Here is an 83,719-nt window from a genome sequence, read left to right as displayed (position 1 = left end):
ACATAATCCGTAACGGGACGAACACACAGAGGTATCAATGCTCGCCTTAACCAGGTCGTAAACTTTCCCGCCTCTGCCTGTTTTTGCCCACTCAACAACATCCAGCGCTGACGGAGCACCCATTCCACCTCGCGGGCCGTAGAATCCTGACCATTCGATGCGCTGAACATCTGGCTCCAGTCCGTACAGTTTCACATTCTGACCTAGATTTACTGGATAGCGTTTACGTCGCGCTACCTCCTCTCCGGTAACTTCATCGAGTTCAAACCTGATGACATCTCTAACGCCTAACTGAACACGCATCCACGACTGACTAGCTGTGCCGACGCTCATCCAGTGCACCCAACGAGAAGCGAGGCGCACTTTTTTCTCCCATGCATGGTGTTTATCGATATACCCGGGCCAGCGGGCGGCTGTTTCCGCAATCTCTTCCTTACTGCACAAAACGCAATTCATGCAGCCAACGCGGCCAGCACCCTGTAAATAAAGGGGGTTTGGTTGAACACCAAAATATTTATGCAGAGCGAACACATCAGCCGCCGTCCACTTGTGAATCGGCAGGAAGTTGTAGAGAAAATCAGGGTCACGTTCATCTCGCGCAAAACGGTCATATCCGGCGCGTTTGTCGGACTCATCTGCACGCACGCCTGACCACTGAACCACAACCTCCCCCTCATCCAGCATCGGACGAATTGCCGCATCATAGGCAATCTGTATCTTGAGCTCATCGGTGCAGAAACGGTCGCGCAGCATCGGGAATTTGCCGTGAAGCAATGCACAGTCCAAGAAGCTGTTTCCTGATGGATGTAAAACTGAAAGTGCCGCGTCGAGGGGTGTTTCAAATTCAATTCCCCACCGTTCAGCGGTACGTAACCACGCCTGACCGAATTTAGTGTCCGAGCGAGCAAGGGACGGCATTACAACTCCGCGGTAAGCACCCATGCGGATAGCCTGACGCTTAACCCAGTTCTTCTGGATGTAGCCCCGTCGCCGCTCAAAATCTGCTTCGGTATATATCCGCTTAACAACCTGAACAGGAGCGCATCCGATTTGCTCATGAATGGTTTTCGCAAACTGGACCGTAAGCTCATGCTCATTGTCCGTATCAGCCATAACAGCCTTTACTCTGTCGCCGAACAGCGCATGAGCCACTGCTAGTGTGGCCGTGCTGTCCTTGCCAGCCGAATAGTTAACAACGATTTTATGGTCGTCAGGGATACGGAACTCTTCGAGATAGCGAGCGTATGCAACCTCAATTTCGCGGATCATCGTTTTGATGTCGGATGGCGCAATAATCATTGCGGCGTTGCTCATGCTGCACGCTCCTGTTTCTGCTGTGCTGCCGGGTTGATCCAAAGGCATTCAGTACGTACTTTCGTACCGCGCCCGGCGCTGATGCGCGATGCTTTCTCGGTCTTCGCCCAGCCGGATAACATGTCGTTGTAGACCTCAGCGTCGTAACCGCTAATCATCACCATGCCTGACATTGTTCTGGCCACAGCGAGCAATTGCTCATGACCTTCAACAGTCATTTCATGCGCGTAGTAACGATTACCCTGCACGCGGGTTTCTGGCACATACGGCGGGTCGATGTAATGCAATGTCGTTTCTGCGTCATGTGCACGCATTACCGCCAGAGCGTCTTTGTTCTCGATGATGACACCCTGCAGGCGCCGGCAGACAGCAGCGAGGTTTGACGGATAACGCTCCCAGAGATGCGCCGCCGTAGCGTATTTGCGTTTGCTGTCGCTGCGGAAACCGGACTGACCACCGACGCCGGCAGCGGATCCAAAACCCATACCTGCGCGAACAACCATGCGTCGGGCACGCTCAACAGGTTCATCAGTTGGGTGTTGAGCGGCACAGAATTCATCCCGGGAGTAGGGGGTGAGTGCGCAGGCATCCTGCAGGCGCTGGTTGAGTTCCGGGTCACGCAGTACACGAAACAGATTCACTACCTCGCCGTCGAGGTCGTTGTACACCTCGGAATAGCTGCGTGGCTTCTGGAGCAGTACGCCAGCAGCGCCACCGAACGGCTCAACGTAGCAACGATGCTCAGGGAAATGGCTGATTATCCAACTTGCCAGGCGGAATTTACCGCCGTGGTAACGAATTGCAGGATGCTTGATTTGGTTGCTCATTTGTCGGCCCCCTCGCTGCGCTTATTCCAGGCTCGAATAGCCATATCAATTTTGGTGCTGCCAACCATCTGCGCGGATTGAGCGTCACATGAGTGGCACCGAACAATCGCCGAACGATGCGGGCAATCGTCCTCATCCTGGGCGAATGCTTCGACATCGTTGCTGCCGCAAAATGGGCAAGGCTTTAACTGGTTGCTCATTTGGCCCCCTCGCGCAGCTGCGACTCTACTTGGCATGCAATGCTCAGCGCTGATTCCATCCCTACCATTTCGTCCTGATAACAGGATGGAGACTGGATATGCATCTCAAATGCAGACTTAACCAACGTCACCCCATCAGCCTTAATCCCGGCTACGATGCGATCGGTGGCGTGGGGCTCAGGAGCATGATCAATCGCCGGAAACCACGATGCATTTTCGCCAGCCTGTACGTAACAGCTCTGCGTGATAAATTTAGCTAGCTCCACATTCTCAGCAACCAGCGCCTTAATCACCGTCGCGACAGACGCCGGGCCATCCTCGCCGCAAACTTCCATCATGGTTTTTTCCCAGACGCACTCTGCTTTCAGTGCTGCGTCACGTTCAGCCGCCAGAGCCAGGTAATCCTCGTATTTCACATAATCGCCGGCATCTGACAGCATGATTGCCGCTGGTGCTGCTGCTCCGTATCTGTTCATTGTGTTCTCACTGTTATTTGCGCGCTGCACCGCGCTGAATTTTGGTTACAGAAAACCCTCGCCACATGGCGATAAAATTTAAATTTTTCCAGGATTTCCTGTATGGGCCGCGTTAGTTTCTCCACACAACGAGAAGGGCACCTACAAATCGGTGATGTCCTTTTCTGTTGTGCGCTACATCCACCACCAGATCAGTAATCTGCAAGCGGCTAACTCGATTGGTATAAGGATTGCCATTAAAATGGTTAAGGAACGCCAGGCCTGTTGACTCATACTCCCTCCGTTCTGAAAAAGGTGCGGTACCAGTCAGAACACTATCCTCATCCTCCTGTAATTGGTTGAAGACCCCGGTACCGCCAAATACTACATACACAGCTATCACGGTCCTAACGTGATTTGTTACAGCGCAGAGCGCACCACCCAAAACTAACAACACAACCACCTGATCAAATTTGCGGTGCGCTCTGCGCTGCACCCTGCTGTAAAAAGCTGGCTGCCACCATCAAGGAAAAGTGAACAGCCAGAACAGGGTTTGTGGCATCATGCCTACTCAGTGCTTTCAGGTACATTATGTACCATGATGGTACATTGTCAAGCATAAAAAAACCTGCCGCGGCAGGTTTTAGTCGAAAGTTAATTTTTTAAGCAAACCTTCTGGGCTTTCCTGAAAAAATAACAGTACCAATGATGGAGCAATTGCCATTAATTTTAACATACGGTTCTGGCCAGTTACGATTTAGTGCCTTCAGGTATCGCTGCCCGGCATCTTCAATTAATCGCTTGAATGTGGTTTCCCCCGTATCATGCATTATGGCGATAACATCATCTCCATGAACGGCTGGAACCTCGGGGTCAACAAAAATCATATCTCCCGGGCGATATTCATCAATCATGGAGTCGCCAATGACGCGTAATATATATGTCATTGGTCCGCATGGTACTGGGCAGGGGTAGGTCTCTGTGTTGCTCAAATCAACCTCAGTGTATCCAGCTTCGGTCCACTCTCCTGCCTGCACCCAGGATATAACGGGAACCATTGTGATGTTTCTATTAGTGTCGGAAACATCCTGCAATTTTGCAACATTGGTTACCTGATGCTCCTGATCAAGCCAGCCTTGCGGCAAGTCAAAGCACCTCTCAATGTGGCGAGCCATGGCGTCACCAATATTTTTGGTCGGGTTTTCACCTATCAGACGACTTGTCTGGGTGGGCTCACGATCAATCATATTGGCGAAAAAACTGTTACCGCCAACACCATCCCTGAGCTTTCTGGCGTTATTACGCCTGATTTCATCAATAGTTTTCATTACACCATTATTTAACCTGTACCAATAAGGTACAAGTGCCTTGCGGGTTCATTTTTTTCAGGTATCCTGTACACAGGAGGTACAATTTATGAAAGAGTATTGGGACTCTCTATCGAAGGCGGAGCAAATGGATTTAGCAAAGAGCGTTGGGTCTACCACTGGGTACCTTCGGCTTGTCTTTAACGGATATAAAAAGGCTGGCTTCCTTTTAGCACAGAGACTGGAAGAGGTAACTGCCGGAAACATAACAAAATCTGATATGCGCCCGGATATTTATAAGATTACTTCATCCAGGTAGCCGAAAACACCACAGAAAGAAGGAGATAGCCGTGGGTAACGAACACTGGAAGATCGAAAAGCAACCTGCATGGATGGTTGCAGCAATTCGCAGGACTATCGCTGCTTTGCCTGGTGGTTATGCAGAAGCGGCAGAAATACTGGATACCACCCAGGACGCTATTTTCAATCGCCTGCGTGCTGGTGGTGATCAGATATTTCCTATGGGTTGGGCGATGGTTTTGCAGAAGGCCGCTGGCGTCACATACGTTGCTGATGCAATCTCCCGGCAAACAGACAACGGTATGCACATACCCGGGGCCATGCCGGAGGATATGAACGAGGAAATCGGAAGAAAGCTCGCTGAGCTGGTGGGGCAACTGGGAGACCTGGTTAACGCGTACCGGCGGTACACAGAGGATGATGTCGTCACTCGTTGTGAGTGGGCGAGTCTGAATGAGATAGCTTACCGCCTTCGCGTCACGATACTGACGTTCCTCAACCTGATTTCCCGGGTTTATTGTGAGCCAGAAATGAGTGACGCCCGCGAGTGTGCAGCTCCGGGCGTCGTGGCGTTTTGTGCTTCTTAGTGGAGAAACTAACGCATGAACAGTTTAACAGCGCCATACCGTCGGTCGCAACTGATTGCGCTACCGGTACAGGGAGGGCGTGAGCCCGTCCAGTGGTGCTATGCGGTCAATGTACAGGGAGAGCGTGAGGTTGTCTCCCACGGCTTTGCAGAGTGGGCTGTGGGGGACTGGCGCGAAGAAGTGGAGGCCGCGCTGTGCAGCCAGTTGACCACTTCAGGGAAAGGTTTAAGAGGGTCGATAGATGAGCGTTAAATTGTCAGCCTGGGTATGGGATGGCTGTGCGGCTTATGGACTGAAAGGTACCAGACTGCTGGTGATGGCCAGATTGGCTGATTTTTCCAGCGATGAGGGAATTGCATTCCCGAGTGTAGAGACCATAGCCCGCCAGATTGGTGCCGGCCGTAGCACGGTTATCACTGCTATTGGCGATCTGGAAAGAGAAGGGTGGTTGACACGTAAGGAACGTCGGAAGGGGCAACGCAACAGCACGAATATTTACACCCTGAATGTGCGCAAACTGCGGCAGGCGGCTGATGGTGCTTATTCTCATAGTCCAGAATCTGAACGTTCAAAACCTGAACATTCAGAATCCGAACGTTCAGAATCTGAATGTTCAGAAACTGAACGTACAGAAAGCGGAAAAAAAGCCGTTTCTCACCGTCCAGAATCTGGAGGGGATCCGTCAGTAAATTCAAATACTGATCCATCAGATAAAAAACCTTTCTGTCAGGTTGCCGGGCAACCCGACCCGGAAGTTGAAATCACTGAACATGCTAAACGAGTTTTAACTCACCTGAACCAGTCCACAGGATCGCGGTATCAGGTCTGCAAATCGTCAATGGAAAACATCAGAGCGCGCCTGGGTGATGGTTTTACTCCTGCAGAACTGGTGCTGGTGGTGGATTACAGTGTCGAGAAGTGGGGCAGGGACCTGAAGATGGCTGAATACCTGCGGCCAACAACGCTGTTTCTCCCGTCTAAATTTCCGGGTTATTTGCAGTCAGCCACTAAGTGGGACGCTGCAGGGCGCCCGGAGCGCGAGAAGTGGGGTAAGCGCAACAGGTCACCAGATGATCAGGCATTCCGCGCAAGTTATGCCGACGTTGACTACACCAGAGCTCCGGAGGGTTTCAGAACATGAGCCTGAGAGACCAAATCATCCAGTATCTGACTGAACATCCAGGCAGCAGGGTGGCAGATATTGCAGAGAAAATGCCGAAACTCAATTACCGGACTATTGCGCGGAATGTGCTGAAACTCCATGCCGATAAATTTCTCACACGCAAACCAGGTGCTGGCCGTCCGCACTACCTGTACAGCGTGGCAGAGTATCCGTCCGTGGAGGTTACTGAAGACCCGCGAAAAGAACGTCATGAGAAGATCCTGGTGCTGGAGGATATTGCTCTGGATTTAGAGTATCGCGGGCTGCATCGCAGAGCGGCGGCTGCGTGGCTGAGGGTTTTTGACCTGGTGGAGACCGACAGAGAGCGAGAGAGGATTGCATTTCGTCGCCTCCACTGCGCTAACAGGACAGTAACACCGGCGGTTAATTATTCAGGGTTGGCCATTACCAGCATAAGGGGGATCAATGTCGACTGAAAAAAATACGAGTCGGTACTGTGAGGCATTGAATTTATTAAGAGCCGCGCCGGTTCACAGGCTGAATGAAGTGGGCGATCAGTGGCGCACACCAGATCTTCTGTTCTGGGGTATTAATGCGTTATTTGGTCCTCTTATTCTGGATCTGTTTGCTGATGACAGTAACGCGAAATGCCCAGTGTGGTATACCGCTGAAGACAACGCGCTGACACAGGATTGGGCTGAAATGTTGGCATCAATCGGCGGCGCCGCCTTTGGTAACCCGCCCTACAGCCGCTCACAGTACCATGAAAAACAGGCTATCACCGGCATGACGCACATCATGAGTTATGCGTCTCAGCAGCGTGAAAAAGGCGGTCGCTACGTTTTCCTGGTGAAGTCAGCAACGAGTGAGACATGGTGGCCTGAAGATGCCGATCACGTCTGTTTTATCCGTGGCCGTATTGGATTCGATCTGCCGACCTGGTTTGTACCGGCGGATGATAAACAGAAACCCACCAGCGCCTTCTTTGCTGGCGCGATAGTGATATTTGATAAGTCCTGGCGCGGTGAGCGTTTTAGCTATATCGATCGCGCAGAGTTGGAAGCGAAAGGACGCACAAGTCTGGCGTTGGCGCAGTTTGCTTATGGGCAGCAGCCAGCACCATTGAAAGTACCAGTTCTGGAGGCGCCGGAAATAGAATCACGGATCTGGCCGCTGGAGGTGGGGCTCATATTTGAGAAAGTGCCAAGTGTCGATAGTCTGCCAGAAACCCTGCAAAACAAAATCAAATTCCACATTAACCAGTTATGGCTGGAGCGCATGCCGACGAACGAAATCATCATCATCGCTGGCGGTCTGGTAGATAGTATGGGAGGTCAGGTCCGTGCGTGAAATTATTGTTGATAACTTTGCTGGTGGCGGTGGTGCATCAACGGGCATAGAGCTGGCGATCGGGCGTGGTGTGGATATCGCTATCAACCACGATGAAAATGCGATCGCTATGCATCGGACTAATCACCCTGAAACGCTGCATTACTGTGAATCAGTGTTTGATGTGGATCCTGCCACGGCAAGTGGCGGAAAGCCTGTTGGTCTGGCGTGGTTCTCACCGGACTGTCGCCACTTCTCGAAGGCGAAAGGTGCAAAGCCAGTCCAGAAGGAGATTCGTGGTCTGGCATGGATAGTCATGCGCTGGGCGCTGGCGGTACGTCCCAGAGTTATGATGCTTGAGAACGTTGAAGAGTTTAAAACATGGGGTCCTCTGCTGGCGGGTGAAATGCGTCCTGACCCTGCCCGCGCCGGCGAAACTTTTGAGGCTTTCATTGGCATGCTGACTACTGGCATTTCAGCGGATCATCCTGCGCTAGCGGAATGCTGCGAATTTCTGAATATTTCGGTGGACAGTGAGGAGGCAGCGCGACTGGTAAAAGGCCTGGGCTATGTCGTTGAGTATCGCGAGCTGCGTGCGTGTGATTATGGTGCGCCGACGATCAGAAAGCGTTTCTTCATGGTAATGCGCTGCGATGGGAGGCCGATTGTATGGCCGGAAGCCACTCATGGAGATCCGAAATCGCCTGCGGTGATTTCTGGCAAACTGGCACCATGGCGCACCGCCGCAGAATGCATCGACTGGTCAATTCCAGCGCCAAGCATCTTCGATCGCAAAAAGCCGCTGGCGGAGAACACGTTAAAACGTATTGCCCGTGGCATACAGCGTTTCGTTATCGACAGCGCGGAACCGTTCATCGTGAAGTGCAACCACACCACGACAAAAGGGCAGTACGATTGTTTTCGTGGCCAGTCGCTGGCAGATCCGCTACAAACTATTACGAAAACCCACGGTTTTGCGGTAGTCGTACCACACCTGACCAAGTTCCGCACCGGCGTCACCGGGCAGCCAGTCACCGAACCGGTACCAACTGTGACAGCCGGCACATCTAAGCGCCCGGGTGGGAATGGTCATGCGTTGGGGATTGTTGAGGCGGGCCTTGTCCCGTTCCTCGCTGGCAACGGTGGCGGCGAATACCAGGCTAAACCGCGCCCGCTTGATAAACCTGCTCACACGATCATGAAAGAGTCGCGCGCCTGCGTCGTCGCTCCAGTTATCGCCCGGCAATTCGGTGCCAGCGTCGGCCACCGGGCCGACGAACCCAGCGCAACGATTACCGCTGGTGGCGGCGGTAAATCACAGCTTGTCTCCGCATTTCTGGCGAAGCACTACGGAGGGAATTATACCGGACCGGGGATCGGGCTTGATGAGCCTACGCACTCTGTAACTACGATAGATCACCACGCTGTTGTTGCCTCACATCTGGTTAAATTGCGCGGAACCTGTCGGGATGGTCAGCGAACCTGCGAACCGATGCCAACAATCACGGCTGGTGGCCAGCATATTGGAGAGGTTGAAACTACTCTCGCGGTTGGGAGCTACGACGAGAAGCGCGCAGGGCGGGTGCTGGCGTTCCTGAAGGAATATTGCGGAACGGATAGCACCGGTTTGGTTGAAATCAACGGAATTACATACCGCATCGTTGATATAAGGATGCGCATGTTGCAACCGCGCGAATTGTATCGCGCTCAGGGCTTCCCTGAGTGGTACATCATTGACCAGGATTACCACGGCGTGAAATACGCGAAAGATAAGCAGGTCGCACGCTGTGGCAACGCGGTTCCACCGCCTTTCGCCCAGGCGCTGGTGGAGGTCAATCTTCCTGAGATGTGTATTTCTAAACGGGAGGCGGCATGAAACTGATATTGCCGTTTCCTCCCAGCGTTAACAGTTACTGGCGCGCCCCGAGCAAGGGGCCGCTGAAGGGTAGGCATCTGGTAAGCGAGACAGGGCGCAAGTTCCAGCAGGCAGCGAGAGCGGCGATTATTGAGCAACTGCGAGCCGTTCCCCGGACATCCTCTGATCTGGCCGAGGTTCACATTGTGTTGTATCCGCCGGATCAGCGCCGTCGAGATATCGATAACTACAACAAAGCGCTGTTAGATGCCCTGACCCTAACCGGCGTCTGGGAAGATGACAGTCAGGTTAAGCGCATGCTGGTGGAGTGGGGTCCGGTAATCAAAAAGGGGAAGGTAGAAATAAGGATAAGCAGATACGAATCCCGGGCGGGTGCAGCCGCCTGAAAGTGGAGAAAACGCATGAATCAAATGAACGTAAATGTAAATTGCCCGGCACATCATGCAGTCAACATGGATCTGCAAATAAAGATGTCCAGCCGGGTTATCGCAGAACTGGTGGAGTCACGTCATTCTGACGTATGCCGGACAATTGAAAGGCTACAGGATTCGGGAGTTATCCAGGGGTATGCGCCGATGGCGTACACCCATCCCCAGAACGGGCAGGTCTATAACCAGTATCTGATTGGAAAACGGGATAGCTACATCATCGTTGCTCAATTATCTCCAGCGTTCACTGCTCGTCTTGTCGATAGATGGCAGGAGCTGGAAATGGCATCACGGCCAGTCATTCCTCAGTCACTACCTGAAGCTCTGCGCCTGGCTGCAGATCTGGCAGAGCAGAAACAGAAGCTGACAGAAGAGCTGGCCGCCGCTGCACCGAAAGTGGAGTTTGTTGATCGGTATGTGCAGTCCAGCGGTTCAATGACTTTCCGGCAGGTGGCAAAGTTGCTCAACGCTAAGGAGCCAGAGTTCCGGCTATTTCTTCTCGACAGGCACATAATGTACCGGCTTAACGGTATTCTCACGCCATACCAGCAGCACAGCGATGTTGGGCGCTTCGAGGTCAGGACCGGTACCACACAGGCTTCAAACTATGCGTTCAGTCAGGCCAGATTCACCGCTAAAGGCGTGAAGTGGATCGCTGGTCTCTGGGTTGAGCATCTGACCCATGGGAGTGCGGCGTGAGAGCATTGCTTACCCCCGTAGTGGTCAGAGAGTTGGGGCTGGTGATGCTTCGCCCGGGTGCTGACCTGCTACCGCTGTTCTCTGGTCGGGTGCTAATCGACCGTGAACCAGAGTACATGACGGAAATTCCCTCCGGCGAACTACCGCCAGCCCGTCAGCGCCTGCAGGATGATGAATCGCTGACACTATTCTTCGCTGACGAACGGGTTATCCATGCCGCTGGCGGCCTGAGTGGTCTGGATAGCTGGCTGCTTGGTCAGGCTGGTGGGTGCCAGTGGGCACACAGTGATTATCACCACGCTGAGCTGGTAGCCTGCCGACACGCTCCAGGTTCACTTCGCCTGTGTTGGCACTGCGACAACACGCTGCGCCACCAGCACCTTCCCCGGCTTGAGCAACTGGCACAACAAAATGTTACCACCTGGCTACTGGATGTGGCGCGTAGCGATCTGGGATTCGACGAAAGCCACGGTATGACCCTCCCAGAGCTTTGCTGGTGGGCTGCGCGTAAGGGTGTGATTGAAGCCATGCCGGAAGGGATGGCGCGCAAGGCATTGCGTATGCCGGCGTCCGTCGTTCATTCTGTCACCCGGGAGAGCAATATCGTCCCTGAGCTACCGGCCACCAGCATTGTGCATGAGAAAGTGAAGAAGGTACTGGCGCTGAAAGTGGATCCTGATTCACCGGAGTCATTCATGCTGCGCCCGAAGCGCCGACGCTGGGAGTGCAAGAAGTACACCGACTGGGTGAAAGCGCAGCCCTGTAGTGGCTGCGGTAGCCCGGCTGATGACCCGCATCACCTGATTGGCCATGGTCAGGGCGGTATGGGAACAAAGGCACATGACCTGTTCGTGTTACCACTGTGCAGAGTGTGTCACGACGAGTTACACGCCGACATGGCCGGGTTTGAAAGAAAGCACGGCAGCCAACTGGAGCTGCTGTTTCGTTTTATTGATCGCGCTATGGCGATCGGCGTACTGGCGTAGTGGAGAACGCGCATGAACATTGAATCATTACCAAAATATTACTCACCTAAGTCACCGAAGTTAAATGATTCCACTCCCGCCACAGGTGGCGATGTGCTAACAACTACTGATGTGATGGCTGCTCAGGGGATGGTTCAGGCTGAGGCGCCGCTTGGTTTCAATTTGTTCCTGTCTAAGGTCGGCGTTCAGTCACCAGATAAAGCCGTTTCCGGGCTGGTTGATGAGGCAATGAAAATCTCTTCTCAATGCCGACATATTGAAGATCTGGAGGAAGAGAAAAAGTGTGTAGTGATAGGGATAATTGCACGGTATGCCTATGCTGATTATTCCCGCAGCGCAGCCAGTGTCAGAGAGTGTGATTGCTGCAATGGTGAGGGATTTATTGATGCAGAGGTGTTCACAAATAAAGTGCAGTTTCCAGATGGAAAGCCTCCGGCCTGGGCAAAATGTACAAAAGGCGTCCTTCCGTCTTACTGGGAGGAATGGAGGTCTGTACGAGAAAAGGCGCGCGTGCTCTGTCCTGCCTGTAAGGGAAAAAAAATCCTGAGCAATGCCTGTCGGTGTCATGGAAGGGGTAGGGTGGTGGACGAAGCAATGACCAGGGAGATGAGAGGTGTTCCAGTATTTAAGGAGTGCGATAAATGTTCCGGCCGTGGTTATTCCAGATTGACATTCTCGACAGTTAAGGAGGCGCTAAATGCAGTATGGCCTGAGCTGAAACGGAAGATTGCATACGAAAGTGTCAGGCCATTTTATGAGCGCATTGTAAGTGTATGCTTTGAGGCTGAAAGCAGCGCAGGAAGCGCTCTACGCAAAGTAACACGCTGAAGGGGTTGCATTGTGGGGAAAAATTGGCTAAATTTATCCCAACGATGGGCTTTGTGTGTCTACCGTTGAAAACCCGCCGCTGTGCGGGTTTTTTATTCCTGAAAAATCCCACTTTCAGTGGGTCTTGTCATTTCCGCCGATAGCTCAGTCGGATAGAGCAGCAATCCTCTAAATTGCCTGTCCGCGGTTCAAATCCGCGTCGGCGGTCCATTTGTGCCCACAGAAAGGAAATCACAATGCACGGTCCGTTAACTGCGGCTGGAATTATGACGGCTGGATCGGCTGGTGTGACATTTGCCACGTTATTCCCGGAGGCGACGCCAGCAGTAATGATATGTGCGTTAGCGGGAGCGATGCTTTATGTGCTGTCGTCAGAAAACCATCAAATATGGAAGCAGGTAATTTACGCGTGTATTTCGTTTATTGGTGGTGTGTATTGCTCGCAACCGGTTTCTGAAATTATTTCAGGACTTCTGAATATGGCGCTCAATCACCTTCAGCCGCCGGTAACAGTGGCGGTATCACCAGCGGTAGGTGCGCTGGTGGCATCGGCTATTACCGTCACCATTTTGCTAAGACTTCTCGCGAAGTCGAGGACGGTATCACTGGAAGAGTTATTTCGAACCATTAAATCGAAAATCACCTTCTGGAAAAAGGAGGGCGGAAAATGACGATACCAGAATGGTTTCTGTTGTACGCCCATGCAACAATATGCGCTTTGATTGCTATAAGGCTGGCATTTTATCAAAGAGAAGGGCGTTTTCGTCGTTTCATGTCAATAGTTGCCTACGCGCTAATTCTAATTTCAGCATCCACCTCGATAAGAATTATTTTCGGTGTCTATACGCATATAGATGCAGGTGAGGTGGTTTTCTATTTCGCGGTTTGCGTGGCGATATTCCGTGCTCGTGGGAATGTGGCAGAGATTGCTGGGCGCAACGACTTCAGAGTGGATAATGATGGAAAAAACAACCAGTAAAAAGCTGGCTGGTGGTGCTGGCGTTATTTGCTCTGTTGGGGCGATTATTGCAATTGTGCTCAGCGCAGGAAACGTCAGAACCAATGAGCGAGGACTTGAGCTTATCGGTAATGCCGAAGGGTGCCGCCTTGAACCATATATGTGTCCTGCTGGTGTACTGACTGATGGTATCGGGAATACCCATGGCGTTAAGAGCGGCGAGCGTAAAAGTTATGAGCAGATAGCCGCTGACTGGGAACAAAATATTCAGGAGGCGGAGCGTTGTGTAAACCGGTATGCAAATGGTCGCCAGTTGTCAGACGACACATTCTCCGCTGTTACCTCTATCACGTTCAACGTTGGGTGTGGTGCCATGCAAAAATCAACGCTGTACAGACTGCTGCGCCAGAATGACATTGGTGCAGCCTGTAATGAATTCCCCCGGTGGGTATATTCCAACAAGGTTAAATTACCTGGCCTGGTAAAGCGCCGTGATGCTGAAAAAAAACTTTGTGCTGAAGGGGTTTGATCATGGGCATGGAGACCATTATTGGGCTGCTATTCACGGTAGTGGCATTCATCGCAGCCGTTTTCGGTGTCGGGTTCTCCAGGGGCGTAGGGAGGTCAGAAAGTCGCCGCATGGAAGAAACCGCCGCCGCGACAAAAGAAGCTGCCAGGCGGCGTGCCGAAGCAATGAAAGGAGCTAACGATGTCCGCAAAGAAACTAATACTCTGCCTGGTGACGCTGTTGATCGTGAGTTGCTCGAACGCTGGACGCGTAAGGGTTGAAGTGACAGACACGGCGTGTGACTGGGTGGTGCCGATATACCTCACCGAGAACGATATCAAGGTGATGGACCAGCAGACCAAGCGCGACATTCTGACGCACAATAAATCAGTACAGGCTAACTGCCCGAAATTATGACTAATCACGGCCTTGCAATAGCGGGGCTTTTTATTACCAGAAGAAGAAGGAAATCAAGCCACTGGCATCCGCTGGTGGCTTTTTTATGCGCATCGCACGCGCACATCGAACTCAGAACCTTTCAGGATGACCCTTGAGGAACCGGCTGGCGTCGGTGCCTTCTGATGGCCGGATCTCCTGTGCGACAAGGTTCATCACTAAAAGGTAATTCCGATGAGCGTATTTGTTAGAGACGTCATTGTTGATGGGGTTCCTTATGTCCGCGCAGATAGCGTTTCACACAATAAAATCGGGATCGCGATAACTACACATAATAGGCCGCAGGTACTCGCAAATGCACTTGAGCAACATCGTAAACATTTACCTGCCGGTGCAGTTGTATTCGTCATTGATGACGGTTCAAACCCTCCAGCAAAAGTGCCTGAGTGGTGCAATTTAATCCGGCACGATAAGTCATGTGGAATTGTCGCATCGAAAAATGCCAGTCTTGAATGCCTTATGGACTCAGGGTGCGAACATTTATTTTTGTGGGATGACGATGCGTATGCCATCGCCGATAACTGGCATATCCCATATATCGAATCACCAGAGCCCCATCTTGCTTACCAGTTTCTGGATCTTGCCGGGCGCAATAAGTTGAACGACATGGCGGAACTGTACCGTGATGATAAGCATGTTGCTTACACCGGGCAGCGCGGTGTAATGCTCTACTATCACCGCAGCGCCATCGAGACGGTCGGCGGATTCGATCCGGTCTACGGTCGCGGTATGTACGAACACAGCGATCTGGCTCTCCGCATTCATAATGCTGGGTTAACCACCTGGGCCTATGCCGACGTGACTAACTCCGAAAAACTCATTTATTCTCTCGATGAGCATGAAGCTGTCGAAAGGTCAGTGCCTAAGCCTGAGCGAGTAGCTCTGGTGGAGCGTAACGTTAAGATCCACAATGAGCGACGTGATACCGGTTTTACCGGATATGTTGAATACCGGCAGCAGCGCGATGTGGTAATCACCACGCTTCTTACCAGCCATCCTGACCCGCAGCGCGGAACTAAACTGATGGCCACACCTGAACAGTTGAGTAAATGGGCTAAGTCACTTCGTCAGTGTGGATGTGTTGCGCTGGTGGATGAACTGCAAACGGGTCCAGCTGGTGTTGAACTATTCCATATCCCTGTCGTGAAGATGAATGTCTACTTCCGGCGCTGGCTGCACATCTGGCAGCACCTTCGCGATCATCCTGAATATCGGTTCGTCTGGTGTACCGATGGTACTGATGTCGAAATGCTGCGTACTCCGTGGGATGAGATGGAGACCGGTAAGGTTTATGTTGGTTCAGAACCGAAGACATACGCCGATGCCTGGGCAAAGCAGAATCATCCTGAGCGCATCTATCAGGAGTTCATCGAAGCGCGCCGCAGCGATGTGATGCTCAATGCTGGGCTGCTTGGAGGTACGCGCGCTGATGTGATGGCATTTGCTCACGGCATCATCCGTCTTTACTACCAGATCGAGAGTTATCGTTTCTGGAAGAAAGAGCAGGCTGGCGCAGCGATAGGTGACATGCTGGCGTTCGGTATAGTCGCACAATCATTTGCAGACAGGCTGGTAACTGGTCCGCAGGTTCACACCGTGTTCAAGACGGATGGTCTTGGGAAGGAGGGTGCATGGTGGAAACACAAGTAAAGTTTGTGGTTGTTGGTCACCATCTGCGCCATAAACAAGCATCAATTCTGGCTGAATCGATAGACGCATTGCTACTCATCGACACGGGAGATAGCGGCGCTAACTGGAATCACCGCCGCGCTCTTGAATGGGCGGAAGAACAATCTTGCCGCGTGGTCATTTTAGAGGATGATGCAATTCCGGTTGATGGGTTCACCAGCAAGCTTGCTGGTTGGATTGAGCGTTTCCCTGATGCGTTGGTGTCTTTCTATCTCGGCACTGGTCGTCCTCCTCAATATCAACTCGACATAGCTACAAAGCTAATCACAGCGGATAAGGCAAGAGCAGACTACATCACACTTCCTCGCCTGATTCATGGCGTCTGCTACAGCGTACCTCAGTACAATATCAAGCGAGTGCTGGATAAATGGAACCACAGCAAGGCAGCCGACTATGCAGTAGGTGACGCTTACGGAGGTCCCGTTGTCTATCCCTGCTATTCACTCGTTGACCATGCTGATGGGCCGCCAGTGGAACCAGCAAGAGACAATCAGCCGCGAACAGAGCGTCGTAGAGCATGGAGGTTACATGTCTAAACTAAAGACTTTGCAACCCCGCCTGAAAGCTATCGATACCCGCCGCATTAAGCCAATCTATGGAGAGAACCGCCGGGTAAGCGGTAGCGCAAGGGTTAGCCTCAAGCGTCGTATCTATGCGCGTGACGGTGGTCACTGCTGCATGTGCAAACGAGTAGTAGACCTGCATGACAGCGAGCTTGACCACCGCATAGCGCTACAGTTCGGCGGTGACAACGATGAGCGCAACCTGTGGACGCTCTGCATTGCCTGTCACTCTGGTAAGTCATCGCGAGAAGCATCAACTAACCAGCCTGACAATGAGGCATTAAAACACTCGGTACCGCAGGATAAATCGCAGGATGGGGTCGTAATTATCTGACTAAACCCCTGGGGGGGTATCTGTGGGTGTCAACGTCGATCGCGCTGGACACCGCGCCCCCTCTCATGTACAGAAAAAATTCCCCTTTGGAGGTTGTTAACGTGTTTACGGGACAGAAGCGCAGGTTTGCGCTGGCGCTGATGTCCGGCTCATCTCAGGCAGAAGCCGCCCGCCAGGCTGGCTACTCAGAGAAAACCGCCCGCTCGCAAGGGTCGAGGCTGGCAAAAGACCCGGACATCGTTGCCTTTATCAGGAAAAAAGGGCGTGCCGGGCAGGAAGAAGAGAAGCCGCAAGAAGATGTAACAGCGAAAAATGCCGCGGAGCTGCCGGCCAGCCATGGCGTGCAGCAATCGCCTGGTGACGGCGTGATGAAAAAATATGATGACCCCCTTGATTTTCTACGGGCGGTGATGAATGACGCGGCTGAGGATATAGATACAAGGAAGGATGCCGCAAAGGCCATGCTCCCCTACGTTCACACCAAAAAAGGCGAGGGCGGCAAGAAGGACGCCAGGAATGCAGCTGCGAAAGTGGCCGCAAGTGCCAGTAAGTTTGGCGCGCTGGCCCCACCAAAGCTGGTTGTAAATAATAAGGGCTAATTTATGACGCAATGGTCTACGGCCTGCCCGGAATGGGAAAGGCGTCTCATCGCTGGTGAATCAATAATCCCGCCACCAATTTTTCCTGATCAGGCGGAGCAGGCGCTCGGTATTTTCCGTGAACTGCGGGTTTCTGATCTTCCTGGAAAACCAACGTTTGGCGAGTGCTCTGAAGACTGGGTGTTCGATTTTGTGAAGGTGATTTTCGGTGGATATGACGCCGAGACGGGTAACCAGCTTATCCGCGAATATGGCCTGCTAATCTCGAAAAAAAATACAAAATCGACAATCGCTGCCGGGATCATGCTTACCGCATTAATCCTCTGCTGGCGTGAGGATGAAGAGCATCTGATTCTGGCTCCGACAAAAGAGGTTGCCGATAACAGCTTCAAACCCGCAGCCGGCATGATACGTGCTGATGAGGAACTGTCCGATATGTTCCAGATTCAGGATCATATTCGTACCATCACCCACAGGGTGACTCGCAACACACTGAAAGTTGTGGCCGCGGATACGGATACAGTGTCTGGTAAGAAATCAGGCCGTATTCTTGTCGACGAACTCTGGCTTTTTGGTAAGCGCTCTAATGCCGAAGCAATGTTTATGGAGGCGCTGGGTGGGCAGGTTTCACGTAACGAAGGGTGGGTAATATTCCTCACCACACAGAGTGATGAGCCACCGGCAGGGGTATTCAAAGAACGTCTTGATTACTGGCGAAATGTCCGCGATGGAAAAATCATCGATCCAAAAACGCTGGGTATTCTCTATGAATTCCCGGAACATATGGTGGAAAGCAAAGCTTACCTCGAACCGGAAAATTTCTATATTACCAACCCAAATGTCGGACGCTCTGTCAGCGCCGAATGGATTGCCGATCAGCTTCGTAAAAATCAGGCCAAAACTGACGGTACGCTGCAGCAGTTTCTGGCAAAGCACCTCAACATTGAAATTGGCCTTAACCTGCGTAGCGACCGCTGGGCTGGTGTCGATTTCTGGGAATCGCAAATCAGGCCGGTGACCTTCATAGATATTCTACAACGTGCTGAAGTAGCCACGGTTGGCATAGACGGCGGCGGACTAGATGATCTTCTGGGGCTTTACGTTATTGGCCGCGACAAAGAAACCCGTGAATGGATTGGTTGGGGTCATGCCTGGGCGCACGAAATAGCTGTGCGCCGCCGAAAAAGTGAGGAGTCCCGTTTCAACGACTTTGTTAAGGCCGGTGACCTGACTATCGTTAAGCGCGTCGGACAAGATACTGAAGAAGTAGCTGAGTATGTAAGCCGCATTCATGATGCAGAGTTGCTGGATAAAATCGGCATCGACCCCTCAGGTGTGGGTCAGATACTAGATGCGCTCGTAGAGGCTGAAATACCTGAAGGTGCAGTGGTTGGTGTCAGTCAGGGGTGGCGACTTGGCGGAGCGATTAAAACCACTGAGAGAAAGCTTGCTGAAGGCGTATTGATACATGGTGGCCAACCGATGATGGCGTGGTGTGTTGGAAACGCCAGAGTTGAGCCTAAAGGGAATGCCATGCTCATCACCAAACAGGCCAGCGGGAAAGGAAAGATTGACCCCCTAATGGCGCTATTTAATGCCGTCTCGTTAATGGCGCTGAATCCAGAGGCGAAGAAACAAGATTACCAGGTATTTTTCATATGACAAACACGTCAGTTATTGACCCGCTCCGGCGGGTTTTTTCGTTTCTGGAGGACAGAAAATGACGCTTAACCGGGCATGCACCATCATGACGGTGAAGTCAGTTGATGAAGACAAGCGAGTCATTGTCGGTATTGCATCAGCGCCTTCACCAGACCGTGATGGTGACATTCTTGAGCCTGGCGGTGCTAAGTTTCGTGAAGAAATCCCATTCCTTTGGCAGCACGACAGAAGCCAGCCAATCGGAAACTGCACCCCAAAGATGGTGAAAGAAGGAATTCAGATCACCGCGCAGTTGGTCAAGCCAACTCCTGATATGCCTTCACAACTGGCTGCGCGTTTAGAAGAGGCATGGGCTTCTATCAAATCACAACTGGTAAAAGGCCTTTCAGTAGGCTTCAAGCCAATTAAATACGCATTCCTTGATTCTGGCGGCGTCCATTTTCAGGAATGGGAAATGCTTGAAACATCCGCGGTAACCATCCCTGCAAACGCCGACTGCTCAATTCAGACAGTTAAATCTTTTGACCGCCAGTTACTCGCCGCGCTTGGCAATGAGAAACCCGTGGTTAAAGCAAATCAATCCGCTGGCGCTACAGCACAAAAGCAAATATCTCAAAAAGGAAAACCAACGATGAATATCGCTGAACAAATTAAAAGTTTCGAAAACAAGCGTGCAGCGCTGGCCGCTTCACTGAGTGACATCATGAGCAAGGCTGCTGATGAAGGGCGTACACTGGATGTTGAAGAGACAGAAAGCTATGACAATACCTCTTCAGAAATTAAATCGGTGGACGAGCATCTTAAACGTCTTCGCGATATGGAAAACAATATGGCAGCCACTGCAAAGCCTGTTACTAAGGCTGCATCCGGTGAGGTTACCGTGGTGAATAATGCGCCATCAATTATCCGAGTTCCGCCGAAGTTGGAAAAAGGTATTGCAATGGCCCGCTTTACCAAGGCGCTGGCGGCAGCTAAAGGTGTACGTTCTGAAGCGCTTTCAATCGCTAAAAGCAAATATCCCGAAGATACTAAACTACACCATGTCCTTAAGGCTGCTGTAGAGGCCGGTACCACTACGGATCCTGTATGGGCTGGGGCGCTAGTTGAATACCAGGATTTTGCTAATGATTTTGTGGATTTCCTTCGCCCACAAACCATTATCGGACAATTTGGTGTAGGAAATATCCCTTCGCTACGCGAAGTGCCTTTCAATGTTCGAATTCCTGTTCAGACATCAGGAGGAGCGGCGCAATGGGTTGGACAGGGCAAAGCAAAACCACTTACCAAGTTTGATTTTTCGAATATCACATTTGGTTTCTCAAAGGTGGCTGCAATTTCAGTCCTGACAGAAGAACTTATCCGCTTCTCAAATCCTAAAGCGGATATTCTTGTACGTAACTCCCTTGCTGAATCAGTCATTGCTCGCCTTGATACAGACTTTGTTGATCCTGCTAAAACTGAAGTTGCTGGTATATCACCTGCATCAATTACCAATGGAGCAACAACCATCCCAAGTACCGGAGATCCTGATGCTGACAGCACTGCAGCATTTGACGTATTCATCAATGCGAATCTGCAACCTACTGGCGCTGTCTGGTTGATGTCCAGCTCTACCGCTCTGGCTATATCTAAGCGTAAAAATGCGCTTGGTCAAAAAGAGTACCCTGATATGACAATGTTTGGAGGTACGTTTGAAGGGCTTCCGGCCATTGTCTCTCAGTATGTTGGTAATCAGTTGATTCTGATGAATGCTCCAGACGTATACCTGGCTGATGAAGGTGGTGTTGCGGTTGATATGTCAACTGAGGCATCACTGGAAATGGAATCAGAACCAACAGGAGATAGCATTACACCTGTAGCAGTGGAACTGGTTTCCATGTGGCAGACCAATAGCGTAGCAATTCGTGCTGAGCGTTGGATTAACTGGAAGCGCCGCCGCACTGCCGCTGTAGCAGTCATCAGCGGAGTTAATTACTCATCCGGTCAAACCAGCTAAGAAGGAGGGCGGGGGAAACCCCGCCATTTGACATGGCAAAGATCAGATACCTACAGAGTACACATGACTCAATGCCAGGCGACGAAAAAATAGTTAATGACCAGTGTGCAAAGGTGTTGGTGTTGTTGCATAAAGCTGAATATATGACTGGCAAAAAAGTTGGTAGACAGAAAAAGAAAAAAGTTAACGCGGAGACTGGCTGATGTGGAATCCTTTTAGACGGAAAGAGAAAGCATTGCAGCAACCATCATCCCGTGGCTGGAATCCAATTTTTTCATATGTACGAGAACCGTTTGCTGGAGCATGGCAGAGAAACATGGAAATCAGGAATGAGACCGTGCTTTCGTATTACGCGGTGTTTTCCTGCATTACGTTGATAGCCAGTGACATTTCCAAGATGTCGCCCGCTATTCAGTCCAAAGATTCTAACGGTATCTGGAAAGAAATTTCTGATACCAATTTCGATACATTAATCAGCAAGCCTAACCAGTTTCAGAACACAATTCAGTTCTTTGAAACATGGATGAATTCAAAACTTTCACGCGGTAACACCTACGTGATGAGGGTAAAAAACAATGCCGGTAAGAATACAGAGCTTCGCATTCTTGATCCGGATAAAGTCATTCCCCTGGTTGCTGATGATGGCTCTGTCTTTTATCAAATCAGTCCTGACCAGATTAGTGGTTTACCGGCACAGGTAACCGTACCTGCACGCGAAATCATTCACGATCGCTTTAACTGCCTGTTCCATCCACTGATTGGTATTTCACCTATCTATGCGTGTGGACTGGCTGCAATGCAGGGTAAGCACATTCAGGAAAGCTCTGCGTTCTTCTTTAAGAATGGTGGGAAACCAAGTGGTGTTATCACCGTTCCCGGCTCAATAAGCGAAGAGAAAGCTAAAGAGATAAAAGCCAACTGGGACGCAGGATATACCGGTGAAAACGCGGGTAAAACCGGATTGATTTCCGGAGGTGCCAGCTATCAGTCTGTGACGATGACAGCAGTCGATGCGCAGACCGTTGAGCAACAGAAACTATCTGCTGAAATGGTTTGTTCGGCCTTTCACGTACCGGCATACAAAGTTGGTGTGGGTGAAATACCCAGTTCAGACAACGTGGAAGCGCTTGAGCAGCAATACTACTCGCAGTGCCTGCAGGTGTTGATTGAGTCTATCGAGTCGCTTCTGAAAGAAGCCTTTGAGCTGGATCCAAAAAAGCGCGTGGAACTTGATATCGGTGCTCTGCTGCGTATGGATAGTGAGCGCAGGATGAAAGCGCTGGGCGATGGCGTCAAAAATACCATCCTCACACCCAACGAGGCCCGTAAAAGCGAGAATCTCCCTCCTGTCGAGGGTGGCGATTCACTCTTCCTGCAACAGCAAAACTACAGTCTTGCAGCGCTGGCCAGGCGTGACGCTTCGGAAAACCCATTTGGAACCAGTCAGAAGACAACTCAGCCTGTTGAAGTGCCTGCCGATGATGGCTCTAAAGCATTAAGCGAGACAGAGATTTTCTCTGCAAAATCAATGCTCAGAGGATTATTAACAAAATGAATGAACGTGAATTATCCCTGATAAAAGCACTGGGTGAAGAGTTCGGAGCAGCGATAAAAAAAATGGAAGGTGACTTTCAGAAAGCGCTGGAGAAAACAGCCGGCAATTTTGAGAAGAAACTGGAGGAGCTGAAGAATTCAATTCCTGAAACTCAAACAGTAGAAGCACCTGACTTTTCAAAAATGGTTGCGGATGCGGTAAGTGCCATTGAGTTGCCAAAAGCACCAGAATTGCCAGATCTAAACCAACTGGTAGGTGACGCTGTTTCTAACGCGGTGAAGCAGATTCGCGTTCCTGAAGATGGTAAAAGCATCACCGTTGAAGACGTTGAGCCGCTGCTTCAGAAAATGGTTAACGACGCTATAGACAGGATACCAGCGCCGAAGGACGGCAAGGACTGTACTGCAGAAGACATAGTTCAGGCAGTAAATATCGTGATGGCTGAACTACCAAAACCGAAAGATGGGAAAAGCGTCACCGTTGAGGAGTTGAGGCCATTAGTAGAAGAGGTTATCTCAGCATCGCTTCCGGCTCCTGTTGACGTTGAAAAGTTGGCAGAAGAAGTGGCTGCTAAGGTTCCTTCCCCACAGCCCGGGCAAGATGGCCGCGACGCTCTCTCAATAGAGCTTGAGCCGTTTATAGATGAACAGAAAAGCTATCCTCGTGGCACTTACGCTACGCACAACGGCGGCCTGTGGCGTTCTCATGAGAAGACATTCGGCATGCGTGGCTGGGAGTGCATTGTTGACGGTGTATCAGCTGTTGACATCCAGCAGGATAAAGAGCGCTCTTTCTCCATCACTCTTGAGAGGGCAAGCGGTATTAAGGAAATTAAATCGTTCGATATTCCGGTAACGATTTATCGAGATGTTTTCAAAGCAGGTAATGAATACCAACCGGGAGATACCGTCACATGGGGTGGCTCTCTCTGGCATTGCAATGAAGCAACAAGCGATAAGCCAGGCGAAGCCGGTTCTAAGGGCTGGACTCTTGCTGTTAAGAAGGGTCGCGATCTGAGGGATAAACCATGATTGAGCTGGTCAGTCTCGAAGAGGCAAAAATGCATCTCCGTATTGATGACGATTACGGAGATTCTGACCTGACGATGAAAATACAGGGCGGAAGCGCGGCGATACTTGCCTACATTCAGGGAAGCAGGGAGCGAGTTGTTGATGCTGCCGGGAATTTGATAGTCGGTGAACCGCTTACCCGGGTTCAGACTGCATTGCTCGTTCTGCTCGGCTACATGGACAGAAATCGTGGTGGGGAAGAAGAAGAGAAGCTGAAACAGGGAGAGCTTCCTTTCTCTGTATCAATGCTCATTTACGACCTACGCCGGCCAACCATTATTTGAGGATATGTCATGGCTTGTGCAGGCTGTGAGCGCCGAAAGGCGTGGATTAAAAAGTGGGTGAAAATTGCGTATGAACGATCTAAACAAATTGTTGGCGGCCATTCGAGCGCAGACGATCGCACAGCAGGAACAGACCGCAGCGATAAACCGTCTGGCGGAGTCTAATGAGTCATTGTGCGCCGTGATAATTCAGTCCCTGGTGGATGACGAGGTTATTGAGCAGCAGGAGCCAGTGACATATCTCAGCGGCAGATCGGGGAGGTAGCATGAAGGCTGGCAGGCTACGGCATCGAGTTATGTTGCAGCGTTCGGAGAAACACCAGGACACATTGACAGGGGCGATTATCGACTCGTGGGTGGATGTAGCAAAGTTGTGGGCTGAGATTTACCCGCTCTCTGGTAAGGAGTTTGTTTCTGCCCGGGCTGTACAGAGTGAAATAACTGCCAGGATCACTATTCGCTATCGTGCCGATGTGACAAGTAAGCACAGATTTATTTATCGCGGGAAAATCTACAACATCAGCGGCGTCCTTCCAGATCCGGTGAGTGGACTGGAATATATGACGCTGCCATGCTCTGAAGGGGTCAATGATGGCTGACGAGATAGTTATAAATCTGACAGGTCTGGACCCACTTATCGGGAAGATGCGGGCTGTATCTGATGTGACGAGGAATAAGGCTGGCCGCCATGCGTTGAGGCAGGCAGCTAATGTTCTCCGAGACCGCGCACGACGCAGCGCCAGCCGCGTCGACAATCCAATGACCAGAGAGGCAATTTTTAAAAACATCGTGGCCAGTTGGGGGAGCGTCACATTTAAGCGCACTGGCAACCTGGCATTTCGGGTTGGAGTGATGGGTGGCGCCAGACAGTATGCCAAAACAAAGGAGAATGTAAGAAGGGGTCGCGCCGGCAAGACGTACAAAACTGCAGGCGATAATGGTAACCCTGGCGGTGATACCTGGTACTGGCGATTTCTTGAGTTTGGTACGCAGCACGCTGCGGCAAAGCCAATTTTCAGGCCGATTATCAACGGCCCTGACGCGGCTGTAATTAACGTTTTTGCGGCGGAGTTTGAAAGGGCTCTGGACCGCGCCATACAGCGGGCAAGCAGGGGGGCGGCATGATTGCACCCATTTTTTCTGTCTGTTCATCCAACCCTGATGTTATCGCTGTGCTGGGCTCTGACCCTGTACGCCTGTATCCGTTCGGCATGCAGGATGATGAAATAGTGTATCCCTACGCCGTATGGCAGAACATTTCCGGCGGTGCAGAGATGTATCTCGATACCACGCCTGACTATGACAGTTATACCACCCAAATAGATGTTTACGCCGATACCCCGGTTCAGGCGCTTGGCGTCGCCATGGCACTCCGTAACGCAATAGAGACCAGCGCCTACATATCGCGCTGGGGTGCGCAGGGTCGCGACAACGTTACCAAAAAATACCGTTATTCGTTTGACGTTGACTGGATAGTCAAACGCTAAAAACCTTCCATCCGCCGGCGCTGAGCCGGTTTTTTTATATCCGGAGAAAACCTATGTCTGTGTTAACGCAGGGCACCCAGCTTTATGCGCTGATCCGTGGTGTCGTACATGAAATTGAGTGCATCACGTCATTTAACCCGGGAACCAACCCGGCTGACCAGATTGAAGACACCTGCCTGAGTGAGCGTAACAGCCGCACCTATAAGAAGGGGTTGCGCACCCCGGGGCAGGCGACCGTGACTATCAACGCGGATCCTGAAAACGATTCTCACTATTTAATGTGGCAGCTGGCAGAGCTGGACGAGTACCAGGATGAGCTTATTCAGTGGGCGATAGGCTGGTCAGATGGCGTATCAGAGCCGACGATTTCATCTGGAGAGCTGTCGCTGCCTGCAGATCGGACATGGTATACATTCCGCGCCTACGTCAGCGACTTCCCGTTTGATTTTCAGGCTAATGCTGTTGTTTCAACCAGTGCAACCATGCAGCGCAGCGGCCCGGGTATCTGGATCCGCAAAGTGGAAGCCGGAAGCTGATTAACTCAAAACAGGAAAAACAAATGAAATTGACTCTTGATAATCTGAAGGCGGCAGGTGCATTTACAGGGCGACCGGTTGAGAAGGAAATCACCTGGAAGCAGGGTGATGATGAACTGACGGCGACAGTCTTCATCCGGCCACTGGGTTACCATTCAGCGACTTCTGATGTGCTGGCCAGCGCCGGCAAAATTGATGGCATCGCCGGCAGGATAGCGGCGTCCGTCTGTGATGAGGGTGGGCACCCCATCTTTACCCCCGCCGATATCACTGGGGAGGCAGATCCTGAGCGTGGTGCGCTGGATGGCGCGCTTACTGTTGCGCTCCTGGTAGCAATTCAGGAGGTTAATAACCTGGGAAAGACGACGAGGAGCTGACGCCAGAGGAGGAGGTCTGGTGCGAGCTTGTGATGAACGGGATAGGTGGCAGGACAATCGCTGAGGCAATGGAAAACCTGTCCCTGTCTGAATACCGGCTCTGGCTCAAATACCGCCGGCGCTATGGCGGCCTGAACCCAATCGTGAGAACGGAATGGGGTGCCGCGCTGGTGGCTTCTGTCATAGCCAATGTCAATCGTGGGAAAAATACGCCACCGTTTAAACTGGCTGACTTCGCACCCCACATAAAGACAGCACCTATCTCACTGGAAGAGGCTATGCATACGTGGGCGTAGCCCTGCAGCAATTCCCGCCCGGCATGGTCCGGGCTTTTTTATATCCGCAATAAACCTCCGCGCTTCACACGCGCACGTTATAATCCAGGAACCTTACAGAAAGCGATCCTGAGAACTGCCGCTAGTGCCGGCGGGCCTCTTGGGGCGGCTTTTCTGTGTGACAGGTTCGCTTTCTTAAGGTAAATCGCATGAAATATCCAACCGTATCAGTAAACGGCGTTTCCGTTCGCGTTGACGATGAAGGGCGCTACAGCCTGAATGATCTGCACGCTTCGGCAGTGTGCAGCGGTCAGGCCAAAGAGAATCAAGGGCCAAGCCAGTTTCTTCGCTCAAAAAAGGTTAAATATTTTGTTCAGACTTTAGCCAGAATGCAAAAATGCACTCTGGAAAAAAATCAACCGGTTAGGGTTATTAACGGTGGCTTGAATCAAGGCGTCTGGGCTCTGGAGATCGTTGCAATTCGCTATGCTGCGTGGCTTAGCGCTGAATTTGAAATCCGTGTTTATCAAACCTTCCAGTCTCTTGTCCGCCAGGGATTTGATGCCATGGCCCGCTTAAATAAAATTGACCATGTGATAAACGCCGAAACCAGGGAGGTGAGCCAGTGTGCAAGTAGAATGGGTAAATGGGGTGCTGGTGGACGAAAACGCCTGCTCTTGACTGCCCGCGCTCGCGTGGTTGACGAGGTTCAAATGTACCTGCCTGGCTTTGAGGCTTAACTATTGTGGCAAGGATGCCCGCATTGCCATGTAAATTTCTTGTGATAGGATGTTTCCGATTGCAATCAAAGGAAACATGGAATGAAGAAAATTATAGCAGTAGCATTGGGGGCTCTTTTACTAACCGGTTGTACTGTCCGTGTTGCGGATCTTACCGTGGCGAGTACAAAAAATTACAATCTGAATGGCGGCCAGTTCTTTAAAGGCAAGCGCGTAACTGCTGAGGATAGCTATCCCGTGATTATCTTCCCTACAGGAATCCCTAACGTTAAAACAGCAGCAGACCGCGCAATTGAAAAAGATCGCTGCGCGGTTGGTTTGTCTGATGTTGTTGTTACACAGTTAAACCACTCCTTCCTGTTTGGCAAGATTGGATTGCGGGTTGAGGGAAACCTGATTATTGATCGCAGCCTGTCCGGTTGTGAAAATGCAAGTTGATGAATTCAGCCACCTTCTGGTGGCTTTTTTCTGATAGAAAGCCCACGAATGGGCTTTTGTTTTCACATCATACTCTGGCTTTTACGTCTGAAGTATTCGTATCCCTGATGCAGTCGTTGTGTGGCCACAATGATGAAGTCTGCCAGCAATTTTCTGTCTACTCTGGCATCCTGCGCCAGCGCTGACAGGAATTCCTGAGCGTTCATCACATACGCATCATCAGGTATCGGGGTGGCTTTCTGTGTCCCATCACTATCGACAGACATCAGCCAGCGCCTGGGTAGTGCCGGCGGCTCTGCGCTCTGCCGCTGGTTAAAGTAGCAGTCTTCCAGTTTTTCGAAGACCTCCCATGCCTGATCGGTTTCGAGCATTTTGGCGTGGCGGGCGGCGCCGCGTTCTGTCCAGAGAATCAGGCTGCGAGCACGTTTACCAACAGACTCGCTTAAAGATAGTCTGTTCTTAAACGTTTTTAATTCATCTCCTTCCAGCTTAAAGAAGTGTTTTCCAGCAATGAAACGATCACCATTGCGCTTATGGTTTTGCTGGATGCGGATGGTTTCAGTGCCATAAACCTGAGCCAACATATCAGTGGTGATCACAGGAAGGGTGTTATAAGTAACAACTGGCAGGTTTTCTACTGGAGAATGGTTAGTCATGATGACCTCGTTGATTTTTTCGAATAACCACTAACGTAGTGGTGCCGGGAGGTTCGAAACGGCTCAACGAGACCGCGGACTTATTCCCCGTGCGGGTGTTGTATTCGTCGCCCTCCCGACATTGATCGGTGCGTGGTCGCATAGCGCTACCACTGAATAACAGGCATAAAAAATCCAACACTATCGGGGTTGGTTATGACCGCGCTGAGAAGAGGTTTCGACGCCTCGCGTTCATAAATCTACAAGCTACCACCCATAACGTCAAGCCTGATTGGTTTCCAGCATTTTGGCGTGTCGTGCGGCGCCACGTTCTATCCAGAGGATAAGGGGGGCGGGTTTTTGGAGAAACAGGATTTTGTGAGTTACTTAAAGTAACCCGCAAATTTTTCAGCTCCTCACCAACAACTTTGAAAAAGTGTTTACCTTCAACAAAACGCTCAGCGTTACGGGTGTAGTTGACTTTGATATTGTTGCTATAGGTATAGTAAAGCTGTGCAAGTAACTCGGTGGTGATGACTGGTCTCTGATTGTGAGTGACTGGTGAGACTGTTTCTGCTGAGATGGATTTCATGATTTATGTCCTTTCGAATATTTTGATTGACCCTTTTTGAGGGGGACCGGGCGCTCAAAACCGTCGAAAGTCGGCGGGCATATTCCCATTACTGGTATTGTATTAGCCGCACGCCCGGTCATAAACCAAGAAATCTGGACACAAAAAAACCGCATATCTGTCGGGCGCGGTAACCGCTGTTTGTTGAGGTGTTTTGAGCACCAAACTGAATCATATAACTATACCGCTAACTCAGTCAATCGCGGTTGGCTTACAGCATCCTGGTGTGATGAGCAGCGCTACGTTCTGTCCAGAGGATGATCGTGTAGTCAATCAGCAGTAGCTGATCGTTTCCCTGATAACTGCTACTATTTGTAAAAATAGTATGAGGGTGGCGTGGAATGTCTTTAATTAATTGCAAAGAATGCGGTGAAAATATATCTGACAAAGCAAAGTCGTGTCCTAAATGTGGCGCTCCAGTGCATGTCATCAGCATAGACAAGGGGCCATCTATGAGAGCTATGTTATTTGTTATTTTTCTTGGAGTATTAGTGTTTGGTTTTGTTGTTAATAATTTTTCAGATGTACCAGAAGAAGAATTGTACAACACGACCCAGCACTCATCAGAAAATAATGATGGAGTTAATCGTTCTCAGAATGAAAAAGAAACAACAACTAATACTAAAAATACAACAACAATAAAAAAAGAAGTTAAGGTAGTTAACTGGCTTACACATGAAGATGTAGATAGTGTAACCGGAAAAAAGGTATCTTATTTATTGGCTCGCTCTAAAAACTCAGTGAAATTTGATTATCCATATAATGATGAAAATGGTTCATTCTTAACACTTATATTTAGAAAAGGAAGTGAAGGATTTGATGCATATGTTGTAATATCAAAAGGGCAAATAATATGCGGATATCAAGATTGCTCAATAAGGACAAGAGGTGATGATGATAAGGTTAGGGTGTGGCATGCAGTTTCTGAGGCATCAGGAAAATCAAATATGATTTTTTTTAAAAATCCAAAAGGTTTCGAGTCTTATATAAAAAAGAATAAAAATGTTGTGATTGGTGTAACTTTTTATCAGGCTGGTGAACAAGGTTTTAATTTTGATACTTATGATTACCCTCAAAGATTACAAGGTGGCAAAAATTGATTTATTGATTTACACATAGCAAAACTAGTCATAGTTTTTATTATCCAACAAACCACCTATAATCAGGTGGTTTTTTTTGTTTTTGGGGCTTATTATGGCAAATAAATCTCTGGGTGTTCTTACAATTGACGTAATAGCCAAAACGGGGGGCTTTGTTTCCGGCATTGAAAAAGCGGAGCGCGCATCAGCAAAATGGAGGGAGCAAGTAGTTAAGGATGCATCCTCAGCAAGCGCTGGGTTGGCTAAAGTTGCAGGTGTAGCCATTACTGCTGCCACAGCGGCTGGCGCAGCAGGGTTTCATCTTTTGAAATCTACAGCAAAACAGATATCCGAGATAGATAAGTTATCCAGCTCTCTCAAAATATCAACGCAGGACCTTTTATCATGGCAGTATGCAGCTGAGAAGGCTGGATTATATGGTAACAAAATAGCAGATATTTTCCGTGATATAGATGATAAAATTGGCGATGCAGTAATAAATAAATCAGGACAAGCAGTAAAAGCATTAAATGCTCTCGGTCTTTCTGCTGTAAAGTTATCTGAATTAACGCCAGATCAAAAGTTATTAGTTATTGGTGATGCGCTTGGTAAAATAAAAACAAATGCTGAAAAAATCACAATATTAGAAAGTCTTGGCGGTGATCTTTCTAAATTAATTCCACTTTTTGACAATAACAACAAAAAATTAAAGGAGTTTATTAAGCTTTCTAAGGATTATGGGATAGCACCAGACCAAAAATCAATTGATGATTTGCTAAAAATAGACTCACTATTTGAGGAGATTGAGGATAGTGTTAGGGGCCTTAAGATAGAAATAGCTTCAGGTTTAGCCAAGGTAGATCTTTCAGCTATTACAAAATCATTTGAAAATGTAAGAAACATACTCACAGATCCAAATGTATTAAATGGCTTGGTTCAACTTGTTAGTAAAGTTGCAGAACTTGGCGGGTGGATTGTTACTATAGCTTCAAAGGCTGGTGAAATTGCAACTATAACTGGAAATAGAGTGGCTGCAATAAGCGGTAATGTTGATATAACAAATTCCGCAGAAATACAGGAGAGAATTAACTATTTAACAAAAACAATATCAAATTATTCAAAAAATGGCTCTTTATTTGGTAGGTTGTTAGGGATAGATGATACTGAAAAAAGCGCAAGAGATGAACTGACTAGGCTCTATGATGCACTTGCAAAGTTACGAGAAGAGCAAAATAAAAATAATCTTATAAACCTACCTGTCGCTCAGGCAACTGTTGGCAATGGTTATGAGTTGGGTCTTGGGGAGAAAAACGGAAAGCAAAAAATAGACTCAGGAGTGAAGAAACTCCAGAACGCATATAAATCACTTGAACTCAGCTACCTGCGGCAGATTGCTCTTATAGAAACAACTGGCCGCAAAACTGAGGAGGTCACTGAGTTTCAGAAACTCCAGTTTGATATTGCCGACGGCAAACTGGCAGGCGTTAACGAGAAGCAGAAAGTTCGCCTTGAGCAGCTCGCGAAAGAACTTGATCAGTTGAAAAACCTGAGAAAGGAGAATATCGAAAACCTCAAGGTGGCATCCTACGCAGCAGGACTGCAGAACCAGAACCGTAATGACGCCGCGGTGCTTAACTCTGATTTTGTTGGTGCCGGACTGGGGGATAAAGCCCGGGATAGGATGCGTGAGAGGCTGGAGATCGAGCGTGGTTTCCTCAATCAGCAGCATGAGCTACAGCTGCAATACCAGAGCGGTGATATTGAGAAATCACTCTACGATAAACAAACGGCGGTCCTGCAGGAGGCTCTCAACGACCGCCTGAAGATTCAGGAGGAGTATTATCAGCAGGCCGACGAACAGAAGAGCGACTGGGAAAGCGGGTTATCTGATGCCCTGATGAACTTTGCTGACAATGCCTCAGACTATTACCAGCAGGCCGCAGACGCGCTGACATCTGTCATGGACTCTGCAACATCATCGGTATCCAGCAATCTGTATGACCTCGTTACCGGCGCTGAGGATCTTGGAGACGCCTTCAGTAATGCCTTTGCTGATCTGGGTAAGTCGATAATCAGGGTTTTGGCAGATATCGCCGCGCAATGGCTTGTGTATCAGGCGGTGCAATTGCTGGTCGGCAAAACAGCGCAGTCCAGCGCGGCTACCGGGCTGATCGCTAACGCCCAGGCAACATCCTTACAGGCGCAACTTGCGGCGTACGCATCGACAGCAGCCATCCCCATTGTTGGTCCTGGTCTGGCGCCGGCTGCGATGGCTGCAGCGGCAGCGGCAACAATCCCGCTCGCAGCCGGCGTTACCACCGCGGCTTTATCTGGTATGGCTCATGATGGTCTGGATCGCGTGCCGGAAACGGGCACGTGGCTCCTTCAGCAGGGAGAGCGAGTCACTACAGCCCAAACCAGCGCAAAACTGGATGCCACCCTGGATAGGGTTAACCGGGATGCGGTAGGAAACAGGGGAAATATTTACGCTCCCAACATCAACATACCAATTAACGGCAATCCGTCTGATGCAACCATCCAACTGGTGAAAAGGGCTGCTGATGAGGGTGCTGCGAGAGGATACCGCCAGGCGGTTAACTCTATCGCTACAGGTACCGGCGATCTACACAAAGTGCTGATGGCCAAAACTAATGCAGGCAGGAGGATTGGCTAATTGGATATCACGACAAACATCGATTATCCGTCTGATTATCTCCCGTGCCCCCTAAAAGACAGCTTTGGGCTCAAACCAGTTTCACCTCTGAAAACCACCCAAATGTCTACTGGCCGCCGCCGGCAGAGGCGAGCTTATACATTCGTGCCGACGGAAACATCAATTGCCTGGATATTTACTGACGCTCAGGCCCAGGTATTTGATGCGTGGTTTCGTGATGTGCTGAATGATGGCGTGGCGTGGTTCAACATGCCATTGCTGACGCCGCTCGGGGAGAAGGGGTACGTGTGTCGCTTTATGGATATACCGGAGGGGCCGACACCTGAGGGCGGGATGTACTGGCGGTACAGCGCTAAGATCGAATTATTTGAGCGTCCCATTCTTCCCCCGGGATGGGGTTATTACCCTGAACTGATCGCCGGTTCCAGTATTATCGATATTGCACTAAACAGGGAGTGGCCGAAATCATGACGATCCTGAACAGGCTTTATACATCCTCAGGGGCAGAGGCTATTGTTGAGACGCTGCAGATAAATATAGGTGATGAGGTTATCTATCTCAGCAAGGGGTACAGGGATATCACCGCAACAACAGAAAATGGCAATACGGTTACCTTTCCAGCGTATGCCATTGACATCGCTCTGCCAGCCAGAAACAGTGACGGCACGCAGGATCTGAAATTCGCTATCTGCAATATAAATGGCGCTGTATCAACAGCCATTCGCAACGCCGGGGATGCCGGGCACAGCGCATCGCTGATATACCGAAATTACGTATCAACCGATCTGAGCGCGCCAGCCTCACCCCCCTATACTCTGGACATTAAAAGTGGCTACTGGACAGCAACCGAGGCCCAGATAACCGCCGGTTATATGAATGTGCTTGATACAGCCTGGCCACGCTACCGCTATACACTGCCCAACTTTCCCGGACTCAGATACATATAAGAGAAGGATCATTATGTTTGACCCAGATAAATACCGTTCAGTCGTCTGGCTGAAGGGTGGTCGCACTTACCCCGAGCTTGACTGTTTCGGAGTAGTTAACGAAGTGCGCCGCGATCTAGGACTGCCTGAATGGCCTGATTTTGCTGGTGTAACAAAGGACGGTGACGGGCTCAATAGAGAGGCCAGGAAAATGATGTTATCCCTGAATCAATGTGAACCCTGCGAAGGCGCAGGCGTTGCCTGTTATTCTGGGTCTGCCGTCACACATGTTGCTGTTGTGGTCAGTATAGGCAACCAGCTTCATGTCGCAGAGTGTAACCCTAAAAGCAATGTCACATTTCTTCCTCTGGCGCGGTTTAAGCGCCGCTTTGTTAAAGTGGAGTTCTGGCAGTGACAATTCGCATCTATCCATCCAGGTTGCCCGGGCATCCTCTCGAAACCCATGAGCATGGTGACGTAACATTCCATCAATGGATGCTGGCGAATGTTGATGAATACACCATTGATAGAGAGCATCCAATCTCCGTTGAGGTCGATGGTCATATCGTTCCAGCATCTGAATGGGATTTGTGCCAGCTACATGAGCACAGTGATGTTCGCATCTATCCAGTTCCATATGGCGCAGCGGTTTGGGTTGCCATTGCCGTTGCTGCGGCATCAGTCGCGTACGCCATTTATGCTACGCAGGGGATTGATACCGGAAGCAACACCACATCAACAGGAAGAAGTCTCGATCTGAACCCGGCAAAGGCGAATACTGCGAAGTTGGGTGACCCTATTCGCGAGTTATTTGGAAAGAGTCGCATCTATCCTGACTATATTCTGCAGCCCATTACTCGGTTTGACGCTGATGATCCAACGAAGATGACAGTTGAGATGTTTGTCTGTCTCGGGGTGGGAAATTTCTCGTTCTCAGGTGGAGATATTCGCGTTGGTGACACGCCTGGATCATCAATATCGGGATTTTCTTATACAACTTATCCACCGGGTACTGACGTATCAGCCGACAGGCGTAGTGAAAACTGGTTCAGATCTACAGAGGTTGGTGGGACATCATCAGGATCAGGGTTGGATATGGCACAGACAGCACCGGAGTCAGATGACATTATCGCAGACAGCATGACCGTGTCCGGTAACAGCGTATCATTTATTGGGCTGGGTGATGACGATGGCGCGGATAGTGAATTGCCTGACTCATGGGTGGATGGGGCAATTGTCACGCTAATGGCGCCGGTAAATTTCAGTGTTTCCGCATCATCTGGCTACAGTGTCCTCGCCAGTAAAGTGCTGATGGAAATAGCGCCATATGTTGGAATGCCTGTAACGCTAAGTTTTGCTGGCGTTGATTATGATCTGTTCATTGCATCATGGGTTCCTGGTCAGGATGCGGTGCCGGGTGAGGGTGGAAGCCCCGCCATTGTTCAGGGTAATGCCGCTCCAGTTACCTATGACTTCTCTACTGAAAATGAGGTATTTACTGTCACCTGGCAGGGTGTGATCTATACAGTTTCTCTGGTTGCCAACTATGTAAATATGTCAGGCCTGCTGGTGGCCATCTCTGATGGGCTGGCCGGGTCTGGCCTGGTGGCTCAGGATAACGGTGGACTGATCCGCATCACAGAGGAGTCCAGCCCATGGCTGGGGGGTGATATCACATCATCGACATTGCCTGAAACCGTTTTTGGGTCCTCTCCGGTGCATACACCAGGGAGTCAATCAACTGGCGGGAGTCCTGCTGTGGTAGCCAATGCGACCCTTGCATACGGCAGCGCTACTGGAACCGCATTCTCTGGTGTTCCTGAGGGAGTGCAGCGCATGTCGCTTGCTCATCGCGGGAATGAGTATCAGATAATTTCTGTCGACGGAACCACGGCCACTGTGAATCGCCTGGTTGATGGTGCCATAGATGTGTCATGGCCGGGATTTATTAACCGCACCATGATCGACTATTCAGCCACTGGCATCAATGAAAACGACACATGGCTTGGTCCATTCCTCGCGTGTCCATCTGGTGAAAAGATTGACGCGTTTGAGGTTAATTTTTCGTTTCCTAATGGTCTGTGCTGGTTCACCAAAAGCGGCAGCAAAGGGCCGCGTACGGTTTACTGGGAAATTCAGTATCGCGCGTATGGTTCTGGTGGGTCGTGGATCAGCAGGAAGGGCAGTTACCGGCTGCTGAATATTAATGGGTTGGGATTCACTGAGCGGATCACTCTACCAGAACCGTCATTTGTCGAGGTGCGCTGCAGGCGCACTAATGAGCAGGGTGAAAATAACTGTCGAGACAGTATGTATTGGCAGGCATTGAGAGGTCGACTGCTTACCAGGCCTACGTCGTACGCCGGAGTGACGACAATGGGAATCTCGATGGATACCGGGGGAAAACTCGCTGCGCAGTCTGATAAGCGAGTGAATATTGTGGCAACCCGCGTTTACGACACCGGGACGGCCAGAACTATTTCTGCGGCGCTTTATCACGTCGGTAATTCTCTGGGTCTGGCGATGGATATCGAGGCAATCGATGCTATGGAGCAGAACCACTGGACGCCACAGGGTGAATATTTCGACTACGCGACGACAGACAGTGTCTCTGTCCTGGAAATGCTGCAGAAGATAGCCACCGCCGGAAAATCATATTTTCTTCTGTCTGATGGATTGGCAACTGTAGCGAGGGAGGGCGTAAAGCAGTGGACAGGAATAATCAGTCCACAGGAGATGACAGAGGATTTGCAGACGGCTTTTGTAGCGCCATCTGATGATGATTATGATGGCGTTGATGTCACATATATCAATGGAACCACCTGGGCTGAAGAGACCGTGCAGTGCAGGACACCTGGAAATCCAACACCGCTGAAAATTGAGGATTATACGCTGGATGGTGTCCTCGACCAGGATCATGCCTACCAGATAGGTATGCGGCGGTTGATGAAATACCGAGAACAGCGCCTGACATTCACCACCACAACTGAGCTGGATGCATTATGTTACAACGTCGGAGATCGCATCATATTCACTGATGATATCCCGGGCAGTATGACGATTTCATGTCTCGTTACTGGAATTTCAACAGAAGGTGGCGTAACGGTATTTACTGTATCTGAACCCCTTGACTGGACGTATGAAAATCCCCGCGCGTTGGTTCGCTATCAGGATGGATCAGCATCTGGGCTTCTTGTGGCAACCAGGGTGGGTGACTATCAATTTTCAGTGCCATACCTGGATGAGTTCTCCGATATTATTATGAACGATCCTGTAATAGAGCCGCCAAGGCTTATTTTCTGTGATTCATCCCGGGTGGGTTATGACGCCATTATATCTGAAATAGCCCCACAATCTGATGGTACCTGTCAGGTCACAGCAAAGGAATATAGGGAAAGCTTTTACGATTACGACAGATCAACCTATCCAGGTGATGTGGCATAATTTAAACAATTTATAACCCGCTTCGGCGGGTTTTTTAACGGGAGCAATAAAAATGGCACTCATACCTCCATTGGGATCTTCCATTCCTGATGTCTTATTGATTAACGCCACCAATTTAGATAAGGCAATGAATGGGTATGATGATAAATGGGTGGATCGCGGCGGCGAGGAGCGTAGTAGCCTGCGCATGCTTGATAATATTATTACATCTCTTGATACTGCTAATTTTACGTTTGATGATAAATCTAGCGGTATTTCAGCAACTACGGATGGACAGTATTTCAGGGTGCCACAAAATAGTGGCCTGTACTCGTTTATTTATTACAGGAATTCATCTGGGGTTGCAATTGAGGTTGCGTATATTGCTAATGGAAATCTGCTGGCCCCCCTTTATCGAGACTATTATTCATCAGCGTCATACCAGTCTATAAAGAGAATACCACGTGGTCCGCTGAATATTCACTGGGGTGTAACGTCTGGTGGGGAGTGGTTGTTGGCTGTTAACGGTTCAGGTACGCTCATAAGCACCCACAGACACGATAATTATGAATCGGCTTTCGAAAATCTCGGCAATCCTGTGCTGATGGATGCGATTCTGAATACGTCATCCATTCGCATACCGCGGGGACCAAAGCGGGTTGTTTCCGGTCTCGTCGTCGGTGGTTTATACCGCTGGTATCTGGATGATGATGGCAATTACGTCGATGGGATCAGCGATGAGTCTGATTCTGTTTATGCGCCGGGTGTTGTACGTAGTGATGTGGGAACTGGCCAGTCTTTATCACTTGGATCGAGGGGATTTATAAATACCACACCTGGAGGAGCAATTTCTGGGCAAGTGTTCTCTTCAGAACCATCTCGTCATGGTGATTTATGCTTGATGCTTAATGGAGAGGACTCACTTGGAAATAGCATGGGCGTTAGGGTTTTTGTTAATAATGACAATTATACCCCGCCATCCATTGATGACTTTACTGGCGTCCAGCCAATTTACGAGCGATGGGATAATGGTGTTTTAGGAGAAACTATATGGTCTGCGTATACAAATGCATTGATGACATTTTTAAAAAATGATAAAAATGTCAGCTTCCGTTTATTGCCTATTGTTTCCGGTAAGGGTGCCAGTACGTATAATTCACTGAAGCGAGGCACAAATGTTTGGGATGCGATGTTTACCGCAATTGATGCCGCACAATATTTAGTAGAAGAGCGTGGTTGGATATACAGAGTTGGTGATTTGGACACAATGCATGGCGAGGCAGAAATAAATACTACTCAGGCTGAATATGAGGGTTATTGTCGTGAGTGGCTTAGTGACTTCCGCACTGATGCAGTTAGCAGAACAGGACAAACAGCCCGCTCAATTAAAATGACGTTTAGTCAGTGCTCAACTGGTGGAACTGCATCCGAGGGGGTAGCTGCGGCGCAGGTTAATTTACATGAAACGGATACTAATTTTGTTTTATATTGTCCAAAATATCAGTTTCCGTATTATGATTCCCAGCATATGCTTGCGGAGGGATATGTAAAAACTGGTGAATTAAGAGCACGAGCAAAACGATTTATGTTGCAGGGTAAAAAATGGGACTGCCTGCGACCAGTATCAGCTGTATTATCAGGCACCACACTGACAGTTAAATTTAATAACTCTGTGTCAGGAGATGTTAACACAGCAGGACCAATAGGGAATCTTGTCCTTGATACTCTGCGCGGTAAAAACCCTAACGGAAATTATGGATTTTATATTTCTGATACGAGCGTAACGATTTTATCAGTTGCCATCGGAACGGACGGATCGTCTGTTGATATTGCTCTGTCTGCTGCGCCAACTGCTGGCTCTGTCGTTAAATACGCGATCGGAGAAACAGGCGCGGGCGGTGCTGTTCGCGATAGTGATGAGCGCGATAAATCCAGTTTTGACAACGATTTTATATATAATTTTTCAGTCGGAAAATCCCTGATAATCAACCAATGATTAGGAGTTAAATATGGTTACTCGCACAGCTATTGTTCTCGACGACATTCAGGGGCAAGCAGGTACAATTCCTCTGGATATTACACTGGAGGAAATTGCCGTGGCTAATATCCCGGGATTAGTTTACTGGCCGTACATTGATGATGCTTATGGGAGGGTTCCAGGCTCAAACCCTCAGGCGCTTTATGACCGTCTCACAGATGCTAATCTGACAACTATTGCCGCCGCGTCGTTCTCCATTAGTTCGCTGCCGGGAGGGACACCAGCAGTTGTCATTGGCAGTAATGAAACATGCTGGCGCGCAACTACGCCTGCATTTAATGGAGGTGGCACGTTCGCGACAAAAATTACAGACACTATCGGAATATCAAGCAACTCCGCAGCAACAGGATCTACATACTGGATCATGAATGACGGAGGGAGGCTGACATTTAGAGTCGGATTATACACGTTGGCTGCATCAGATTACGACGGGCCGACATTAACTCCCGGAACGGCTGTAGCTGTAATTTTCAGGATCGACACGCTCACAGGAACCGTTACCCTGAGAGTCGGGGATACATACTCTAAAACGTTTCATGACGATGCGATGCGCAATATTTCGCTGCACCCTAATTTTCAGTTCGGTCTGGTGAATAACGAGGGTTCCCTCGCATCACGATTTGGAAATTACGGTCATTTGTTGGCTTTTGATAATGCGATCAGTGATGATTCTATTGATGCAATTCTTGGTATGATGTGAACGCGCCCCGCTTTGTGCGGGGCTAGCTTTGTTATTGGTGGAACCAGTCATCTGCAGATTCCCACGTATCCTGCAGCGTTTCCTCAACGAATTTTTTAGACTGATCTTTATTCGCAGCCCACAGAACCGAGAGCCCGTCATTTGCACCAGGCTTAACAATGACCTCGGTACCTGGATAAACCACACCCAATCGCTTGGTCATTTCTTCCCTTAACGCTTCCATGGCTCCCTTCGGCATCAACTTCACTTTATCCCTTGAAATGCTGATTTCTACACGCATGGATCACCTCTTTTTTGCTGGATGCATATACAGTAATTTAGCATGTGCTGGGGATCATGCATGATTTTTTTAGCGCGCCCGTAGTCGTTTTTCGACAGGGGTTTTACCATAGTTTTACCATAGTTTTACCATGGCAAAATTGCAGACAAGAAAAAACCAGCCGTAAAAGGCTGGTTTCTTTGGAGATTTTTGGTCGGCACGAGAGGATTTGAACCTCCGACCCCTGACACCCCATGACAGTGCGCTACCAGGCTGCGCTACGTGCCGACGCTGTGGACCGTAATACTACCGTTTTCCGTGCTGATTGCAAGAGCCGTCCTGTCTGACTGAGTCATAAATAATCAATCAGTTAGCAATAAAGCGCTTTTCGTCCGTCAGTACCTGTAACAACAGGCTGAGCTGCGGACGCGTTTCTTTGATTCTCTCGCCCTGCAGGTCATACATCCGGTAGTTGCCGCTGTTGTCCAGTACGATGGTCATCTGCGGCGTAGTGATTGCCAGGGTATTGCTATCCGCCCCGATAACCCAGTCATTCTTACGGGTGGCGGCGAACAGATCCTCACCCTGGGCATATTCATTAACCGGCGTTTTGACGTGCAACAGTCGCTGCATCAGGGTCGCCATCACGTCCTGGTGTTCGGTGAGTTTGTTGATACGCTGGGCCGGCGTTCCCGGCCAGTGAATCACCAGTGGTACCTGAATACGCGCCCGATCCCAGCCAAACCGGTTAGCGTCGTCACCTAATGCGACGCCACGGCCGCCGGTGATGATCACTACCGTGTTATCCAGCTTCCCGGACTCCTGCAAGGTGGCGAGTAAACGCTGGATTTCACCATCGACGCGAGTCGCCGCCTGAGCATAGCGGCGGGCAAACGCCTGCTGGTTACTGTCACCGTCAAGGGTGGTGCCGTTAAAGGAGACCCACGAGAACCAGCGATTATCTTCCTGGGAATAGCGGTTAAACCAGCCTACCCACTGATCGGCGGTCTGTTTGTCGCTCTGGCTACGGGCCGGCGGCAGAGAGAAATCGGACAACAAGGCCTGGCGATACATCGCGCCGCTGAAGCCGTCAGAGGCAAACAACCCCAACTGGTATCCCTGCTCATTCAGCGCCGAGATCAGCGCCGGAGGAATTCTGGCGGTTAATACGCCATCCATATAGGCTGGTGAGATACCGTAAAACAGCCCGAAAATCCCGCTATCGGTGCTATTTCCGGCGCTCATGTGCTGAGTAAAATCGATATTCTGCTGGGCGAATTGCGCCAGCGACGGCATCTGCTTCCCGAACGTCGAATAGTTAAGACCATCGACGGTGATCAGCAGAACATTGTAACCTGCCCCCAGGTCGCCATAGCGCAGCGGGCTTAGCGGGTACTGTACCGATACGGCTTCCGGATTGCCCTGTTCCACCAGCCGGCGCTGATACTCCTGAGCATCCAGCAGACCGTGTTTTTCCAGAAAGCGCCGGGCCGTCATCGGGTAAGAGAGCGGCAGATTAGCGCGCTGCATGGTGATTGGGCGATAGAAATTGGCGTCGGCCCAGATATACATCAGGTGGCTGGAAATAAATGACCCAAAGAACAGGATCACCAGCGGCCGGACATAGCGGCTGCGGCGGCTCAGACTGCGCAGTTTTTGCCAGCTCCAGGTGGCGAAGAGCATCTGTACCAGCAGAATGACCGGCACGCAGATGAACATCAACTGCCAGTCACGGGCCATTTCCCCCTGGTCCGGGTTAATCACCAGTTCCCAGACCACCGGGTTGAGATGCAGATGGAAACGGGTAAAGACTTCGCTGTCGATAATCAGCAGCGTTTGCCCTGTGGTGGCGAAAATCACCGACAGGAAGCGCATCAGACGCTGAGACATCACCACAAAGGTGAGGGGGAACAACACCAACAGATAGGCGGCAAAAACCAGAAAACTGAAATGCCCGACCAGGCTCAGGTAAGAAAAGATGCGCCCTGTCAGGGTGGTCGGCCAGTCGGCGACAAACAGATAACGGCTTCCCAGGGCGATTGCCACCAGGATATTAAACAGAGCGAACCAGTGCCCCCAGCTTACCATCTGGGAGACTTTTTCGCGGTAGCGCTGCCTGTTTGTTACCATAGCGTATTACGACTATCCCTTAATGTGCTTTGTCTTCGCGGATGGAGGATTTTAACGCGTCTGCGAAAGTTTGGGCCAGCAATTGGCGCTGCGCCGGCGCAACGCTGGTGTTGATCAGGTTGGTGACCATGTTCCCAAGGACCATCAGGGAAAGATCGGTCTGGGCCTGGTGTTTTTCCAGTACGCTAACCAGCTCGTTTAACAGGGCTTCGACGCGTTCATCGCTGTAACGGGATGTTTGTGGCATAGATCAATAGTCTGCTTATGACATGAAAGGGAAATATCTTACCGTAGCAGGGCCTTTTTTTCTGCAATTTTATCAGTGGCCGCACAGATTAACAGTGTTGCACTGATTAACTACAGGTGATTGAATACCGGCCAGCACAAAAGGAGAGTTTACCATGAGTCTGGATATCGACCAGATTGCTTTACATCAGTTAATCAAGCGCGGCGAACAGGAACTCGAACTGGTGCTGCGTGATACCCTGCTGGCGACCAACGAGCCAGTACAGGAGATGATGGCGGAACTGCATCGCGCCTATAGCGCCAAGAGCAAAGGCTATGGCGCCTTTAATGATGACAGCGAACTGGCCGGGTCGCTGCGCTTGTGCCGTAAAGGAGAGGAGGATTTCCTCGCTTTCAGCCGCGCGGCGACCGGACGGCTGCGTGACGAGCTGGCGAAGTACCCGTTTGCCGATGGCGGTATTGTGCTGTTCTGCCAGTATCGTTATCTGGCGGTCGAGTATCTGCTGGTGGCGGTACTCAACAACCTCAGCAGTATGCGGGTGAATGAGCAGCTCGATATCAGCTCCACGCACTACCTGGATATTAACCATGCCGATATCGTGGCGCGTATCGATCTCACCGAATGGGAAACAAATCCGGAATCCCGGCGCTATATGACCTGGCTGAAAGGGCGGGTGGGGCGTAAGGTTGCGGATTTCTTCATGGATTTTCTCGGCGCGGCGGAAGGGCTGGATACTAAAGCGCAGAACCGCGGTCTGCTGCAGGCGGTGGATGATTTCACCGCGCAGGCCGAACTCGACAAGAACGAGCGCCAGAATGTGCGCCAGCAGGTCTACAGCTACTGCAATGAGCAACTGCAGTCCGGCGAGGAGATTGAGCTGGAATCCCTGTCCAGAGAGCTCTCCGGCGTTAGCGAAAAGAGTTTCCAGGAGTTTACCAGCGAGCAGGGCTATGAGCTGGAGGAGACTTTCCCGGCGGACCGCAGCACGCTGCGTCAGTTGACCAAATTCGCCGGCAGCGGCGGCGGCCTGACCATCAATTTTGATGCCATGCTGCTCGGGGAGCGGATCTTCTGGGATCCGGCCACCGATACCCTGACCATCAAAGGTACCCCGCCTAACCTGCGCGATCAGTTGCAGCGTCGCGTCGGGGGTAAGTAATACTGTAGCCCGGCGGCGACATGCAGGCCGGCATGGTTTTGGCGGATCCCGTTTCGGGCTCCGCCTTTTTATTGCCTGAAACCCTGCGCCGGGGGTGTCAATTCTCCGGCCAGGCGGCGGGTTTACTCTTCTGTCGCCAGCGGGATATCCCAGCGATAAATCACCGGTTGGGCGTCACTCTTTTCGAAGCGTTCAATATGGGTGACCGGAGCGCTAAAGCGCAGTTTTCCCTGTGGACTGGTGAACTGGCTGATGGTTGATTTCATCAGCAGTGGTACGAAGGGGCGCAGAATAACGCCGGGCTCTCCCGGGGTATCATCCGTCAGCAATGGGGCCGGCAGCGGGGCCAGTTGCGTACCCTGTTGGTCGATAAAACGGGTGTGGTTGAAAAACGCCCAGGCATTGCTTTGCGCAGTTAATGGGGTAAACGCCTGCAATGTTGCGATGCTGACCCATACCGAGGCTACCGGTAGCGCTATGGGGCGCCATATGCCAGGTAAGCAGGTTGCGGTGGCCCTGACGGTTCTGCGCTCCGCCGTGGCAAAACCGCTTAGTTCAAAGGTTGAGGTGGCGCCAAAGCCGGTTTGCTTCCAGCGCAAATCTTGCGCATCCACCGATAATTCGCAGGTATGACTGATCGTGGAGTCAATGCTGATACGTTTGCGGTCCTGCTGTGGGCCGGACTGATGCTTTTCTTCAGCCAGGGAAAGGTATTGCTCCAGCGTGGCAGTATCGATATTTTTCCTCGGCGCCAGGGCATAAGGGTTAAATTGCAGCGGCGGCAGGCTGACATCGGCACGTTGGTTAAACACTTGCGGGGTATGCCAGAAATATCGGCTTTTTTTGCTCTCGGTGGGGGAATCGAGCAGCGCCAGCGTGGGAGGCGCGCTGGCTCGCAGGCGGAAATATTCCCCAAGCGGTGTAGATAATCCTGATAAAATAATTTTGTCTTTCAGGTCGAACTCCCCGCCAGGGCTGAAGAAGCTAAAGGGAGTATTCCAGGATAACGAACGTGTAACGCCTTCTCCGTCAGCGATGAAATTGAGTGGCTGAATTCCCTGAGAGCCAGGCATCCCGGAGAAGACTTCCCACTGGTTATCGTCTGCGTGGGGAACGAAGGTGATATCCCGCGCTCCCGATCTGGCTTTCAGGGGGTTGCGGGGGTCGAGCGTGATACGGGTGGGGATGACGGGTAAGGGTTGCAGCCAGGTGATGTCCGCCTCCAGAGAGTATAGCGGCGGCAGCGGTCGGTTTTCTTCCGGAGTCACCCGCGCGGCGAGCTGAATGCCGTAGCTGTTCCCGGCGGTAACGTTCTGCTCCAGCGCATAGCCAATGATATCTATACTGAAGGGGCCCGGAAGCGCTTTTCCCTCAATATCGCGGACCGTGATTGCGGAAAGCGACATATTGTCAGGCCCGGGCTGGGCGGAGGCGTAATAGCGGAACTGGCTGGCGCTCAGCGGTGTATAAAGATTAATAAGGTTGCCTTTCTGAGCGGTGATCAGGCCATTCCACGGGAAACTGGCGGCGTCGGGATTAACTGAGGGCTGGCTGCGGGGAACCGCGAAAAAATCATCCTCCGGAATGTCCTTTTTTAATATGTTATAGACATATTCAGCGGCTTTGCCCTGTTCATGCTGCTGGCCTTCGCGGGTTATATGAAATATAAACTTACCGTCGATAAATTGATTTTTTTCGGTTGGCGATATCTGGCTGATAAGTATGGCGTTCTGTAATTGCCGGGTCTGACTATCAAACGTTAATGTTCCCCACAGCGGCGTAGTGGTGTCATTATTGGTTTTTAAGGAATAAAACGTTTTATCCGCGTCCTTTTTTTCGACTTTAACTGTGACATCTGTGGTGTTAAATAACGCAGTATATTTTTGCGTATCGCCGGTATTTTGCGGAAAACGAAAATTCACCAGCATTCCGTCGCCGGATGCCAGTAGCGTGTAGATATGATTTACCGCCGGGATCACCGCCTCGTAACCTTCCGCACCTTCGGGCGTCTCTTTGTCGAGTTCCCGGGCCAGTAGCTCATCCGCCGTAATACGCTGCGCGAGGTTAGAAGAGAAGTCGCTTTTTTGGGTTGATAAATCAATGTGGAAGGGCGTCTGAAGTATCTGCTGAGTGGCGCTATACAGGTGGTCAGGGGAGGATTTTTTATTCATGATGAAAAAAGGATTTTTTTCACCCAGAAAATCGCCGGAGAAATCGCGCCATTGGGCGCTGACACTATTATTATCCTGCAAAAGATACTGCAGAGTACCCTGGTGGACGATATGCGCTTTGCCATCCAGCCCGGTTATCAATGTCACATGATAATTATTTTCTCTCGCCGGGGGGAGATCGGAATGATCGTCACAACCAATTAATATTGATAATATTAATATGAATATCCTTTTCATTTATTTCCTTTATTTTACTCCTTGGGAAATGGAGATGAATTATAGAAGAGCCTGTTCAGAGCATACAGATGAACCGTAATAAAAAGCAGAGAAGTAATGTATTTTGAGAACCCATCCGGGCTGGCGGTATGGCGGAGCGGTAAAAATCAGCATAAAAAAAACGCCGCGAGCGCGGCGTTTTTTCTGACCTTGTTGCGATTAAGCGCGAACGAAGTCGATGTGTTGCAGTTTCGGCTTGTACGGATGACGCTGTACAGCCTGAACTTTAACTTTTACTTCTTTACCGTCGATAACCAGGGTCAGCACTTCGCTGTAGAACTCAGGTTTAGCCTGCATGTTCATCAGTTTGTCGTGATCCAGTTCGATGGAGATTGCAGCGTCTTTGCCACCGTAAACGATAGCCGGGAATTTGTTCGCTGCGCGCAGGCGGCGGCTCGCACCCTTACCCTGCTCTTTACGTACATCTGCGTTGATAGTAAACATTGACTTCTCTCTTTAATAAATCCTGCCGCAGGCGACCCAGCAACAGGCAAATTCTCTGCTTTGCGGATGCAAAAGCGGGCGGGATTATAGCGATAACGGCCCGCCGGGGCAATCAAAAACGGCATTAGCCGCGTAATTCATTGGCGCGCCGGAAGCGCCCCTGATAATCGAACACTTTCTCGCGCACCTGCCAGTATTGGCCTTTTTTGCGCGCCACAACAAAATCCGGATGGCGCAGCAGCCCCTGACTGGCCAGTACATCGGCAACGGTTATCCAGCGTAGCGGAACGCCCGGCGCCCGGCTGTGGGGACGGATGAAGAGCTGTTCAAAAGCGGTGCGCTGCGCGGGAGTCTGCAGCCGGAAACGTTCACTGACGTCGGCGCCGTCTTCGTCGTAATAAACTATCTTCAGCCACGGCCCTTTGGCATCTTCTCCGTGCTCAAGCGTCATGCCGCTACAGCGTAATACCAGGGCATCCTTCAGTTTCAGGGCCGCCTTCAGCATATCGTCCGGATCGACCAGTACCCGATCGCACTGGTGGCAGCGTCGGGCGGCGATGTCGTTTTCGGCATTACAGTTCGGGCAGTTTTTAAAACGGAAACGGTAGTCGCACTGTTCACGATAACCTTCGTCGTCGTCAAACCAGCCCTGGCAGCGGCGACCGAAATGTTCGATGACGGTACCGTCAGCGGTCATTTTACCCCAGAAGGTATTGGCGAACCCGCAGGAAGGGCAAAACACCTGTACCGGTACATTGTCGCTTTTACCTTTTGGCGTGCCGACTTCCGGTGTGTAAAGGTCATGCGGGTTGCCCGCGTAATCCAGAATCAGGCAGTCGCGCTTGCCCGGCGCCAGGCGCAACCCGCGGCCCACGATTTGTTGGTAAAGACTTACTGATTCGGTAGGGCGCAAAATGGCAATCAGATCGACATGCGGAGCATCGAATCCGGTGGTTAACACCGCGACGTTGACCAGGTAGCGGAACTGGCGCTGTTTAAACGCCTCTATCAGGGTATCGCGCGCCGGGCCGGGCGTTTCCCCGGTAATCAGCGCGGCGTCATTGGAGGGTAGTAACGTCGTCACTTCCCGGGCGTGTTCGACAGTAGCGGCAAAAATCATGACCCCCTGACGGCTGGCGGCAAACTCCATAATCTGGCTGACGATATGCGGCGTAATGCGTTTTTGCTGTTTCAGTTCGCGGTTCAGGTCTGCTTCACTGAATAAACCGTTACTTTGCGCCTGCAGGCGGCTGAAATCATACTGTACCACCGGCATGTCGAGGCGTTCGGGCGGGGTGAGGTAGCCGTGCTTAATCATATAGCGTAGCGGTAACTCATAGATACAGTCGCGAAACAGCGCCTTTTCATTACCCCGCACCATACCATGATAGTGATACTGATAAATCCAGCCTTTGCCCAGCCGGAAAGGGGTGGCGGTCAGGCCGAGCAGACGTAAGTGAGGGTTCACCTGCCGCAGGTGGCTGAGTACCTGCTGATACTGGCTATCGTCGTCATCGCTGATACGGTGGCATTCATCGATAATTAACAGCGAGAACGGCTGTTGAAAACGCTCGGGTTGCCGCGCCACCGATTGAATACTGCCGAAAACCACCTTGCCGGCGCTCTCTTTACGCTGCAATCCGGCGGAGTAGATATCCGCTTCCAGCCCCAGCGCGCAATATTTGGCGTGGTTCTGGGCTACCAGTTCTTTAACATGCGCCAGTACCAGCACGCGCCCCCGCGCCAGCCGCGCCAGTTCGGCAATCACCAGGCTTTTCCCGGCGCCGGTCGGCAGCACAATCACCGCCGGCGAGGTCTGGCGGCGGAAGTAGTCGAGAGCGGCATCCACCGCTTCACGTTGGTAAGGGCGTAGGGTAAAAGACATGGCGTATCAGGTTAGTGAAATATCCGGGCTATTATACGCGTCATGCGGCAAGTTGCATGTGGCGTGGCTACGCCGGTTCGCCCCGGCCTCTGACTTACCCGTTTCCCCGGGACATGGCGGGGGTTTCGCCCCACTCAGTCAGGGGCAGCCCTTGCGCGGTTTAAAGATTGTCCCGCAAGCTGAATGAGATGCTACGGCGCGGCGCACAAATCGGTCCTTTCTCATCATGTCGCGGGTGGTTATACTTGCGGGCTCTTTCTGCATTTTATAGCGCCGGTTAACCGCACCGGCACCCGCACTGACAGGCAGCTAACGCAATGCGACTTGATAAATTTATTTCCCAACAGCTTGGGGTAAGCCGCGCTATCGCCGGACGAGAGATTCGCGCCAGTCGCGTCACCGTCGATGGTGACGTGGTGAAGAACAGCGCGTTTAAACTGGCCCCGGAACACCAGGTGGAGTATGACGGCAACCCTCTGGAACAGCACAACGGGTCACGTTATTTTATGCTCAACAAACCGCAGGGCTATGTGTGTTCGACGGACGATCCGGATTACCCGACGGTTATCTATTTTCTTGATGAACCGATGGCGCATAAGCTCCATGCCGCAGGCCGTCTGGATATTGATACCACCGGCCTGGTGCTGATGACCGACGATGGTCAGTGGTCGCATCGCATTACGTCGCCGCGCCATCACTGCGAAAAAACCTACCTGGTCACCCTCGACAGTCCGCTGGCGGAAGGCGTCGGCGAACAGTTTGCCGCCGGCGTCCAGCTTCATAATGAGAAGAGCCTTACCAAACCCGCGCAACTGGAAATCATTACCCCAACCCAGGTACGGCTGACTATCAGCGAAGGGCGCTACCATCAGGTTAAGCGTATGTTCGCTGCGGTAGGCAATCACGTCGTGGCGCTGCACCGGGAGCGCATTGGCGCTATCGTCCTCGATCCGGCGCTGGGGGAGGGGGAATATCGTCCGCTTACTGCCGGGGAAATCGCCAGTGTCGGTATGTCGTAAATGAATGTCAGGAGTGTAGTGTGACCGCCGGGAAAAATTCGTCGTTGGGTATTGTGTTTATTCTCGGGCTGTTGGCGATGTTGATGCCGCTGTCCATTGATATGTATCTGCCGGCGCTGCCGGTGATCGCCCAGCAGTTCCAGGTGCCTGCCGGGAGCGCGCAGATGACCCTCAGCGCCTATATTCTGGGGTTTGCCATCGGCCAGTTGTTCTATGGTCCGATGGCCGATAGCCTCGGGCGCAAGCCGGTGATCCTTGGCGGTACCCTGGTGTTTGCCGTGGCGGCGTCGGCCTGTGCCCTGGCGCAAAGTATTGACCAACTGATCGCCATGCGTTTCGTTCACGGTCTGGCCGCGGCCGCGGCCAGCGTGGTGATCAATGCTCTGATGCGCGATATGTATTCCCGGGATGAGTTTTCGCGCATGATGTCGTTTGTCATGCTGGTGACCACTATCGCGCCGCTGCTGGCGCCGATGATCGGCGGCGCGCTGCTGGTCTGGATGAGCTGGCACGCCATTTTCTGGCTGTTGGCGCTGGCGGCGGTGCTGGCCTGCGCGCTGATCTTTTTTATGATTCGCGAAACGCTGCCGGCGGAGAAGCGCCAGGCCTTTCATTTGCGTACCACCCTCGGCAACTTCGGGGCGCTGTTCCGCCACAAGCGGGTGTTGAGCTATATGCTGGCCAGCGGGTTCAGCTTCGCCGGTATGTTTTCGTTCCTCAGCGCCGGGCCGTTTGTCTATATTGAGCTTAACCATGTGGCGCCGGAGCATTTTGGTTACTACTTCGCCCTGAATATCCTGTTTCTGTTTATTGTTACCACCATCAACAGCCGCTTTGTACGGCGCGTCGGGGCGATACGTATGTTTCGCAGCGGGCTGTTCGCGCAGTTTGTGATGGCGCTGTGGCTGGTTATCACCACGCAACTGGACGCCGGATTCTGGGCGATGGTGCTCGGTGTGGCGGCCTTTATCGGCTGCGTATCGATGGTTTCCTCTAACGCGATGGCGGTGATCCTGGATGAATTTCCGCATATGGCGGGGACCGCGTCATCGCTGGCTGGTACCTTCCGTTTCGGGATTGGCGCGATTGTCGGCGCGCTACTGTCCGTCGCGCCATCCACCAGCGCGTGGCCGATGATCTTTTCTATGGCGCTGTGCGCGACCTGTTCAGTGCTGTTCTACCTCTATGCCAGCCGCCGCGGGCATAAAAAACGCTGAATCTTCCTCCATGGGCGTGGTTAACGCCCATTTATTAATCCACATCAACAAAAATTCTTCCCGGAGCGCTACGATTGTTTCTGGTTTGTAAAACCGTTTTGGAAAAAAAGTCACTACTTTGTAGTGAAAGAAGTTGAGTCCGATCGCAAAAAGAGGTAAATATAGCGCCTTCGTGTGAGCGATCGCACAAAAATAAAGCTTAAAATATGAAATGGTTAGTACCAAACCAGCGCGTAAAAAGTCTGGAAAATGATTCAAACTGGTACAATTTAGAAACAATGTGTTAACATAAAGAAAGGATATCTTTTTTTATTGCTTTGCAATTTCCGGGGAACAAACGTCGTGAAAACCATACAACTTTCCATTGTCCATCGCCTGCCGCAGTGTTATCGCTGGTCGGCAGGTTATACAGGTTCGCGTGTTGAACCGATTCCGCAAAACCATCAAAGCAGCGATGCCGATCTGGTCGCCCTGAAGTTGCTGAGTCCGGGGGGCGAGAAAGCCTGGCCGGTGATGCGTAAACTAAGCCAGGCGCTGAGCGATATCTCTGTGGACAGCTCGGTGCTGGAGTGTGAAGGCGAGCCGTGTCTGTTCGTGAATTGCCAGGATGAGTTTGCCGCCACCTGCCGCCTGAAAAATTTTGGGGTGGCGATTGCCGAGCCGTTTTCCAGCAATAATCCTTTCTGAAATGTCAGTCAGGCATCAAAAGCTGCCGGGTATATTCTGCCTGCGGTGAACTGAATACGCGCTGACATTCTCCCTGCTCTATCACTTCTCCCTGGCGCAGAACCACAACCTGATGACACAGCGAGCGCACCACCTGAAGATCGTGGCTGATAAAAATATAAGCCAGCTGATGTCGCGACTGTAATGACTTAAGCAGCGCCAGGATCTGCGCCTGTACTGAACGATCCAACGATGAGGTTGGTTCATCAAGAATCAACAGCTCCGGGCGCAGGATAAATGCCCGGGCGATAGCGATGCGCTGGCGCTGCCCGCCGGAGAACTCGGCGGGATAGCGGTGGCGGCTATCGGGATCCAGCCCCACTTCCGCCATCACGTCGATGACCTGCTGCTCGCGCTGTGCGGCGCTGAGCTGCGGATGATGTACCTTTAATCCTTCCTCAATGATTTGCTGAACATCGAGCCGCGGGTTCAGCGATGAGTTGGGATCCTGAAAAACAACCTGAATGCGATGGCGTACCGGCAGCAACTGGCGTCGCCCCCATGCATCGAGCGGCATACCGTCGAAGGTGATCTGGCCGAGCGACGGGATCAGGCGCAGCAGCGCCAGCCCGGTGGTGCTTTTCCCGGATCCGGACTCTCCCACCAGCCCGAGACTCTCCCCAGGCCGCAGGTCAAAGCTGAGCTGTTTCAGGCCGTAGTGATAGCCGATAGTGCGCCGCAGCAGGCCGCGGCGAATCGGGAAGCGTACCTGGAGATCTTTCACCTGCAACAACGGGGGACGAGTCACATCCAGCGGCTGCGGAGAGCCGGTCGGCTCCGCGTTAAGCAGTTGCCGGGTGTAAGGATGCTGCGGGGAGTGGAACAGCGCCTGATTGGTGTTCTGTTCCACACACTGGCCGTTACGCATCACCGCGACCCGATCCGCCAGGCGGCGAACGATATTCAGGTTATGGGTGATAAACAGCAGCCCCATATTCAGCTCCTGCTTTAGCTCTTTCAGTAGCCGCAGGATTTGCGCCTGCACGGAGACATCCAGCGCGGTGGTCGGCTCATCGGCGATCAGCAATTCCGGGCGGGTGAGCAGCGCCATGGCGATCATCACCCGCTGGCGTTCGCCGCCGGAAAGCTGATGCGGGAAGTCGCTGAGGCGTTTGGCCGCGTTGCGGATGCCCACCCGATCGAGACAACTGATGATTTCCCCCCGCGCCGCTTCACGACGCATCCCGCGGTGCAGGGACAAGACCTCGTAAAGCTGTTTTTCAATGTTGTGCAGCGGATTCAGGGACACCATCGGCTCCTGAAAAATCATCGCAATGCGATTACCGCGAATTTTGCGCAGCGTGCTTTCCGGGGCGTTGAGCAGCGGTTGGCCGTGAAAATAGATCTCTCCGCCTGGGTAAGACACTGGCGGCGCCGGCAACAGACGCAGTACCGACAGGGCGGTGACGCTTTTGCCGGAGCCGGATTCGCCAACCAGCGCCAGCGTTTCGCCGGCCTCTATCTGTAGTGACAGGTTATCGACCACCGTCCGACGCGCCGGCCCCTGGCCGAAAGCGACGGACAGCTTTTCGATATTCAGCAGCGGGGTAGTCATAGCATCAACTCCGTAGCGGATCGAAGGCGTCGCGTACGGCTTCGAAAATAAAGATCAGCAGCGACAGCAGAATCGCCAGTGAGAAGAAGGCGGTGATCCCCAGCCACGGCGCCTGCAGGTTGTTTTTCCCCTGGAGCAGCAACTCCCCGAGCGACGGCGAGCCCAGCGGCATACCGAAGCCGAGGAAATCCAGCGACGCCAGAGTGGAAATCGACCCGCACAGGATAAACGGCAGGAAGGTCAGGGTCGCGACCATGGCGTTCGGCAGCATATGGCGCAGGATGATCAGCCGATCGCTGACGCCCATCGCCTGGGCGGCGCGGATATAGTCAAAATTGCGAGTGCGCAGGAACTCCGCGCGCACCACCCCTACCAGCCCCATCCAGCCGAACAGCGTGGTGATCCCCAGCAGCCACCAGAAACCGGGCTGTACCACGCTGGAGAGCATAATGATCAGAAACAGGGTTGGCATCCCCGACCAGACCTCGATAAAGCGCTGCCCCCACAGGTCAATACGCCCGCCGTAATAGCCCTGAACCGCGCCGGCGAGGATCCCCAGCGCGCTGGTACATAGCGTCAACATCAGCCCAAAGATAATCGACAGCCGGGTACCGTAAAGAATACGCGCCAGCACGTCGCCGCCATTGGCATCGGTGCCGAGCCAGTTCCGGGACGAAGGCGGGGAGGGGAACGGGGTTTGGGTGGCGAAATCAATTGTGTCGTAGCTAAAGCGAATTGGCGCCCACAGCACCCAGCCTTCGTTTTCCAGCCGCTGCTGGAGCCACGGATCCTGGTAGTCCGCCTGAGTGGTGAGCGGCCCGCCAAAGTCGCTTTCGGCATAGTTCTTCACTACCGGGAAATACCAACTGCCCTGGTAGTGTACCGCCAGCGGTCGATTGTTGGCGATAAGCTCAGAACACAGGCTGAGGACGAAGATTAGGGCGAAAATCCACAGCGACCAGTATCCGCGGCGGTTGCTGCGAAAACGTGCCCAGCGGGCTTGATTGACCGGACTTAAGCGACTCATCCCCGGCCCTCAAAGTCGATACGCGGATCCACCAGCGTATAGGTCAGATCGCTGAGAATGTTCATAAGCAGACCGATTAACGTAAAAATATACAGGGTACCGAAGATCACCGGGTAATCGCGCGAGATGGTCGACTCATAGCCCAGCAGCCCCAGGCCGTTAAGGGAGAACATCACCTCGATCAGTAGCGATCCGGTAAAGAACATGCTGATAAAGGTGGCCGGGAAACCGGCGATCACCAGCAGCATGGCGTTACGAAACACGTGGCGCCAGAGGATCTGTTTTTCCTCCAGCCCTTTCGCCCGGGCGGTTACCACGTATTGTTTGCGAATCTCATCGAGAAACGAGTTTTTGGTCAGCATGGTCAGGGTGGCGAAGCCGCCGATCACCGTGGCCAGCACCGGCAGGGTAATATGCCACAGATAGTCGGTGATTTTCTGATACCACGGTAGAGAGTCGAAGTTGGCCGACACCAGGCCGCGCAGCGGGAAGATATCAAAGTAGTTACCCCCGGCGAACAGCACAATCAGCAGAATAGCGAACAAAAAGGCAGGAATGGCATAGCCGATAATAATTGCGGTACTGCTCCAGACATCGAAATGGCTGCCGTTGTGTACCGCTTTGCGGATGCCCAGCGGAATTGACACCAGATAGATGATCAGGGTACTCCACAGCCCCAGCGATATCGAAACCGGCAGGCTGTCTTTGACTAACTGAATGACTGAGGCGCTGCGAAACAGACTGTTGCCGAAGTCAAAGCGCAGGTATTCAGCGAGCATTTTGAAATAGCGCTCGTGGATAGGTTTATCAAACCCGTAGCGTTGGGTAATTTCGGCGATCACCTCCGGATCCAGACCCCTTGCTCCCCGGTACTGGCTGTCAGTAACGTTGCCTACCCCGGTCTGGGCATGAGTGGCGCCCATACTGTCGCCGCCAGCGCCGGGAATGCCGCTGCTGTGGCCGAACTGAATGGCGGCGATAGCCTGATCCACCGGGCCGCCGGGGGCAATCTGGACAATAAAAAAGTTGATGGTGATGATAGCCCACAGGGTAGGGATCACCAGTAACAGACGACGCAGAAGATAAGTAGCCATCCCGTTTCCTTAACGCCGCTGGGCCGGCAGTTGCCCGGCTTTATTGATGTCGTACCACCAGTTGTCGAAACCCAGTGAATAGACTGGCGTAATGGCCGGACGGGAGAACTTGTTCCAGTAAGCAAAATGGTCGGCGGACATAAACCACATCGGCAGCATGTAATAGTTCCAGGTCAGTACCCGATCCAGCGCGCGTCCCAGCGGCAGCAGTTTACGCTGATCGCCCTGGTTTGCGATGATCTGGTCAATCAGGCTATCGATAATCTCGCTCTTCACCCCCGGCGCGTTCCAGGTGGAGTCGACATACTCAGACGCCCAGGAGATTTGCAGAGACGGGCTGGGGTAAGGCATCGCGCGGTACACCGTCGGCATCATGTCGTAATCCCGGCGCCGCAGGCGGTTGGTCAACTGGGAATTATCCACCTGGCGGATATCCATGGTCACCCCGAGGCGCGCCAGGTTGTGCTGGAAAGGCAGCACCCATTGATTGTTGCCGGCGCTGCTGAGCAGCAGTTCGAAGCGGAAGGCCTCGCCGCTTTTCACATTGACCAGCTTCTGGTCCTTCAACTCCCAGCCGGCGGACTTCATTAGTTCCAGCGCCCGGAGCAGATTGTCGCGGTCAAAGCCGTCGCCCCGGGAAACTGGCGGCTGGTAGACGGCGCTGAACACTTCCCCGGGCAGTTCTTTCTTCCACGGCGCCAGCAGAATCAGTTCGTCGGCGTCCGGGTAGCCGCGGGCGGCGTACTCGGTGTTCTGGAAATAGCTGTCCACCCGGCTGTAAGCGTTGTAGAACAGCGCCTTATTCATCCATTCAAAATCAAAGACCAGTGAGATAGCCTGGCGGACGCGCGGGTCGGCAAAAATTGGCCGCTGGATATTAAACGCCAGCCAGCGGGTATCCTGGGCTGAGGTATTTTTCTGCTCTTCCTTCACGATATAGCCATCGGTAAAGTTTTTGCCGATATAGCGCGTGGCCCAGTTTTTGGCGCTGCTTTCACTGCGGAAATCAAAGGCGCCGGCCTTAAAGGCTTCAAAGGCGACGTTATCGTCGAGGTAGTAGTCGTAGCGAATGGAATCAAAGTTCCAGCGCCCGCGGTTAACCGGCAGGTCGGCCGCCCAGTAGTCTTTCACCCGCGAGTAGGTGATGTACTGGCCCATCCGCCAGGCGGAGATACGGTAAGGTCCGCTGGATAACGGCGGTTGGGAGAGCGGGTCGCTGAGTTTGTGGTTCTGCCAGAATTTCTCCGGCAGTATCGGCAGGGAAAGTAATCCCAGCAGGCGGTCCTTGTTCGGCGTGGCGAGCTCAATACGCACCGTCAGGGGAGCGATCGCTTTGACCGTGGCGCCTTTGTAGATCAGGCGAAACTGCGGGACCCCTTCGGTCATGAATTTTTTGAAGGTGTAAGCCACGTCGCTGGCGACAATCGCAGTACCGTCGTGAAAGCGGGCGCGCGGATTGATTTCCACTTCCGCCCAGGCGTAATCCGCCGGATAGCGCGCCAGTTCGGCAATCAGCGGGTAATAGCTGCCGGGTTCGTCGTCGGAGGTAGTGAACAGGCTATCGTACAGCGAATCCGTGCGTACTCCGGGATTGCCGCGTAGCGCATAGCGGTTGAAGTTATCGAAGGTGCCGATCGATGAAAGCGTGATGTCGCCGCCTTTCGGCGCCGCCGGGTTAACATAGTCAAAATGGCTAAAATTGACGGCATATTTAGGCTCACCTAAAACCGCAAAGGCATAGCTCTCTTTTACTTCACTGGCCCGGCCGGGCAGACAAACCGCACACAGCAACAGAGCGATAGCGCGAACAACCGTCGTCAAAGCGATATATCCTTTTAGTCTGGAGACTGGCGCCCGGGCGTTATCCCGTATCCCTTATGCAAGCGACAGTTCAGTCATGAGTAACCCGTTGTCAGAGAATAATAAGTGAGGATCCGCCGATTGTGAAACACTAGTTGCCTCCGGAGTCTGGCCGGGGAATGGGTTGAGCGGCCCATTCGCGCAACTGGTTCATCGGTAATCCCGGGCTGAAGTAGTATCCCTGAAGATACGTCACGCCCTGATCGATAAGCCACCGGGCCTGCTGCGGGGTTTCCACACCTTCGGCAACGGTCTTCATATTCAGGCGCCGGGCCAGTGACAGCACCGCCTCCAGTACCGGGGTGGTTACGGTCTGCAAACCGATAGACTGAATAAATCCGCGATCGATCTTCAGATAATCCAGCGTGAAACGTTCCAGATAGATTAGGGCGCTATGGCCGGTACCGAAGTCGTCGACGGCGATTTCAAAGCCGTTATCATGCAACCACTGGAAAATGGCGATGGATTCTTCCTCTTTGAGCATATCCCGTTCCGTGATTTCGAAAACGATCTGCAACTGGCTGTCGTGGATACTGCGGGCAAAGTGGAGAATATCCTGCTTAAACGAGGGCGAATACAGGTGGCTGGGCGCCAGATTGACTCCCAGCTTTCCGCCGGCGGGCAGTAACTGTTTGAGCGAATCGGCATCCCTGGCGATTAGAGCGAACAAATGGCGGGTCAGCGGGATGATCGACTGCTGGGATTCTGCGTAACTGATAAACACATCGGGAGGGACCAGGCCGGAACCGGGGCGCTCCCAGCGCATCAGAACCTCCACGCCGATCATCGTCAGACTTTTGCTATCAATCACCGGCTGATAAACCACAAAAAATTGATTGCGGCGGATCCCGGCGAGAATTTCTTTGCCGGAGCGAATACGCAACTGCTGTAGATAACCGCTGGCCAGTGCCCCGGGGAGCGCCGCCAACAGGGCGATCAGTAGTGTCAGTTGAATGTCCTCCAGCGGCCAGCTCTCCCCGTACAGCCAGATCGCCATCGGATAGCCGCTGACAGAAGCAATGCGGATCGGCGTAGTATCAAGATGATTATTTTTCAGATCGATTAATTGCGGCGAAAAGGTGGCAATTGCCTGATCTTTGATAATCAACGCGACGCCGGTGACATCGCGCTCCCGGGCGGTATGCAGTAGCCAGGAGGTCAGATCGATGTTCAGGGTGGTGAAGATCCCGCGCCCGGGATCGACCGGATTGCGAAACCAGACGCTGATCGCCGGTTTATCGGGCAGCATCGGCGTACCGGGTAAGATACTCATATCAAGTGGCAGATTAAGGTTTAGCCGTGGCGTCAGGCTGACCATATGCATTGACATAGCCCCGGTGGCCGAGGAGCAGTATGCCGTCTGGTCTCTGACCAGTAGAAAAGCCCTGACGTTGAGGCTGAACGCCGCTCGCGAAGTGAGCTGCTGGCCGACCTGAGCACATTCCTGAAATGCCAGCGGCTGGAGTTGATCGGTAGTGTTTTTCAGATCGTTGAACAGGGTAATGACGTAGCCGGATAAATTGCGGGCCAGCAGATCGAGGGCGTCCGCGCGTTTATGGTGTAGCGCAACCGCCGCCGCGCCGCCAAATGCCAGCGCGCACAGCACGCCCCAAATAATGGCGATGCCGACGATCTTTCTGGTGGTGGGCAGGTAGCGGGTCAACAGTGTTTTTGGTGGCATATAGCGACTACCCCTTCTCAGGCGTTGTTATTTACCTGATTTTTAAACTATACACATTATCCCTCTGGCTGCCCGTTTGCCATGCACTGTTTAACGTCATTGTGTTGCGGGCAATAAAAAAACGCTGCCATATGACAGCGTTTCTTCCGGTCTTGTCGTCAGTCAAGGGATAGCTGACGAGTTAGCTGCGGCTCAGCACCCGGCGCCCTTCATTGTAGCGCTTCTTCCAGTAGGGCTCGTCCATGCTGGAGATAATCACACCGCTACTGGTGGAAGCGTGAACAAACTGGTTATTGCCAATATAGATACCGACATGGCGCCCGGTAGAACCGGCGCGGAACAGGACCAAATCACCGGTACGCAGTTTATTGCGCGACACCGAGGTGCCCATACCCTGTTGTTCAGACGTGGAACGCGGCAGCTCTAAACCAAATTGTTCACGGAAAGTGCGCTGTACAAAAGCGGAGCAGTCGATGCCTTTTTTGGTACTGCCACCCAGACGATAGCGTACGCCTTTCCAGTCGGCATACTGATCCATAATCCGCGACTTGACATCGAGGTTACGAACCATGTTTTCAAATTCATCCTGAGAGGCTTGCAGTAAAAAGCTGTCTTTATTGCCTACAGCATGCGTCTCAGAATGCACATTCGCGGTATTGGTGGAACTACAAGCTGAAAGTACCGTGGCTAACGCCACCGCGGGGATTACACGCAAGATATATCTCAAAATTGGTTGAGATGTGACCATTTTGTTTATTTTCCCTTGATGTCCTTAACGACAAGAATCGTTATAAAAATGCCAAACGTGATGAGACTAAATTCATCGTGTCAATGAGACAATCGCGGATATGCAAAAATGCGGATTAACGCACACTTTATCCAGTCCCCGCGCAGTCTTCAGGCACAAAACGTAGATGAGAGTACCTTATCGTTTCCGGCATGGCGAGAGGTTTCGTATGATTTTTTATAAGAAATTGTGATGTTTAAACACGGAAATTATATTTGAGTAAATATTGAGCAATCGATGTATGAAAAACGTCGGGCAATGTATTTATTTCAGTTTAATGTCAGATTTATGCAAAATGTAACTAAATAATAAAAAAGGGCGCTGCAGCGCCCTCAGAATAATCATTTTTTAGTGACTGTTTGAGTTAGTTCATCGACGGACGATGTTTACCCGGCAGTCGGTTATCCAGTCCGTTGATGACGCTGTCGCTCAGCGGCGTGAGCAGGATCCACGGCAGGCCAATCAACACAAAAGAGAGCGAACCCACGAAAATATCGGTGAACCAGTGGGCGCCAATCATCATCCGCGGCAGCGCAAATACCAGGAAAATAACCACGGCGACGCCGAAGGCTTTGCGACCAAAATAACGCAACATAAAACCACAAAATATTAACAGCATCATTCCGTGATCGCCGGGAAAACTATCTTTCGAGGCGTCTTTGGTCGGGAAAGGCAGTAATTCGCTGACCCGGTGAATATCGCTAAAAAACAGCGTCGGGCTGGGGCGTTTGATGGGAATTTTCTGGCCAATCTGGTTAAGAATTACCGCAGCCAGCAGCATGGCGATCCCCATAATAATAATTCGCCGGCGCCCGCGCGGCGTTTCACGCCACCAGTACCAGAGCATCAGCGAGCCCATACACAGCAGTGAACAGGCGTCAAACGCGCGGTTATTGGTGATCGCGACAAACCATAAAAAAGTGTGGCTTTTAACCAGTTCCTGATTAAAAAAGTGGAAGATACCGGCGTCAATCGGGAACCAGGAGCCATGGTTAGCGGGCAGATACCACGAGAAAAACAGCGCCAGTCCCAGCGCATTCAGTAACAGTATCAGCGGTAAACGAGTCTTAGTCATAAATCAGTACGGTGAACAACCCAGGGCGAAACGTTAGTCCCGGGCGGTTAAACGAAGCTTCAACAAAGCGGACTGAAATGGATTCCAGTCACATTCCGCACTGTGGATCATCTCCACCCGACTGTCCGGCGGCGCGACATTCTGGGTTTCAATATGGAAATCCTCGCCCTGGCGATTGATTCTGACCAGCCCTTCAGGAATACGCAGCACTCCCTTCACCCGATCGACCGGCGCCAGGCGGGCCCATTCCAGCAGGCCGATAGTGTCGAAAACGGTATCGGCATCGAAAATCCAGCCGCAGGCATGGTAGCCCTGGCCGCTGTTGGTACTGCGCCGCCAGCGCTGATGGGCCGGCAGATTCAGCGCCGCCAGTCCCCGGGACGAGGGATGCGCATGGCTGTGGGCGGCGCTGGCGGTCAGCGCCGCCTGGTTACTGCGCGGTGTGTCGAGAAGCGCGTAGTCGATGCGTCCGTGGCTGACAGAAATGATCTCTCTGCCCTGTTGATGCAGTTGCAACCAACGCTGCAGCGCCGCCTGGCTCTCTGGCGTCGCCCGGTCTTGTTTATTGGCGACGATGATGTCAGCCGCCGCCAACTGGTCGCGAAAGTTCTCGTCTTCCGGATAACGGGGTTCCAGCAACTGGCGCGGATCCAGCAGACACAGAGTGGCGCGTAAGTCGATCCACGGCTGATACACCTCGGCGGTGAGCATATCGAGAATTTGCTTCGGATGGCCCAGGCCGGTGGGTTCAATCAGCAACCGATCGGGTCTGGCCTGGCGCAGCAGGGTATTAAGACCTACCTGCATCGGCAGTCCGTTAACGCAGCACATACAACCGCCGGGGATCTCTTTAATAACCGCGCCGCTATCGGCGAGTAGCGCGCCATCAATGCCGATTTCGCCGAATTCGTTGACCAGCACCGCCCACTTTTCGTTGGCGGGTTTACTGGCCAGCAGGTGCAGGATAGTGGTGGTTTTACCGCTGCCGAGAAAGCCGGTAATCAGGTTGGTTTTCGTCACGGAAAGCTCCCGGAGAGATCATCACAATGGTGTACAGATATCCCTTTATCCTGGCTAACCCTGTGACAAAAGAGAAGAGGGGAGCGCAGTGAGTGGACATAAAGGCGCCGTTAAGCGCATAGATCGTTAACCGGCGACCGGAGCGCCGCCGCAGGTGGCTGGCGCTTTTACTCGTGAACTAGTGATCGATGCCAGCAGGCGGGCGCAGGAGCCAGAGAAAGGTGATCAGACAGATAAGCGCGCCGGCGAAAAAGGTATATTCCGATCCCCACAGCTCCCAGATAATCCCGGCGCAGACGCTGGCTATCAACAGCCCGACGCCGCTGACCATGCTGAAAATACCGAACGCCGTACCGCGCAGATCCGCCGGCGCGGTTCTGGCGATCATCGCCGCCAGCAGCCCCTGGGTCATTCCCATATGAACCCCCCACAGCGCCACGCCGCATAAAATCCCGATCCAGTGGCTGCTGAATGCCAGGACCAGATCCGCGGCTGCCAGCACCACCAGTCCCATTTGCAACAGACGCGAATGGCTCATCCGGTCGGACAGTTTGCCAAACGGGTAGGCGGACAGGGCGTAAAGCAGGTTCATGGCCACCATCACCAGAGGGATCAGCGCCAGCGGAATGTGCATCTGCTGAGCGCGCAGCACCAGAAACGCCTCACTGAAACGGGCAAGCGTGAAAATCGCCCCGAGGCCGATAACCCACCAGCACGGTTGCCCCAGACGACGCAGATTCTCTTTTTTGATCGGGTTGCTGCGCCTGTGGGTAACCGGCGCTGCGGGTTCCTTAAGGCCGAAGAACAGCAGCATCACCGCCAGTACTCCCGGGATCACCGCCACCCAGAAGATAGTGCGGAAATCGTTATCCCACAGCAGCATCAGCGCCACGGCCAGCAGCGGGCCGAGGAAGGCGCCGATAGTGTCCATAGACTGGCGCAGGCCGAATGACGCGCCGCGCAGTTCCGGGGGGGTGACATCCGCCACCAGCGCATCGCGCGGGGCGCCGCGAATACCTTTACCGACCCGGTCGATCAGCCGGGCGCTGAGGATCATGCCTGAAGAGGAGGCGATGGCGAATAGCGGTTTGCTGGCGGCGCCGAGGCCATAACCGAGCAGCGCCAGCCCTTTGCGTTTACCCAGATAGTCGCTGATGGCGCCGGAAAACACTTTGATGATTAACGCTGTCGCTTCCGCCAGACCCTCGATAAGGCCGATTAAAATAACGCTGGCGCCGAGGGTGGTGGCCATAAACAGCGGCAGCAGGCTGTGGATGATTTCAGAGGAGATGTCCATCAACATACTAACGCCGCCAACCACCCAAACGCCTTTGGGGATACGACTTAATGTAGAAAACCGGGAAAGCATTGGGCGACTCCGTGCACGGGGAACGGGATATTTAACCCTGAAATGGCGGAGGATGGAAATGTGAATGAGTATTATTTAATAAAAAATGATCTGCCGGCATCGGGCGTGCGGTGGGGAGGAGTGCTGGCGCCCGGAAAAGCGGATGCGCCCCGCCGGGCGGGGGCATCAAAAGGTCAGTAAATCAGTCGGCGCGGCCCATATAGCGGCGTTCGGCGATATGAATGCGGATTTTTTCCCCGGTGGTAAGGTATTCCGGCACCTGAATCACCAGACCGGTGCTCAGGGTGGCGGGTTTGGTGCGTGAACTGGCGGAGGCGCCTTTGATTCCCGGCGCGGTTTCGACAATTTCCAGATCCACCGTCTGCGGCAACTCCAGCGCCAGCACCTGGCCATCCCAGGTCAGCACCTGCATATCCGGCATCCCGCCTTCCGGCATAAACAGGATTTCGTCTTCAATTTGATCTTTAGTGAAGATATACGGCGTGTAATCTTCGTGATCCATAAACACGTATTCGTTACCGTCGATGTAAGAGAAATCGACAAAGCGGCGGGTCAGGGTGATGGTATCGAGGATGTCATCCCCTTTGAAACGTTCTTCGACCTTCTGCCCGGTACGGACATCGGAAAAACGCATTTTGTACAGCGTCGAAGCGCCGCGGGCGCTCGGCGCCTGGATATCAATATCTTTAACTAACAGCAGCTTACCATTGTAATTAACGGCCATGCCGCGTTTGATTTCATTCGCTCTTGCCATCTGAAAGGTCCTGTAAATAGAGAGTGGCGAAAATTATCGCGTCAAAGTACCTGTGAGGCGTCATTCAGGCAAGCGGATTTCACGTCTGCGGCGGGTTAAAAGAAAAAGACATAGAGTGAACCCGCCGCGGCTGATACAGTCAGGGGTTCCTGTCCTCCCGAAGAGTAAACCCGATGGAGTGTCGCCCTGACTGCGGCGCCTGTTGTACGGCACCGTCGATTTCCAGCCCAATCCCCGGAATGCCTGACGGTAAACCGGCCAATACGCCGTGCGTCCAGCTTGATGAACGCCAGCGCTGCCGGCTGTTTGGTAGCCCGCTACGCCCCAAAGTGTGCGCCAGTCTGCTCCCGGGCATTGACATGTGCGGTCAGTCGCGCCGTCAGGCGATGGATTACCTGATTCACCTTGAGGCGCAAACCGCGCCCTGAACATCTTTGATGCGCCACAGGCAGTAGCAGGTCAGCAGCGACATACCCAGCGCAATCCAGAATACCGAATGGTAATTCCAGATTTCCGCCGCCACCCCGGCCAGCGAGCCGGCGATAATCCAGCCCACCCGCGAAGTATTCGTATATAGCGTGGTCGCGGAACCGGCCTGGCCGGGCATCAGATCCTGAAAATAGAGCATCCCGATACCGGCGAGAATGCCAATATAGATGGCGTTCAGGGCCTGGAGCGCCAGCAGCATCCACGCGCTGTGCAGGGTCAGCATGCCGATATAAAACAGTATCCCGGCCGCCACGGCGATGCGCATCAGAAAGCGTTTGCCAAAGCGGCTGGCGTAATAGCCGGCAATCAGCATGGTGGGGATCTCCAGTCCGGCGGCGGTGCCCATCATCACCCCCGCCAGTTTCTCCGGCAGATGGAGCTCATTAATAATGTATAGCGGCATGTTGATGATATACAGGCAGTTGGTGCCCCACATCAGGGTACAGGCGGCAAACAGCAATAGCGCGTCGCGGCGATGGGTGGCCGGCGCCTGTAGTCGGGCGCTGTTGGCCGCGGCGCTTTTACGCATCGTCGGCAGAAAAAACCACACCATCACGCCGCAGACAATAAACGCCGCCCCGGCGCACAGATACATGGTGCGGAAACCAAAACCCAGCGCCAGCGCATAGGCCAGCGGCGGGCCTACCACCCAGGCCAGTGAGACCTGGGCGCGCAGTATTGAGCTGAACATCACCGCTTCGCGGCCGGTTTTATCTGCGTGTTCCCGCGCCAGGGCGAACATTTGCGGATTGGCGGTGGAGCCGAAGCTGCTCAACAGTACGCCGATCAACAGCAGAATAAAGTAGTTGCGGTTCCAGGCGAACAGTACGCAGCCCAGCGCGCCGAGCAGGCAGCAGGCGAGAATCAGCGTTTTACGGTCCCCTCTGCGGTCTGAGTAGCGAGCCAGAAACTGGCTGACCAGGATGCCGATAACCGCGCTGCCGGTAAAAAAGAAGCCGACCATCGCCGGGCGGGCGTGGACTTCATCGGTCAGAAACAGGCTCAGCGTCGGGGTTTGCAGCGCGCCGGCGATACCGGTAAGAAAGGCGACTATCAGGAACGCGGCAGAAGTGTAGTCGCGCTGCCGGGGCTGGGGCGCGGTGGTGTCAGTCAACATGGGGCTCGTCAGTGGGTGATGGAAACGCGGCGGATTCTACCCGCCTGCTGCGTAAATAAACAGCGGCTGAAATCAAATCCACACGAAAAATCAAAACGCCATTCCATTCAGCAGCGGGTGCTGACGGTGTGCTGATGGTCAGCCTGAAATTTGGTCGAACTTCAGCACGCGTCAGTAAAATGTGCGTAATCTCAAATTTCTGTAAAGTCGTTTGCTTCAGCACTTGCCTGGCGGTGGGAAAATGTACACACTTCTTGAAACGTTTCAGCGTCGTCCGGATTTCAATATCCAGCGGGATGACGCCTTTTTTGGTACTGAGGCTGAAACGATTCAATTTCGCCAGGAGAGGAGAGACATGTTCCAGTTATCTGTGCAGGATATTCACCCCGCCGCCAGCGCGGCGTCAAAAGAAGACGCTATCCGTCAGGTGGCCGCGGCGCTGGTCGCCGCCGGCAATGTGGCTGAGGGGTATGTCGACGGCATGCTGGCCCGCGAGCAGCAGACGTCCACGTTTCTGGGGAACGGCATCGCCATTCCCCACGGTACCACCGATACCCGCGACCAGGTGCTGAAAACCGGCGTTCAGGTTTTCCAGTTCCCGCAGGGGATCGCCTGGGGCGAGGGCCAGACGGCCTATGTCGCCATTGGCATTGCCGCCAGTTCTGACGAGCATCTCGGTTTGCTGCGTCAGCTAACCCATGTCCTGAGCGACGACGCGATTGCTGAACAGCTGAAAACGGCCACCAGCGCCGAAGAGCTGCGCGCCCTGCTGATGGGAGAAAAACAGAGTTCAGCCCTGCGGCTGGATAACGACATGCTCAGTCTGGATGTGGCCGCCAGCGATCTGATGACGCTGCAGGCCCTCAACGCCGGGCGGCTGAAAGAAGCCGGCGCGGTAGACGCCTCTTTTGTCAGCCATGTGGTCAGCGCCAGGCCGCTGAACCTCGGGCAGGGGATCTGGCTCAACGACAGTCCGCAGGGCAACCTCGGCAGCGCCGTGGCGGTCAGCCGACCGGCCAGGGCGTTCGACGCTGACGGCGAATCCGTTGCGCTGCTGATGACGGTGGCGATGGCGGACGACCAGCCGCTGGATGTCCTCAGGCGCCTCAGCGAACTGCTGTTGAGTAATAAAGCTGAACAGTTGCTGAACGCCGATGCCGCCATACTGCTGGCGCTGCTGACCAGCGACGACGCGCCGCAGGATGGCGTACTGAGCGCGGAATTTGTGGTGCGAAATGAACACGGCCTGCATGCCCGTCCGGGCACCATGCTGGTGAATACTATTAAACAATTTAACAGTGAGATCACCGTGACCAATCTCGACGGGACCGGGAAACCGGCCAATGGCCGCAGCCTGATGAAAGTTGTGGCGCTGGGGGTTAAGAAAGGGCATCGCCTGCGTTTTACCGCCCAGGGTGCGGATGCTGAACAGGCGCTGAACGCGATTGGCGAAGCTATCGCCAGCGGTCTTGGGGAGGGCGCAGCATGAGCCGGCGTGTCGCAACCATTACCCTGAACCCGGCCTATGACCTGGTCGGGTACTGCAATGAAATTGAACGTGGCGAAGTGAATCTGGTGCGCACCACCGGTCTGCACGCCGCCGGTAAAGGGATTAACGTCGCGAAAGTGCTGAAAGACCTCGGGATCGACGTTACGGTCGGCGGGTTCCTCGGCAAAGACAACCAGGATGGCTTTCAGCAACTGTTCAGCGAGCTGGGCATCGCCAACCGCTTCCAGGTGGTACAGGGGCGTACCCGCATTAACGTCAAGCTGACGGAAAAAGACGGCGAAGTCACCGATCTGAATTTCTCGGGTTTTGATGTCACCCCTGCTGACTGGGAGCGTTTTGTTAATGACTCCCTGAGCTGGCTTGGGCAGTTCGATATGGTATGCGTCAGCGGCAGCCTGCCCTCCGGCGTTAGCCCGGAAGCGTTTACCGACTGGATGACGCGTCTGCGCAGCCAGTGCCCGTGCATTATTTTCGACAGCAGCCGCGAAGCGCTGGTCGCCGGGCTGAAAGCAGCGCCGTGGCTGGTGAAACCCAATCGCCGCGAGCTGGAAATCTGGGCTGGCCGTAAGCTGCCGACCTTAAAAGATGTGATTGACGCCGCGCACCAGTTGCGCGAACAGGGCATCGCCCACGTGGTGATTTCCCTCGGTGCGGAAGGGGCGCTGTGGGTCAACGCCTCCGGCGAGTGGATTGCCAAACCGCCGGCCTGTGAAGTGGTCAGCACTGTGGGCGCCGGGGATTCAATGGTTGGCGGTCTGATTTACGGCCTGCTGATGCGCGAATCCAGCGAACATACGCTGCGGCTGGCGACGGCGGTGGCGGCGCTGGCGGTCAGCCAGAGCAATGTCGGTATCACCGATCGGACGCTGCTGGCGGGCATGATGGCCCGCGTCGATCTGCAACCCTTTAACTGACAGCGGGAGAGGTATTGATGAAAACGCTGCTGATAATTGAACCCGGTCTGGGTCAGGCGCGCGCCTATCTGGCGAAAACGCTGCTGGGCGCCGCGGCGCAAAAGGCACAACTGGCGATAGTGGATAACCCTGGCGAAGCGGATATGGCGCTGGTCATTGGCGCCGCGATCCCGGCGGATCCTGCCCTGAACGGGAAAAAAGTTTACCTCGGCGATATCGATCGCGCCGTGCAACATCCGGAGCTGTTTTTAAGCGAAGCGTTGCGCGATGCGCAGCCCTGGAGCGCCCCGCGGGTAGCCGCTCCCGTCGCGACGGGTAACGGGCCAAAACGTATTGTGGCGGTAACCGCCTGCCCGACCGGCGTGGCGCATACCTTCATGGCCGCTGAGGCCATCGAAACCGAAGCCAAAAAGCGCGGCTGGTGGGTGAAAGTGGAAACCCGCGGTTCCGTGGGTGCCGGTAACGCCATCACGCCGCAGGAGATAGCCGAGGCCGATCTGGTGGTGGTAGCGGCGGATATTGAAGTGGATCTGGCGAAATTTGCCGGTAAGCCAATGTACCGCACCTCGACCGGACTGGCGCTGAAAAAGACCGCTCAGGAACTGGATAATGCGCTGGAGCAGGCGCAGCCTTACCAGCCGGCGTCCCCTGCCCGCGGCGCGGCGCAGGAGGGCAAAAAAGAGGCCGGCGGCGCTTACCGTCACCTGCTGACCGGGGTTTCCTATATGCTGCCGATGGTGGTGGCGGGCGGTCTGTGTATCGCGCTGTCATTTGCCTTCGGGATTAAGGCATTTGAGCAGCCTGGCACCCTGGCGGCGGCGCTGATGCAAATTGGCGGCGGCTCCGCTTTCGCTCTGATGGTGCCGGTACTGGCAGGCTATATTGCTTTCTCCATTGCCGACCGTCCGGGGCTGACGCCGGGTCTGATCGGCGGGATGCTGGCGGTGAGCACCGGTTCCGGGTTCATTGGCGGGATTATCGCCGGCTTCCTTGCGGGCTATGTGGCGAAGCTTATCAGCACCAGGCTGAAACTGCCGCCGAGCATGGAAGCGCTGAAGCCAATACTGATTATTCCGCTGATCTCCAGCCTGATTGTCGGTCTGGCTATGATCTACCTGATCGGTAAGCCGGTCGCCGGTATCCTGGCTGGGTTAACCCACTGGTTGCAAACCATGGGGACGGCGAACGCCGTACTGTTGGGCGCGGTGCTGGGCGGTATGATGTGTACTGACATGGGCGGTCCGGTAAATAAAGCGGCTTATGCGTTTGGCGTCGGGTTGCTCAGTACCCAGACCTACGGCCCGATGGCGGCAATTATGGCTGCCGGTATGGTGCCGCCGCTGGCGCTGGGCCTGGCGACCCTGATTGCCCGCAATAAGTTCGACAATGCCCAACGTGAAGGGGGTAAAGCGGCGCTGGTGCTCGGCCTGTGCTTTATCACCGAAGGGGCGATTCCGTTCGCGGCCCGGGATCCGATGCGCGTGCTGCCATGCTGTATCGTTGGCGGCGCGCTGACCGGGGCTATTTCGATGGCGGTTAGCGCACAGCTGATGGCGCCGCACGGCGGGCTGTTCGTACTGCTGATTCCGGGGGCAATCACGCCGGTGCTGGGCTACCTGCTGGCAATTGTCGCCGGTACTCTGGTGGCTGGCGTGACTTACGCGGTTATCAAGCGTCCTGAGATCGCGGCGGGCGAAAAAGCGGCGGTCTGATAAGGCGTTGATTCAGTGGGGCGGATCGCGACGATCCGCCCTTTTTTATGTCTGAAGGGTTTTTACCAGCGCTTCTGGTCACCGGGCGGCCAGCTGTGACGGGGTTCATAAAACCGTATTTAATTCATACTGCTTGCGCCTTGTGCGGAGTATCCAATTGATATCACGACAGAACGTTGATTATGTGATCGGCGTCAGCCCTGTTTTTTGATATTAAAATCCGCAATATTCATCTCTGCCAGAATTTCATTTCTTTCCTGCGAATAATACAGTGTTGATATTCTGAATACAGTCTCAGGTAAATTGTGACTGGCATCATATTCATCAGTGAATCCGCCGGGTGGTGGATTTACTTTCTTTTTTGTTTATCTACTATAAACACATGTTCATTTTTAAACATGTGCTCTAATATTTTTTAAATGATGATTTAAATCGCTGTGCTACCCAGGGAAATTCGCCGTTAGTGATAACGACGGCGCGGCGTTTTAGTACGGTGCTGGTGGCGGTTCTGAGCTATAACGCGTCATTTTGGCACCGGAAATTTTATCTATCTTAATGATTTAAAAAGTTTTCTGTATGGCTGGCGGTTGTGGCCGCGGCTTTGATGAGGACAGCTTATGCGTGATAAGGATTATGTTGTCACCATTGGTTCAGCAAATATGGACGTGGCAGGGTATTCACTGGCATCGCTTAATTACGCTGATTCCAATCCCGGAAAAATAAGATATACGCCGGGCGGCGTGGGGCGCAATATCGCTCAAAACCTCGCGCTGCTGGGTAAAGCCTCTTATTTAATTTCCATTGTCGGGGATGATTTCTATGGTCACTCCCTGCTAACCCAGACAGAAATTTCCGGGGTGAATATTTCCCGCTGCCAGGCCCTGGCGCAGGAAAATACCTCGGCCTATTTATCTCTGCTCGATAATACCGGTGAAATGCTGGTGGCGATTAATGACATGGGCATTATTGACCACATTACGCCGGATTTTCTGGCGCAGCACCGGGACTTTATCCGCCAGGCCAGCGTGGTGGTGGCGGACTGCAATATCAGCGAGGCCTCCCTGGCGTGGATTCTGGCAAATAGCGGCCCGGTGCCGGTGTTTATCGACCCGGTATCGGCGTGGAAGTGCGTGAAAATCAGGGCGCTGTTGCCGCAGATTCATACCCTGAAGCCCAACCGCCTGGAGGCGGAAACCCTCAGCGGCATTCCGCTGGTCACCCGCGACGATGCGCCGCGGGTCGCCGCCTGGTTCCACGAGCAGGGGCTGAAGCGACTGGTGCTGAGTATGGGGGGCGATGGTGTCTGGTATAGCGATAGCGCCGGCGAGTGCGGCTGGTCGCTGCCGCTGAAAACCGCCGTGATTAATGTGACCGGCGCCGGCGACGCCATGATGGCCGGCCTTGCCTGTTGCTGGATGGAAGGGCGCGGTTTTGTCGAGTCGGTACGTTTCGCTCAGGGATGTTCTTCTATGGCGCTGGCCTCGGAATACACCAACAACCCTGAATTATCTGTTGAACATGTCATGGAATTACTGGAGTCACAATAATGACTGAATTAACGATTTCACCTGAATTACTTGAAATTGCACCTGAGGTTCGCGAGGCGCTGGCCAATAACCGGCCGGTGGTGGCGCTGGAATCCACCATTATCTCCCATGGCATGCCGTTCCCGCAGAACGCGCAAACCGCCATTGAGGTCGAGGAGACGATTCGCCAGCACGGGGCGGTGCCGGCGACGATCGCCATTATCCACGGGAAAATGAAAGTCGGCCTGAGCCGTGAAGAGATTGAACTGCTGGGACGTGAGGGCCACAGCGTCGCTAAAGTCAGCCGCCGCGATCTGCCTTTTGTGGTCGCCGCCGGTAAAAACGGCGCCACCACTGTGGCATCGACGATGATCATCGCCGCGCTGGCGGGGATTAAGGTGTTTGCCACCGGCGGTATCGGCGGGGTGCACCGCGGCGCTCAACAGACCTTTGATATTTCCGCCGATCTTCAGGAACTGGCTCACACCAATGTGACCGTGGTCTGCGCCGGGGCGAAATCGATTCTCGATCTTGGCCTGACCACCGAATACCTCGAAACCTTCGGCGTACCGCTGATCGGGTACCGGACCACCGCGCTGCCGGCATTCTTTAGTCGTACCAGCCCGTTTAACGTCAGCATTCGCCTCGACAGCGCCAGCGAAATTGCCCGCGCCATGGCGGTGAAATGGCAAACCGGCCTGAATGGCGGTCTGGTGGTGGCGAACCCGATTCCTGAGCAGTTCGCGATGCCGGAAGAGAAAATCAATGCTGCCATCGACCAGGCCGTGGCGGAAGCGGAAGAGCAGGGCGTGGTGGGGAAAGACAGCACGCCGTTCCTGCTGGCGCGTGTCGCGGAACTGACCGGCGGCGACAGCCTGAAGTCCAATATCCAGTTGGTATTTAATAACGCGCTGCTGGCGACGGAAATTGCTAAGGAATACCAGAGGCTCGTCAATTAACGGCTCGTCAGGCGCTGTTCCCGGACGGATTACCGGGAAACAGCGCTGAATATCAGGCATACGCAGAGCCCGGTCATGGTACCGGGCGCTCGACCAGAGAAGGATATTCATTATGGATTTAATGAGAAGCATTCTGGGTATGGCGGTATTACTGACTATTGGTTTTTTACTGTCAGTAAATAAAAAACATATCAGTCTTCGGACCATCGGCGCCGCGTTTATTTTGCAGGTGGCGATCGGCGGTATCATGCTCTATTTCCCGCCGGGAAAGTGGCTGGTAGAGCAGGCGGCCCACGGGGTCAACAAAGTGATGTCTTACAGCGACGCCGGCAGCGCGTTTATTTTCGGTTCGTTGGTTGGTCCGAAAATGGATACCCTGTTTGACGGCGCCGGGTTTATTTTCGCTTTCCGGGTACTACCGGCGATTATTTTCGTCACGGCGCTGATTTCACTGCTTTATTATATTGGCGTCATGAACATCCTGATCCGCGTACTGGGCGGAATTTTCCAGAAAGCGCTGAAGATCAGCAAAATTGAATCTTTTGTCGCCGTGACCACGATATTCCTCGGCCAGAATGAAATTCCGGCGATTGTGAAGCCATTTATCGATAAGCTGAATCGCAATGAATTGTTTACCGCGATCTGTAGCGGTATGGCGTCGATTGCCGGCTCGATGCTGATCGGCTACGCCGGGATGGGGGTGCCCATCGACTATCTGCTGGCGGCATCGCTGATGGCGATCCCTGGCGGTATTCTGTTTGCTCGTTTGCTCAGTCCGGCGCTGGAGCCGTCTACGGTAACGTTTGAAAATCTGTCGTTCAGCGACACGCCGCCGAAGAGCATCATTGAGGCCGCCGCCAGCGGCGCGATGACCGGCATGAAAATCGCCGTGGGCGTGGCGACGGTGGTGATGACCTTTGTGGCGATCATTGCCATGCTCAACGGTATGATTGGCGGTATCGGCGGTCTGTTCGGCTTTGCCGGTGTATCGCTGGAAAGCCTGCTGGGTTATCTGCTGGCGCCGCTGGCGTGGATTATGGGGGTTGACTGGAGCGAAGCGACGCTGGCCGGGAGCCTGATTGGCCAGAAGCTGGCGATCAACGAATTTGTCGCTTACCTCAACTTCTCGCCGTATCTGCAGCCGGGCGGTACGCTGGATGTGAAGACCATCGCGATTATCTCTTTCGCGCTGTGCGGCTTCGCCAATTTTGGATCGATTGGCGTGGTGGTTGGCGCATTCTCCGCGGTGGCGCCGCAGCGGGCGCCGGAAATTGCCCAGCTCGGGGTGCGGGCGCTGGCGGCGGCCACGCTGTCGAACCTGATGAGTGCGACTATTGCCGGTTTCTTTATTGGTCTTGCCTGAATTCTCGCGCCAGCAATCTGGCGCGTACTATCGCGGCGCGGAAAATCCGTTTTCCTGCGCCGCAAGGGGCATCCTGGTTAATTTCAATAATCGCAGATTCACGCATCCGCCGGTATAATAATAGTTATGCCGGGCAGCGGCTGATATTTTTTATTCATTAATATAGTAAATTGATAAAGTTATTTTCCGGATCCATTTCCCGCGCCAGCGCAGTCAGCACTTTTTTGTTGCTAATAACATAACCCGCTTTTTGCTTGAGTAATATTCTGTCGCGAGTAAATTGCGCCAGTACATATAATAAATGGCGATAGGATACTCCCATATATTCCGCGGTCTGGGTGTGTTTTTCGTGATACAGATCGTCCTGCTGAGTCAGTAAAATATAGGCGGCGAGACGGTTAATCAGCGGAAAAGATTGGTTCTGGGTTAACGAAACAATATTGCGGTAATTTTTTCTGCTCAGCGAAACGCAAAGATTGCGCAGAAACAGCACGTCGTTTAATAGCTGTGTGCGGAAGGGTTTTACCGGCAGCGCCAGGCACCAGCACTCTTCAATCGCCTGAACGGCCCGCGGCTGATGGTATTCATCCACCAGCTCAATTTCCCCGATGAAACACGGGGCGCCAAAAAAATCAACCAGCGATACCCGGCCATTAGCCAGCGTGACATATAGCCGCGAGCGGCCGCGCGCCAGGTAAAACAGCCACGCCGGCGCGGTACCTTCCTTGACAATGTAATCACCAGCCATGATATGGAACAGCCGGGTCTCCGGCGCCACATCAAACGAGAAATGCTCTGTATAGCCTGACTGACTAATCAATTGCTGTTTAAGATTGTCATTCTGGATTTCTTTCATCATTGCGCCCGGTATGAGATTTCTCATATTTAGCATACGTTTTCCGTGTTTATCATTCAATCATCAACCCGATTAATTTTCTTTGCTGAGACAAAAATAACGTACCCGCTAACAGAGGAAATAAAACATGGAAAAGAGAAAGATTATCCTGGATTGTGATCCGGGTCATGATGATGCGATTGCCATAATGATGGCGGCCAGACATCCGGCGATTGATTTACTGGGTATTACCATTGTCGCCGGTAATCAGACCCTCGATAAAACCCTGGTCAACGGGTTAAATGTCTGTCAGGCGCTGGAAATTAATGTGCCGGTCTATGCCGGGATGCCGCAGCCGCTGATGCGCCAGCAAATTGTCGCAGATAATATTCACGGTGAAACGGGTCTGGACGGCCCGGTATTTGCGCCGCTGACCCGTAAAGCGGAAAGTACCCACGCGGTGAGCTATATTATCGATACTCTGATGGCCAGTGACGGCGATATTACACTGGTGCCCGTCGGCCCGCTGACCAATATTGCCGTGGCAATGCGCATGCAGCCGGCGATCCTGCCGAAAATCCGCGAAATTGTCCTGATGGGCGGCGCTTATGGTACCGGAAATTTCACGCCATCGGCTGAATTCAATATCTACGCTGACCCGGAAGCCGCCCGGGTGGTATTTACCTCCGGCGTACCGCTGGTGATGATGGGGCTGGATCTGACTAATCAGACGGTTTGCACTGCGGATGTGATAGCCCGCATGGAAAAAGCCGGCGGCCCGGCAGGTCAGTTGTTCAGCGACATTATGAACTTTACCCTGAAAACCCAGTATGAAAACTATGGCTTAGCCGGCGGCCCGGTACACGACGCCACCTGCATTGGGTATCTCATCAACCCTCAGGGTATCCGCACTCAGGAAATGTATGTCGAGGTCGATGTCAACAGCGGCCCGTGCTACGGCCGCACCGTTTGCGACGAGCTGGGGGTCACCGGCAAAGCGGCGAATACCAAAGTCGGTATGACCATCGATACCCGCTGGTTCTGGAATTTAGTGGAAGAGTGCGTGCGTATGTACCTTCAACCCTGCTGATTGACGGCGCGGGCAATTCAGGAATCACGCCGCGCGAATAAAAACTGGCGGGCCGTCAGCGGTCGCCCGCCGCCTTATCAGAGATACCAAAAGCCGGGCATCAAGGAATCATCATTATGGATGTCATGAGAAGTGTTCTGGGTATGGTGGTATTACTGGCCATCGCTTTTCTGCTGTCAGTAAATAAGAAACGAATTAGTCTGCGCACTATCGGGGCGGCGCTGGCGCTGCAAATCGCTATTGGCGGAATCATGCTCTATTTTCCGCCGGGGAAATGGCTGGCGGAACAGGCGGCGCTGGGGGTACATAAAGTCATGACCTACAGCGACGCCGGCAGCGCGTTTATTTTCGGTTCGCTGGTTGGCCCGAAAATGGATACCCTGTTTGACGGCGCCGGGTTTATTTTTGCCTTCCGGGTTTTACCGGCAATTATTTTCATTACTGCGCTGGTGAGCCTGCTTTATTATATTTGCGTGATGGGGATCCTGATCCGTATTCTCGGCGGTATTTTCCAGAAGGCGCTGAATATCAGCAAAATTGAGTCATTTGTCGCGGTTACCACGATATTCCTCGGCCAGAATGAGATCCCGGCGATCGTTAAACCCTTTATCGACCGCCTGAATCGCAATGAGCTGTTTACCGCCATTTGTAGCGGTATGGCGTCGATTGCCGGTTCGACCATGATTGGCTATGCCGGGCTGGGCGTACCGATTGATTATCTGCTGGCGGCATCGCTGATGGCGATCCCGGGAGGGATTTTGTTTGCTCGTCTTCTCAGCCCGGCAACGCAGGAGTCGCAGGTGAGCTTCGATAATCTCTCGTTTAGCGAAACGCCGCCGAAAAGCCTTATTGAAGCGACGGCCAGCGGTGCGATGACCGGGCTGAAAATTGCCGCCGGAGTGGCGACCGTGGTGATGGCGTTTGTCGCCACCATTGCCTTGATCAACGGCATTATCGGCGGTATTAGCGGCTGGTTCGGTATGGGACATGCCACCCTGGAAGGTATTTTCGGCTATGCCCTTGCGCCGCTGGCGTGGCTGATGGGGGTGGACTGGAGTGATGCCGCCCTTGCCGGCAGCCTGATTGGCCAGAAGCTGGCGATTAACGAATTTGTCGCCTACGTCAATTTCTCTCCTTATCTGCAAACCGCCGGGACGCTGGATGTTAAAACCATCGCCATTATCTCTTTTGCGCTGTGCGGGTTTGCCAATTTTGGCTCGATTGGCGTGGTGGTTGGCGCGTTTTCCGCTGTGGCGCCGCAGCGGGCATCGGAAATCGCCCAGCTCGGGCTACGGGCGCTGGCGGCGGCCACGCTGTCAAACCTGATGAGCGCCACTATTGCCGGGTTTTTTATCGGTCTTAGCTGAGTGATACCACAAGGGGGTGAAAGCGGGCCGCAGGCGATGCTTGCGGCCCGTGGTGGTTTCTGGCGCCGGGACTATTTGCTGGCGTCGCTCTGCAGCAGTTCCAGCACATTATCCACCGACAGATTCGGGTTATTCATACTGGCGCTGGCCCGGGTGAGGGCGGCGCAGGCCTGGGCAAAAACCAGGCTGTCGCGGGTATCGCTGCCGTCGAGAAAGCTATACACCAGCCCGGCCATAAAGGCGTCGTCGGCGCCGAAGGGATCCTGTATCGGGTATGGCGGGGCCGCGAGGCGCAACTGTAGTCCACTGCGTTCACTACAGAACACCGCGTGATCATCAAGATAGATACACACCCGCGCCGTACCCTGGCGGTGGAACCACTCGCCTGCGGCGCGCATCTCTTGTTCGCTGCCGATTGCCGCGCCATACAATAACTCTGCGTCCTGGCGGGCCATTTTCAGGGTGTGGATTCGCGCCAGCCAGTTTCTGATCCTGGCGGCTTTAAACTCGGATACCGTATCGACAAACACCGGCACTTCCCGGGCGTGGGTGAAGACCCAGGTCAGGGCCGCTTCGTCGAGGTTACAGTCGGCGACCACTACCCCGGAATGGCTGAGTAGATCCCGGGACGGATTGAGCAGCTCAGGGGTAAGTTGCGCCATGATATGGGTGTCGTTAATGGCCACCACCGTTTCGCCGGCGTCGTTATCAATGGCCAGATAGGTGGCGGTACTGTGGCCGTGCAGCCGCACGCAGCTCTGGATATTGACCCCGGCCAGGCGGGTCTGCTCCAGCAGATTTTCACCGTAGAAGTCATTACCTACCGCCGAAATCAGGTGGCAGTCGCGGCCCAGCAGAGCCAGATTATGAGCGATATTGCGCCCCACGCCCCCCGGCGAACAGCGAATGCAGCCCGGGTTGGAGGCGGGTTGCGGATAGTGAATATTGGCCACGCCGCGGATATCCATATTGACTGAACCGAGCACCACGCAGTAATCCTGCTCGGCCAGAATATACCCCTTACCTTTGATCAACCCCTTGCGCATCAGATCCATAATATGCGCCGCCACTCTGGAACGACTGATGGCGAGAATGTCGGCGATCTCATGCTGCTGGATAAGCGGGTTGCGTCTGAGGATCTTGAGGATCTGTTTTTCCCTGTCATTCATCATAATCACGTTACCGGGCGCCTTACCTGTCTGCTGTTATTGTGCCGTAAAGTCGGGCAGGGGAGTAGCGCCGCGCTTCAGGCGGCGGCCTCGCGGGTCTGCTGCGCTTTAAGCCAGGCGATCTCCTCGGCCCAGATATCCGGGTTAATGGTTTCGAGAATCAACGGAATCCCGTCGAAACGCGCATCGCGCATGATCCAGGAGAAGGCGGTATGGCCGATGTTCCCTTCGCCAAGGCTGTTATGGCGGTCCACCCGGCTGGCGAATTCGCTTTTGGCGTCATTGAGATGCATGCCGCGCAGGTACTGAAAGCCGACGATACGCGCAAATTCGTTAAAGGTGTGTTCGCAGTCGGCTTCAGTGCGCAGATCGTAACCGGCGGCGAAGGCGTGGCAGGTATCGATACAGACGCCGACCCGGCTTTTATCTTCCACCCCGTCGATAATCGCGGCCAGGTGCTCGAAGCGGAAGCCCAGATTGCTGCCCTGGCCGGCGGTATTTTCAATAACCGCGGTCACGCCTTCGGTTTGGGCGAGGGCAATGTTGATTGATTCGGCGATGCGCGCCAGGCAGTCTTGTTCGGAAATTTGCATCAGGTGGCTGCCGGGATGGAAATTCAGCAGCGTCAGGCCGAGTTGTTCGCAGCGCTGCATTTCATCAAGAAATGCGTCGCGGGATTTTTCCAGCGCCTCCGCCACCGGGTGGCCGAGGTTAATCAGATAGCTGTCGTGCGGCAGTATCTGCCCCGGCTGGTAATGGTATTTCTCGCAGGCGGCTTTGAAGGCGTCAATGGTGTCGGCGCTGAGCGGCGCGGCGCGCCACTGGCGCTGGTTTTTGGTGAACAGGGCAAAGGCGGTGGCGTCAATCTCGTGGGCGCGGATGGCGGCATTTTCCAGCCCTCCCGCAGCGCTGACGTGCGCTCCAATATACTTCATGGGTTATCTCTCCGATCATACACCCCCGCTATGGGGTAACTTGCCATCATAGCGGGTTTGCGCAGAGATTTCCTGGCTTTCAGGCCAGCAGACCGTCAACCAGCAGGTTAATGGCGCCGCCGCCGACGATCAGCCAGATGAACAGGGTTAGCGCCATCAGCAGCGGGCGCAGCCCGGCTTTTTTCAGGGCGCTGACGTGGGTAGTGACCCCCAGCGCCGCCATGGCCATTGCCAGCAGGACGGTGTCGAGGGTAATCAGCGCTTCCACGAGCGGGGCAGGCAGCAGGTGGAAAGAATTCACCAGCGCCACGACAATAAACAGCACGGCGAACCACGGAATGGTGATGCGACTTTGCTGCCCGTCTGCGGCGGGGGATAACTGTTTCACCCGGGCGGCGAGCAGCAGCAGGAACGGTGCCAGCATCATCACGCGCAGCATCTTGGCGATCACCGCTGCGTTTTCGGTTTCCGGGCTCACGGCATGGCCGGCGGCCACCACCTGGGCGACTTCGTGCATTGTCGAACCGATATAGACACCGAATTGGCCGGGGCTGAACCAGGCGCTGAGCCAGGGATACAGCATCGGGTAGATAAAAATCGCCAGTGTCCCGAAAATCACCACCGTCGCCACCGCCACGGTCACTTTGCCTGGCTGGGCTTTGACGACCGGTTCACTGGCCAGTACCGCGGCAGCGCCGCAGATACTGCTGCCGGCGCCGATCAGCCAACTGGTCTGGCGGTCCAGTCCGAATACTTTTGGCCCCAGCCAGCAGGCCAACAGAAAGGTGGAGCTGAGGGTGAGGATGTCAATCACTATCCCGCTCAGCCCGACGTCGGCAATCTGGGTAAAAGTAAGGCGCAAGCCGTAGAGAATAATGCCGAGGCGCAGCAGATGCTGTTTGGCAAACAGTACGCCGCTTTCGCACTGGCGGTCGATTTTTGGGTAAATACTGTTACCCGTCACCATACCGAACAAAATCGCCAGCGTCAGGGCGCTGAAGCCGGCGCCGGCGATTGTCGGAACACTGCCGGCCAACATGGCGACGCCAGCGATCAGCGCGCTGAGCGCCAGACCAGGAATAAAGTGCCATCGCACAGGGCGAGACGGGTGAACGGAAATTGTTGTCATAACCTTCTCCTCTTTGTGGGCAAAGGTTACGGTGGGATGGTATAAAAATAAAATTGATTATATATTTATAATTAATCTTTATAAGTGGTAAGGCAACGGCCCTCAGGCCAGAAAAGGCGGCAATCAATCATGCATATTACCCTGCGGCAACTGGAAGTATTCACTGAGGTGCTGAAGAGCGGTTCCACTACCCAGGCTTCTCTGGCGATGGCGCTGTCCCAGTCGGCGGTCAGCGCCGCGCTGGCGGATCTGGAAGGACAGCTTGGGGTGCAACTGTTCGACCGGGTCGGCAAGCGACTGGTGGTCAATGAACATGGCCGGCTGCTGTATCCCCGGGCTGTCGGGTTGCTGGAGCAGGCTATCGAGATTGAGCAGTTGTTCCGTGAAGATAACGGCGCGATTCGGGTCTACGCCAGCAGTACTATCGGCAACTATATTTTGCCGGAAGTGATCGCCCGCTATCGTCGCGATAACCCTGGGCTGCCGGTGGAGCTGAGTGTTGGCAATAGCCAGGATGTGATCAACGCCGTGGCAGATTTTCGGGTCGATATCGGGCTGATTGAAGGGCCGTGCCATATGACCGGGATTGTCACGGTACCGTGGCTGGAGGATGAACTGGTGGTGTTTGCCGCCCCGGACGCGCCGTTGCTCCAGGGGGAGATTACGGCTGAGCGGCTGGCCGCCGCGCCGTGGATTTTGCGCGAGCGCGGATCCGGCACCCGGGAGATTGTCGACTATTTACTGCTGTCTCACCTGCCGGAGTTTCATCTGGAAATGGAACTGGGCAATTCAGAAGCGATTAAACATGCGGTACGCCACGGGCTGGGGATTAGCTGCCTGTCGCGGCGGGTGATTGCCGAACAGCTGGAGAATGGCTCGCTGGTTGAGGTCGCGGTGCCGTTCCCCGGCCTGGTGCGCACGCTGTACTCTATTCACCATCGCCAGAAGCATCTGTCGAAGGCGCTACAGCGCTTTCTACGCTACTGCGGATCCTGACTCGCGGTCAGGATACCAGTTTAGCACTGACCTTTGGTTATTTGGGTCAGCGGGACGTTGATGTCAAAAATTCGCGCCCGGGCGTTGTTGACGCCGAATCCGGACAGCCGCGCCTGATGCATTTCCCAGTATTTCTCAGCGCTGGCGCGGTCAGTGAAGAAATAAATGCCGCCGGCTTCGTTGGTTTGCTGATTTTCAGTCCAGACTTTAGAGATAAATCCCGGCTCCCGGGTGATGCTTTCCGCCAGCGGCTGCGCGGATTTGGATAAATTTTCCCCAAGCATTTCTGCGGGCATACTGAAATCAACCTGTAAAACAACTGTCATGGTGTGCTCCTTTCGTGACATCAGGGTCCAGAGTCGTTCCCTGCTGCGGGCCAGCTTATCATAGTGCGCGGCAAAGCCGTTTTTCCGGAGATGCACTTGTGATCCCGGCCGGGGCGGCGCAGTGCCGGATGACGGTTTTACTTATAATCCGTCGGCGATTATGAACGTCTCTAATAAGAGGTTTTTTCAGGGCAGCAACGTGCGGCGAGTCTGCTAGAATTGCGCCTCATTTTTTGGATGGGCAACATTTTTATATGGTTTCTCAAGATAAAACCACACAAGCGCCTGGTCTGCGCCGCGAACTGAAGGCGCGTCATCTGACGATGATCGCTATCGGCGGTTCGATCGGCACCGGGCTGTTTGTCGCCTCCGGCGCGACCATTTCTCAGGCGGGCCCGGGCGGCGCGCTGCTTTCTTATATGCTGATTGGCCTGATGGTCTACTTCCTGATGACCAGTCTTGGGGAACTGGCGGCGTTTATGCCGGTTTCCGGTTCATTTGCCACTTATGGCCAGAAATATGTTGAAGAAGGGTTCGGCTTCGCGCTGGGCTGGAACTACTGGTACAACTGGGCGGTGACGATCGCTGTCGATCTGGTTGCGGCGCAACTGGTGATGAATTACTGGTTCCCGGATACCCCGGGCTGGATCTGGAGCGCGCTGTTCCTCGGGATCATGTTCCTGCTGAATTACATTTCGGTCAGAGGTTTTGGCGAGGCGGAATACTGGTTTTCATTAATTAAGGTTGCCACGGTGATTATTTTTATCGTGGTTGGCGTGTTGATGATTATTGGCATTTTCAAAGGCGCGCAGCCGGCGGGCTGGTCTAACTGGACGATCGGCGATGCGCCGTTCGCCGGGGGATTTGCCGCGATGATCGGCGTGGCGATGATTGTTGGTTTCTCTTTCCAGGGGACTGAGCTTATCGGTATTGCTGCCGGTGAGTCGGCGGACCCGGAGAAGAACATTCCGCGCGCGGTGCGTCAGGTGTTCTGGCGTATTCTGCTGTTTTATGTGTTCGCGATTCTGGTGGTCAGTCTGATCATTCCTTATACCGATCCGAGTCTGCTGCGTAATGACGTCAAGGACATCAGCGTGAGTCCGTTTACCCTGGTGTTCCAGCATGCGGGTCTGCTGTCGGCAGCGGCGGTGATGAACGCGGTAATTCTGACCGCGGTGCTGTCGGCGGGGAACTCGGGGATGTACGCATCAACCCGTATGTTATATACCCTGGCCTGCGACGGCAAAGCGCCGCGTATATTCGCGAAGCTGTCGAAGGGCGGCGTACCGCGTAACGCGCTGTACGCGACTACGGTGATTGCCGGGCTGTGTTTTCTGACGTCGATGTTTGGCAACCAGACGGTTTATCTGTGGCTGCTGAACACATCGGGGATGACCGGGTTTATCGCCTGGCTGGGGATTGCTATCAGCCACTACCGGTTCCGCCGTGGTTTTGTACTGCAGGGTAATGATATCAATAACCTGCCGTATCGTTCGGGGTTCTTCCCGATCGGGCCGATTTTTGCCTTTGTGCTGTGTCTGATCATTACGCTGGGCCAGAACTATGACGCTTTCCTTGCCGATCGCATTGACTGGGGCGGCGTAGCGGCGACCTACATTGGAATTCCGCTGTTTTTGATTATTTGGTTTAGTTATAAGCTGGCCAAAGGGACCCGTTTTGTACGGTATAGCGAGATGGAGTTTCCGGAGCGATTTAAGAAGTGATTGGGGGGGAGGGAGGCTGGCGCCTCCCTCATTGCTTTTTGCCTGGTGTTGTTGGTGTTTTTTGGTGTGGTTTTGTTCTTGTAGTGGTTCTGTTCGTTGTGGTCTTTTTTCTGGGCAGGAATTCCTGTTCATTGCGGTTTTTTCCTGGGGAGGAAATTCCGTTCACCGTAAGTCAGCGCCTTATTTTGCTTTTGTCGCCAGGTGAACGGGGAGAGGTGGCAGGTGTCGCTTTTTTACTTTTAGTCTGTGGCAATGAATTCTGTTTACCGTGGTCATTTTTTCGTGGGTGGGAGATTTCGTTCGCTGTGGTCATTTTTGCCTGGGCAGGAATTCCTGTTCATTGCGGTTTTTTCCTGGGGAGGAAATTCCGTTCACCGTAAGTCCGCGCCTTATTTTGCCNGAATTCTGTTTACCGTGGTCATTTTTTCGTGGGTGGGAGATTTCGTTCGCTGTGGTCATTTTTGCCTGGGCAGGAATTCCTGTTCATTGCGGTTTTTTCCTGGGGAGGAAATTCCGTTCACCGTAAGTCCGCGCCTTATTTTGCCTTTGTCGCCAGGTGAACGGGGAGAGGGGGCTCGCCGCCGCCCCCTCTCCACACCGGGCTCCCGGCAGTAAAATCGCCGCTGCGCGGTACCCGTCGATTTTCGCGTCTGGCTTCGGGTCGGGTAAGACAGGACGTCCCTGTCCTGGCTTACCCTCAGGCCGGTTCCCTCCGGCCTGCCCCGGCCATCCACAAAAATAGCCGGCGATTTTAAGCCGGATTCAACCCCCCCCCCCCGCGGTGAAATCGGGGATTTTAAAAGGCATGTTGATTGCTGTTTATTGCTACAGGGGCATTATCAGAACTTTTGAGAAACAGAGAGTTCCGGTTGATAAGTTCTTGTTTTTACTTTGATACTGTTACAAATTTT

Annotated in this window: 84 protein-coding genes, 2 tRNA genes and 1 pseudogene; 56 read left to right on the top strand and 31 right to left on the bottom strand. The window is 53.1% G+C overall.

Features of this window, described 5'->3' with window-relative positions:
• From AQ981_RS11580 to AQ981_RS11560, 5 genes are all read right to left on the bottom strand, one after another.
• Positions 1–1,314 (bottom strand): phosphoadenosine phosphosulfate reductase domain-containing protein (locus AQ981_RS11580; RefSeq protein ID WP_058911904.1); only part of this gene is annotated, 1,314 nt, incomplete at its 3' end.
• Positions 1,311–2,141, bottom strand: coding sequence for a DNA adenine methylase (locus tag AQ981_RS11575; protein WP_058911903.1), 831 nt, complete (start codon positions 2,139–2,141; stop codon positions 1,311–1,313). The genes AQ981_RS11575 and AQ981_RS11580, both read right to left, overlap by 4 nt.
• A complete protein-coding gene (locus AQ981_RS11570; protein ID WP_058911902.1) occupies positions 2,138–2,341 on the bottom strand; it encodes a Lar family restriction alleviation protein in 204 nt (67 codons plus the stop codon). Before AQ981_RS11570 ends, AQ981_RS11575 begins: the two co-directional genes overlap by 4 nt.
• Positions 2,338–2,817: a hypothetical protein gene (locus AQ981_RS28090; RefSeq protein WP_154675933.1), complete on the bottom strand. Its 480-nt coding sequence runs from the start codon at positions 2,815–2,817 to the stop codon at positions 2,338–2,340. The genes AQ981_RS11570 and AQ981_RS28090 overlap by 4 nt, the downstream gene beginning before the upstream one ends.
• Positions 2,818–3,458: 641 nt before the next feature.
• Positions 3,459–4,124, bottom strand: coding sequence for a LexA family protein (locus AQ981_RS11560; protein WP_058911900.1), 666 nt, complete (start codon positions 4,122–4,124; stop codon positions 3,459–3,461).
• An 88-nt stretch (positions 4,125–4,212) separates the two neighbouring features.
• Between AQ981_RS11560 and AQ981_RS28085 the strand changes: the two genes are divergently transcribed.
• From AQ981_RS28085 to AQ981_RS11390, 33 genes are all read left to right on the top strand, one after another.
• A complete protein-coding gene (locus AQ981_RS28085; RefSeq protein WP_058911899.1) occupies positions 4,213–4,422 on the top strand; it encodes a helix-turn-helix domain-containing protein in 210 nt (69 codons plus the stop codon).
• A 31-nt stretch (positions 4,423–4,453) separates the two neighbouring features.
• Positions 4,454–4,990, top strand: coding sequence for a YmfL family putative regulatory protein (locus tag AQ981_RS11550; protein ID WP_420809753.1), 537 nt, complete (start codon positions 4,454–4,456; stop codon positions 4,988–4,990).
• Between the two features lie 15 nt (positions 4,991–5,005).
• Positions 5,006–5,242, top strand: coding sequence for a hypothetical protein (locus AQ981_RS11545; protein ID WP_058911898.1), 237 nt, complete (start codon positions 5,006–5,008; stop codon positions 5,240–5,242).
• Positions 5,232–6,131 (top strand): conserved phage C-terminal domain-containing protein, encoded by a 900-nt coding sequence (locus AQ981_RS11540; protein WP_058911897.1) that lies wholly within the window; start codon positions 5,232–5,234, stop codon positions 6,129–6,131. The genes AQ981_RS11545 and AQ981_RS11540 overlap by 11 nt, the downstream gene beginning before the upstream one ends.
• The gene (locus AQ981_RS28080; RefSeq protein WP_058911896.1) at positions 6,128–6,589 is read left to right on the top strand and encodes a PerC family transcriptional regulator; all 462 of its coding nucleotides are present in this window, start codon (positions 6,128–6,130) and stop codon (positions 6,587–6,589) included. Before AQ981_RS11540 ends, AQ981_RS28080 begins: the two co-directional genes overlap by 4 nt.
• Entirely contained in the window at positions 6,579–7,463 is an 885-nt protein-coding gene (locus tag AQ981_RS11530; RefSeq protein WP_058911895.1) for a phage N-6-adenine-methyltransferase, read from the top strand. The genes AQ981_RS28080 and AQ981_RS11530 overlap by 11 nt, the downstream gene beginning before the upstream one ends.
• Positions 7,456–9,318, top strand: coding sequence for a DNA cytosine methyltransferase (locus tag AQ981_RS11525; protein ID WP_058911894.1), 1,863 nt, complete (start codon positions 7,456–7,458; stop codon positions 9,316–9,318). Before AQ981_RS11530 ends, AQ981_RS11525 begins: the two co-directional genes overlap by 8 nt.
• Entirely contained in the window at positions 9,315–9,704 is a 390-nt protein-coding gene (locus AQ981_RS11520) for a RusA family crossover junction endodeoxyribonuclease (protein WP_058911893.1), read from the top strand. The genes AQ981_RS11525 and AQ981_RS11520 overlap by 4 nt, the downstream gene beginning before the upstream one ends.
• Before the next feature lie 66 nt (positions 9,705–9,770).
• A complete protein-coding gene (locus AQ981_RS11515) occupies positions 9,771–10,445 on the top strand; it encodes a phage antirepressor KilAC domain-containing protein (RefSeq protein ID WP_058911909.1) in 675 nt (224 codons plus the stop codon).
• Positions 10,442–11,431 (top strand): DUF968 domain-containing protein, encoded by a 990-nt coding sequence (locus AQ981_RS11510; RefSeq protein WP_058911892.1) that lies wholly within the window; start codon positions 10,442–10,444, stop codon positions 11,429–11,431. The genes AQ981_RS11515 and AQ981_RS11510 overlap by 4 nt, the downstream gene beginning before the upstream one ends.
• Positions 11,432–11,443: 12 nt before the next feature.
• Positions 11,444–12,259, top strand: coding sequence for an antitermination protein Q (locus AQ981_RS11505; RefSeq protein ID WP_058911891.1), 816 nt, complete (start codon positions 11,444–11,446; stop codon positions 12,257–12,259).
• A gap of 133 nt (positions 12,260–12,392) precedes the next feature.
• Positions 12,393–12,469: transfer RNA gene (locus AQ981_RS11500), tRNA-Arg, on the top strand.
• Positions 12,470–12,495: 26 nt separating this feature from the next.
• Positions 12,496–12,930 (top strand): putative holin, encoded by a 435-nt coding sequence (locus tag AQ981_RS11495; protein WP_071608878.1) that lies wholly within the window; start codon positions 12,496–12,498, stop codon positions 12,928–12,930.
• On the top strand, positions 12,927–13,238 hold the full coding sequence (locus AQ981_RS11490) for a phage holin family protein (protein ID WP_058911890.1): 312 nt from the start codon (positions 12,927–12,929) through the stop codon (positions 13,236–13,238). The genes AQ981_RS11495 and AQ981_RS11490 overlap by 4 nt, the downstream gene beginning before the upstream one ends.
• A complete protein-coding gene (locus AQ981_RS11485; RefSeq protein ID WP_420809755.1) occupies positions 13,219–13,746 on the top strand; it encodes a lysozyme in 528 nt (175 codons plus the stop codon). The genes AQ981_RS11490 and AQ981_RS11485 overlap by 20 nt, the downstream gene beginning before the upstream one ends.
• Positions 13,747–13,926: 180 nt before the next feature.
• Positions 13,927–14,142 (top strand): hypothetical protein, encoded by a 216-nt coding sequence (locus tag AQ981_RS26025; protein ID WP_249226306.1) that lies wholly within the window; start codon positions 13,927–13,929, stop codon positions 14,140–14,142.
• A 213-nt stretch (positions 14,143–14,355) separates the two neighbouring features.
• Positions 14,356–15,831: a glycosyltransferase family 2 protein gene (locus AQ981_RS11475; RefSeq protein ID WP_058911887.1), complete on the top strand. Its 1,476-nt coding sequence runs from the start codon at positions 14,356–14,358 to the stop codon at positions 15,829–15,831.
• Positions 15,813–16,406, top strand: a complete 594-nt coding sequence (locus tag AQ981_RS11470; protein ID WP_058911886.1) for a hypothetical protein — start codon at positions 15,813–15,815, stop codon at positions 16,404–16,406. Before AQ981_RS11475 ends, AQ981_RS11470 begins: the two co-directional genes overlap by 19 nt.
• Positions 16,399–16,767, top strand: coding sequence for an HNH endonuclease (locus AQ981_RS11465; RefSeq protein ID WP_058911885.1), 369 nt, complete (start codon positions 16,399–16,401; stop codon positions 16,765–16,767). The genes AQ981_RS11470 and AQ981_RS11465 overlap by 8 nt, the downstream gene beginning before the upstream one ends.
• A gap of 101 nt (positions 16,768–16,868) precedes the next feature.
• Positions 16,869–17,366 carry a terminase small subunit gene (locus AQ981_RS11460; RefSeq protein WP_058911908.1) on the top strand — a complete coding sequence of 166 codons (498 nt, stop codon included), beginning with the start codon at positions 16,869–16,871 and terminating at the stop codon, positions 17,364–17,366.
• A gap of 3 nt (positions 17,367–17,369) precedes the next feature.
• Entirely contained in the window at positions 17,370–19,028 is a 1,659-nt protein-coding gene (locus AQ981_RS11455; RefSeq protein ID WP_058911884.1) for a terminase large subunit, read from the top strand.
• A gap of 58 nt (positions 19,029–19,086) precedes the next feature.
• Positions 19,087–21,024, top strand: a complete 1,938-nt coding sequence (locus AQ981_RS11450; protein ID WP_058911883.1) for a phage major capsid protein — start codon at positions 19,087–19,089, stop codon at positions 21,022–21,024.
• Positions 21,025–21,226: 202 nt separating this feature from the next.
• Complete coding sequence (locus AQ981_RS26895) at positions 21,227–22,579, top strand: phage portal protein (RefSeq protein WP_058911882.1); 1,353 nt, start codon at positions 21,227–21,229, stop codon at positions 22,577–22,579.
• On the top strand, positions 22,576–23,610 hold the full coding sequence (locus tag AQ981_RS26890) for a hypothetical protein (RefSeq protein WP_058911881.1): 1,035 nt from the start codon (positions 22,576–22,578) through the stop codon (positions 23,608–23,610). Before AQ981_RS26895 ends, AQ981_RS26890 begins: the two co-directional genes overlap by 4 nt.
• Positions 23,607–23,933, top strand: coding sequence for a head-tail connector protein (locus AQ981_RS11435; protein WP_058911880.1), 327 nt, complete (start codon positions 23,607–23,609; stop codon positions 23,931–23,933). Before AQ981_RS26890 ends, AQ981_RS11435 begins: the two co-directional genes overlap by 4 nt.
• Before the next feature lie 266 nt (positions 23,934–24,199).
• A complete protein-coding gene (locus tag AQ981_RS11425) occupies positions 24,200–24,532 on the top strand; it encodes a phage head closure protein (RefSeq protein ID WP_058911878.1) in 333 nt (110 codons plus the stop codon).
• Entirely contained in the window at positions 24,522–25,058 is a 537-nt protein-coding gene (locus AQ981_RS11420; RefSeq protein ID WP_249226304.1) for an HK97-gp10 family putative phage morphogenesis protein, read from the top strand. The genes AQ981_RS11425 and AQ981_RS11420 overlap by 11 nt, the downstream gene beginning before the upstream one ends.
• The gene (gene gp17 / locus AQ981_RS11415; RefSeq protein ID WP_058911876.1) at positions 25,055–25,420 is read left to right on the top strand and encodes a tail completion protein gp17; all 366 of its coding nucleotides are present in this window, start codon (positions 25,055–25,057) and stop codon (positions 25,418–25,420) included. The genes AQ981_RS11420 and gp17 overlap by 4 nt, the downstream gene beginning before the upstream one ends.
• Positions 25,421–25,473: 53 nt before the next feature.
• Positions 25,474–25,956 carry a phage tail tube protein gene (locus AQ981_RS11410; RefSeq protein WP_058911875.1) on the top strand — a complete coding sequence of 161 codons (483 nt, stop codon included), beginning with the start codon at positions 25,474–25,476 and terminating at the stop codon, positions 25,954–25,956.
• A 23-nt stretch (positions 25,957–25,979) separates the two neighbouring features.
• Positions 25,980–26,333, top strand: a complete 354-nt coding sequence (locus AQ981_RS11405) for a phage tail assembly chaperone family protein, TAC (protein ID WP_058911874.1) — start codon at positions 25,980–25,982, stop codon at positions 26,331–26,333.
• A 32-nt stretch (positions 26,334–26,365) separates the two neighbouring features.
• Complete coding sequence (locus AQ981_RS28520; protein WP_058911873.1) at positions 26,366–26,629, top strand: phage tail assembly protein T; 264 nt, start codon at positions 26,366–26,368, stop codon at positions 26,627–26,629.
• A 188-nt stretch (positions 26,630–26,817) separates the two neighbouring features.
• Positions 26,818–27,348, top strand: coding sequence for a KilA-N domain-containing protein (locus AQ981_RS11395; RefSeq protein WP_058911872.1), 531 nt, complete (start codon positions 26,818–26,820; stop codon positions 27,346–27,348).
• An 81-nt stretch (positions 27,349–27,429) separates the two neighbouring features.
• The gene (locus tag AQ981_RS11390) at positions 27,430–27,786 is read left to right on the top strand and encodes a putative periplasmic lipoprotein (RefSeq protein WP_058911871.1); all 357 of its coding nucleotides are present in this window, start codon (positions 27,430–27,432) and stop codon (positions 27,784–27,786) included.
• Positions 27,787–27,848: 62 nt separating this feature from the next.
• Here AQ981_RS11390 and AQ981_RS26885 read toward each other — a convergent pair whose 3' ends face one another.
• Both AQ981_RS26885 and AQ981_RS26015 read right to left on the bottom strand, forming a co-directional pair.
• Complete coding sequence (locus AQ981_RS26885) at positions 27,849–28,442, bottom strand: ORF6N domain-containing protein (RefSeq protein ID WP_082683185.1); 594 nt, start codon at positions 28,440–28,442, stop codon at positions 27,849–27,851.
• 264 nt (positions 28,443–28,706) lie between these two features.
• Positions 28,707–29,013: pseudogene (locus tag AQ981_RS26015) on the bottom strand (ORF6N domain-containing protein); the annotation flags it as partial.
• Between the two features lie 380 nt (positions 29,014–29,393).
• On the opposite strand from AQ981_RS26015, the gene AQ981_RS27250 reads away from it, so the two are divergent.
• The 8 genes from AQ981_RS27250 to AQ981_RS11350 all read left to right on the top strand — a co-directional run bounded on the left by AQ981_RS27250 (position 29,394) and on the right by AQ981_RS11350 (position 39,892).
• Positions 29,394–30,152: a zinc ribbon domain-containing protein gene (locus AQ981_RS27250; RefSeq protein ID WP_071608877.1), complete on the top strand. Its 759-nt coding sequence runs from the start codon at positions 29,394–29,396 to the stop codon at positions 30,150–30,152.
• 94 nt (positions 30,153–30,246) lie between these two features.
• On the top strand, positions 30,247–32,805 hold the full coding sequence (locus AQ981_RS11380) for a phage tail tape measure protein (protein ID WP_058911907.1): 2,559 nt from the start codon (positions 30,247–30,249) through the stop codon (positions 32,803–32,805).
• Complete coding sequence (locus AQ981_RS11375; protein ID WP_058911870.1) at positions 32,806–33,276, top strand: hypothetical protein; 471 nt, start codon at positions 32,806–32,808, stop codon at positions 33,274–33,276.
• Positions 33,273–33,752, top strand: coding sequence for a DUF1833 family protein (locus AQ981_RS11370; RefSeq protein ID WP_058911869.1), 480 nt, complete (start codon positions 33,273–33,275; stop codon positions 33,750–33,752). The genes AQ981_RS11375 and AQ981_RS11370 overlap by 4 nt, the downstream gene beginning before the upstream one ends.
• 13 nt (positions 33,753–33,765) lie before the next feature.
• Positions 33,766–34,146 (top strand): hypothetical protein, encoded by a 381-nt coding sequence (locus AQ981_RS11365; RefSeq protein ID WP_058911868.1) that lies wholly within the window; start codon positions 33,766–33,768, stop codon positions 34,144–34,146.
• Complete coding sequence (locus AQ981_RS11360) at positions 34,143–37,175, top strand: host specificity factor TipJ family phage tail protein (RefSeq protein ID WP_058911867.1); 3,033 nt, start codon at positions 34,143–34,145, stop codon at positions 37,173–37,175. The genes AQ981_RS11365 and AQ981_RS11360 overlap by 4 nt, the downstream gene beginning before the upstream one ends.
• 52 nt (positions 37,176–37,227) lie before the next feature.
• Positions 37,228–39,150, top strand: a complete 1,923-nt coding sequence (locus AQ981_RS11355) for a hypothetical protein (protein WP_058911866.1) — start codon at positions 37,228–37,230, stop codon at positions 39,148–39,150.
• Between the two features lie 13 nt (positions 39,151–39,163).
• Positions 39,164–39,892, top strand: a complete 729-nt coding sequence (locus AQ981_RS11350) for a hypothetical protein (RefSeq protein ID WP_058911865.1) — start codon at positions 39,164–39,166, stop codon at positions 39,890–39,892.
• A gap of 31 nt (positions 39,893–39,923) precedes the next feature.
• Here the strand turns inward: AQ981_RS11350 and AQ981_RS11345 are convergent, their stop codons facing one another.
• The 4 genes from AQ981_RS11345 to AQ981_RS11330 form a co-directional block, all read right to left on the bottom strand.
• Positions 39,924–40,172 carry a DinI-like family protein gene (locus AQ981_RS11345; protein WP_058911864.1) on the bottom strand — a complete coding sequence of 83 codons (249 nt, stop codon included), beginning with the start codon at positions 40,170–40,172 and terminating at the stop codon, positions 39,924–39,926.
• Positions 40,173–40,362: 190 nt separating this feature from the next.
• Positions 40,363–40,439, bottom strand: a tRNA-Pro gene (locus AQ981_RS11340).
• 78 nt (positions 40,440–40,517) lie between these two features.
• Positions 40,518–42,281, bottom strand: a complete 1,764-nt coding sequence (gene yejM, locus AQ981_RS11335) for an LPS biosynthesis-modulating metalloenzyme YejM (protein ID WP_058911863.1) — start codon at positions 42,279–42,281, stop codon at positions 40,518–40,520.
• 19 nt (positions 42,282–42,300) lie between these two features.
• Entirely contained in the window at positions 42,301–42,528 is a 228-nt protein-coding gene (locus AQ981_RS11330; protein WP_058911862.1) for a YejL family protein, read from the bottom strand.
• Positions 42,529–42,682: 154 nt separating this feature from the next.
• Between AQ981_RS11330 and yejK the strand changes: the two genes are divergently transcribed.
• A complete protein-coding gene (gene yejK, locus AQ981_RS11325) occupies positions 42,683–43,687 on the top strand; it encodes a nucleoid-associated protein YejK (RefSeq protein WP_058911861.1) in 1,005 nt (334 codons plus the stop codon).
• A 122-nt stretch (positions 43,688–43,809) separates the two neighbouring features.
• Here yejK and AQ981_RS11320 read toward each other — a convergent pair whose 3' ends face one another.
• The 3 genes from AQ981_RS11320 to radD form a co-directional block, all read right to left on the bottom strand.
• Entirely contained in the window at positions 43,810–46,005 is a 2,196-nt protein-coding gene (locus AQ981_RS11320) for a hypothetical protein (protein ID WP_058911860.1), read from the bottom strand.
• A 288-nt stretch (positions 46,006–46,293) separates the two neighbouring features.
• Entirely contained in the window at positions 46,294–46,578 is a 285-nt protein-coding gene (gene rplY, locus AQ981_RS26005; RefSeq protein ID WP_071608876.1) for a 50S ribosomal protein L25, read from the bottom strand.
• Between the two features lie 124 nt (positions 46,579–46,702).
• Positions 46,703–48,463 carry a DNA repair helicase RadD gene (gene radD, locus AQ981_RS11310; RefSeq protein WP_058911859.1) on the bottom strand — a complete coding sequence of 587 codons (1,761 nt, stop codon included), beginning with the start codon at positions 48,461–48,463 and terminating at the stop codon, positions 46,703–46,705.
• A 317-nt stretch (positions 48,464–48,780) separates the two neighbouring features.
• Here radD and rsuA point away from each other — a divergent pair, with 317 nt between their 5' ends.
• The 3 genes from rsuA (at position 48,781) to AQ981_RS11295 (ending at position 51,386) form a co-directional block, all read left to right on the top strand.
• Entirely contained in the window at positions 48,781–49,482 is a 702-nt protein-coding gene (gene rsuA, locus AQ981_RS11305) for a 16S rRNA pseudouridine(516) synthase RsuA (protein WP_058911858.1), read from the top strand.
• A 20-nt stretch (positions 49,483–49,502) separates the two neighbouring features.
• Positions 49,503–50,699, top strand: coding sequence for a Bcr/CflA family multidrug efflux MFS transporter (locus tag AQ981_RS11300; protein ID WP_058911857.1), 1,197 nt, complete (start codon positions 49,503–49,505; stop codon positions 50,697–50,699).
• 342 nt (positions 50,700–51,041) lie between these two features.
• Positions 51,042–51,386, top strand: a complete 345-nt coding sequence (locus AQ981_RS11295) for a YejG family protein (protein ID WP_058911856.1) — start codon at positions 51,042–51,044, stop codon at positions 51,384–51,386.
• A 4-nt stretch (positions 51,387–51,390) separates the two neighbouring features.
• On the opposite strand, the gene yejF is transcribed toward AQ981_RS11295, so the two are convergent.
• The 10 genes from yejF to yeiP all read right to left on the bottom strand — a co-directional run bounded on the left by yejF (position 51,391) and on the right by yeiP (position 63,647).
• Positions 51,391–52,980 carry a microcin C ABC transporter ATP-binding protein YejF gene (yejF, locus tag AQ981_RS11290; protein ID WP_058911855.1) on the bottom strand — a complete coding sequence of 530 codons (1,590 nt, stop codon included), beginning with the start codon at positions 52,978–52,980 and terminating at the stop codon, positions 51,391–51,393.
• 4 nt (positions 52,981–52,984) lie between these two features.
• A complete protein-coding gene (locus AQ981_RS11285; protein WP_058911854.1) occupies positions 52,985–54,007 on the bottom strand; it encodes a microcin C ABC transporter permease in 1,023 nt (340 codons plus the stop codon).
• Positions 54,004–55,101, bottom strand: a complete 1,098-nt coding sequence (locus AQ981_RS11280; protein ID WP_058911853.1) for a microcin C ABC transporter permease YejB — start codon at positions 55,099–55,101, stop codon at positions 54,004–54,006. Before AQ981_RS11280 ends, AQ981_RS11285 begins: the two co-directional genes overlap by 4 nt.
• A 9-nt stretch (positions 55,102–55,110) precedes the next feature.
• Positions 55,111–56,922, bottom strand: a complete 1,812-nt coding sequence (locus AQ981_RS11275) for an extracellular solute-binding protein (protein WP_058911852.1) — start codon at positions 56,920–56,922, stop codon at positions 55,111–55,113.
• Positions 56,923–57,052: 130 nt separating this feature from the next.
• The gene (locus AQ981_RS11270) at positions 57,053–58,642 is read right to left on the bottom strand and encodes a cyclic di-GMP phosphodiesterase (RefSeq protein WP_058911851.1); all 1,590 of its coding nucleotides are present in this window, start codon (positions 58,640–58,642) and stop codon (positions 57,053–57,055) included.
• Between the two features lie 181 nt (positions 58,643–58,823).
• The gene (mepS, locus tag AQ981_RS11265; protein WP_058911850.1) at positions 58,824–59,390 is read right to left on the bottom strand and encodes a bifunctional murein DD-endopeptidase/murein LD-carboxypeptidase; all 567 of its coding nucleotides are present in this window, start codon (positions 59,388–59,390) and stop codon (positions 58,824–58,826) included.
• Between the two features lie 403 nt (positions 59,391–59,793).
• A complete protein-coding gene (locus tag AQ981_RS11260) occupies positions 59,794–60,504 on the bottom strand; it encodes a phosphatase PAP2 family protein (protein WP_058911849.1) in 711 nt (236 codons plus the stop codon).
• Between the two features lie 33 nt (positions 60,505–60,537).
• Entirely contained in the window at positions 60,538–61,524 is a 987-nt protein-coding gene (locus AQ981_RS11255; RefSeq protein WP_058911848.1) for a CobW family GTP-binding protein, read from the bottom strand.
• 178 nt (positions 61,525–61,702) lie between these two features.
• Positions 61,703–62,893: an MFS transporter gene (locus tag AQ981_RS11250; RefSeq protein WP_058911847.1), complete on the bottom strand. Its 1,191-nt coding sequence runs from the start codon at positions 62,891–62,893 to the stop codon at positions 61,703–61,705.
• Between the two features lie 181 nt (positions 62,894–63,074).
• Positions 63,075–63,647, bottom strand: coding sequence for an elongation factor P-like protein YeiP (gene yeiP / locus AQ981_RS11245; protein WP_058911846.1), 573 nt, complete (start codon positions 63,645–63,647; stop codon positions 63,075–63,077).
• A gap of 173 nt (positions 63,648–63,820) precedes the next feature.
• On the opposite strand from yeiP, the gene AQ981_RS11240 reads away from it, so the two are divergent.
• A complete protein-coding gene (locus AQ981_RS11240; RefSeq protein WP_058911845.1) occupies positions 63,821–64,075 on the top strand; it encodes a YkgJ family cysteine cluster protein in 255 nt (84 codons plus the stop codon).
• Here the strand turns inward: AQ981_RS11240 and setB are convergent.
• Together setB and AQ981_RS27640 are read right to left on the bottom strand one after the other, a co-directional pair.
• On the bottom strand, positions 64,048–65,253 hold the full coding sequence (gene setB, locus AQ981_RS11235) for a sugar efflux transporter SetB (RefSeq protein WP_058911844.1): 1,206 nt from the start codon (positions 65,251–65,253) through the stop codon (positions 64,048–64,050). The genes AQ981_RS11240 and setB overlap by 28 nt on opposite strands.
• Positions 65,243–65,587 (bottom strand): hypothetical protein, encoded by a 345-nt coding sequence (locus AQ981_RS27640; RefSeq protein WP_154675932.1) that lies wholly within the window; start codon positions 65,585–65,587, stop codon positions 65,243–65,245. The genes setB and AQ981_RS27640 overlap by 11 nt, the downstream gene beginning before the upstream one ends.
• Before the next feature lie 21 nt (positions 65,588–65,608).
• Between AQ981_RS27640 and fruB the strand changes: the two genes are divergently transcribed.
• The 6 genes from fruB to AQ981_RS11205 all read left to right on the top strand — a co-directional run bounded on the left by fruB (position 65,609) and on the right by AQ981_RS11205 (position 73,237).
• Positions 65,609–66,742 (top strand): fused PTS fructose transporter subunit IIA/HPr protein, encoded by a 1,134-nt coding sequence (gene fruB, locus AQ981_RS11230; protein WP_058911843.1) that lies wholly within the window; start codon positions 65,609–65,611, stop codon positions 66,740–66,742.
• Entirely contained in the window at positions 66,739–67,677 is a 939-nt protein-coding gene (gene fruK / locus AQ981_RS11225; RefSeq protein ID WP_058911842.1) for a 1-phosphofructokinase, read from the top strand. The genes fruB and fruK overlap by 4 nt, the downstream gene beginning before the upstream one ends.
• A 17-nt stretch (positions 67,678–67,694) precedes the next feature.
• Entirely contained in the window at positions 67,695–69,389 is a 1,695-nt protein-coding gene (fruA, locus tag AQ981_RS11220; protein WP_058911841.1) for a PTS fructose transporter subunit IIBC, read from the top strand.
• A gap of 617 nt (positions 69,390–70,006) precedes the next feature.
• Positions 70,007–70,936: a pseudouridine kinase gene (locus AQ981_RS11215; protein WP_058911840.1), complete on the top strand. Its 930-nt coding sequence runs from the start codon at positions 70,007–70,009 to the stop codon at positions 70,934–70,936.
• The gene (locus AQ981_RS11210; protein WP_058911839.1) at positions 70,936–71,874 is read left to right on the top strand and encodes a pseudouridine-5'-phosphate glycosidase; all 939 of its coding nucleotides are present in this window, start codon (positions 70,936–70,938) and stop codon (positions 71,872–71,874) included. The genes AQ981_RS11215 and AQ981_RS11210 overlap by 1 nt, the downstream gene beginning before the upstream one ends.
• 112 nt (positions 71,875–71,986) lie before the next feature.
• On the top strand, positions 71,987–73,237 hold the full coding sequence (locus AQ981_RS11205; protein ID WP_058911838.1) for a NupC/NupG family nucleoside CNT transporter: 1,251 nt from the start codon (positions 71,987–71,989) through the stop codon (positions 73,235–73,237).
• 157 nt (positions 73,238–73,394) lie between these two features.
• On the opposite strand, the gene AQ981_RS11200 is transcribed toward AQ981_RS11205, so the two are convergent.
• Positions 73,395–74,093, bottom strand: a complete 699-nt coding sequence (locus AQ981_RS11200) for a transcriptional regulator YeiL (RefSeq protein ID WP_058911906.1) — start codon at positions 74,091–74,093, stop codon at positions 73,395–73,397.
• Positions 74,094–74,220: 127 nt separating this feature from the next.
• Here AQ981_RS11200 and rihB point away from each other — a divergent pair, with 127 nt between their 5' ends.
• Both rihB and AQ981_RS11190 read left to right on the top strand, forming a co-directional pair.
• A complete protein-coding gene (rihB, locus tag AQ981_RS11195) occupies positions 74,221–75,162 on the top strand; it encodes a ribosylpyrimidine nucleosidase (protein WP_058911837.1) in 942 nt (313 codons plus the stop codon).
• A gap of 116 nt (positions 75,163–75,278) precedes the next feature.
• A complete protein-coding gene (locus AQ981_RS11190) occupies positions 75,279–76,529 on the top strand; it encodes a NupC/NupG family nucleoside CNT transporter (protein ID WP_058911836.1) in 1,251 nt (416 codons plus the stop codon).
• A 71-nt stretch (positions 76,530–76,600) separates the two neighbouring features.
• Here the strand turns inward: AQ981_RS11190 and AQ981_RS11185 are convergent, their stop codons facing one another.
• From AQ981_RS11185 to AQ981_RS11175, 3 genes are all read right to left on the bottom strand, one after another.
• Positions 76,601–77,698 (bottom strand): sugar kinase, encoded by a 1,098-nt coding sequence (locus AQ981_RS11185; protein WP_058911905.1) that lies wholly within the window; start codon positions 77,696–77,698, stop codon positions 76,601–76,603.
• Between the two features lie 77 nt (positions 77,699–77,775).
• Positions 77,776–78,633, bottom strand: coding sequence for a deoxyribonuclease IV (gene nfo, locus AQ981_RS11180; RefSeq protein ID WP_058911835.1), 858 nt, complete (start codon positions 78,631–78,633; stop codon positions 77,776–77,778).
• Between the two features lie 79 nt (positions 78,634–78,712).
• A complete protein-coding gene (locus AQ981_RS11175; protein WP_058911834.1) occupies positions 78,713–79,762 on the bottom strand; it encodes a YeiH family putative sulfate export transporter in 1,050 nt (349 codons plus the stop codon).
• Positions 79,763–79,891: 129 nt separating this feature from the next.
• On the opposite strand from AQ981_RS11175, the gene yieE reads away from it, so the two are divergent.
• Positions 79,892–80,758: a DNA-binding transcriptional regulator YeiE gene (gene yieE / locus AQ981_RS11170; protein WP_058911833.1), complete on the top strand. Its 867-nt coding sequence runs from the start codon at positions 79,892–79,894 to the stop codon at positions 80,756–80,758.
• 20 nt (positions 80,759–80,778) lie between these two features.
• On the opposite strand, the gene AQ981_RS11165 is transcribed toward yieE, so the two are convergent.
• Positions 80,779–81,084: a monooxygenase gene (locus AQ981_RS11165; RefSeq protein ID WP_058911832.1), complete on the bottom strand. Its 306-nt coding sequence runs from the start codon at positions 81,082–81,084 to the stop codon at positions 80,779–80,781.
• A 254-nt stretch (positions 81,085–81,338) separates the two neighbouring features.
• On the opposite strand from AQ981_RS11165, the gene AQ981_RS11160 reads away from it, so the two are divergent.
• Positions 81,339–82,808: an amino acid permease gene (locus tag AQ981_RS11160; RefSeq protein ID WP_058911831.1), complete on the top strand. Its 1,470-nt coding sequence runs from the start codon at positions 81,339–81,341 to the stop codon at positions 82,806–82,808.
• The last annotated feature ends 911 nt before the right edge of the window (positions 82,809–83,719 follow it).

Source organism: Entomohabitans teleogrylli (genome assembly GCF_001484765.1).
Classification (GTDB): Bacteria; Pseudomonadota; Gammaproteobacteria; order Enterobacterales; family Enterobacteriaceae; genus Entomohabitans; species Entomohabitans teleogrylli.
Note: the sequence above shows the minus strand (reverse complement) of the source record. Positions and strands in the feature narration are given on the sequence as shown.

Coding starts and splice junctions, on each gene's coding strand:
- AQ981_RS11575 (WP_058911903.1), bottom strand. CDS start 2,141: ATGAGCAACCAAATCAAGCATCCTGCAATTCGTTACCACGGCGGTAAA.
- AQ981_RS11570 (WP_058911902.1), bottom strand. CDS start 2,341: ATGAGCAACCAGTTAAAGCCTTGCCCATTTTGCGGCAGCAACGATGTC.
- AQ981_RS28090 (WP_154675933.1), bottom strand. CDS start 2,817: ATGAACAGATACGGAGCAGCAGCACCAGCGGCAATCATGCTGTCAGAT.
- AQ981_RS11560 (WP_058911900.1), bottom strand. CDS start 4,124: ATGAAAACTATTGATGAAATCAGGCGTAATAACGCCAGAAAGCTCAGG.
- AQ981_RS28085 (WP_058911899.1), top strand. CDS start 4,213: ATGAAAGAGTATTGGGACTCTCTATCGAAGGCGGAGCAAATGGATTTA.
- AQ981_RS11545 (WP_058911898.1), top strand. CDS start 5,006: ATGAACAGTTTAACAGCGCCATACCGTCGGTCGCAACTGATTGCGCTA.
- AQ981_RS11540 (WP_058911897.1), top strand. CDS start 5,232: ATGAGCGTTAAATTGTCAGCCTGGGTATGGGATGGCTGTGCGGCTTAT.
- AQ981_RS28080 (WP_058911896.1), top strand. CDS start 6,128: ATGAGCCTGAGAGACCAAATCATCCAGTATCTGACTGAACATCCAGGC.
- AQ981_RS11530 (WP_058911895.1), top strand. CDS start 6,579: ATGTCGACTGAAAAAAATACGAGTCGGTACTGTGAGGCATTGAATTTA.
- AQ981_RS11520 (WP_058911893.1), top strand. CDS start 9,315: ATGAAACTGATATTGCCGTTTCCTCCCAGCGTTAACAGTTACTGGCGC.
- AQ981_RS11515 (WP_058911909.1), top strand. CDS start 9,771: ATGGATCTGCAAATAAAGATGTCCAGCCGGGTTATCGCAGAACTGGTG.
- AQ981_RS11505 (WP_058911891.1), top strand. CDS start 11,444: ATGAACATTGAATCATTACCAAAATATTACTCACCTAAGTCACCGAAG.
- AQ981_RS11495 (WP_071608878.1), top strand. CDS start 12,496: ATGCACGGTCCGTTAACTGCGGCTGGAATTATGACGGCTGGATCGGCT.
- AQ981_RS11490 (WP_058911890.1), top strand. CDS start 12,927: ATGACGATACCAGAATGGTTTCTGTTGTACGCCCATGCAACAATATGC.
- AQ981_RS11485 (WP_420809755.1), top strand. CDS start 13,219: ATGGAAAAAACAACCAGTAAAAAGCTGGCTGGTGGTGCTGGCGTTATT.
- AQ981_RS26025 (WP_249226306.1), top strand. CDS start 13,927: ATGTCCGCAAAGAAACTAATACTCTGCCTGGTGACGCTGTTGATCGTG.
- AQ981_RS11475 (WP_058911887.1), top strand. CDS start 14,356: ATGAGCGTATTTGTTAGAGACGTCATTGTTGATGGGGTTCCTTATGTC.
- AQ981_RS11470 (WP_058911886.1), top strand. CDS start 15,813: ATGGTGGAAACACAAGTAAAGTTTGTGGTTGTTGGTCACCATCTGCGC.
- AQ981_RS11465 (WP_058911885.1), top strand. CDS start 16,399: ATGTCTAAACTAAAGACTTTGCAACCCCGCCTGAAAGCTATCGATACC.
- AQ981_RS11455 (WP_058911884.1), top strand. CDS start 17,370: ATGACGCAATGGTCTACGGCCTGCCCGGAATGGGAAAGGCGTCTCATC.
- AQ981_RS11450 (WP_058911883.1), top strand. CDS start 19,087: ATGACGCTTAACCGGGCATGCACCATCATGACGGTGAAGTCAGTTGAT.
- AQ981_RS26895 (WP_058911882.1), top strand. CDS start 21,227: ATGTGGAATCCTTTTAGACGGAAAGAGAAAGCATTGCAGCAACCATCA.
- AQ981_RS26890 (WP_058911881.1), top strand. CDS start 22,576: ATGAATGAACGTGAATTATCCCTGATAAAAGCACTGGGTGAAGAGTTC.
- AQ981_RS11435 (WP_058911880.1), top strand. CDS start 23,607: ATGATTGAGCTGGTCAGTCTCGAAGAGGCAAAAATGCATCTCCGTATT.
- AQ981_RS11425 (WP_058911878.1), top strand. CDS start 24,200: ATGAAGGCTGGCAGGCTACGGCATCGAGTTATGTTGCAGCGTTCGGAG.
- AQ981_RS11420 (WP_249226304.1), top strand. CDS start 24,522: ATGATGGCTGACGAGATAGTTATAAATCTGACAGGTCTGGACCCACTT.
- gp17 (WP_058911876.1), top strand. CDS start 25,055: ATGATTGCACCCATTTTTTCTGTCTGTTCATCCAACCCTGATGTTATC.
- AQ981_RS11410 (WP_058911875.1), top strand. CDS start 25,474: ATGTCTGTGTTAACGCAGGGCACCCAGCTTTATGCGCTGATCCGTGGT.
- AQ981_RS11405 (WP_058911874.1), top strand. CDS start 25,980: ATGAAATTGACTCTTGATAATCTGAAGGCGGCAGGTGCATTTACAGGG.
- AQ981_RS28520 (WP_058911873.1), top strand. CDS start 26,366: ATGAACGGGATAGGTGGCAGGACAATCGCTGAGGCAATGGAAAACCTG.
- AQ981_RS11395 (WP_058911872.1), top strand. CDS start 26,818: ATGAAATATCCAACCGTATCAGTAAACGGCGTTTCCGTTCGCGTTGAC.
- AQ981_RS11390 (WP_058911871.1), top strand. CDS start 27,430: ATGAAGAAAATTATAGCAGTAGCATTGGGGGCTCTTTTACTAACCGGT.
- AQ981_RS26885 (WP_082683185.1), bottom strand. CDS start 28,442: ATGACTAACCATTCTCCAGTAGAAAACCTGCCAGTTGTTACTTATAAC.
- AQ981_RS27250 (WP_071608877.1), top strand. CDS start 29,394: ATGTCTTTAATTAATTGCAAAGAATGCGGTGAAAATATATCTGACAAA.
- AQ981_RS11380 (WP_058911907.1), top strand. CDS start 30,247: ATGGCAAATAAATCTCTGGGTGTTCTTACAATTGACGTAATAGCCAAA.
- AQ981_RS11370 (WP_058911869.1), top strand. CDS start 33,273: ATGACGATCCTGAACAGGCTTTATACATCCTCAGGGGCAGAGGCTATT.
- AQ981_RS11365 (WP_058911868.1), top strand. CDS start 33,766: ATGTTTGACCCAGATAAATACCGTTCAGTCGTCTGGCTGAAGGGTGGT.
- AQ981_RS11355 (WP_058911866.1), top strand. CDS start 37,228: ATGGCACTCATACCTCCATTGGGATCTTCCATTCCTGATGTCTTATTG.
- AQ981_RS11350 (WP_058911865.1), top strand. CDS start 39,164: ATGGTTACTCGCACAGCTATTGTTCTCGACGACATTCAGGGGCAAGCA.
- AQ981_RS11345 (WP_058911864.1), bottom strand. CDS start 40,172: ATGCGTGTAGAAATCAGCATTTCAAGGGATAAAGTGAAGTTGATGCCG.
- yejM (WP_058911863.1), bottom strand. CDS start 42,281: ATGGTAACAAACAGGCAGCGCTACCGCGAAAAAGTCTCCCAGATGGTA.
- AQ981_RS11330 (WP_058911862.1), bottom strand. CDS start 42,528: ATGCCACAAACATCCCGTTACAGCGATGAACGCGTCGAAGCCCTGTTA.
- yejK (WP_058911861.1), top strand. CDS start 42,683: ATGAGTCTGGATATCGACCAGATTGCTTTACATCAGTTAATCAAGCGC.
- rplY (WP_071608876.1), bottom strand. CDS start 46,578: ATGTTTACTATCAACGCAGATGTACGTAAAGAGCAGGGTAAGGGTGCG.
- radD (WP_058911859.1), bottom strand. CDS start 48,463: ATGTCTTTTACCCTACGCCCTTACCAACGTGAAGCGGTGGATGCCGCT.
- rsuA (WP_058911858.1), top strand. CDS start 48,781: ATGCGACTTGATAAATTTATTTCCCAACAGCTTGGGGTAAGCCGCGCT.
- yejF (WP_058911855.1), bottom strand. CDS start 52,980: ATGACTACCCCGCTGCTGAATATCGAAAAGCTGTCCGTCGCTTTCGGC.
- AQ981_RS11285 (WP_058911854.1), bottom strand. CDS start 54,007: ATGAGTCGCTTAAGTCCGGTCAATCAAGCCCGCTGGGCACGTTTTCGC.
- AQ981_RS11280 (WP_058911853.1), bottom strand. CDS start 55,101: ATGGCTACTTATCTTCTGCGTCGTCTGTTACTGGTGATCCCTACCCTG.
- AQ981_RS11270 (WP_058911851.1), bottom strand. CDS start 58,642: ATGCCACCAAAAACACTGTTGACCCGCTACCTGCCCACCACCAGAAAG.
- mepS (WP_058911850.1), bottom strand. CDS start 59,390: ATGGTCACATCTCAACCAATTTTGAGATATATCTTGCGTGTAATCCCC.
- AQ981_RS11260 (WP_058911849.1), bottom strand. CDS start 60,504: ATGACTAAGACTCGTTTACCGCTGATACTGTTACTGAATGCGCTGGGA.
- AQ981_RS11250 (WP_058911847.1), bottom strand. CDS start 62,893: ATGCTTTCCCGGTTTTCTACATTAAGTCGTATCCCCAAAGGCGTTTGG.
- yeiP (WP_058911846.1), bottom strand. CDS start 63,647: ATGGCAAGAGCGAATGAAATCAAACGCGGCATGGCCGTTAATTACAAT.
- AQ981_RS11240 (WP_058911845.1), top strand. CDS start 63,821: ATGGAGTGTCGCCCTGACTGCGGCGCCTGTTGTACGGCACCGTCGATT.
- setB (WP_058911844.1), bottom strand. CDS start 65,253: ATGTTGACTGACACCACCGCGCCCCAGCCCCGGCAGCGCGACTACACT.
- fruB (WP_058911843.1), top strand. CDS start 65,609: ATGTTCCAGTTATCTGTGCAGGATATTCACCCCGCCGCCAGCGCGGCG.
- fruK (WP_058911842.1), top strand. CDS start 66,739: ATGAGCCGGCGTGTCGCAACCATTACCCTGAACCCGGCCTATGACCTG.
- fruA (WP_058911841.1), top strand. CDS start 67,695: ATGAAAACGCTGCTGATAATTGAACCCGGTCTGGGTCAGGCGCGCGCC.
- AQ981_RS11215 (WP_058911840.1), top strand. CDS start 70,007: ATGCGTGATAAGGATTATGTTGTCACCATTGGTTCAGCAAATATGGAC.
- AQ981_RS11210 (WP_058911839.1), top strand. CDS start 70,936: ATGACTGAATTAACGATTTCACCTGAATTACTTGAAATTGCACCTGAG.
- AQ981_RS11205 (WP_058911838.1), top strand. CDS start 71,987: ATGGATTTAATGAGAAGCATTCTGGGTATGGCGGTATTACTGACTATT.
- AQ981_RS11200 (WP_058911906.1), bottom strand. CDS start 74,093: ATGAAAGAAATCCAGAATGACAATCTTAAACAGCAATTGATTAGTCAG.
- rihB (WP_058911837.1), top strand. CDS start 74,221: ATGGAAAAGAGAAAGATTATCCTGGATTGTGATCCGGGTCATGATGAT.
- AQ981_RS11190 (WP_058911836.1), top strand. CDS start 75,279: ATGGATGTCATGAGAAGTGTTCTGGGTATGGTGGTATTACTGGCCATC.
- AQ981_RS11185 (WP_058911905.1), bottom strand. CDS start 77,698: ATGAATGACAGGGAAAAACAGATCCTCAAGATCCTCAGACGCAACCCG.
- nfo (WP_058911835.1), bottom strand. CDS start 78,633: ATGAAGTATATTGGAGCGCACGTCAGCGCTGCGGGAGGGCTGGAAAAT.
- AQ981_RS11175 (WP_058911834.1), bottom strand. CDS start 79,762: ATGACAACAATTTCCGTTCACCCGTCTCGCCCTGTGCGATGGCACTTT.
- yieE (WP_058911833.1), top strand. CDS start 79,892: ATGCATATTACCCTGCGGCAACTGGAAGTATTCACTGAGGTGCTGAAG.
- AQ981_RS11165 (WP_058911832.1), bottom strand. CDS start 81,084: ATGACAGTTGTTTTACAGGTTGATTTCAGTATGCCCGCAGAAATGCTT.
- AQ981_RS11160 (WP_058911831.1), top strand. CDS start 81,339: ATGGTTTCTCAAGATAAAACCACACAAGCGCCTGGTCTGCGCCGCGAA.